The 98,137-nt window shown below is 65.3% G+C and carries 78 protein-coding genes, 1 tRNA gene, 9 pseudogenes, 1 riboswitch and 1 other annotated feature; of the genes and pseudogenes, 61 read left to right on the top strand and 27 right to left on the bottom strand.

Translation table 11 applies throughout. The features are described 5' to 3' along the window. Positions 1 to 294 precede the first annotated feature (294 nt). From ASE59_RS13775 to ASE59_RS19290, 10 genes and pseudogenes are all read left to right on the top strand, one after another. Positions 295 to 1,402: pseudogene (locus tag ASE59_RS13775) on the top strand (IS3 family transposase). Continuing rightward, positions 522 to 638, top strand: a sequence feature (AL1L pseudoknot). It overlaps the preceding pseudogene by 117 nt. A 636-nt stretch (positions 1,403 to 2,038) precedes the next feature. After that, positions 2,039 to 4,825, top strand: coding sequence for a TonB-dependent receptor domain-containing protein (locus ASE59_RS13770; protein WP_321163228.1), 2,787 nt, complete (start codon positions 2,039 to 2,041; stop codon positions 4,823 to 4,825). Positions 4,826 to 4,961: 136 nt separating this feature from the next. Then, positions 4,962 to 5,117: pseudogene (locus ASE59_RS21055) on the top strand (transposase); the annotation flags it as partial. 44 nt (positions 5,118 to 5,161) lie between these two features. Then, positions 5,162 to 5,347, top strand: a pseudogene (locus tag ASE59_RS21050) (hypothetical protein); the annotation flags it as partial. A gap of 286 nt (positions 5,348 to 5,633) precedes the next feature. Continuing rightward, positions 5,634 to 5,834 (top strand): annotated as a pseudogene (locus ASE59_RS19300) (transposase); the annotation flags it as partial. Between the two features lie 104 nt (positions 5,835 to 5,938). Further along, on the top strand, positions 5,939 to 6,205 hold the full coding sequence (locus tag ASE59_RS13765; protein WP_056457293.1) for a hypothetical protein: 267 nt from the start codon (positions 5,939 to 5,941) through the stop codon (positions 6,203 to 6,205). A gap of 291 nt (positions 6,206 to 6,496) precedes the next feature. Further along, the gene (gene rmuC, locus ASE59_RS13760) at positions 6,497 to 6,898 is read left to right on the top strand and encodes a DNA recombination protein RmuC (RefSeq protein ID WP_268795286.1); all 402 of its coding nucleotides are present in this window, start codon (positions 6,497 to 6,499) and stop codon (positions 6,896 to 6,898) included. A 412-nt stretch (positions 6,899 to 7,310) separates the two neighbouring features. Continuing rightward, positions 7,311 to 7,931 (top strand): annotated as a pseudogene (locus ASE59_RS13755) (IS3 family transposase); the annotation flags it as partial. Between the two features lie 89 nt (positions 7,932 to 8,020). Continuing rightward, positions 8,021 to 8,227, top strand: a pseudogene (locus ASE59_RS19900) (MucR family transcriptional regulator); the annotation flags it as partial. A gap of 115 nt (positions 8,228 to 8,342) precedes the next feature. After that, on the top strand, positions 8,343 to 8,531 hold the full coding sequence (locus ASE59_RS19290; RefSeq protein ID WP_082458457.1) for a DUF6771 family protein: 189 nt from the start codon (positions 8,343 to 8,345) through the stop codon (positions 8,529 to 8,531). 691 nt (positions 8,532 to 9,222) lie between these two features. On the opposite strand, the gene ASE59_RS13750 is transcribed toward ASE59_RS19290, so the two are convergent. Then, positions 9,223 to 10,833, bottom strand: coding sequence for an alpha-L-fucosidase (locus tag ASE59_RS13750; RefSeq protein WP_056457288.1), 1,611 nt, complete (start codon positions 10,831 to 10,833; stop codon positions 9,223 to 9,225). Further along, positions 10,830 to 12,326, bottom strand: coding sequence for a tryptophan halogenase family protein (locus ASE59_RS13745; protein WP_056457285.1), 1,497 nt, complete (start codon positions 12,324 to 12,326; stop codon positions 10,830 to 10,832). Before ASE59_RS13745 ends, ASE59_RS13750 begins: the two co-directional genes overlap by 4 nt. 214 nt (positions 12,327 to 12,540) lie before the next feature. Here ASE59_RS13745 and ASE59_RS13740 point away from each other — a divergent pair, with 214 nt between their 5' ends. The 7 genes from ASE59_RS13740 to ASE59_RS13710 all read left to right on the top strand — a co-directional run bounded on the left by ASE59_RS13740 (position 12,541) and on the right by ASE59_RS13710 (position 26,035). Further along, a complete protein-coding gene (locus ASE59_RS13740; protein WP_162235324.1) occupies positions 12,541 to 15,459 on the top strand; it encodes a TonB-dependent receptor in 2,919 nt (972 codons plus the stop codon). A gap of 185 nt (positions 15,460 to 15,644) precedes the next feature. Then, a complete protein-coding gene (locus tag ASE59_RS13735) occupies positions 15,645 to 17,216 on the top strand; it encodes a DUF5597 domain-containing protein (RefSeq protein WP_235515776.1) in 1,572 nt (523 codons plus the stop codon). Continuing rightward, positions 17,216 to 20,086 carry a TIM-barrel domain-containing protein gene (locus tag ASE59_RS13730; RefSeq protein ID WP_056457275.1) on the top strand — a complete coding sequence of 957 codons (2,871 nt, stop codon included), beginning with the start codon at positions 17,216 to 17,218 and terminating at the stop codon, positions 20,084 to 20,086. The genes ASE59_RS13735 and ASE59_RS13730 overlap by 1 nt, the downstream gene beginning before the upstream one ends. 166 nt (positions 20,087 to 20,252) lie before the next feature. Next, on the top strand, positions 20,253 to 22,505 hold the full coding sequence (locus ASE59_RS13725; RefSeq protein WP_235515775.1) for a WD40/YVTN/BNR-like repeat-containing protein: 2,253 nt from the start codon (positions 20,253 to 20,255) through the stop codon (positions 22,503 to 22,505). A gap of 132 nt (positions 22,506 to 22,637) precedes the next feature. Continuing rightward, positions 22,638 to 23,573, top strand: a complete 936-nt coding sequence (gene kdgD, locus ASE59_RS13720; protein WP_056457271.1) for a 5-dehydro-4-deoxyglucarate dehydratase — start codon at positions 22,638 to 22,640, stop codon at positions 23,571 to 23,573. Positions 23,574 to 23,606: 33 nt separating this feature from the next. Further along, positions 23,607 to 24,494 carry a LysR substrate-binding domain-containing protein gene (locus ASE59_RS13715; RefSeq protein WP_056457269.1) on the top strand — a complete coding sequence of 296 codons (888 nt, stop codon included), beginning with the start codon at positions 23,607 to 23,609 and terminating at the stop codon, positions 24,492 to 24,494. Then, entirely contained in the window at positions 24,491 to 26,035 is a 1,545-nt protein-coding gene (locus ASE59_RS13710; RefSeq protein WP_235515774.1) for a carboxylesterase/lipase family protein, read from the top strand. The genes ASE59_RS13715 and ASE59_RS13710 overlap by 4 nt, the downstream gene beginning before the upstream one ends. Before the next feature lie 42 nt (positions 26,036 to 26,077). Here ASE59_RS13710 and ASE59_RS13705 read toward each other — a convergent pair whose 3' ends face one another. Further along, positions 26,078 to 27,916, bottom strand: coding sequence for a hypothetical protein (locus ASE59_RS13705; RefSeq protein ID WP_056457263.1), 1,839 nt, complete (start codon positions 27,914 to 27,916; stop codon positions 26,078 to 26,080). Continuing rightward, a complete protein-coding gene (locus ASE59_RS13700) occupies positions 27,913 to 29,223 on the bottom strand; it encodes an MFS transporter (RefSeq protein WP_235515773.1) in 1,311 nt (436 codons plus the stop codon). Before ASE59_RS13700 ends, ASE59_RS13705 begins: the two co-directional genes overlap by 4 nt. A gap of 321 nt (positions 29,224 to 29,544) precedes the next feature. On the opposite strand from ASE59_RS13700, the gene ASE59_RS13690 reads away from it, so the two are divergent. Further along, complete coding sequence (locus tag ASE59_RS13690; RefSeq protein WP_235515772.1) at positions 29,545 to 32,394, top strand: TonB-dependent receptor; 2,850 nt, start codon at positions 29,545 to 29,547, stop codon at positions 32,392 to 32,394. 437 nt (positions 32,395 to 32,831) lie between these two features. Here ASE59_RS13690 and ASE59_RS19895 read toward each other — a convergent pair whose 3' ends face one another. Further along, positions 32,832 to 33,146, bottom strand: a complete 315-nt coding sequence (locus ASE59_RS19895) for a hypothetical protein (protein ID WP_156360085.1) — start codon at positions 33,144 to 33,146, stop codon at positions 32,832 to 32,834. 100 nt (positions 33,147 to 33,246) lie between these two features. On the opposite strand from ASE59_RS19895, the pseudogene ASE59_RS13680 reads away from it, so the two are divergent. Together ASE59_RS13680 and ASE59_RS13675 are read left to right on the top strand one after the other, a co-directional pair. Beyond that, a pseudogene (locus ASE59_RS13680) lies at positions 33,247 to 34,208 on the top strand (IS481 family transposase). A gap of 578 nt (positions 34,209 to 34,786) precedes the next feature. After that, positions 34,787 to 36,787, top strand: coding sequence for a GH32 C-terminal domain-containing protein (locus ASE59_RS13675; RefSeq protein ID WP_162235323.1), 2,001 nt, complete (start codon positions 34,787 to 34,789; stop codon positions 36,785 to 36,787). A 16-nt stretch (positions 36,788 to 36,803) separates the two neighbouring features. On the opposite strand, the gene ASE59_RS13670 is transcribed toward ASE59_RS13675, so the two are convergent. Next, positions 36,804 to 37,820 (bottom strand): LacI family DNA-binding transcriptional regulator, encoded by a 1,017-nt coding sequence (locus ASE59_RS13670; protein ID WP_056457249.1) that lies wholly within the window; start codon positions 37,818 to 37,820, stop codon positions 36,804 to 36,806. A gap of 174 nt (positions 37,821 to 37,994) precedes the next feature. On the opposite strand from ASE59_RS13670, the gene ASE59_RS13665 reads away from it, so the two are divergent. The 7 genes from ASE59_RS13665 to ASE59_RS13635 are packed head-to-tail and all read left to right on the top strand — an operon-like array spanning position 37,995 to position 47,635. Beyond that, entirely contained in the window at positions 37,995 to 40,868 is a 2,874-nt protein-coding gene (locus ASE59_RS13665) for a TonB-dependent receptor (RefSeq protein WP_082458454.1), read from the top strand. After that, positions 40,868 to 41,779, top strand: coding sequence for an ROK family protein (locus ASE59_RS13660; RefSeq protein WP_056457244.1), 912 nt, complete (start codon positions 40,868 to 40,870; stop codon positions 41,777 to 41,779). Before ASE59_RS13665 ends, ASE59_RS13660 begins: the two co-directional genes overlap by 1 nt. 2 nt (positions 41,780 to 41,781) lie before the next feature. Then, positions 41,782 to 43,056 carry an ABC transporter substrate-binding protein gene (locus ASE59_RS13655; RefSeq protein ID WP_056457241.1) on the top strand — a complete coding sequence of 425 codons (1,275 nt, stop codon included), beginning with the start codon at positions 41,782 to 41,784 and terminating at the stop codon, positions 43,054 to 43,056. Next, a complete protein-coding gene (locus ASE59_RS13650) occupies positions 43,053 to 44,117 on the top strand; it encodes a carbohydrate ABC transporter permease (protein ID WP_056457238.1) in 1,065 nt (354 codons plus the stop codon). Before ASE59_RS13655 ends, ASE59_RS13650 begins: the two co-directional genes overlap by 4 nt. After that, the gene (locus ASE59_RS13645) at positions 44,114 to 45,004 is read left to right on the top strand and encodes a carbohydrate ABC transporter permease (protein WP_056457235.1); all 891 of its coding nucleotides are present in this window, start codon (positions 44,114 to 44,116) and stop codon (positions 45,002 to 45,004) included. Before ASE59_RS13650 ends, ASE59_RS13645 begins: the two co-directional genes overlap by 4 nt. 13 nt (positions 45,005 to 45,017) lie before the next feature. Next, entirely contained in the window at positions 45,018 to 46,127 is a 1,110-nt protein-coding gene (locus tag ASE59_RS13640) for an ABC transporter ATP-binding protein (RefSeq protein ID WP_056457234.1), read from the top strand. A 23-nt stretch (positions 46,128 to 46,150) separates the two neighbouring features. Next, on the top strand, positions 46,151 to 47,635 hold the full coding sequence (locus ASE59_RS13635; RefSeq protein WP_156360083.1) for a glycoside hydrolase family 32 protein: 1,485 nt from the start codon (positions 46,151 to 46,153) through the stop codon (positions 47,633 to 47,635). A 190-nt stretch (positions 47,636 to 47,825) separates the two neighbouring features. Here ASE59_RS13635 and ASE59_RS19885 read toward each other — a convergent pair. The 3 genes and pseudogenes from ASE59_RS19885 to ASE59_RS19285 all read right to left on the bottom strand — a co-directional run. Then, positions 47,826 to 47,972: pseudogene (locus ASE59_RS19885) on the bottom strand (IS3 family transposase); the annotation flags it as partial. A 139-nt stretch (positions 47,973 to 48,111) separates the two neighbouring features. After that, complete coding sequence (locus ASE59_RS13630; protein WP_056457227.1) at positions 48,112 to 48,858, bottom strand: NADPH-dependent F420 reductase; 747 nt, start codon at positions 48,856 to 48,858, stop codon at positions 48,112 to 48,114. Between the two features lie 42 nt (positions 48,859 to 48,900). Beyond that, positions 48,901 to 49,791 (bottom strand): tannase/feruloyl esterase family alpha/beta hydrolase, encoded by an 891-nt coding sequence (locus ASE59_RS19285; protein WP_082458453.1) that lies wholly within the window; start codon positions 49,789 to 49,791, stop codon positions 48,901 to 48,903. Here ASE59_RS19285 and ASE59_RS13620 point away from each other — a divergent pair. After that, the gene (locus ASE59_RS13620) at positions 49,790 to 50,053 is read left to right on the top strand and encodes a hypothetical protein (protein WP_082458452.1); all 264 of its coding nucleotides are present in this window, start codon (positions 49,790 to 49,792) and stop codon (positions 50,051 to 50,053) included. The two genes, ASE59_RS19285 and ASE59_RS13620, sit on opposite strands and share 2 nt — an antisense overlap. A gap of 137 nt (positions 50,054 to 50,190) precedes the next feature. Then, positions 50,191 to 50,394 carry a hypothetical protein gene (locus tag ASE59_RS13615; RefSeq protein WP_156360082.1) on the top strand — a complete coding sequence of 68 codons (204 nt, stop codon included), beginning with the start codon at positions 50,191 to 50,193 and terminating at the stop codon, positions 50,392 to 50,394. A gap of 469 nt (positions 50,395 to 50,863) precedes the next feature. On the opposite strand, the gene ASE59_RS13610 is transcribed toward ASE59_RS13615, so the two are convergent. Continuing rightward, a tRNA-Thr gene (locus tag ASE59_RS13610) sits at positions 50,864 to 50,938 on the bottom strand. A 111-nt stretch (positions 50,939 to 51,049) separates the two neighbouring features. Between ASE59_RS13610 and ASE59_RS20935 the strand changes: the two genes are divergently transcribed. The 7 genes from ASE59_RS20935 (at position 51,050) to ASE59_RS13580 (ending at position 55,341) form a co-directional block, all read left to right on the top strand. Further along, positions 51,050 to 51,181, top strand: a complete 132-nt coding sequence (locus tag ASE59_RS20935) for a hypothetical protein (protein WP_268795285.1) — start codon at positions 51,050 to 51,052, stop codon at positions 51,179 to 51,181. 73 nt (positions 51,182 to 51,254) lie between these two features. Further along, the gene (locus tag ASE59_RS13605; RefSeq protein ID WP_056457216.1) at positions 51,255 to 52,220 is read left to right on the top strand and encodes a glycoside hydrolase family 5 protein; all 966 of its coding nucleotides are present in this window, start codon (positions 51,255 to 51,257) and stop codon (positions 52,218 to 52,220) included. A 43-nt stretch (positions 52,221 to 52,263) separates the two neighbouring features. Then, positions 52,264 to 52,974, top strand: a complete 711-nt coding sequence (locus ASE59_RS13600) for an alpha/beta hydrolase (protein WP_056457325.1) — start codon at positions 52,264 to 52,266, stop codon at positions 52,972 to 52,974. Beyond that, complete coding sequence (locus tag ASE59_RS13595) at positions 52,974 to 53,726, top strand: tetratricopeptide repeat protein (RefSeq protein ID WP_056457214.1); 753 nt, start codon at positions 52,974 to 52,976, stop codon at positions 53,724 to 53,726. The genes ASE59_RS13600 and ASE59_RS13595 overlap by 1 nt, the downstream gene beginning before the upstream one ends. A 61-nt stretch (positions 53,727 to 53,787) precedes the next feature. Next, on the top strand, positions 53,788 to 54,207 hold the full coding sequence (locus ASE59_RS13590) for a VOC family protein (protein WP_056457211.1): 420 nt from the start codon (positions 53,788 to 53,790) through the stop codon (positions 54,205 to 54,207). After that, complete coding sequence (gloB, locus tag ASE59_RS13585) at positions 54,204 to 54,926, top strand: hydroxyacylglutathione hydrolase (protein WP_056457322.1); 723 nt, start codon at positions 54,204 to 54,206, stop codon at positions 54,924 to 54,926. Before ASE59_RS13590 ends, gloB begins: the two co-directional genes overlap by 4 nt. Before the next feature lie 19 nt (positions 54,927 to 54,945). After that, positions 54,946 to 55,341 (top strand): hypothetical protein, encoded by a 396-nt coding sequence (locus ASE59_RS13580; RefSeq protein WP_056457208.1) that lies wholly within the window; start codon positions 54,946 to 54,948, stop codon positions 55,339 to 55,341. Positions 55,342 to 55,509: 168 nt separating this feature from the next. On the opposite strand, the gene hslU is transcribed toward ASE59_RS13580, so the two are convergent. The 6 genes from hslU to ASE59_RS13550 all read right to left on the bottom strand — a co-directional run bounded on the left by hslU (position 55,510) and on the right by ASE59_RS13550 (position 61,492). Then, positions 55,510 to 56,805 (bottom strand): ATP-dependent protease ATPase subunit HslU, encoded by a 1,296-nt coding sequence (gene hslU, locus ASE59_RS13575; RefSeq protein WP_056457204.1) that lies wholly within the window; start codon positions 56,803 to 56,805, stop codon positions 55,510 to 55,512. Between the two features lie 10 nt (positions 56,806 to 56,815). Further along, a complete protein-coding gene (gene hslV, locus ASE59_RS13570; protein WP_055757729.1) occupies positions 56,816 to 57,367 on the bottom strand; it encodes an ATP-dependent protease subunit HslV in 552 nt (183 codons plus the stop codon). Between the two features lie 170 nt (positions 57,368 to 57,537). Next, positions 57,538 to 57,945 carry a holin family protein gene (locus tag ASE59_RS13565; RefSeq protein WP_056457201.1) on the bottom strand — a complete coding sequence of 136 codons (408 nt, stop codon included), beginning with the start codon at positions 57,943 to 57,945 and terminating at the stop codon, positions 57,538 to 57,540. 40 nt (positions 57,946 to 57,985) lie between these two features. Beyond that, positions 57,986 to 58,525, bottom strand: coding sequence for a glycoside hydrolase family 108 protein (locus ASE59_RS13560; RefSeq protein ID WP_056457200.1), 540 nt, complete (start codon positions 58,523 to 58,525; stop codon positions 57,986 to 57,988). A gap of 64 nt (positions 58,526 to 58,589) precedes the next feature. Continuing rightward, the gene (locus ASE59_RS13555; protein WP_235515771.1) at positions 58,590 to 59,402 is read right to left on the bottom strand and encodes a glycosyltransferase family 2 protein; all 813 of its coding nucleotides are present in this window, start codon (positions 59,400 to 59,402) and stop codon (positions 58,590 to 58,592) included. A 17-nt stretch (positions 59,403 to 59,419) separates the two neighbouring features. Beyond that, positions 59,420 to 61,492 (bottom strand): HAD-IIB family hydrolase, encoded by a 2,073-nt coding sequence (locus ASE59_RS13550; protein ID WP_056457197.1) that lies wholly within the window; start codon positions 61,490 to 61,492, stop codon positions 59,420 to 59,422. An 82-nt stretch (positions 61,493 to 61,574) separates the two neighbouring features. Between ASE59_RS13550 and ASE59_RS13545 the strand changes: the two genes are divergently transcribed. Next, complete coding sequence (locus tag ASE59_RS13545; RefSeq protein WP_056457194.1) at positions 61,575 to 62,639, top strand: glycosyltransferase family 4 protein; 1,065 nt, start codon at positions 61,575 to 61,577, stop codon at positions 62,637 to 62,639. Then, positions 62,636 to 63,856 carry a glycosyltransferase family 4 protein gene (locus tag ASE59_RS13540; protein WP_056457190.1) on the top strand — a complete coding sequence of 407 codons (1,221 nt, stop codon included), beginning with the start codon at positions 62,636 to 62,638 and terminating at the stop codon, positions 63,854 to 63,856. Before ASE59_RS13545 ends, ASE59_RS13540 begins: the two co-directional genes overlap by 4 nt. On the opposite strand, the gene ASE59_RS13535 is transcribed toward ASE59_RS13540, so the two are convergent. Further along, a complete protein-coding gene (locus tag ASE59_RS13535) occupies positions 63,778 to 64,644 on the bottom strand; it encodes a hypothetical protein (protein ID WP_056457186.1) in 867 nt (288 codons plus the stop codon). The genes ASE59_RS13540 and ASE59_RS13535 overlap by 79 nt on opposite strands. Positions 64,645 to 64,727: 83 nt before the next feature. Between ASE59_RS13535 and ASE59_RS13530 the strand changes: the two genes are divergently transcribed. Then, positions 64,728 to 65,609, top strand: a complete 882-nt coding sequence (locus ASE59_RS13530; protein WP_056457183.1) for an NmrA family NAD(P)-binding protein — start codon at positions 64,728 to 64,730, stop codon at positions 65,607 to 65,609. A gap of 194 nt (positions 65,610 to 65,803) precedes the next feature. On the opposite strand, the gene cobU is transcribed toward ASE59_RS13530, so the two are convergent. Further along, positions 65,804 to 66,319 (bottom strand): bifunctional adenosylcobinamide kinase/adenosylcobinamide-phosphate guanylyltransferase, encoded by a 516-nt coding sequence (gene cobU / locus ASE59_RS13525; RefSeq protein ID WP_056457180.1) that lies wholly within the window; start codon positions 66,317 to 66,319, stop codon positions 65,804 to 65,806. A 25-nt stretch (positions 66,320 to 66,344) separates the two neighbouring features. Then, a riboswitch (cobalamin riboswitch) is annotated at positions 66,345 to 66,546 on the top strand. Positions 66,547 to 66,683: 137 nt separating this feature from the next. On the opposite strand from cobU, the gene ASE59_RS13520 reads away from it, so the two are divergent. The 11 genes from ASE59_RS13520 (at position 66,684) to ASE59_RS13470 (ending at position 77,442) form a co-directional block, all read left to right on the top strand. Beyond that, positions 66,684 to 68,612, top strand: a complete 1,929-nt coding sequence (locus tag ASE59_RS13520; protein ID WP_056457177.1) for a TonB-dependent receptor plug domain-containing protein — start codon at positions 66,684 to 66,686, stop codon at positions 68,610 to 68,612. Positions 68,613 to 68,857: 245 nt separating this feature from the next. After that, positions 68,858 to 69,685: an aminotransferase class I/II-fold pyridoxal phosphate-dependent enzyme gene (locus ASE59_RS13515; RefSeq protein WP_235515770.1), complete on the top strand. Its 828-nt coding sequence runs from the start codon at positions 68,858 to 68,860 to the stop codon at positions 69,683 to 69,685. Further along, the gene (gene cobO / locus ASE59_RS13510; RefSeq protein ID WP_056457171.1) at positions 69,682 to 70,293 is read left to right on the top strand and encodes a cob(I)yrinic acid a,c-diamide adenosyltransferase; all 612 of its coding nucleotides are present in this window, start codon (positions 69,682 to 69,684) and stop codon (positions 70,291 to 70,293) included. The genes ASE59_RS13515 and cobO overlap by 4 nt, the downstream gene beginning before the upstream one ends. After that, complete coding sequence (locus tag ASE59_RS13505) at positions 70,290 to 71,096, top strand: ABC transporter substrate-binding protein (RefSeq protein ID WP_235515769.1); 807 nt, start codon at positions 70,290 to 70,292, stop codon at positions 71,094 to 71,096. Before cobO ends, ASE59_RS13505 begins: the two co-directional genes overlap by 4 nt. Further along, complete coding sequence (locus tag ASE59_RS13500) at positions 71,093 to 72,055, top strand: FecCD family ABC transporter permease (RefSeq protein ID WP_056457168.1); 963 nt, start codon at positions 71,093 to 71,095, stop codon at positions 72,053 to 72,055. The genes ASE59_RS13505 and ASE59_RS13500 overlap by 4 nt, the downstream gene beginning before the upstream one ends. Then, on the top strand, positions 72,052 to 72,822 hold the full coding sequence (locus ASE59_RS13495; RefSeq protein ID WP_056457165.1) for an ABC transporter ATP-binding protein: 771 nt from the start codon (positions 72,052 to 72,054) through the stop codon (positions 72,820 to 72,822). Before ASE59_RS13500 ends, ASE59_RS13495 begins: the two co-directional genes overlap by 4 nt. Continuing rightward, entirely contained in the window at positions 72,819 to 73,691 is an 873-nt protein-coding gene (cbiB, locus tag ASE59_RS13490) for an adenosylcobinamide-phosphate synthase CbiB (RefSeq protein WP_414899189.1), read from the top strand. Before ASE59_RS13495 ends, cbiB begins: the two co-directional genes overlap by 4 nt. Beyond that, a complete protein-coding gene (locus tag ASE59_RS13485) occupies positions 73,679 to 75,136 on the top strand; it encodes a cobyric acid synthase (RefSeq protein WP_056457163.1) in 1,458 nt (485 codons plus the stop codon). Before cbiB ends, ASE59_RS13485 begins: the two co-directional genes overlap by 13 nt. Next, positions 75,133 to 76,137, top strand: coding sequence for a nicotinate-nucleotide--dimethylbenzimidazole phosphoribosyltransferase (cobT, locus tag ASE59_RS13480; RefSeq protein WP_056457160.1), 1,005 nt, complete (start codon positions 75,133 to 75,135; stop codon positions 76,135 to 76,137). The genes ASE59_RS13485 and cobT overlap by 4 nt, the downstream gene beginning before the upstream one ends. Continuing rightward, entirely contained in the window at positions 76,127 to 76,900 is a 774-nt protein-coding gene (locus tag ASE59_RS13475) for an adenosylcobinamide-GDP ribazoletransferase (RefSeq protein WP_235515768.1), read from the top strand. The genes cobT and ASE59_RS13475 overlap by 11 nt, the downstream gene beginning before the upstream one ends. Further along, entirely contained in the window at positions 76,897 to 77,442 is a 546-nt protein-coding gene (locus tag ASE59_RS13470; RefSeq protein ID WP_056457154.1) for a histidine phosphatase family protein, read from the top strand. The genes ASE59_RS13475 and ASE59_RS13470 overlap by 4 nt, the downstream gene beginning before the upstream one ends. On the opposite strand, the gene ASE59_RS13465 is transcribed toward ASE59_RS13470, so the two are convergent. Further along, positions 77,427 to 78,269: a family 16 glycosylhydrolase gene (locus ASE59_RS13465; RefSeq protein WP_235515767.1), complete on the bottom strand. Its 843-nt coding sequence runs from the start codon at positions 78,267 to 78,269 to the stop codon at positions 77,427 to 77,429. The genes ASE59_RS13470 and ASE59_RS13465 overlap by 16 nt on opposite strands. A 129-nt stretch (positions 78,270 to 78,398) precedes the next feature. Between ASE59_RS13465 and ASE59_RS13460 the strand changes: the two genes are divergently transcribed. From ASE59_RS13460 to ASE59_RS13435, 5 genes are all read left to right on the top strand, one after another. After that, positions 78,399 to 79,109: a dienelactone hydrolase family protein gene (locus tag ASE59_RS13460; protein ID WP_056457151.1), complete on the top strand. Its 711-nt coding sequence runs from the start codon at positions 78,399 to 78,401 to the stop codon at positions 79,107 to 79,109. A 57-nt stretch (positions 79,110 to 79,166) separates the two neighbouring features. Continuing rightward, complete coding sequence (msrB, locus tag ASE59_RS13455) at positions 79,167 to 79,610, top strand: peptide-methionine (R)-S-oxide reductase MsrB (RefSeq protein WP_056457148.1); 444 nt, start codon at positions 79,167 to 79,169, stop codon at positions 79,608 to 79,610. Between the two features lie 170 nt (positions 79,611 to 79,780). Further along, positions 79,781 to 82,585 carry a TonB-dependent receptor gene (locus ASE59_RS13450; RefSeq protein WP_056457145.1) on the top strand — a complete coding sequence of 935 codons (2,805 nt, stop codon included), beginning with the start codon at positions 79,781 to 79,783 and terminating at the stop codon, positions 82,583 to 82,585. Further along, positions 82,585 to 83,613 (top strand): phytase, encoded by a 1,029-nt coding sequence (locus tag ASE59_RS13445; RefSeq protein ID WP_056457142.1) that lies wholly within the window; start codon positions 82,585 to 82,587, stop codon positions 83,611 to 83,613. The genes ASE59_RS13450 and ASE59_RS13445 overlap by 1 nt, the downstream gene beginning before the upstream one ends. Before the next feature lie 175 nt (positions 83,614 to 83,788). Next, positions 83,789 to 84,954, top strand: a protein-coding gene (locus ASE59_RS13435; RefSeq protein WP_156360081.1) for an IS3 family transposase whose coding sequence is annotated in 2 segments (ribosomal slippage) — positions 83,789 to 84,041 and positions 84,041 to 84,954 — 1,167 coding nt in all. Because the reading frame shifts where the segments join, the coding sequence is not laid out codon by codon here. Positions 84,955 to 86,044: 1,090 nt separating this feature from the next. On the opposite strand, the gene ASE59_RS13430 is transcribed toward ASE59_RS13435, so the two are convergent. Continuing rightward, positions 86,045 to 86,938: a LysR family transcriptional regulator gene (locus ASE59_RS13430; RefSeq protein ID WP_056457131.1), complete on the bottom strand. Its 894-nt coding sequence runs from the start codon at positions 86,936 to 86,938 to the stop codon at positions 86,045 to 86,047. Between the two features lie 89 nt (positions 86,939 to 87,027). On the opposite strand from ASE59_RS13430, the gene ASE59_RS13425 reads away from it, so the two are divergent. Continuing rightward, positions 87,028 to 87,990: an NAD-dependent epimerase/dehydratase family protein gene (locus tag ASE59_RS13425; RefSeq protein ID WP_056457307.1), complete on the top strand. Its 963-nt coding sequence runs from the start codon at positions 87,028 to 87,030 to the stop codon at positions 87,988 to 87,990. Between the two features lie 65 nt (positions 87,991 to 88,055). Here ASE59_RS13425 and ASE59_RS13420 read toward each other — a convergent pair whose 3' ends face one another. After that, the gene (locus ASE59_RS13420) at positions 88,056 to 88,964 is read right to left on the bottom strand and encodes a LysR family transcriptional regulator (RefSeq protein ID WP_056457129.1); all 909 of its coding nucleotides are present in this window, start codon (positions 88,962 to 88,964) and stop codon (positions 88,056 to 88,058) included. 36 nt (positions 88,965 to 89,000) lie between these two features. Here ASE59_RS13420 and ASE59_RS13415 point away from each other — a divergent pair, with 36 nt between their 5' ends. The 5 genes and pseudogenes from ASE59_RS13415 to ASE59_RS13390 all read left to right on the top strand — a co-directional run bounded on the left by ASE59_RS13415 (position 89,001) and on the right by ASE59_RS13390 (position 92,503). Next, on the top strand, positions 89,001 to 89,516 hold the full coding sequence (locus tag ASE59_RS13415) for an ester cyclase (RefSeq protein ID WP_200913285.1): 516 nt from the start codon (positions 89,001 to 89,003) through the stop codon (positions 89,514 to 89,516). Then, positions 89,486 to 90,376 carry an alcohol dehydrogenase catalytic domain-containing protein gene (locus ASE59_RS13410; protein WP_056457124.1) on the top strand — a complete coding sequence of 297 codons (891 nt, stop codon included), beginning with the start codon at positions 89,486 to 89,488 and terminating at the stop codon, positions 90,374 to 90,376. Before ASE59_RS13415 ends, ASE59_RS13410 begins: the two co-directional genes overlap by 31 nt. A gap of 26 nt (positions 90,377 to 90,402) precedes the next feature. Beyond that, positions 90,403 to 91,116 (top strand): SDR family oxidoreductase, encoded by a 714-nt coding sequence (locus ASE59_RS13405; protein ID WP_235515765.1) that lies wholly within the window; start codon positions 90,403 to 90,405, stop codon positions 91,114 to 91,116. Next, a pseudogene (locus tag ASE59_RS21045) lies at positions 91,113 to 92,011 on the top strand (SDR family NAD(P)-dependent oxidoreductase). The gene ASE59_RS13405 and the pseudogene ASE59_RS21045 overlap by 4 nt, the downstream one beginning before the upstream one ends. Before the next feature lie 42 nt (positions 92,012 to 92,053). After that, positions 92,054 to 92,503, top strand: a complete 450-nt coding sequence (locus ASE59_RS13390) for a hypothetical protein (RefSeq protein ID WP_162235320.1) — start codon at positions 92,054 to 92,056, stop codon at positions 92,501 to 92,503. On the opposite strand, the gene ASE59_RS19270 is transcribed toward ASE59_RS13390, so the two are convergent. From ASE59_RS19270 to ASE59_RS21040, 6 genes are all read right to left on the bottom strand, one after another. Next, entirely contained in the window at positions 92,500 to 92,685 is a 186-nt protein-coding gene (locus ASE59_RS19270) for a helix-hairpin-helix domain-containing protein (RefSeq protein WP_082458450.1), read from the bottom strand. The genes ASE59_RS13390 and ASE59_RS19270 overlap by 4 nt on opposite strands. A 35-nt stretch (positions 92,686 to 92,720) precedes the next feature. Next, on the bottom strand, positions 92,721 to 94,259 hold the full coding sequence (locus tag ASE59_RS13385) for a GMC oxidoreductase (protein ID WP_056457107.1): 1,539 nt from the start codon (positions 94,257 to 94,259) through the stop codon (positions 92,721 to 92,723). Continuing rightward, complete coding sequence (locus tag ASE59_RS13380; protein WP_200913283.1) at positions 94,256 to 95,608, bottom strand: alpha/beta fold hydrolase; 1,353 nt, start codon at positions 95,606 to 95,608, stop codon at positions 94,256 to 94,258. Before ASE59_RS13380 ends, ASE59_RS13385 begins: the two co-directional genes overlap by 4 nt. Positions 95,609 to 95,695: 87 nt before the next feature. Continuing rightward, positions 95,696 to 96,700 (bottom strand): SMP-30/gluconolactonase/LRE family protein, encoded by a 1,005-nt coding sequence (locus ASE59_RS13375; RefSeq protein ID WP_056457105.1) that lies wholly within the window; start codon positions 96,698 to 96,700, stop codon positions 95,696 to 95,698. Next, positions 96,697 to 97,182, bottom strand: coding sequence for a hypothetical protein (locus ASE59_RS13370; RefSeq protein ID WP_056457100.1), 486 nt, complete (start codon positions 97,180 to 97,182; stop codon positions 96,697 to 96,699). Before ASE59_RS13370 ends, ASE59_RS13375 begins: the two co-directional genes overlap by 4 nt. A 488-nt stretch (positions 97,183 to 97,670) precedes the next feature. Beyond that, positions 97,671 to 98,123, bottom strand: a complete 453-nt coding sequence (locus ASE59_RS21040; RefSeq protein WP_082458449.1) for a CHASE3 domain-containing protein — start codon at positions 98,121 to 98,123, stop codon at positions 97,671 to 97,673. Positions 98,124 to 98,137: the final 14 nt, after the last annotated feature.

The following is a 98,137-nucleotide window of genomic DNA, read 5'->3' as shown; positions in this document are numbered from 1 at the left end:
CTTATGCGCGAAAACCACGGTCGGTCTCTGGTTGCCGCTGGATGAAAGACCGGGGTCACGTCAGGAGTACCTGCCGGACGGCGCACGATTGTTAAGACGTAAAACGGGCAATGGGTACGGGTCCGCCAATAATGGTTCGATCGAAGCCTGACCACGCCGATCGCTCGACAACGTCTCAGGGTGCATTTTAAGCGTCCCGGGTTTTCCGGAGGCTCCGACTTGTGAGTAGGAGCACCGGAAATGAGCAAGACGACGAACAAGTTTTAGCCTGAGGTCCGCGAGCGTGCAGTCCGGATGGTGAGCGAACACGGAGCGGATCACCGTTCGGAATGGGATGCGCTGGTGTCGATCGCGAGCAAGATCGGCTGCACGGCAGAGACGCTGCGGCGCTGGTGCCGTGACGAGGCTGGCCAGCGTGCAGGACCAGCAGCGATGGCCGACGATAACCGCGCCCGGCTCAAGATGCTCGAACGGGAAGTGAAGGAGCTTCGCCGGGCCAACGAGATCCTCAGGAAGGCGTCGGCATATTTCACGATGGCGGAGCTCGAGCGCCACAGGCGATGACGATGGCGTTCATCGACTTCCATCGAGAAAAGCTTGGGATCGAGCCGATCTGCCGGGAACTGGCGGTCGCCCCCTCCTCAGATCATCAACATGGCGCACGCCTCGCGGACCCGGGCAAACGGTTCGCCCGCGCCCGGCGTGACGACGAGTTGAGGGGCCATATCCGGCGCGTCCATGAGGCCAGCTTCGGCCTGTACGGCTCGCGCTAGGTTTGGCGCCAGCTGCTGCGTGACGGCGGCACCATCGCGAAATGCACGGTCGAGCGGCTGGTGAAGGCGATGGGGCTGGCCGGTGTCCGGCGCGGGAAGTCGTGCATCACCACCGTTCCCGACCGCAAGGCCCAGTGCCGGCTCGACAAGGTCAATCGGGCCTTCGAGGTTCAGCGCCCGAATGCCTTGTGGGTAGTGAATTTCACCTACGTCCATAGCTGGGCGGGTTTCGTCTACATTGCGTTCGTCATCGATGCGTTCGCCCGCCGGATCGTCGGCTGGAAGGTCAGCAGCAGCGCGACTGCGGGCTTCGTGCTGGATGCCCTGGAGCAGGCCATCCATGCCCGTCGCCCCACCGCCAGCGATGGTCTCGTCCACCACTCGGACAGGCGCTCGCAATACCTTGCCATGAGCTACACCCAGCGCCTGGCCGAGGCGAAGCTGGTGCCCTGCGTCGGCAGCGTCGGGACTCCTATGACAATGCCCTCGCCGAGACGATCAACGGGTTGTTCAAGGCTGAGGTCATCTGGCGTCAGCGATCTTGGCCAAGCCTCGCGGCTGTCGAAATGGCGACGCTGCGCTGGGTCAATTGGTTCAACAACCATCGCATATTCGGTCCCGTCGGCTAGGTCACCCCCGCTGAAGCCGAGGCCAACTACTATGCCGCATAGAAGAAACTCGCTATGGCGCCATGACCCAAACCAAACTGCCTGTGGGAAACCCGGGACGCTTCATCTCAACGTGAGAATGTTTGCTCGCCGGCTGCTGGTGAAGCGCAACATCGCAAAGATGCATCCTGTCCGCCAAAACGCTTCAATGGCCGCTTGTCGGCGCCGTATCATTAGCGTCAGGCCCAATTGCCGAACCGGAGTAGCGACCCCCGTTTGGGTAGCGCCCGATAGGGATGCAGTGCTGCTCGCAGGAAGCGAAGACGCTGTTCCCGCTGCTTAAATGATCCAGCTAAGATGCGTGGTGGAGCATCCATCGCTTTTAAGAATATTGATGTAATTATTGCCGTATGCGTTCTCGGGCGATGTGGCTTATCCACAACACAGTGCGACAATTGCACCACCGTACAAGTTCGCCATGGAAAACCGACTTGCAGATCGGCATCCATCCCGCGAGCCTTGTCTCATAATAAAACAGCAACATGGGGGTTTGCTAACATGCTGAGTTTCCGATCGGCCGTATTATGCGGCGGGGCCGTTCTCGCTATCGTGTCTACGACCCTGGCTACCGCTGCGGACGCCCAGACAGCGCCTTCCGTGTCCAGCCCCAACGTCGCCGACGATCCCGACGCCACCGGTGAGATCGTGGTGACCGGTTCCCGCATTCGTCGCGATCCGACCGATCAGCCGTCGCCGGTCGTCAGCGTCGATGAACAGGCGATTGCGCGCACCGGGCTGTCGTCGATCGCCGACGTGTTGCAACGCATTCCCAGCTCGGCCGGCGGGCTGAACACCAAGTTCAACAATTCCGGCAATTTCGGCAATCCGCCGGACGGCGGTGGCGTCGGCGCCGGATCGGCAGCGATCGACCTGCGCTATTTGGGTGCAAAGCGGACGCTCGTGCTGGTCGACGGTCTGCGTTACGTCAACGGTGCCTCGGCCAGCGGCATTCCGGCGTCGGTCGACCTCAACTCGATCCCCGACGTGATGATCGGCCGGGTCGAGGTGCTGCAATCGGGGGCGTCGCCGCTGTACGGATCGGACGCGATCGCCGGCGTCGTCAACATCATCACGAAATCGAGTCAAAAAGGCTTCCGCGCACAGGCGCAATATGGCCAGTTTCTCGAACAGGGCGATGGCGAGACCGAAAACTACCAGCTGAGCTGGGGTAACGGGTCGAACCAGCCGGTCGATTTCGTCGCCGGTGCCTTCTACATCCGCCAACGATCGGTCAGCGCCGCCGACCGCGATATCTCGCTGTTCCCCAATCCCGGCCAGACCAGCTGTGCCGACCCGATTGGGGGCTGTTCCAGCTACACGCCGCTGGGCCGCTTCATCGTCAATGGCCAGAACCTGACGCTGCGCGCGCCGGTGATCAGCCGCACGCCGGTGTACGACCCGACGCTGGCCGGTGGCGATTTCAAGGCGTTCACCGCCGGCGACCGGTTCAATTTCGCGCCGTTCAACTATTTCCTGACGCCCAGCGAACGCTATGGCGGCTTCGTCAACGCCCGCGCCGAATTTTCCGAAGCACTGAACCTGCGCGTGAAGGCCGTCTACAACCACCGCCAGTCGCAGAACCAGGCCGCGTTCCTGCCGCTGCCGATCGGCCCGGATGCGGGCGGCGGGCCGCTGACGCGTACCGTTTCGATCGACGTAACCAACCCGTTCAACCCGTTCGGCCGCACGCTCAACGGCGGCGACAATGGTCAGCCCGCGACCTATTCGGCGATCTTCCGCCGTCTGGTCGAGGCGGGGCAGCGCACCTACAGCCAGACCGTCGATACCATGTCGGTCACCGGCACGCTCGACGGCCAGTTCGAGATGATGGGCCGCAACTGGTATTGGGATGCCAGCGCGGTCGTCGGCTATAACGATGCCAAGCAGCTGTTCACCGGCAACGTCAACGTCGCCCGCCTGCGCCAGGCGCTGGGTCCGATCGGCCAGTGCACCGGCGAATGCGTACCGCTCAACGTCTTTGGCGGGGTCGGGTCGATCACCCCGGCGATGCTGGGCTTCATCGGCTTCGACGAACGCGCCCGCAGCAATCAGGTGCTGAACGACTATACCGCCAACCTGTCGGGCCAGTTGTTCGACCTGCCGGGTGGTCCGGTCGGCATCGCGATCGGTTATGAACATCGCTTCCAGTCGGGCAGCTTCACCCCCGATCCGTTGATTCAGGCGGGGCTGGGCGCGGACATTCCGGCGCAGGCCGCGCGTGGCAGCTTCAACGTCGATGAAGTCTATGGCGAAATCCGCCTGCCGCTGCTGAAGGACGTGCCGTTCTTCAGCAGCCTCGAACTGAACGGTGCGGTTCGCCATTCGGACTATTCGACGTTTGGCGGCAATACGACGCTGACCGGTGGCGCGTTGTGGAAGCCGGTGTCGGACCTGTTGCTGCGCGGATCCTATGCGGAAAGCGTTCGTGCGCCGTCGATCGGCGAATTGTTCGGCGCGCAGTCGCGCTTCGACCAGTCGCTGCCCGATCCCTGTTCGAACGTTGCGGGCAGCCTGTTCCGCACCAACGCCACCGCGCGCACGAACTGCATCGCCGACGGCGTGCCGGCCAGTGGCAGCTATGCCGAACCGGCGGGCCAGTTGCCGGTCCTGACCGGCGGCAATTCGGCGTTGCAGCCCGAAAAAGCGCGTACGCTGCTGTTCGGCGGCGCCTACAGCCCGGCATGGGCGCGTGGCGGCTTTGCCAGCGCGCTTAGCCTGGAGGTCAATTATTACGACGTCCGGGTGCGCGACGCGATCGCCGCCATTCCTGCCGACGTGTTGCTCGGCCGCTGCGCGCTGACCGGCGATCCGCTGTCGTGCGCGGCGACGACGCGGACCGCCAACGGCTTCATCTCGTCGATCAGCGGGCTGTTGCTCAACACCGGCGGCATCCGCACGCGCGGCATCGACGCGACCTTCACGCTGCGCACCCGCGAAACGGGCGCTGGCGTGTTCGGGCTGTCGGTGATCGGCAACTATCTGCTGGGCTATCAGGAAACCGTGCCTGCCACCAACGGGACCACGACGACCCGCTATCAGGGGACCGAGCGCGGCAGCCCGGATCAGGCCTATCCCCGGTTCAAGGGGCTGGCGACGATCGACTGGGCGGTCGGGCCGGTGACTGCGTCCTTTACCGGTCGGTTCATCGACGACGTCCGCGAAATCCAGAACACGACGGTGCTAAAGGAACGGCTGTACGGCGACGTCCAACTCGCCTTCCGCCCGGCATGGATGGACAGCCGCTTCGCGCTGACGCTGGGAGTCAACAACGTCTTCGATCAGGACCCGCCGGCCTGCTTCTCGTGCAGCCTCAACAACTACGACCCGACGACCTATGACGTGCCGGGCCGCTTCGGCTATCTGCGCCTGTCCTACGGTTTGTGATTGGAGCCGGAGCGGGTGGCGAACGCCCGCTCCGGCACATCCTGTGAATAATGGCACTCTCAGCCTGCGCCGGGCGAAATTCGACGATAGTTGTATTGGAGACAGTTTCAGAGTGCGTTGACGGACGACTTTGCGCGTTGGCAGCCGGTCGATCACGGCGCCAGCGGCACAAAAGCGTGGGGTCGATGCCGGGAAGGCGGTCGTCGGCCGCAAGCGCCACATCGCCGTCGATGCCGACGAAAGGCTGCTGATGGTCGATTTCGCCACCGCCGACGTTTCCGATAGCACCGGTGCCTGTAACCGCACCCGGCATCGTAAATGCCGCGTATTGCGACCGGCTCCCAGATCCTGCCTCGGCCCTGGAGTGTCGAGCGTACCTCCAGATCAATGATCAAATGGAAGCGACCCGTTCGGGATTACGAGCAACGCCTCGACGTCTGCGAAGCCCCGATCCATGTGGCGCTCCGCAGCCTCAAGCTGCGCCAGATCGTCCGTCACCGAACGTCCTCAAACGGACTCTGAGCAATAGCGTCGAAGCCGGGCATGTCCCGTCCGCTTCGACAGCCTCCGCTATCGGAGGGAATGCCGTTGCCCTTTACGACGTTCGTAAGGGTAATGAATTTTCTCAAATAGTTAGCGATTAAAATGCTACTTTAGCGAAGGGTAGCCTTTCCAACCCCTGCTACTTATCAACTTCGCAGCGCAATGAATATTTTTGACGGCAACGCACAAGTTGAATGCCGGTTAGGGTCCGGACCCATTGATGTGAGCGTCGCGATCTGATTCAGGCTCCCGCGAGGAGACCGGAATGAGTGACTTGTTTTGGCTGACGGATGAGCAGATTGAGCGGCTGCGGCCGTTCTTTCCCAAGAGCCACGGCCGGCCGCGGGTGGACGACCGACGGGTTCTGAGCGGCATCGTCTTCGTCAACCGCAATGGGCTGCGCTGGCGAGATGCGCCCAGCCCCTATGGGCCACACAAGACGCTCTACAACCGGTGGAAGCGCTGGGGTGGCGGCCGGGTCCGCGCGACAGCTATTGGCCGCCGCACGCCAACGGCATCGATCCCGGACAGGTGGTGCGGATCAAGTCGCGCGACTTCCAGTGATCGTCCATGTCGTGCCATCAGCGGATCATCGTCGAACTGTCGCTGCACATCCTGCGCGCGGCGGCCGGCCGGTCGGACAAGGGCAAGGTCGACACCATTGAGGTGCGTCTCGCGCTTCGGTGCCTGATTGCGGATTGTCCCGAACGATGGCCGCTCGACATGTTCTGGAACTCTGCCGGTACCGATCACGATATCGGGCGTGCACGGGGATGTACGGCGGCTTTCAACGGCATCGTTCGGCAGCTTGCACATCCCAATCAGCGACCAGATTGAGCTCGCAAGCAACGCAGAATTGAACCGTCCTGTCTGGATGGACTTGCGGAGCTCGCTGTCGCTTTTGTTTCAGGCTCTGTACGGTCCCAGCAAGAACGGAGCGGGTGCACGGCATGCTCTGATGCGAAGGAGAAAAGAAGATGGAGCTTGCGGTTTACGCGGCGTTGGGATTGGCAATCATCGTCGTCGTCCTGTGCGTGGTGATCCTGCTGAAAGTCGGACGGCCGGCCTCGCTGCCGGAGGAACTCATCACCCGGATCGCCGTCCTCGAACAAATCGCCACCACACTTCCTGCGACGTTTCGCGAAGAAGCGAGGACCCGGGTTGGCCAGCGACATGCAGACGAAGCACCGCGTCATGATCCAAGGCCCCACGACCCTTGCCGCCCTCTTGAGCAGTTTGCAGATGGGGTTTCGCACGCTTGCGATCGAGAAGCGGTCAAGCGAGGTTTGGCAGGTTCTCGGCGCGGCAAAGGCCGAGTTCACCAAATACGGGCAGGTCTGGGAGAAGCTTGGCAAGCAGTTGGATACCGCTCGCAGGACCGTCGACGAAGCGGGCAAGCGCACCCGCGCAGTCACGAGGAAGCTACGGGACGTTGAGATGCTTGAGGGTCCGGAAGCATCAGACCTGATCGATCTCGTTCTTGGCGAGGATGAGGATCAAGAACTAGGATCCTCGGTGGCCGCCGAATAGGACGGGTTCGATCCAGTCGACGGGGGAACCGAATCGATAAGTGATCGGCTTTATCGCGTCCGACGGTCGATCTGATCTGCCCGGAATCGAAGTATATTGCGCCTCTTTTCCTCCCCGGAAACCTCGGCTCGACGACTGCGTCGACCATGTCACTTCGGACATGGTCGACGAGGTATGATCCGCTCCTACCGCGGATCTGGTTCAGAACGACGACTTCGCGGGAATATCTCGACCTACGGCCCGCTGAAGTTCCTCCTGCCAAGCCCGCTCGGCGTCGACACCCTCGAGAAGCAGGAGCTGCAACTTTTGGTAGGAGTCCTCGTCGGCATGCATGGCCGGCCTCGCAGCGCCGTATGCCGACCGGCACTTCTCCCCCCCGGTGCACCAGTCCATCAGCAGGTTCGACTGCGGGGGGGCGCTGCGGGTACACATCCTGCTGCGGCGTGACGGCGTCACCATCAACCGCAAGAAGACGCAGCGTCTCTACCGCGAGGAGGGCCTGACGGTCAGACGCAGGAAGGGACGAACGCGCGCCGTTGGCGCGCGGGCGCCTGCGCCGGTGCTGGCGCTGCCCAACCAGCGCTGGAGTCTGGACTTCGTGCATGACCAGCTCGCCACCGGTCGGCGCTTCCGGGTGCTGAACATCGTCGACGACGTCACGCGCGAATGCCTGCGCGCCGTGGTGGACACCTCGATCTCCGGTCGGCGGGTCGTGCGCGAGCTGGCCGACCTGATTGCCGAGCGTGGCAGGCCGAAGATGATCGTCAGCGACAACGGGACCGAGCTGACGTCGAACGCGGTGCTCGCCTGGTCGGGCGATGCAGGCGTCGAGTGGCATCACATCGCGCCGGGCAAGCCCACGCAGAACGGGTTTGTCGAGAGCTTCAACGGTCGCATGCGCGACGAGCCGCTCAACGAGGCGCTGTTCTTCACCATTGGTCAGGCCCGCTCGATCCTCGCCCGCTGGGTCGACGACTACAACACCGAGCGACCGCTCTCGTCGCTCGGCTACGCCACTCCGGCAGCCTTCGCTGCCGGGCTCGAACAGCAACGGGCGGGGTTAACCTCGCCCGTTGCTTCACCTGCGCTCATGCGCGACAACACCGGTCGGTCTCTGGTTGCTATGGTCTCAAGGCCGACTATCAAATGGTCGCTAAAGCATACAGCGAGAGCCGCCGTGACATGGCCAAACGGATCGGCCTTGGACGCAAGGCCAAGCGAACTCGGACGAGTCTGCGCCTGCAGACACTTCTGGCCCGGTGTCGTCAAAGGGTCGTCGGGGAGCGAAGAGGGCCGAAGCCGCCTACGCGTAAAAGCCGAGCAGTTTAGTGCGCGCGTTTGGTGGCCAGTTACCCTACCAAGCGTCTGCTGCTGCCACGGCTTCCACCTATGAAATAATTCAAACCGACTTGTCGAATCGTTCCCTTTATGTTCCTATACAGGAATGGAACGCATTGACCCCGCTCAGATCACCGACGCGCTGCTCACCTCGGCAGGTTGGGCGCGCGTTGGCCTAACTGCTCCATCCGAACATCTCCGTCAGCAAGCCGCCAAGGAGCTTGCCCTGACGATATGCGACCGCATCAATCCGGCGCCTGCTGCCGATCTGAACCAGCTTCGGCTTCCGTTGTGACGTGTCCGCGAACACCCGCCTCCAAAGCCTCCATGACCTCGTCAAACACAAGGCCAACCTTCGCGTCACCTGTGCCTGCGGAAAGGTGCACGTCTATGATGCTTTCCGGTTCTGCAGGTACGCGCTTTGTCGGGGCTGGAATACGCAACTGGAGGGTCTCGCGCACCGCATCCGTTGCGATCGATGTGGCCGACGGGGACCGCACATGAGAGCGGTTACGGAAGTACCAACGCCTGCAGATCCGTTTCCGCGAACGGAGGATGAATGGGAGCAGCTGACCCGGCGCTTGCGCGGCTAACCGCTACGGTTCACCTGCACGACTTGGCGGGAGGCGAATACCTGATCGTAAGGCACCTGTCCGCTTCCGGGCGACCGAGCCCGGTAGAATGCAGTTCGTTCAAGTTGAGGGCTAACGGCGGCGAACGCCGGCGTTTGGTGCCAACTAGAATGACCGGTCTGCTACCATCACCACTTACTGATGCGCGGATGTAGAAGCTCAACGTCGTGACAGGGGCGGACCATCTGAACGTAGAACTGGACGAGAGCGAAGGCCGACGCAGGTTGGCCAACAGAGCAGCGACCATTCTGTGACCGGTTGTTCGTGTCGGGGCCGATGGTGCCAACCTTCTGTGTCGAGCTTCGCCGTATTTCGCGTAGTGTGGATCTTTCTCCGCTAACCATTCTAATTATTCTAGGCATCCAGGGCCAAACGATTACCGTCTAACCGAATGACCGGCAGCATTGCACCGGGGGAGGCGGGTGGCAACGATAGCGTTAGCCCTTCGGCATTGTGCTGCACAGCAATTGGCCCGTTCCCTAGCAGCATGGCCTTCTCGATACGCCCTATAGCACTGGTGCTGAGCGACTTGATGCTTACAGGTGAATTCGGCCAAGCAAGTAGGATTACGTTTAGGGCACCGGACTTCGTCGTGAAGCGAACGTCCTGCGCGCCCAGCTTTGCCGCCTGTCCTTCATTGTGCATCCCCCCTGACAAGTCAGTCGGTCCCTCACCATAAATCCGCCAAGGCCGCGTACCATAAATCGCATCGCCGTTGACGCGCATCCACCCGCCGATCGCATCGACGATGCGTTCTTCCTCGGCATCTATCGTACCGTCTCCGCGTATCGGCACCGACAGCAGCAGGTTGCCGTTCTTGGATACTACGTCAGCGAGCCGTTGCAGTACCTGCACTGCAGGTACGTAGGATTTCTCGACGAACCGGTCACGGTTGTAGTGCCAGTCGCCGATGCAGGTGCAGGTCTGCCAAGGCTCGTCGCGCAGCCGATCAGAGAAGCCACGCTCGATATCCTCAACCATTGCCTTCCGTTGGAACGCCGACAATACCTTACCGGTGAGGACAACGTCGGCACGGCCGGACCGTTCGACTGCATGGTTGTAGTAATGAGCCAGCGCTTCCAACCCGGTCGGTCCGAACGGCAGACCGTAATCGTCCAGATAGACAAGATCCGGATCGTACCGCTCAACCAGAGCCTTCTGCCGCCGCAGCCATCCATCAACGAAGGCAAGATTGGCAGCCGGAGCAAATTCCATCCAACGTCCGCTGGTCGCTGCTAGCCATGCTTCCATCTGCTCGACGGTCGTGAAGCCGTCAGGCGGCGCCATTACTGGTTTGGTGTACAGGTCCTGCGGATCGAGCCCGTCCCACCATTTTCCGCGCCCGTCAGCCTTGGTCAGACGTGCTGCGTCGTAGCGCTGTCCTGCACGTGGGCCGATAGGGTCGTACCCGTACGCGGTCTGCCACCAATGCCAGGCATGGCTGGCATGGTTGCTGACGCCGAACCGTAGACCTTCGGCACGCGCAGCCTGCTTCCATTCGCCCACAATGTCTCGACGTGGCCCGACGCGGGTACTGTTCCAGGGATGCGGACTGTCGAACAGGTCAAGGTTGTCGTGATGACAAGCCATGCTCACGAAATAACGTGCGCCCGCCGCCTTGTAGCGACGTACCAACGCAGCAGGGTCCCAGCGCTCCGCCTTCCACGTTCCTATTATGTCGAGAAACCCGGTATCGGCGGGGTGGCCGTACTGGCCTATGTGACGGTCGTAGAAGGAGTTGCCCTGCTGATACATTTGGCGTCCATACCAATCACCTGCCTCCGGCTGGCACTGCGGACCCCAATGACCCCAGATGCCGAACTTCGCATCGCGAAACCATTCGGGTGCGACATAGGAGTCGGCGAGGGACGACCAGGTCGGTCGGATCGTGCCGTTATGCTGAGCGCCAGCAGCGGCGCTCCCGGTCAATGCCAAGGAACCGGCAAGGAAATCGCGTCGCTTCATCGAGACGTGTCCTTTCTGGATGGATGGTTTAGAAATGTGGCATGACTCGGCATCGCGGAGACGCCCCTCCCGATCAGATCTTTCATACGCCAGAGCGTTTCGGCGCGTCGGACGTCGTCCTGCGCCGCGGCTATAGGGTCAGGCCGACGCGGCCATAATCCCTGACCCAACAGCACCGCGGTCCAGCTCGGTTCGCGGAAGAGCTCGTGCGGATCGAGCATCAGGCGGCCGTGCGCAGCAAACAGCTCCATACGAGCTTTGAGGGTGTCGGGTACGTCCATCGTGCGGACGTGGTTCCATAGTAGGGAATCGTCGCGCCGGGTGAGATGATAATGGAGTATGATGAAGTCGCGGACGGCTTCGAACTCTCGTGTCATCAACCGATTGTATTCGGTGGTCGTCGCAGCATCGAACCCGCCGTCAGGGAACAGCGACATGAGCGTCACGATCCCCCGTTGCACTAAATGAATGCTGGTCGATTCGAGCGGTTCTACGAAGCCTGCCGCCAGACCAAGTGCTACAACGTTGCCGTTCCAGAACGCCGCCCGTCGGCCCGTGGTGAACCGCAACTGACGCGGCTCGGCAAGCGCTTCGCCATCCAACCCGGCCAGCAGTTCGGCAGTGGCTTCATCATCGGAAATGTACCTGCTGCAGTAAACATGTCCGTTGCCAACGCGGTGCTGCAGCGGGATGCGCCAGCGCCAACCGGCGCGTCCGGCAGTGGATCGGGTGAATGGATCAGGCGCTGACACCGGTACGCTCGGTACAGCCACGGCTCGGTCCATTGGCAGCCAGTGCGACCAGTCGACATAACCGGTTTGCAGCGCCTCCTCGATCAGAAGTCCGCGGAACCCGGAACAGTCAATGAAGAGGTCGCCTGCAACCGACCGACCATCAGCCAACCGGACCGCGCTTACATGTCCACGTTCGTCGCGGACTGCATCAACGATCCGCCCCTCGATCCTCGTCGCACCGTTCGCAATCGCATGATCGCTCAGGAATTTCGCATAGCGTACTGCATCGAAGTGTAAGGCATAGGCCATGCGTGAGTGGACATGCTTCGGATCATCCGACGTGCGAACGAAGCGACGGGCATAGGCCGCCTGCGCTACCAGCGAATAGTCGCCAAGCGAACCCGGACGGTTGCAGAGCCAGTGCAAGTGAAAGGGGATGCCGTTCAAATCGGCACCATAATGACCAAATGGATGGAAATAGGCATCGCCAATGGCGCCCCAATCGCGGAACTCAATACCGAGCTTGTAGGTGCCCCCCGTCGCTTGAATTAAATCATCCTCGTCGATACCCAGCAAACGATTGAACTGCATTATGGGTGGGATTGTAGCCTCGCCAACGCCCACTGTGCCGATCTCCGCAGATTCGACTAGCGTTACCGTACACTGATTGGGTGCGAGCTGCTGTGCGAGAACAGCGGCTGCCATCCATCCAGCGGTGCCGCCTCCAATGACTACGACCTGTCTGATCGAGTTTACCATCGATCCTCCCCAGCCAATCTTATTTAGTATCCGAAAATAATAATTATCACATAATATTAGTCAGATACTTGTGTGTTGCATATCTGAAAGTTAAACTCACCAGCGATAAAAGCCGATTATGTTCGAGCAGGGATCGGGCAGCGGCAACAGGAGGGGTTCAATGCGCAGGTCACTTTTTGCCGCTACCAGGATGCTCCGAGGTAGCGCGTCGTGTTTGTCGATCGCGTTGCTTAGCGTCGGTGTACCTGCGGCGTTTGCTCAATCGCAAACAGAGGCGCCGCCTGTTACTGGAACAGGTGGTGAACCGGACGCAACGGTCGATCCATCAGTGCAAACGCAGGCTGAGACTGACAGCGGTGACATCGTCGTCACGGGACTTCGTCAGTCGCTGCAGAGTGCCCAGTCAATCAAACGCAATGCCGATCAGTTCGTCGATTCGATCACGGCGCAGGACATTGGCCGCTTGCCCGACGTGACGGTTGCCGAGGCGTTGCAGCGTGTTTCGGGCGTGCAGATCACCCGTAACCGCGGCGAAGGTAGCGGCGTCGCGGTGCGTGGCTTGACACAGGTCCGAACCGAATTGAACGGCCGCGACATTTTCTCCGCGAGTGGCGGCCGTGGGCTGTCCTGGGAGGAGGTAGGTTCCGACTTGCTTGCCGGTGTCGATGTGTACAAGAATCCTTCGGCCGAATTGGTCGAGGGCGGCCTGTCGGGCACCGTCAACCTCCGCACCCGTCTGCCGTTCGATCAGGCCGGGCAGCTGCTGTCCGCCAGCGTTGCATCAACCTACTATGATCTTGCAGGGAAGAGCGGTCAGCAGGTTTCCGGTATCTATAGCAACCGCTGGGAGACTGGGATCGGTGAGATCGGCTTCCTTGCCAACGTCGGTTACCAGACGACGTCGTTCCGGGAGGACGTCGTGGTCGTTGAGCCGTTCTACCAGCATGGCCCGGCTGCTCCGGGTGTGCAGGGACCAGTACCTGGTTTCGCAAATCAGACCGTGCTTCTGCCACATGGGGGCGGTTTCCGGACCGCCTATGGCGATCGCGAGCGACTTAGCGGCACTGCCGCACTCCAATGGCGACCTGCCGACGGTCTGGAACTGTACGCTCAGTATTTTCGTGCTGACTACAAGTTCAATGAAGCCGGCAACTCATTCTTCTCGTACGGCTCGGACGTACCGCCGTCGTCAGACCGTCAGTTCACCGTGGATGACAACGGGATCGTACGTACCGGGTATCTGGACAACGCTGGAACGGACTCGGTTAACTTCGGCACACTCCGCGATACCAGCACGACCGATATCTCTGGTGGCGTACGCTGGGATGTGACGGGTGCGGTCCGTCTGTCGGTGGACTATCAGCATATCGATTCTACGGTCGAACAAACCACTCTGAACCTCACGGCCAGCGCACTTAATCCAAGGACCAGCGTTGCCGGGCTGGGGCAGGACTACGACCTCTTCTTCGATTTGACCGGCAAGGTGCCGGTGTTCCAGTCAACGACGCCGAACTACTACAGCAATCCCGCTAATTACGGGATGACAGCGATCCTGCCCTATGGCGAGCAGAACGATGCGACTGCCGATGCCATCCGGGCCGACCTGACGTGGGATTTCGGTGAAGGTCTAATCCGCGAAGTGCGCGCCGGCGTGCGCTATACCGACAAGAGCGCCATCAACCGCAATACGACCTACGATACATGGACTGCGATCGGATCCACCTGCGCCAACTGGTCGTCGGTCGAGGGTTGCACGTTGTTGTCGGAATTCCCGCAATATGCGCAGCCCAACCTGTACCAGCAGGACCTGCTACGCGGACGGGCGCGCAACTCGGTGTTCGGGCCGGTCTGGCAATTCAATGACAGCCTTGTCACCACTCCGCAGGCGGCGTTCGACGCGGTACGTGCCGTCAGCGGTCAGGACATCAGCTTCCGTCCATATGATGCACCGAACGCGTTCCTCGGCACCATCAGCGAAAAAAGCTACGCAGCCTATCTACGCGTCGGCTTCGGCGGGGAGATCGGCACGATCCGTTTCGACGGCAATGTGGGTGTTCGTGCCGTGCGGACCGAGACGGGGGCTTTGGGGCGGCGGGTACTAATCTACCGCACGCCGGGTGTTGGTCCGATTACAAACCCGGACGGTACAGTCACCGCGGCGCCAAACATCACGCTGGATGAAGAATTCAGTGGCGGACGCGATTACGACCGCTACCTGCCGAGCGTGAACCTGAAGGTAAACCTGACCGACGAATTGATTTTGCGAGGAGCATTTTCGCAGAATTTCTCACGGCCAAGCTTCGCGCAACTCAATCCGCAGTTCAATTTGAACGTAAGCTATACCGACGCGAACAGCTTGGCACCGACGCTCGCCAACCCGGCGCTGCCCTATAATGCCGAAACCAATCCCTATGTCGGGACAGGTACCGCGTTGGGTGATCCCAATCTGCGTCCCGAAGAAGCGACCAGCTACGACCTTGCTCTCGAATGGTATTTCGATAGCGTGGGGTTCGTCTACGCGACCGGCTTTTACAAGAACCTGAAGAACCTATTGGTGGACCGGGCGGCGGCACCAGTCGTTCAGGATCTGACCGGTCTGGGTACGGTCCGGTTCAATGTCCGGCGTTGGGTCAACGAGTCCGAGGGCTACGTCCGTGGTTTCGAGGTTGGCGGACAGAAGTTCTTTGACTTCCTGCCGGCGCCGTTCGACGGTTTGGGTGTCCAGGCGAACTATACCTTCGCCGACAGCGACGCGGGCCAAGCGGCGGCAGGCGACATCAACAGCACGACGCAGATCAGCGTCGGATTGGTGAACTTGTCGAAGCACAGCTACAATCTGGTCGCCCTGTACGACAAGTTCGGTCTGAACATGCGGGTCGCGTACAACTGGCGGAGCAGCTTCCTGCAAGGTACGGCAAACACCGGCACGCAGAACCTACCGATCTTCGGCAACGCCTATGGCACGCTCGACGCATCGGTGACGTACGACGTGACGCCGCGGTTCGCGATCACGCTGGATGGGCAGAACATCCTCGATACCGCGTTCAAGTCTTATCAGATCTTCGACGACCGACCCCGCGACTACGGCATCAATGATCGCCGTTTTTCGGTTCGGGCACGCGTCAAGTTCTGATCCAAACCATCATACCTCTCCCCCTTGCGCCGGGTGACATAGTTACCCGGCGCTTTTTTTGCTCGGCTCGGATCGCTTCCTCGAAGTCAAGTGAAAGCAACTGACAACTAGCAAGAACAGACAGGTGTTCGATGAATAGGGTACGGATGCCTTTGACGGCGGTTGCTTTGACGATCGTCGCGACGATGTCCGCGAGCGGACAGGTGCGCCAATCGACGCTGCCTCGCATATCGACACAGAACGGTCGCCACGCTTTGGTGGTCGATGGCGCGCCGTTCCTGATGCTGGGCGTGCAAGCCAATAATTCGAGCAACTATCCTGCCATGCTGCCGCAGGTATGGCCGATGGTCGAACGGCTTCACGCCAATACGCTGGAGATCCCGGTCGCGTGGGAGCAGATCGAACCAGTCGAGGGGCAATTTGACTTCAGTTATCTCGACGCCCTTTTGCCGCAGGCGCGCGAGCGTGGCGTCAAGCTGGTGCTGCTGTGGTTCGGGACGTGGAAGAATACCTCTCCCGGATACGTCCCGACTTGGGTGAAGCGCGACAATGTCCGCTTCCCCCGGATGCGGACGAAGGAGGGCAAGACGCATTACGCCCTGTCGCCGCATGGCGAAGCTACGCATGCAGCGGACAAGAAAGCGTTCGTCGCGCTCATGCGCTATCTGAAGGACAACGACGCCGACAACACCGTCATAATGGTCCAGCCCGAGAACGAAGTCGGCGTGTATCAGCAGGGACGCGATCATTCGGCGAAGGCCAACCGGCTGTTCGCAAGTGCGGTCCCAACGAAGCTCGGCAAGCGCGGCACATGGACCCAAGCCTTTGGCGACGGAGCAGAAGCCGCGTTCAACGCGTGGCACACCGCGCGCTACATCGACGACATCGCGGCTGCCGGCAAAGCGATCAAACCTCTGCCGATGTACGTCAACGCTGCGGTCGGCGATCCCTTCGCGGCGCCCGGCAAATCGGGCGGCGCAAGCGGGGGTCCTGACTGGCAGGTGATCGACGTGTGGAAGGCGGCCGCGCCGCATATCGATCTTGTCGCTCCCGACCTGTATACTCGCGACGCGAAGAACTATGTGAAGTTCCTCGACCATTACAACCGTCCGGACAACGCGTTGATGGTTCCGGAGACTGGGAACGCTGCGGATTTCGCGCGCTTCCTTTGGCCGACGCTTGGGCGGGGCGGCATTGGTTGGGCGCCCTTCGGAATGGACGAGACCGGATATTCGAACCACCCGCTGGGTGCGGTGACGTTGGACAACGCCACGCTCGACTCCTTTGCTAGGCCCTATGCCTTTCTGAAGCCAATGATGCGGGGTTGGGCACGACTGGCTGCGCTGCATCCCGGATGGGGCACAGCCAAAGGTGCCCCGGACAGCGAACAATCGCGGGTTATGGGTAAGTGGAAGATCACCGCGAAATACGGCGAATGGCAGTTCGGCAGCATGGACTCGCCATGGCTGAAGGCTGCGCCACCACCCAATGCCGATCAGCCGGTCGGTGGGATGGCCGTGCTGCAGGTCGCAGCCGATCAGTTCATCATCGTAGGCACCGACGTCCGGGTGAACGTCGGCCAGGCACAGCAGTCTGATGGAGACGCCGGCACGACGATGAAGGTGGAGGAAGGCATTTTGGCCGACGACGGCAGCTTCCGCGCGCGCCGGGTGATGAACGGCGACCAGACCGATTACGGATTGAACTTCACCGCCCAGCCGATGCTGCTGCGCGTGACCATGGGAACGTACCGCTGATGAAGACGCTTCGCTGGACCCTGTTGTCGCTGGCCCTGTCGGCCTCGCTCCCCGCGCTCGCCGCCGATGTGGCGAAGGTGCCGGGCGGGGTGGTGGTCACCCCCGATGCCGGCCCCGCCAAGCGGGTGCGCGTGCTGGTCTATGGTCCCGATCGGTTCCGCGTGACGGCGGTGCCCGATGCCAGCCTCGAGACGCCCGACAGCCTGATGGTGACCGCGAAGCCGGCGGGCGACTTCACCGTGACCCAGACGCGTGGGCTGGTGGTCGTGAAGGCGGCGGGCGGATCGGCCGAGATCGACCTCGACGATGGGCAGGTGCGCTTCCGCGATGCCACGGGCAAGCTGACGCTGGAGGAAGCGCCGCGTGCCGGTTTCGTGCCGGTGACGGCCGGCGGCGAGAAGTTCGTGGCGGTCCGGCAGCAGTTCAATCGCGGCACCGACGAAGGTTTCTACGGCCTCGGCCAGCATCAGAACCGGCAGATGAACTACAATGGCGAGGACGTCGAACTCGCCCAGCACAACATGGACATCGGCATCCCCTTCGTCGTGTCGACGAAGAAGTACGGCGTGCTGTGGGACAATAACGGCATCACCCGCTTCGGCAATCCGCAGGCGTACCGGCTGGTCGGCGACGGCATGAAGGTCATGTCGGGGGGCAAGCCCGGCTGGCAGGCGCAATATTATCTGGGCGACCGGCTGGCGGTGACCCGGACCGAGCAGACGATCAACTACCAGTTCATCAAGGACCAGGCGAACTGGCCGGCGGCGGCCAAGGCGCAGACGGTCGCCGCGACGACCGGACAGAATACCGCCGGCAATGCGGTGCAGACACAGAAGGTCGTGTGGACCGGCACCGTCACGCCCGCCGTCACCGGCGTTCAGAAATTTCGCCTCTATTCGTCGAGCTATGTGAAGGTCTTCGTCGACGGCAAGGAGGTCCTGAACCGCTGGCGGCAGAACTGGAACCCGTGGTTCCACAATTTCGACCTGCCGATGACCGCGGGCAAGGCGGCGGACGTGCGGATCGAGTGGGAGCCGAATGCCGGCTATATCGCGCTGTTCCAGAACGATCCGCTGCCCGCACCCGACCGCCATTCGCTGTGGTGGTCGTCGGACGTCGCCCATGCGCTCGATTATTATTATGTCGGCGGCAAGGACATGGACGGCGTCATCGCCGGCTATCGCGCGCTGACCGGCAAGGCGGCGCTGATGCCGCGCTGGGCTTACGGCTTCTGGCAGAGCCGCCAGCGCTACAACACGCAGGACGAACTGCTGAACGTCGTGCGCGAATATCGCAAGCGCCGCCTGCCGATCGACAACATCGTGCAGGACTGGTTCTACTGGCCCGAGGACCAGTGGGGCTGCCACTGCTTCGACGAAAAAAGATTTCCCAAGCCGCGGCAGATGGTCGAAGAAATCCACGCCAACGACGCGCGGATCATGATTTCGGTGTGGCCCAAATTCTACCCGAACACAAAAAACGCGCAGGAGCTGAACGCCAAGGGCTATCTGTATCAGGGTAACCTGATCGCGAAGGAACGCGACTGGGTCGGCAAGGGCTATCTCAACACCGATTACGATCCCTATGCCCCCGAAGCGCGTGCCATCTACTTCCGGCAGATGAAGGAGGCGCTGGTCGACAAGGGCTTCGACGCGTGGTGGATGGATGCGACCGAGCCGGACATCCATTCGAACCTGTCGATCGAGGAGCGCAAGGACCGGATGGGCCCGACCGCGCAGGGGCCGGCGGAAGAGTTCTTCAACAGCTATCCGCTGGTCCATGCCGAGGGCGTGGCCGATGGCCTGCGCGTCGCGAAGCCCGATGTGCGGCCGTTCATCCTGACGCGGTCGGGCTATGGCGGCATCCAGCGCGCCAGCGCGGCCCTGTGGTCGGGCGACGTCGCGTCGCGCTGGGACGATCTGCGCGATCAGATTTCGGCCGGCGTCAACCTGTCGATGTCGGGCGTGCCCAACTGGACGCACGATATCGGCGGCTTCGCGGTCGAGGATCGCTATTCCAAGAAGGACCCCGCGCATCTGGCCGAATGGAAGGAGCTGAACCTGCGCTGGTTCCAGTTCGGCGCGTTCAGCCCGCTGTTCCGCAGCCATGGCGAGACGCCGTTCCGCGAGATCTATGAACTGGGGGCCAGCGACTCGGCGCTGTACCAGGCGCTCGGCAACTATGACCGGCTGCGGTATCGGCTGCTGCCGTACATCCTGTCGCTGGCGGCCGAGAATTGGCACCGCGACGGCACGATGATGCGCGGGATGGTCATGGACTTCGCGGCCGACCGCAAGACATGGGGGCTGGACGACCAGTATATGTTCGGATCGGCGTTCCTAGTGGCGCCGGTGACGCAGTTCGGCGCGCGCAGCCGGCAGGTCTATCTGCCCGCCGGAGCCGACTGGTACGACTTCGCGACCGGCGCGTATTGGAAAGGCGGCCGGACGATCACCGCCGGCGCGCCGCTCGCCACCATGCCGCTCTATGTCCGGGCAGGATCGATCGTACCGACCGGGGCCGAGGTGCAGTCCACCGCCGAACAGCCCGATGGCCCCTATGTGCTGCACGTCTTCACCGGCAAGGACGGCAGCTACACGTTGTTCGAGGATGACGGCCTTTCCGAGGGCTATCGCAAGGGCCAGTCGTCGCAGATCCCGGTGGCGTGGAACGAGGCGACGAAGACGCTGAGGATCGGTGCCCGCAAGGGCAGTTTCCCGGGCATGACCGCGAAGCGGGCGATGTCGGTGCGATTCCATGTGCCGGGCAAAACGGTCGCGCCGAACTTCGCCGACAATGCATCGACCGCGTTCGTGTATGACGGACGCGAGGTGAAGGTGCCGTTGGCAGGGCGGCCGACAGTGCGTTGATTACTGATCGGGACCGGTCGGTATACTCGTATGACGTTCCGGCGCGATCGTCGGAAGGCTTGGATAGACAACGGGGTAAATCGATTCCCAGCAAACAGTCGTCCGTTTGCCGGTTCCGCCTTTCAACGGGATGCCTGACGCCTCCAGCTTCGAAAGGATGATGCGAATGCGATATCTAGCGACCGGCAAAGCAGCGTTGTTCTGTGCGGTTATCGGCTTGGTCGGCCAACCGGTCGCTGTCGCGCATCTCGCTTTCGATGACGGTTCTGCTGCGCCCTCGGTGCGAACCGAAGCGGTTCCCTACAAATGGGGCAACGTGAAGGTAGGGGCAGGGGGCTATGCCCCAAACATCGTCTTCAGCCTGATCGAACGCGATCTGGCTTACCTGCGCACCGACATGGGGGGCGCCTATCGCTGGGACGCAGCTCTGCGTAAATGGGTACCGTTGCAGGACGACAACGCTACGTCGAGCTACATGGGGATCGAAAGCATCGCCCCGGACCCGGTAGATCCCGACGTCGTCTACATGGCGGCCGGCATTAGTGCCGGACAGCCCGCCGCCATCATGCGATCCGGCGACCGTGGCGCCACATGGCGGATTGTGCCGGTCCCCTTTGCCATGGGCGGAAACGAGCCGGGACGGGGCCTCGGCGAACGCCTCGCTGTCGATCCCAATGATCCGCGCCGGCTGTTCTTCGGTTCGCGGCACGATGGCCTCTGGCAGAGCGACGATGCCGGCATGACGTGGACGAAGGTGGCGACGTTTCCGCATCCGGGGCTTGGCAAACCCGCTCGCGGGACCAGCCATGGCGGTGTCTCCTTCGTCGCGATCGATGCGAACAGCGGACGGGCCGGCAAAGGTTCGCAGCGAATATGGGTGGGGATCGCCGATCCGAACCTGCCAGCGCTGTACCGGTCAGAGGACGGAGGAACGACGTGGGTACCAGTGGCAACCCCGAAGCTCTTGGCAGCGAAGGCGGCGATCGATGCACGTGGAATATTGTGGGTCGGTTATTCAAGCGGGATAGGGCCGAGCGACGCGCGGACCGGTGCGGTGTGGCGTTACGAACCCGGTGGCGCGGGGCGGGATGTAACGCCGCCTGCATGGCTTGCATCGGGTTCCGAGGGCGGATTCCTCGGCGTTGCGGTCGCACGTTCCGTGGACGGGATTGCCGCAGTGACTACCATCGACAGATATCGGGCCGGGGATTCGCTTTGGATCACCCGCGACGACGGTCGCACATGGGATGATGTGAGCGGTCGCAGTCGTCGAGACGTGTCGGCCACTCCGTTTCTCGGGCACGAGGGCCGGGGAGCGGATTTCGGCCATTGGATATCGGGACTGGCCATCGATCCGTTCGACCCCGCCCGCGTCGCTTACACCACGGGGGCAACCGTGTATTCGACCGACGGCCTGAGGTCGAAAGGTGTCGTGAACTGGGCGCCATGGACGGATGGCATCGAGCAGACGGCGATCATCACCCTGATCTCTCCGACGCGAGGACCTCGTCTCGTGTCCGGGTTCGGCGACTTGGCAGGGTTTGTCCATGACGATCTTCGAACGTCACCACGCCCGAGCTTCGTCAATCCGTATCTGTCAAACACGAATACGCTGGATTACGCGGGACTGGCACCGAACGTCATCGTCCGTAGCGGGAGCCTCTACGCCGACCGCCCCCGTGAGGCATCCTTGGCGCTTTCGAAAGACGGCGGTCGCAGCTGGAGACCGTTGCAGGTGCCTGCCGTCGGTCAACCTCCGACACGAGACGATCTGATTGGTGAGGCTGCCGTGACCGTTTCCGCCGACGGCCGGACGATCGTCGCCGCCACCGTCCTCCCCCAGGTCACGCGAAATGAAGGTCGCACCTGGCAACCGGTACGGGGTCTGCCTGGGCGAACCCGCGCCGTGGCGGATAAGGTCGATCCACGGACCTTCTACGCCGTCGACGTCGCGAACGGTCGGTTGCTCGTGTCGCGTGACGCCGCCGCCAGCTTCGAGCCGGTTGCAGGAGCGGGACTGCCAGCTGAACTGAGGCCGGCAGGGCGTCAAGGACGCGAAGCGCAGAGCGCCTTGCTGGTAACGCCCGTCCGTTCGCGCGAATTATGGCTGCAGGCAGGCTCGGCGCTCTATCACAGCGTGAACGGGGGCGGATCGTTCGTCCGGGCGAACGGCGCTTTGGCAGTCGAACTGTTCGGTCTTGGCAAGGACGCAGTGTTTGCGGTCGGTACGTTTGGAACGACGCGTGGCATCTGGCGGTCGACGGATGACGGACGTTCCTGGGTAAGGATTGATGACGATGCTCACCGATGGGGCGGTCGATACCGGGTGATTTCCGGTGATCCGCAACGGACCGGCAGGGTCTATCTGGGGACCGATGGACGCGGCCTGTTCTACGGCGATCCGATGCCGTTGCACTAAGCGTTGGCCGATCCAGTCCCATAGAGCATCGATCCAACCGCTGTTTGGTTTGGACCCGTCCGACCCTGCTTGATACCCCGACGGACGACAGGAAGGCCGATGGCCTTCTGCGAACCAGTACGGGAAACAACGATGGCCACCACCGATCCAGTCACGATGATGCGCCACATGGGTGGGGGGCTGCTGTCGTTTCCCGTTACCCATTTCGACGATGAAGGCCGCTTCGTCGAGGATGCGTACCGCGCGCATTGCGCATCGATGCTGTCGCACCCGCTGACCGGATTGTTCGCGGCCGGCGGCACCGGCGAATTCTTCTCGCTGACGCCGGCGGAGGTCGCCCGGGTGGTCGCAGCGGCGGTCGATACCGCGCAGGGCAAGGTGCCGGTCATCTCCGGATGCGGCTATGGCACGGAGATCGCAGTCGGCATCGCCCGCGACGCGGAGGCGGCCGGAGCGGATGGACTGCTGCTGCTGCCGCCCTATCTGGTCGGTTCGAAGCAGGCCGGACTGGCCGCGCACATCGAACGGGTATGTCGCGCGACGGGCCTTGCCGTCATCGTCTACAACCGAGACAATGCGGTGGTCGACGACGAGACGCTGGCGCGCCTGTGCGAACGCAATCCGAACCTGGTTGGGTATAAGGACGGTGTCGGCGATATCGAGTTGATGACGCGCATCCATGCCCGGATGGGCGATCGCCTGACCTATATCGGCGGCCTGCCCACGGCCGAGACCTTCGCCACGCCCTATCTCACGATGGGGGTGACCACCTATTCCTCGGCGATCTTCAATTTCCTGCCCGAATGGGCGCTGGCATTCTACGCTGCGGTCCGGGCACAGGACCATGCAACGGTGCTGGCGGAACTGAAGCGGTTCGTTCTGCCCTACATCGCGTTGCGCAACCGCGGTGCGGGCTATGCGGTTTCGATCGTGAAGGCGGGGATGCGGATCGTCGGGCAGGATGCCGGGCCCGTGCGAAGCCCGCTTGCCGACCTGTCCGCCGAGGAGGACGCCGAACTGCGTACGCTGATAGAGCGGGTTCGCTTGCCCGTCCGCGTCGCCGCCTAGCCAGTGCGGCACGGGCGGCCTAGCATGGTTCCCATGTTCGAACTGAGCCAGCTCCGCTGTTTCGTCGCCGCTGGCGAAGAACTTCATTTCGGTCGTGCGGCAGCGCGATTGAACATGACCCAGTCGCCGCTCAGCCGCCAGATCCAGTTGCTGGAGCGCATCCTCGACGTGACGTTGCTGGAAAGGACCAGTCGCACCGTCGCGCTGACCCCTGCGGGTCGGCTGTTCATGGTCGAGGCCAAGCGTATCGTACGCCTTTCCGAAAGCGCGGCGCTTGCCGCGCGGCGAGTGGCGAAGGGCGACGAGGGCCGGGTAGCGATCGGCTTCACGGCCGTATCGGGCTATACGCTGGTGCCGCAGGTGGTGGCTCAGGCCCGCATGGCGTTGCCCAACATCCAGCTCGAACTGCATGAGATGGTGACAACCGACCAGGTCGAGGCACTCTTGACCGGGCTGATCGACATCGCCTTCGTTCGCCCTCCGGTCGACCGACACGAATTCGAAACGATGGCGGTGCGACATGAGCCGCTCGTCGTTGCGCTCCCGCCCGGCGATGCCCGTGCGGGGCAGGCCGACTTCACGTTGGCCGATTTCGATGCGGCGCCGATCATCATGTACGCCAGACGGGGGGCGGGGTATTTCCACGGTCTGCTTGCCGGCCTGTTCGACGGGGCCGGCGTTACGCCCGACTACGTCCAGCACGTAACCCAGATCCATTCGATGCTGGGATTGGTTCATGCCGGCCTTGCCGCCGCGATCGTGCCGGAATCGGCGACGGGTCTCCATCTCCTCGACGTGCAGTTCCGGCCGCTGGTCACCGACCCGCCGCAGCCCGTCGAACTGCATCTGGCGTGGCGGCGCGACAACGCCAATCCGGCGCTTGATCCCATGCGGCGGCTCTGTGCGGACGTGGTGGCGTGATCGACAGGCGTGGTGTGCTGGCCGGCCTGGCGGCAATAGTGCCGGTCGCAGCGCGCGGCGCCCCTGCCGATCCGGTCGTCACCACCACCTATGGCCGGGTGCGCGGCGTACGCGACCGCGGCATCGCCGTGTTTCGCGGTATCCGCTATGGGGCCGACACCGCGCCGCGCCGCTTCGCCGAAGCAGTACCGCCGACCGCGTGGCAGGGCGTTGCCGATGCCACGCGCTATGGCGCGGCCGCGCCGCAGACCCGGGCCACCGAACCCACGTCCGAGGACTGTCTGTTCCTGAACGTCTGGACGCCCGCGTCCGATGCGGCGCGTCGACCGGTGCTGGTCTATCTCCACGGCGGCGCCCATGCTCATGGTTCGGGCAGCGATCCGCTTACCGACGGGGGCAACCTTGCACGGCGGGGCGATGTCGTAGTCGTCACGCTCAACCACCGGCTCGCCGGCCTCGGCTATGCTTATCTCGCTGCGCTGGGCGGACCGGCGGAATCCGGGAATGTCGGCAATCTCGACATCGTGCTCGCGCTTGCTTGGGTGAGCGACAATATCGCGCGCTTTGGCGGCGATCCGGCACGGGTGACGATCTTCGGACAGTCGGGCGGTGGTGCGAAGGTCGTGACGTTGATGGCGATGGCTCGGGCGCGCCCGTTATTCCATCATGCCGCGACGATGAGCGGACAACATGTGACCGCCGCGGGCCCACGCAACGCGACGCGGCGCGCACGGGTCTGGATGGAACGGGCCGGCGCGCGCAGCGTCGCCGAACTCGCGGTACTTCCGATCGAGCGACTGGTCGAAGCGATGGCCACGCTCGATCCGATCGAGGGGAAGGGCGAGATCAGCTTCACCTCGACACTCGACCACCGCGTCCTGACGCGACATCCCTTCGTGCCCGACGCGCCGCGTGAGGCAGCGCATATCCCGCTGATCTGCGGCAACACCCGTGACGAAACCGGGGGTTGGTTGCGTGACATCCTGTTGAAGGGCGATACCGACTGGGCCAACCTGCCGGATCGACTGTCGGCGCAGATGGTCAAGGACATGGACCCCGCCTTCGTGATCGAACGCTACCGTACGATGTATCCCGATCGCACGCCCGGACAGATACTGCTCGCCGCCTCGACCGCCGGCCGGTCATGGCCCGGCCACCTGATCCAGGCGGAGGCACGCGCCGCATTGAATGGGCCGACCTGGATGTACCAGCTGGATCTGCCGGCACCAGAGGCGGGTGGGGTGCTGGGCGCCTATCACACGCTCGACATCCCGCTGGTCTTCGCAAACACGGCGTTGCCCGGTGCCGGTACCGGCGATGGTCCGGCCGCGCGGGCGGTCTCGGCAGCGATGGCCGATGCCTTTGTCCGCTTCGCCGCGACCGGCGATCCGAACGGCGGTACGATGCCGGCATGGCCGCGTTTCACGGTGCCCGAACGTGCCACGATGGTGTTCGATCGCCGAACCCGCGTCGTCGACGATCCCCGCCGGGAGGAACGCCTGCTGTTCGCTGTCGCACCATACATCAAGCCCGGGGGATAGCGGCGTCCGGCAGACCCCTGAACCTCCCCGAACGTCGCTGACTCAGGTCCGATCCCAGGGAAAGGCAAGCGTCGGCATCTGCGCATAGCGGCGCATGGTGACGGTGATCCGTGCGCCGCAACCCGGCTCCACCCGAATGGTCAGACCCCGTGCAGGCACGTCGATCCTGCGTCCGTCGATCGCGATCTGTTCGAGGCGGTGTTCGGCCCATGCCCCGCCCTGCATCGCCAGGTCGCGTGGGCCATCGGACAGGTTCACCACCACCACCTGCGTCGAGGTATCGTCCATCGCCACGACCAGCGCGGCCACCCCGTCGGGCAGCCCCGCCCGGCGCTTGCCCATGTCGAACCAGCGCAGACGGCAGTGCAGCGGCACGCCACCTTGCGGCGGCGACGTCGGAGACCATGGGGGGCGGGCGATGTGCAATCCGCCGGTCGTCTGGTGGATGAGCGCGGTGACGCTCGCCGGATTCTTATCGAGCGTCCAGTCGGCCAGCCGGTTTTGCTGCACCGTCGTGTCGCCCTCGACCAGCGCCAGCCGCTCCCGAACCCGCTTCAGGTCGCCTTCCAGCGCGGTCTCGGCCCAACCGGCGTTCCTTCCCTCCAGGAAATCGACCCAGGGATGCTCCCCCGCCTCCGCGCGGTCGGCGGCGGATTGGGTGACGTACCAGATCTCGAACCCGTTGGTGCGGTGTGGGCCCTGTTTCCAGCCGTACCAGCCGTTCGCCCCGTACATGGTGGGCGTATGCCAGACGCCGTCGATCATCCGGCCCGCGGCCTCGATCCGGTCGCGCTGCCGTCGCCATAGATCGATATACGCCCCGTCGCCGGTCAGCAGCGTCCCGTTCAGAAACGCTGGAAGAGCGCGCAGCACCCGGTTGCGGTTCTCCCGCACGCCCGTCTGCGGCACCAGCGGCGAGAAGCCCCAACCATAGACTCCGCCCCACCAGCGCCCCCCCGCCGAGCCGCCGATCGTCCCGTCCAGACCGACATTGCTCGGCAAGATGTCGTCGTTAGCGCGCGCCCGCTCGATCCAGCCGCCCAAATAATCGAGCACCCAGCGCCGATACCGCTCGCCACCGCCCAGCGCATAGGCGTTGAGGCCCAGCATCGTGCAGTGCGTGTTGAGCGGAGTATCGCCCACTACCTCCATATATTCGGCATAATGGCCAAGCGTCTGGGCATAGTTGTCTTCGCCATGCTCCATGCGGAAGCCACTGGTGTCGAACGGATCGCCCGCCCAGTCCAGCGCACTGGCAGGATGCAGCATTGGCCCCCGGCTGCCGTTCATCGCGCTTTTCACGATGCGACGCCGGGGATCGTAATTCGCCGCGGTGGGATCGGCCCCGGTGTAGAAATCGGCGAAGCGACAGGTCCGCTCGATCAGCTTTGCGTCATGGGGGGTGTTCAGTCCCATGCGGTTGAACCCGGTCAGCCCTTCGGAATTATGCTGCCAGTCCATCTGCACGGGAAACTCGCGGTGGTACATGCCCGCCCGCGCGATCGCGACGTCGACCGTGCGTGCAGCCGCATATTGCCGCAAATGCCCTTCCCAGAAGCGCCGCGCCATCGTCAGCACCTCATCCGCACCGCCAAGGGCGTGGAGCAGTTCCCAGTCGTTGGTCGCCTCGGCCGCATCGTCCGGCCCGTCGTTCGCGCCCCAGCGCGGAAAGATCTTCAGATACCCGCGCGCATCGACATATTTGCGGTAATAGGCCCGGCACGCAGCGGCGTTGGCGGCAAGCAATTCGCGTTGCAGCACCGCCCAGCGCGGGGCCGCCATCGGCGTCGCGATCCGTACCACGCCGCTCGCGGCGCGCACGGTGGCCGGGAGCAGCAGCCCGGCCGCCGCCCCGCCTAAAAACCCGCGCCGCGCGATCACTTGGCCAGTTCCAGCCGCTTGATCGGGCCGACGATGCCGTAGAAGGCGACGATCGTCAGCAGGCAATGGGCGCCGACGAATACCAGCGCCAGATCGAACGACCCGGTCGCCGCGACGATATAACCGACGACGATCGGCGTCACGATTCCGGCCATGTTCCCGAACATGTTGAACACGCCCCCGGCCGTACCCGCCAGCTCGCGCGGCGCTACGTCCGACATCACCGCCCAGCCGAGCGAGGCGACGCCCTTGCCGAAGAAGGCGACCGACATCAGCGCGACGACCATCCATTGCTGTTCGACGAACACGCAGCCGATGATCGCGCTCGCCAGGATCATGCCGATCAGCAGCGGCAGCTTGCGTGCCGTGTCGAGCGATCCGGTCCGCGCCAGCAGCCTGTCCGAGAGATAGCCGCCCAGCAGTCCGCCGGCAAAGCCGCATAACGCTGGCGCGGCGGCGGCGAACCCCGCTTCCATGATGTTCAGCCCGCGTTCCTTGACCAGATAGATCGGGAACCACGTCACGAAGAAGTAGGTGAGCACGTTGATGCAATATTGGCCGAGATAGATGCCGATCATCATCCGGCTTGCCAATAGCTGACGGACGTTGACCCAGGTGAAGGTCGAAACGCGGTTGGCGACCGCATCCTCCATCCGTACCAACCCGCCGCCTTCCTCGATCAACGCGACTTCGGCGGCGTTAATCGACGGGTGGCGCACCGGGCTGTGGATGTAGCGGGTGAACACGATCGCTGCGACGACACCGATCGCCCCCATCGCGAAGAACACCGACCGCCAGCCGAAATCATGGACCAGCCAACCCATGAACGGTGCGAAAGCGACCAGCGAGAAATATTGTGCGGAATTGAAGATCGCCGAGGCGGTGCCCCGCTCGCGCCCCGGAAACCATGCCGCGACCAGACGCGCGTTGCCGGGAAAGCTGGGCGCTTCGGCCAGTCCGACCAGAAAGCGCAACGCGAACAGCATCGTTATCGCAGAAACGCCGGGGACGAGACCCACGAACCCTTGGGTGGCGGTGAACGCCGACCATAGCGCGATCGCCGCCGCATAGACCCGCCGCGTACCGAAGCGGTCCAGCAGCGCCCCGCCTGGCACCTGCGCGACGACATAGGCCCAGGCAAAGGCGGAGAGTATATATCCCGTTGCGACCGGCGACAGACCCAGTTCGGCCGATGCGGCACTGCCCGCGATCGAGAAGGTTGCGCGGTCGGCATAGTTGATCGACGTGATCAGAAAGATCAGCGCGATGATGCGATAGCGGACATGGGTGGGGCTCGCACTGTCCACGGCGCTGCCCGTAACTGACGGAACAGTCATACATCCTCCCATGTCCGCCGGATGCGTGTCCGGCCATTCTGACGTCCGGCGACGCTAGTGGCAGGCGCAGGCCGGGTCCAAGCCAAAAAGGCGCATGATCCAGCCATGTTTCGGCTTGATCGTCGACCTTTGGCCCGGTCGACACCGCCGGATGGTGCGATCGGCGCAATGATCGATGCGGAATCGGAATTGGCGTCGGACGGTTCGCAGCGGATAGGCAAGCATCAGGATGAACCGGCCGCAGACGCCGGGGCCGGCCTGCAACGGGCCGGAGAACATAGGGGATGATCCATGGCCGGCATCACGAATCTTCGCCATCTGCTTATCGTTACCAGCGCGATCGTCGTGCCGGGGATCGCATCGGCGCAAGGCATGCCCGAAACCAATGTCGAGAAGGCTGCACGCGCACCGGGGCAGCAGGGCGATACCGTCACGCCACCGCAATCCCCTGCGGTTCCGGCCGAAGCCGACGTGACCGACGCCGCCGAGGCGGAGATCGTCGTCACCGGATTTCGCGAAAGCCTGACCAGCGCTATCAACATCAAGCGCAACAGCACCTCGGCGATCGACGCGATCAAGGCGGAGGACATCGCCGAATTTCCCGATCTGAACCTCGCCGAATCGCTGCAACGCATTCCGGGCGTCGCGATCAGCCGTGTGAACGGGGAGGGGCGCAACATCTCCGTGCGCGGACTTGGCCCAGAATATACCCGCGTGCGGATCAACGGCATGGAGGCGATCGGCACCACCGGCGGCACCGACAATTCGGGCGGCGTGAACCGGGGGCGCGGGTTCGATTTCAACATTTTTTCCTCCGACCTGTTCAACAGCCTCGCGGTCCGCAAGACCGCGACCGCCGATGTCGAGGAAGGGTCGCTCGGCGCCACGGTCGACCTTCAGACCGCCCGTCCGTTCGACTTCAAGGAAGCGACCGCCGTCGTATCGGCGCAGGCCAGCTACAACGACCTGTCGGAAAAGGTGACGCCGCGCGTCTCGACGCTGCTCACCACCACCTCGTCCGACGGACGGTTCGGCGTCCTGCTGTCGATCGCCTACGAACAGCGCAAGCTGCGCGAGGAGGGGGCGAACATCACGCGCTGGACCTATGGCGGGTTCAACGGCGGCTTCGATCCCCGCTCCACGATCGCCGGCAAGACGATCGCGCAGATCAACGACGCCAACCCCGACACCGCGTTGTTCCACCCGCGCATCCCGGGCCTCGTAAGCTACGACATCGAACAGGAACGGCTGGGCGCGGCGCTGTCGCTGCAATTCCAGCCGACCGACGCGACGCTGCTGACGATCGACGGCCTCTATTCGCGGCTCGACGGCACGCGCACCGAGGCTCAGTTCCAGGCGATCGGCTTCAGCCGCTCGGGCACCGGCAAGCCGCAGACGATCATCCGTTCGGGCGTGGTGGACGAGAACAACAACATCGTGTCGGGCACGTTCGACAACGTCGACCTGCGCACCCAGGCACGCTTCGACAAGCTGACCACCGATTTCTATCAGGTGACGGGCACGCTGGCGCAGGATCTGGGTGATCGGGTGAAGGTCGGCGGCGTGGTCGGCTATGCGCTGTCCGACTTCCGCAACCCGATCCAGACGACGGTGACGCTGGATGCCGCGAATACGCAGGGGTTCTTCTACGACTTCTCGACCCGCTTCCCGACGATCCGGCCCGGCGTCGACATCGCCAATCCCGCAACCTTCGCCTTCACCAACGGCACGTCGGAAGTCCGCATCCGTCCGCAGACCGTCACCAACAGCTTCCTGAACGCCAAGGGCTTCCTCGAATGGAAGGCGACCGACGCCGTCAAGCTGAAGGTCGGCGCGGACTGGCGACGGTTCGACTATGACTCGACCGAACGCCGCCGGACGTCGGGCGAGAGCGTCGTCCAGACGCTGACCCCGGCGCAGATCGCCGCCGGCACCCGCCTGTACGACGGGTTCGGCAAGGGGATCGACGTACCCGCCGGTACGCCCGGCGGCTGGATCGTGCCCGACCTTGCGGCATTCGAGCAGCTCTACGGGCTATATTCGAATCCGCTCTACGCAACCGGCGGCGTGGAAGCGACGTCGGCACGCGGATCATACACCACCGTCCGCGAAGAGGACACCGGACTCTGGGCGATGGGCGAGTTCAATCTTGCCGACGCCGGCCTGCCGGTCCGCGGTGACGTGGGCGTGCGCTATGTCCGCACCGATCAGCGCTCGACCGGCTACGCCAGCCGCGGGACCGCCTTCGATCTCGTCACCGCCGAACGCGACTACGAGAACTGGCTGCCCTCCGGCAACATCGTGTGGGACATCACCGACACGCTGCTGTTCCGCCTCGGCGCCGCCAAGACCATCGCCCGTGCCGGCATCGGATCGCTGTCGCCCGGCGGCAACGTCTCGATCTCGGGCGGCAATCGCGGCTTCTCCAGCGGCAACCCGGACCTGAAGCCGACCGAATCGACCAACGTCGACGTCGCGATCGAATGGTATCCGACGCGCGGCGCGCTTTACGCCGCCTCGTTCTTTCACAAGGACATCAGCACCTTCGTCCAGACGCTGAGCGTCGACGTTCCGTTCAGCGAACTGGGACTGCCGACCTCGATCCTCGCCGGCACCTCGGCGCTGCCTACCGACGTGTTCATCGTCAGCCGCCCGGTCAATTCGGATGGCGGCAAGCTGAAGGGGTTCGAGGTCAACGTGCAGCAGCCGCTGACCTTCCTGCCGGGGTTCCTCCAGAATTTCGGCGTGTTGGCGAACTACACCTATGTAGATTCGAACATCAGCTACCTGACCGGCATGGGCAGCGTCACCCAGCCGCTGATCGGCCTATCCAAACACGCTGCCAACGGGACCGTCTATTTCGAAACCCCTCGCTTCTCGGTCCGCGGCTCGGTCGCCTATCGTTCGCGCTATCTGACGGCGGTGCCTGGGACTGAAGGTAACAGCTACAACGGTACCAGCGCCACGACCAATTTCGATGCCCAGATGTCGTTCAACGTCACTGACGCGTTCAAGCTCAGCCTGGAGGCGATCAACATCACCGATACGTTCAACGACCAGTTCGTGGACGAAAGCAACCGGCTTAACGTCCGCACGCACAGCGGACGGCAGCTCCTGCTCGGTGCCCGCTACGCGTTCTGAATAACGTGTGGATGCTCTCCCTTCCACACAAACTCGGCCGCCCTAGCGGGCGGTCATTTTCTTCGTCACCAACCTTACGGGTGAGTTCCGTGATCGATCATGAATCGCCCGTACGTGCCTTTGAGATGATCCAGCCCAACAGGTATCGGACGCTTCGCCCCTGTCCGTCCGGTTTTGCTCAAGCGGCGGACACTCTGGGGCCGATGTCGTCAGTCTAGCTGCCCGAGCTCGACGGCGTTCTAACGGTCGACGTACCCGCTTCATCCGGTCCAACGCGAGGCTAACGGCCGATTGCGCCGCGACAGCAACCCCACATCCTGAGCACGTTTCGGGATTGCGAGCGCACGTACGACGGCCCGTTCGGCGTCGCGCGGCGATAAGTAAGTGAATAGACCTCGTTTGCGAGCATCACGTCCCTGATCGCCACTTCCGCGGGGTTACTTCCGCGGGGTTGCCCCACCCGGTGCCCACAAGCCCCACGAAAGAGGGGCGCGGCATTGGCGCAGAGAACATATGCCGCACCAGTCGGCCGACAGCATCTTCGTCGGTTCCGCCGGCACGCCTGTCAGATGGAGCAGAATGTGGGGCTCCACAAAGCCGAGCTTCGAACCCTGACAGCGACGCTGGACCTCGGCAGCGGCTGTTTTGCCCAACACGGCGTCGACCGCACGCTTTTCGATCGAATTAGCGGTGAGGACGAGCCCGTACGCCTGATCCAGCACCTCACGATAGCTAACAACGTGGACGTTCAAATCTCACCCCTCTAATGCCCAAAGATACAGGCCCGTGTCCTAGGTGTTTGATCCCACGGTTTGATGGTGTGATCCTTTCGTTGGAATGGAAGGAGACCGTATGGGACAGGTTCGTCATGGGTGCGCCACGACCACGCACGCCGTCCGAGCAGCAATACAGCATGTCGCAAGCTTCGCTCGCGACGCTGAGCCGGGAACTCGGGATCAACCCGAAGACGGTGGCGAAGTGGCGAAAGCGAGCAACTGTTGAGGATATGAAGACCGGGCCGAAGGCCGCTCATTCAACGACCTTGTCCGAGGCGGAGGAGGCGATGATTGTGGCAGCCGGCGGCACACGCTGCTGCCGCTCGACGACTACCTCTACGCGCTGCAGCCGTCAGTCCCGCACCTGACCCGGTCAGCACTGCACCGATGTCTGCAGCGGAATGGGATCTCCCGCCTAACAGATGTTGAGGGCGACAAGCCGAAGCGGCAGCGCTGCGAGCGCTACCCCATTGGCTTCTTCCACATCGATATTGCCTTGGGTAGCAGACTGCCGAAGGCAAGCTCTATCTGTTCGTCGGCATTGACCGCACCAGCAAGTTCGCAGTCACCCAGCTGGTCGACAAGGCCGATAGGCGCACAGCATGGGAGTTCCTCGAACACCTGCTGAAGGCCGTGCCGTACCGGATACACACGATCCTGACCGATAACGGCATCCAGTTCGCCGAGCAGCCCCGCAACCGCAACACCGCCTGGTCGCGCCAGATGCGCTTCGACATGATCTGCGAGGCAAACGACATCGAACACCGGCTCACCAAGCCGAACCATCCGTGGACCAATGGGCAGGTCGAACGGATGAACCACACCCTCAAGGAGGCGACCGTCAAGCGCTTCCACTACGAAACCCACGAACAGCTTCGGACGCACCTCGCCGACTTCATGGCCGCCTATAACTTCGCTCGTCGGCTGAAGACGCTCAACGGGCTCACACCCTACGAATACATCGCCAAGATCTGGACGTCAGAGCCAGACCGGTTCATCGTCAACCCGATCCACCAGATGCCGGGACTGAACACCTAGCACGGCTTTGCGGTTACGCCGGCATCTACACCGTCATTCAGACCTGCAAGACCAATAGTGTCGATCCACCGACCTATATCGCCGGCGCCATCGCCAAGGTCGCGGGCGACTAGCCTGCCAAGCGCTGGGACGAACTCATGCCTTGGAACTGGAAACCCTTGACAGATCAGCCGAACCCGCGAGCCGCATAATCTGCGGCCGTCAAGCCACGCGTACTGTACGCCGACAGTTTTCAAATCAGACGCAATCACGAAGATGGCGATGGAAACGGTTGTCGACGTCGACATTTTTCGTTGACCGGTAACTCCAGCAGTCCGATTAGAAGCGGGAAACGACAAAAAACAACATTCGGAGAGGCAAAGGCGATGTTTCCAACTGACGGCTGTCGCTGGTTCGCGACCGGTGTGACGTTGGCGCTTGGGGGCGCAACGGCGCTTGCACAACAACCCCGGCCGTCGATTCACTGGACGTTCGAAAAGGGGGAGGCCGGTCCGATTTTTGAAACGCAGTTTCCCGCACCGGATTTCGTACCCGGCGTCACCGGTAGGGCGTGGCGTAGCGACGGTTTCTCAAGCCGGGTGTCGGCACCGCTCCCGTTGTCCGCCGAGCGCGGATTCACGTTCGATGCATGGATGGTGCTGGAAAGCTATCCCTCGGGTGATGAGAAACCGGTAGACGAACAGATCCCTGCCTCGATCGCGCAACAGGCGTCGAAGGGCCGTGGCTTCGATCTGTTCATCGATCCATTCGGACGCTGGGGGATGAAGGTCGCTACCGACAACGGCATGGTCGAGGTTGTCGCGCCCTCGCGGTTTCCGCTCTATGGCTGGACGCGTGTTTCAGCATCCTACGACCCCGCTAGCGGGCAGGCTTCGCTGTATCTCGACGGCAGGGAGATTGCGCGCAGTCCGGGTAGACGGCCGGCCCGCTTCCGGCCGGCAAACACCGTTTTCCAGATCGCGCACAGTTTTCGTGCGGCACCGCTACTCGTCTTCAACATCAACGGCTTGAACGCCGCCTATGACGAGGTCCGCGTATTCGACGATGCCGTCGCGATCGATGCCGGCCCGGCGCGCCGGGGGCCGTTGCCGTCGGCAGCGGAGTCGCTGAGGGTTCCCACGTCGCGTTTCGCCAGCGACCTGCAACGGCCGTCCTATCATGCGATGCCACAAGCGAACTGGACCAACGAACCTCACGGTCTCGTCCGGCGCGGCGATACGTGGCACATGTTTTATCAGCGGACGCCCAACGGTCCGTTCAAGACGATGATGGCGTGGGGGCATCTCAAAAGCGACGATCTGGTTCACTGGACCGATCTGCCGATCGCGCTCTATCCCGAACTTCAGACGCCGACGTTCGGGTTCGACATGAAGGGTATCTGGTCCGGCGACGTCGTCAACGGTCCCGGCGGGCTCGGCCTCGCCTTCTACACCAGCGTCAATTACAGTCCCAACCTCTTCAATCCCGGCATATCGATGGCGATCAGCGAAGATCCCGATCTGATCCGCTGGAAGAAGGTCGGCCCGCTGCTCGACCGGACCGGGGTGGCCGACTTCCGCGATCCCTATGTTTGGTTTGAAGGGACGACGGCGCACATGATCGTCGGCGCGGCGCTCGGCGGTTCGGGCGGGCTTGCCTATTATCGTTGCGACAATCTTGCCGACCGTGCCTGCTGGAAGCGGCAGCCCGCATTCGCCCCGTTCGCGAAAATGGACGTCGGATCGGACATCTGGGAGATGCCGGTGTTCGAAAAGATCGCGGCCGACCGGTACATCCTCGTTGCCAATCCGATCGGCGGCGCGGTCGGCAAATATACAACGCCCGCAACGCGCGGAGTCTATTGGGTGGGAACCTGGAACGGCAAGACGTTCCGACCGCTCGATCCGAAGCCTCGAGTGCTCGACGTGCTGCCGGGGCACCTCAGCCCAACGATCGAACGCGACAAGGATGGCCGGATCACCGCGGTCGGCATCGTCGACGAACGCCGCGCGCCCCAGGCGCAGCTTCGCGCCGGATGGGCGCATACGTTCAGCCTGCCGCGCCTGTGGCGGTTGCTGCCCGACGGTCGGACGCTCGGCCAGTCGCCGGTTCCGGCGCTCGCGGCGCTGCGCGACCCCGCGACGGCGATCGCGACGCGCGTGAGTGGGGCGGGCGACGTGGCCGTCGGCGACCTCGGCCGCGCGGTCGAGATCGACGCAACGTTCGAGGGACCGTCGCCGGCGGGGCGCTTCGGCCTGACCATCGCGCGATCGGCCGATGGGCGCGAGGCGACCCGCATCCTGTACGATCCCGCCACTAGGGAGATCGTGCTCGACAAACGGCAATCGACGCTGGGCGGCGATCAGGAAGGGCCGCAACTGCTGCGCGGTGCCTACGACGTTGCGGCCTTCGGCGAGCCGCGCCGGTTCCATGTGTTCGTCGACCACTCGGTCGTCGACGTGTTCGTCAACGACGCGGCGGCGTTTTCCTTTCGGACCTATCCGTCGCTGGCGGATGCGAGCCGGTTCGGCGTGACCGCAACCGCGCCGGTGACGGCGCAGGTGAAGGCATGGCGGATGAACGCCGCGCCGATCCGGTGAGCGTGCGGTGGTACGGTCAGGCGGATCCGCGCCGGACCAACGGGCACGGCAGCCGTTCGATCAGCGGCTGTTCGTCCTCTCCGGCCAGCATCGCGAACAGCTTGTCGGCGGCGCGGGTGCCGATGTCGTAATAGGGCAGGGCGACCGTCGTCAGTGGCGGGACCACCCGTTCGGAGATCAGGCGGAAATCGTCGAAGCCGATGACCGCCACTTCGTCCGGCACCGTCAGGCCGAGCTTGGCGGCGGCGAACAGGCACTGCATGGCGATCTCGTCGTTGCCGGCGAGCAGGATGGTCGGCCGGTCCGCCGCCGGCGCCGACAGCAGTTCGTGGGCAACGGCGAAGGCTCGCATCTCCTCGGCGTCCAGAGGTCCGGCGATTCCCGGCCGGATCCAGTCGGGGCGCGGGGTGATGCCCGCTTCCGCCAGTGCCCGGTCGAACCCCTGCCGCCGCAGTTCGGCAGCGAGGATGATCGGGTTCAGCGTCACGAAGGCGATCCGCTGGTGCCCCTGATCGATCGCATGGCGCGCGGCGCGATACCCCCCGTCGAGATCATCGGGGACGACGGCGGCGATGTCGTCGCGCCCGGCGGCGAAGCAATTGACCAGCACGGTCGGGATGCGGTGCGCTTCCGGGTCGAACGGCGTCGCATGATGATACATGGTGGCATAGAGGACGCCGTCGATCCGGTGTTCCTGGAACGTCCGCCAGACCTTCGCTTCGTCCTCCGGAGACCCAGACGTGTTCGCGATCAGCAGGCTCTGACTCGCGCGTGATATCCGGTCCTGCACCCCGCGAATGATCTCGACCGAATTGGGCGTGGTGGACACGACGTCGGTGATGAGGCCGATGACCCCCGACCGGTTGGTCCGCACCATGCGCGCGGCAAGGTTGGGGATGTAGTTCAGCGCGTCGATCGCCTCCATCACCCGCGCGCGCGTCTTGCCGCTGATGTTGGGTTCGCCGTTCACCACCCGCGATACCGTGCGGTCGGACACGCCGGCACGCGCTGCAACGTCCTTGATGGTCTGCAAACCCTATCCCTCCGTCATCGATCTGCCCACCGTAGCGGATGCGGACCGTACTGCTACCCTTTGTCGACGTCGACATTTTGTAATTGACGACGTCGACAATCTTGTGCTGTAGGATGTCCATCGTCGGGACTCGGCGTGAAAAGCCGTAAGAATAGCGGCATTCGGAGAGGAAATATGGCTAACCGGCTCGCACGTTCCCTGGCCCTGTTGTGTGCGACCATGTCGTCGCTGGCGTTCGCCGTCGCCGCATCGGCCCAGTCCGCCGACGCCGCACAGCAGCCGGCTCCCGATACGGCGGAAGCCGATCGTGCCGCCGCAGATCGCGAAGCGTCGCTGGGGGACGTCGTCGTCACCGGCGTCAGCCGCAAGACGCGCGAGCTGGACGCGACCTTCACCATCAACACGCTGAACCAGGCCGATATCCAGCGCCTCGCGCCGATTAGCACCGCCGATCTGCTGAACAACATTCCCGGCTTCTTCGCCGAGGGCAGCACGGCGGGCGAGCGCAGCAACAACATTACCGTGCGCGGCCTGCCTAGCAGTGGCTATCGCTATGCGCCCCAGCTGGTCGACGGGATGCCGGTGTTCCAGGATTCGGACGTGCCGTTCGCCAACAGCGACGTGTTCTTCTCGACCGACCTGATGACCGACCGGGTCGAGGCGATCAAGGGCGGGCCGGGCGGCACGCTGTATTCCAACGGTCTTGGTGGCGTGGTGAACTATATCACCCGGACCGGCGGCGACCGGTTTGCCGGTGGCTACAAGCTGGAGCTCGCCGATTACGGCTTCATCCGCAACGACCTGTATCTGTCGGGGCCGATCACCGAGAACCTGCATTTCGCGATTGGTGGCTTCTATCGCACGTCGCAGGGCCTGCGCGATACCGGCTACACCGCCGATCAGGGCGGCCAGATTCGCGGCAACCTGACCTACGACAGCCCCGACGGCACCACTCGCGCCGCGCTGTACGCCACGGTGCTGAACGACCGGTCGGCGGTCTATAACAACATCCCCGTACAGGTGCCGGGATTCAGCGCGCCTGGCACGGTCGACGATCCGATCCGTATCAAGTCGGGATCGGTTCGCCCGATCGGCATCAATTTTCAGAACGGGACGCTGCTGTCGCGCAGCAACCGCTACATCACGCGGATCAACAACGACGGCGACATTACCACCGCCGATCTGGCGGACGGTATCCATCCCGACTTCACCACGTTGGCGGCGACCTTGTCGAAGGATTTCGGCGATGGCTGGCGGGTCAACGTCAAGGCGAACTATGTCGACGGCACGAGCGGGTTCAACGCGCTGTTCGCCGGCAACGATGCCGCCACCGCCGCCTCGTTCCTGAACAATCGCTACATCGGCGACTTCCTGCAACCCGCGTTCGACGCCAATTTCCAGGTGGCGGAGGGGACGCCGAACAATGCGTCGCCGTACAACCGCAACGTCCTCGCCACCTATTTCAATCCGCTCAGCGCCGCCGCGTTCGACGCGCAATACCGGCAACCGCTGATCGCATCGGGGTTCAGCAATTTCGAGGCGCTGCGCGCCCAATACGGAGACCGTCAGACGATCGCCGGACCGGGCGCGCGGCTCGGCGCGTTCAATGTGCGCGACGGACAGGCGATCGCCGCCGACAGCAACCTGAGCTTCCAGATCCCGTGGATCGTGCGCTCGAAACTGCGCAGCGCGACACAGGATTTCCAGGTTCAAAAGGATTTCGAGCTGTTCGGGAGCCACAGCCTGACGGTCGGCGGCTATCACAGCACCAATTCGGACAACTATGATTTCCAGGCGTCGCTGATCGTCACGACGCTGGCCGATCCGTCGGAACTGGTTGATATCTATCTGGTCAACGCCGCCGGTGCGAAGGTCGCGCCGCTGACGCTGAACGGCAGTTTCATTCCGGGTTTCTACGGCAATGCGGTCGACGGCGATGCCGAGAATTTCGCCGCCTATGTCCTCGACCATTGGGAAGCGTTCGACCGCAAACTGAAGATCGACGCAGGCTTCCGGTGGGAAACCGAGCGGATGAACGTGCGATTCCGCAACCGCAACTGCTGCACCAGCTTCTTCCCCGGCGGCGCGACGAGCGGGAACCGAGCCTATACCAACAATCAGACGCTGGGGCCGCCGCAATTCTTCAACGACCGCTTCAGTGCCAGCGGGTGGACGATCGGCGCGAACTACGAACTGCGCCGCAACCTCGCGGTCTATGCGCTGGGATCGCGATCGTTCCGGCTACCCAGTCTGAACGACGGCATCGCCTTCGCGCAGACCGCGCCGCTCGCCGATCCCGTCGAGCGCATCACCCAGATCGAGGGCGGGGCGCGGTTCCAGTCGCGGCTGTTCGACATGTCGGTAGCCGGCTTCTACAACAAGTTCACGCCGCGCACGCTCATCAATGTCTATCAGGACATCGCCGCGCCGAGCTGCACCGCCGGGGGCGCGACCGCGACGCCGGCGACGATCACCCAGTGCCCGACGATCAACGAACCCTATTCCTATGGATCGACCAACTACGGCACGGAGATTCAGGCGACGCTGCGACCCGGCCTCGCGGGGTTCGACGTCGACCTGAACGTCACGCTGCAAAATCCCAAGGTCGACGGGTCGGGCTTCACCGTCGTCAACCAGGTCGGCAACGGCTATCAACTCACGCAGATCAGCCAGGACAACCGGCGCGTCGCGCGACAGGCGGTGACGCGCGTCTTCGTCCGGCCGCGCTGGGACCTGAAGCCGCTACTGAACGTACCGGTGAAGCTGTACGGCAGCTACGAATATGAATCCTCGCGCTTTTCCACGTCGCAGGACGTGAACGTCACCATCTATCCGTCGTACTACATCGCCAATGCGGGGGCACTGGTCGATATCAACGACCGGCTGTCGGTGCAGGTGCATGTCGCCAATCTGACGAACCAGTTGTCATTCACCGAGGGTGATCCGCTGTTCTTCGACCTGAAGGCCCCCGATGGCGTCAGCAACCGCGGCGTCGCCCGGCCACTGTTCGGCCGGACCGCACGCCTTATGCTGAACTATCGTTTCTGATGCGCGGCGCGACGATCGCCGGCGTGGAGGCCGGGGGCACCAAGATGCTCTGCGCGCTGGCGACGGCAGGCGGCGAGGTGCTGGAGCAGGCCCGCATCGCCACCGGCGAGCCGAACGGCACCTTCGCGGAGATCGCACGGTTCTATGCAGCGGCGGTGGCGCGGCATGGTCCGGTTGCCGCGGCCGGGGTCGCCAGTTTCGGTCCGCTCGATCTGGTTGAATCGTCCGCCACCTATGGCTGTCTGACGGGCACGCCCAAGCCGGGCTGGTCGGGCGTCGATATCCGCTCGGCGATCGCCGGGATCGTCGGGGCGCCGACCGCGATCGACACCGACGTGAACTGCGCCGCGCTGGCGGAGGCGCGGCAGGGCGCGGCGCAGGGGCTCGATCGGGTCTGCTACGTCACGATCGGCACCGGGATCGGTGTCGGCATCGTCGAGGGCGGACGGACCAATACCGGTACGGGCCATCCCGAAGCCGGGCATATTCGTGTTCCACGCGCGCCCGGCGACGACTTCGCCGGAACCTGTCCGGCGCATGGGGATTGCCTGGAGGGGTTGGCGTGCGGCCCGGCGATGCAGGCGCGCTGGGGATGTCTCGCTGAAAATCTGCCCGACGATCATGTCGGATGGCGGTTCGCCGCACATTATATCGCGGCGTTGTGCACCAATCTGACCTACATCATGCGGCCGCAGCGTATCGTCATCGGCGGTGGCGTGATGCAACGCGCGTCGCTGCTGGCCGCCGTCCACGGAATCTATCGGGACATGATGGCAGGATATGCGCTCGATCCCTACAGCGCTTCCGTCGAGACGTTCATCGTGCCACCGCATCCCGGCGAAGTTCCGGCAGGGCTGACCGGCGCACTGACGATGGCCAGCGGCCTTACGGATCGGGCGGGGCGGCGTTGACGATGTGGCATCGCCTGCTCGGATCGGCGGTGATCGCTGCGATGCTGTCGTCCTGTTCGGCGACCGCACCGCAGGACGCTCGAACCGAACTGATCCTGTGGCGCAATCAGGTCGGTCTTCAAGAAGAGGCTGCGACCGCCGCGCTGGTCGCGCGCTTCAATGCCGCGCAGTCGAAATGGCGGGTCGTGGCCCAGTCGCTGCCGCAGGGTGGCTACAGCCAGTCGATCGTCGCCGCCTCGCTTGCAGGACGGATGCCGTGTATCATGACGGTCGATAGCCCGACCGTCGCCAGCTATGCATGGGCGGGGCATCTTCGCCCGCTCGACGCCTATGTTCCGGCCACCGCGATCGCCGAGGTCGGTCCGGCGGCGGTCGGGCGGTACGGGGGCAGGGTCTATGCGCTGGGGCAGATCGATGCCGCGTTGGCGATCTTCACCACCCGTTCGATCCTGCAAAGCGTCGGCGCGCGCGTGCCGACCCTCGACCGGCCATGGACCGGTGCCGAATTCCAGACGCTGCTCGAACGGCTGAAGGCGGGCGGGCGCTATCGCTATCCGCTCGATCTCGCCACGCGCGACGACAAGCCGAGCTGGTGGACCTACGCCTTCAGTCCGATGCTCCAGAGCTTCGGCGGCGACCTGATCGACCGGCGAACGATGGCGAGCGCGGAAGGAACGCTGAATGGTGACGCCGCGCTCCGGTTCGGGCGCTGGTTTCAGGCGCTGTTCGCCAAGGGCCTGGTCAACCGCAAGGAACCCGACGAGAATGGCTTCGTGAAGGGGCGCTCGGCGCTGGTCTATACCGGCAACTGGTGGGCGGCCGACTACCGCACCTATGCCGGCGACGACCTGTTGATCCTGCCGCCGCCCGATTTCGGGCACGGCGTGAAGATCGGCGGGGGCAGCTGGCAGTGGGCGATCAGCCGAACCTGCGCCCATCCCGAAGGGGCCGGCGCGTTCATCCGGTTCCTGCTCCGCCCCGTCAATGTCGCGGCGATGTCCGATGCGAGCGGCGGGGTGCCCGTGACCGAGGCCGGTGCCGCAGCGACCACGGCGTTCGGACCGGGGGGCAAAAGCCGGGTCTTCTACGACCTGACCCGCCGGTTCGCGGTCGAACGGCCGTCGACCCCGGCATTCCCGACCATCGCCAACGCCTTTACCGCGGCGATGCGCGACACCATGGACGGCGGCGACGTACGCGACGCCCTCGATGACGCGGTGGACGATATCGACGATACGATCGTCGACAATCCCGGTTTCGCGAAGGTCCGGTCGTGAGCGCGGGTACGCGACCGTCGCGCGGGCGGGTCAATGCGCTGATCTTCGGTGGGCCGGCGATGGCCGGCTTGGGCATGTTCCTCGCGCTGCCGTTCCTGATGGCGCTGATCCTGACCTTCACCGATCAACGGCTTGTCTCGCCCGATCCAAGCCAATTTATGGGACTGCGCAATTACGAACGGCTGCTGTCGGTGACGACGCTGGTCCAGGAACCGAGCGCCACCGGAGATGGCGGTCGCGTTGGTGGCTACACCCGCATCCGCGATATCACCCGCACCGATCCGGCCTACCGCGGCTATCGTCCGCTGACGTCCTTCGCGCTCGGCGAACGGCGTGTGACCCTCCTTGCACGTGACCCAGCGTTTCTTCGCGCACTCGGTAATACCTTCGTCTTCGCGATGCTGGTCGTGCCGCTGCAATGCGTGATGGCGCTGGGGTTGGCGCTGCTGGTGAATGCCGGGCTGAAGGGGCAAACGCTGTTCCGCGCGGTCTATTTCTCGCCCGTCGTCATGTCGATGGTCATCGTTTCAGTCATCTGGTCGTTCCTGTTCGACAAGGATTTGGGCCTGTTCAACCAGGCGCTGTCGCTGGTCAGCTTCGGCCTGATCCGGCCGATCGACTGGCTGGGCGACCCGCGCACGGCGATGCCGGCTGTCGTCATCATGTCAGCATGGCAGGGGGCGGGCTTCCAGATGCTGATCCTGCTGGCCGGGCTTCAGGGCATTTCACAGGAGCTGTATGATGCCGCGCGGATCGACGGCGCGAATGCGTGGCAGCGGTTCTGGCACATCACGGTGCCCGGGCTGCGCAACACCATCATATTCGTCCTGATCGTCACCACGATCGCCGCGCTGGGCCTGTTCACCCAGGTCGACGTGATGACCGGTGGCGGCCCGCGCGGTTCGACCGCGACCGTAATGTTCGAAGCGGTCCGGCGCGGCGTGCGCGAGCAGAACGTGTCGTACGGCGCGACGATCTCGCTGATCTACTTCGTGCTCATCACGATGTTCATCCTCATCCAGCAATTGCTGGTGCGCCGCCGGGGAAGGGCCACACGATGACGCCGTCGCAACGACAATCGATCCCGCTGCGGCTCGCGCTCTATGCACTGATGGCCTGCACCGCGCTGGTGTTCCTGTTCCCGTTCCTGTTCATGATCGCGTCCTCGTTCAAGACGAACGACCAGATCTTCGCCGACCTCGAATCCTTTCGCGCGCTGCTGCCGGTCGGGCCGCTTACGGGACGGAACTACGCGCGTGCGTTCGAGCTGGGCAATATCGGCCATTACCTTTCCAATTCGCTGCTGGTGACCGGGATCACGGTGTCGCTCGGCCTGCTGGTCAACAGCCTTGCCGCCTTTGCGCTGGCGCGGATCGAATGGCGCGGGAAACAGGCGGTGCTGACCTTGCTCGTCATTCTGCTGGTCGTACCGTTCGAGGTCATTAGCGTGCCGTTGATGCTGTTGGTCGCCTCGCTGCCGGGCCTCTCGATCGGTGCCAACGGGATCGAAATCACCAGCTCGTGGCTCGACACGCTATATGTCCAGATCGTGCCGTTCATCGCCAACGCCTTTTCGATCTACCTGTTCTACCAGTTCTTTCGCGATATTCCGAAGGATCTGGACGAAGCCGCCTATGTCGACGGCGCGACGCCGTTACAGGTGTACCGCCATGTCATCGTGCCTTCGTCGTTGCCCGTCTTTGCGACGGTGACGATCCTGCAAGGGCTGGCGATGTGGAACCAGTATCTCTGGCCGCTCATCACCGTGCCGGGGGAGGCCGCCCGCCCGCTGATGGTCGGCATGGAACAGTTCTTCGGCGCGCGGAAGACCGCGTGGGGCGAGGTGATGGCCTATGCCACGGTCATCACCATGCCAGTGCTCGCTGCCTTCATCATCTTTCAGCGATGGTTCGTCCGCAGCGTCGTCGGCAGCGGCGTCAAAGGCTGAGTGAGGATTACAGATGCCCGCCTCCGTACAATTGCACGACATCCACAAAAGCTATGGCGACAATGAAGTCATCAAGGGCGTCAGCCTGACGATTGATCCGGGAGAGTTCGTCGTGTTCGTCGGCCCCTCGGGGTGCGGCAAATCGACGATGCTGCGGATGATCGCTGGCCTCGAGGAAATCAGTTCGGGCGAACTGCGGTTTGACGACGTGGTCGTCAACGACTGGGATCCTGCACGCCGCAACATTGGCATGGTGTTTCAGTCCTACGCGCTCTACCCGCACATGACGGTCGAAGAAAATATCGGTTTCGGCCTGAAGCTGGCGCGACGCCCCAGACGCGAACGCACCGAACAGGTCGAGGAGGCGCTGCGCGTCCTGCAATTGACCGCACTGCGCCATCACAAGCCGAGTGAACTGTCGGGTGGTCAGCGCCAGCGGGTGGCGATCGGTCGCGCCATCGTCCGCAAGCCCAAGGTGTTCTTGTTCGATGAGCCGCTGTCGAACCTTGATGCGTCGCTGCGCGGGCAGATGCGAATGGAGATCGGCAAGCTGCACCAGCGGCTGAAGAATACCGTCGTCTATGTCACCCACGATCAGGTCGAGGCGATGACGCTGGCGGATCGCATCGTCGTGTTTGAAGGGGGGCATATCCGGCAGATCGGCACCCCGCTCGACCTGTACGAACGGCCCGCCAACCGCTTCGTTGCGGCGTTCATCGGGACCCCGACCATGGGGTTCCTGCGCGGTACGATCGTCGGGCAGGGCGAGTATGGGCTGACGGTCGCGCTCGGCCCTGATGGCGCCCGGACCGTGGCGTTTCCAGCCCACCGGGACACGCGGATCGGCGGTGTCGACGTGACGATCGGCATCCGCCCGGAACATTGTCTGTGCTGCGCGGACGATCAGGCGATCCAGATCGGGACGGTCGTGATGATGGAGCGACTGGGGGCCGATACCTTCGCCTTCGTCGAGGTGCCTGGTGCTGAGGCACCGATCGCGGTCCGGCTCACCTTTGCCGATCGCGGTATCGTGAACGGGCAGGCGGTCGGCCTCTCGTTCGACCCCGCCAACGTCCATCTCTTCGCTAGCGACGGGACGACGATCCCCGCCGCCGGCCAGTGATATTATTCTTGGAAACGGACCTTATGACCCAGAATTCGATGGTCGATACTGCCGCGCCGGTCGGCACCGAACCCTTTCGGCCGAAGCTGCATTTCACGCCCCGTCGCAACTGGATCAACGATCCGAACGGCCTCATCTATTTCGAGGGCGAATATCATCTGTTCTATCAATACAATCCCGAAGGGCGGGAATGGGGGCATATGAGCTGGGGCCATGCAGTCAGCCCCGACCTCGCCCATTGGCAGGAATTACCGGTCGCCATTCCCGAGACCGACCAGATGATCTTTTCGGGCAGCATCGTCGTCGATCATGCGAACATCTCGGGGCTCGGTGACGGCAAAGCTCCGGCGCTGCTCGCCTTCTACACCGCCTATGATGCAGCGCGCAGCATCCAGTCTCAGCATCTGGCGTACAGCCACGATCGCGGTCGGACGTTCGCCCATTATGCCGGCAATCCGATCATTGATCTCAATCACGCCGATTTCCGCGATCCCAAAGTATTTTATCATGCGGACAGCGCCGCATGGATCATGGTGGTCGCACTAGCCAAAGACCATGTCGTCCAGTTCTACCGCTCGACGAACTTGCTCGACTGGGCGCTGGCCGGTACGTTTGGCCCTGCCGGCTCAACCGCGGGCCAATGGGAATGTCCCGACCTGATCCCTGTTCCGATCCGGGGGGAGGACGGGGCGAGTGCCTGGGTGCTGAAGATCGACGTCGATACCGGCTTTCTGGATGGGGGGTCGGGAACGCAATATTTCGTCGGCAACTTCGATGGCCGGACGTTCATCATCGATCCATCACTGGGCAACCCCGACGGCGACCGAGTCGACCATGGCCCAGACTTCTATGCCGCGATCACTTGGGCGGACCTGCCCGACGATCGGCAGGGGCCGATCTGGATCGGTTGGCAGTCGAACCACCAGTCCGGTCGTTTCTATCCGACCGATCCGTGGTGCGGCGCAATGTCGCTACCTCGGCGGCTGTTTCTGTATCCGGAGGACGGTCGCCTGAGACTCGGTCAGGTGCCGATCCTGGCGGAACCCGCCGTACCGGTACCGGTTGCCATGCCGGAGACGACGTCGCTCACTGGCCGGCCAACCCGGCTCGTGTCTGGAATGCGCGGTTTCCGATGCACGTTCGACCTGACCGGTCAGCGGGGACGCGGGACCATCGATATCCGGGATACCGGCGGCAGTCTGGTTCGGATGATCTTCGATCGGGACGCCCGGCACGTCGAATTTTATCGGGCCCGGTCGTCGATGGTGAAGACGCCCGAATTCGGCCGTCACACGATTGCCGATGTCGCTGGCGACACGCTTGCGGTGCAGATCCTGCTCGACGGGCCGCTGCTGGAGATATTCCTGAACCACGGCGAACTTGTCTATACCGCGACCATCTTCCCGAATGGTGATCCAGAACTGACCGCTGAGGCGGTCGAGGAAGGTTGGCGGGTAGCACGACAGCAGATCGAACCGCTTCAGCCGACGATGTTCCTTTCGCGCTAACGGGAGCGCGAAAGCCGCATCGACGTGGCGGACAGATCACAACAACGCGCGTCCGCATAGCAGCCTTGGCGGGATGGCACCCGCCGAGCTCACCACTCCCCCACGAAGGGCACGAACACACCGAAGCTACTTTCTTAGCGGCCTGAAAGTGGGAGTGACGTGAACCCCGGATTTCCTCCAGTCGGGATTGAAGCCGGGCAGCTTTGTTGCGCATGAGCGCGGGTTGAGCAATGGCCTGCGCAGCGGAGCCCTTAGGGCGTAGCGAAGCAGGCCATTGCTTATTCAGTTCAGCGGCGAAGGAAGCTGGAGTCTCGTATCCAAGGGATGAGTGCAGCCTCCATGGCGCTGCGCCCGGCCTGGAGCAGAACATCAATGATCGTCTGCATGGGCGTGACCAGACATGGATTGAGACAAGGCTGACCGAGGCAACCGGCAAACGGCTGACCGGGACTGACATCCGGCCAGCCGAGACGGACCTACATATTGATGGCCCGGACCAATCTGACGCCCCAATCTGCATCGGGGTTTGTCGTTCCGTCGCCGAGGCGTTCCTGCATGGCCGCAACGGCAAGGTCGCGACGCCTCGGCAAACGCGCCCTCTCGGCCGTGGCGAGCGCCGGGCCCATTTCTTCCCGGGTGAGATCGGTGCAGTACGCCGGCGCACCAGCTTGCTGGCGCCAGGACTCGTCGAGAGAGCCGGCGTCGAACGCATCGAGACCGGTATCTTCAACGAGCGCCATGGCCAACGCCCGATCGGCCGGTCGGTCAGCCGCGACGGGAATGGCAATCCGCCCCGGGGTGCCGGCTGGCTTCCCGTGATTTGCCAGCAATGCTGAGCCAATCGCGTTCCACGCCTTCGCGATAGGTCGACCGAGCTGTTCGACAACCCACAGGCTTTCGACCTGTCCGGCCTTGATCGCTTCGATCCGGCCGTCGCGGAACGGGTAATAGTTGGAGGTGTCGATCACCACCGTCTTCTCCGGAAGAGCCGCAATGAGGGGTGCGACATCGGGAATACGGATCAGCGGTATGGAGAGGATCACGACATCGACATCGATCAGCGCGTCCTGGGTCGTGACTGCGCGTGCGCCCGATGCAAGCAGCTCGGCCTCGATCGTCTCAGGGCCGCGCGAATTCGCGACCCTCACGTCATGCCCTGTCGCGCTCAGCTTAGTGACTAGCGTCTTGCCGATGTGGCCTGTGCCAAGAATACCAATCTTCATGGAAATGTCCTTCGTGGGTGCGCGCGTTCGAATCTGCTGCGATCAGCGGCATGCGTAGCTTGCGGCCGATTTCACCGGCCCGGTGCCGCGATAGGTGATCCTGGCGGGGTAGACGCAAAGCGGCAGCGACGTGCTGGTGTCGCTCGATGTCAACGTGATCGTGGCGGGTGCCTTTGCGCCTTCGACCCAGTTCTGCAGCGCGGCGAACATCTCGTCACGCCCGGACGCGGGTTGCGGCACCGGCACGTTCGGCGCGCCTTCCGAGCGGCCGCTGTGGGTGAAGCCCGGGACCAGGTGGAAACGGTAGAAGCTCGACATCGCCGGTGTGCCGCCCATGCGGGCAGACACACGCTTGTAGTAGTTGATCGACCCCTGGGGCGGAATGTATTCGTCCGCCAAGCCGTGATACATCAACAGCTTGCCGCCCGCCGCCTTGAAGCGGGCGAGGTCAGGATCGTCTGTGTTGATCGCGCTGAACTGCGGTTGCAGTTGCACGCCGCGATTCTGCGCCTCGGCAAGACCAGCATAGGTCAGCGTATCCCTCCAGCGGTTCGCTCCCTTGCCGGTCGCGTTGACGAACATGTAGCTCCCAAGCTCCGGCTTCTGCATCTCCAGTGCCGTCTGGTCGGCGGCAAGGATGATGCCGGGTGCGCCGCCTACGGGTGTGTTCTTGAGCTCGGTCCCACGCGTCCAGCCGAACCAGATGCGCTTACCCGACAGAAGATTTGCGCTGCCATTGTCGCTCGCCGGATCGGGTGCCGTGCCGTCACGCGTCTGGCCATACCAAGCCTTGTTGATGACCTTCGCCTCCGCGACGGTGACGCATGTCGACGGTGGATCCGAACTGATGCGCTTCTTAGGACAGGTGCGCGGCAGCGCCTTCGCGATCGAGGGCGCGCACGGTCTGCTCGGAGGCGTCGCGACGCTGCGCATGTCGTCGCCGCTGCGCGTCGAGCGGGCAGGGGCTACGCTGCAGCTGCCCGTCGCCTACGATCTGATGACCGGAGCGCTGAGGACGTCGGATACCGCGCTGGATCTCGCGCCCGATGCGCGTGAACTCGATTTCGAACTCGGCTGGTCGAAGCGGCTGTCCGCGAACTCGTCGATGCGGTTCGGCATCGCCCGCGCCTTCGACGCCGGACATGTGAAGGGTGCGACCGACACGGCGGGCTTCGTAGCGCTGGTGCTGCGTTGATCGGGTCGGTCGGGGCCCGTTCGCCCCCGGAACCGGCCGCCGCCTACCAGTAGACGAGAAGACAACCAACGGACGTGGGCCGCCGGGATGCCTCCAGGCGAACGACGGCGCACGTCCTTCGAACAAGAGGAAGTATCATGATGACCAGAATGACGGCATTCGGCGCGCTCGCGCTGCTCGCGGCCTGCGGATCGGCGTCCGTCGTCGAGAACGGCGCCGCCGCACATGCGGGACATCATGGAGCGCACGCGCGCAGCCGGTCCGGCATCAAAGGGTGGTTAGTCGACGGAAGCCAGCGTGACACGATCAAGATCATCCACCTTGACAATCAAGGTCCGTAATTGAGCCGGCCCACGAAACTAGCCGTGCGACCGCGTTCGGTGACATCGACTTGTGCTATGGTCTCGGTGAACTTGTGACCACGCCGCACGACCTTGCCGGTATCGTGGACGAGGGTGCTGATGCCGCCGGTCCAGCGATCGTACGTGAAGAAGAGGGCCTTCGACTTAGCAGACGGTCGCTACGCGACAACAACGGCGTCCCGCCTGACGGCCGCCCAATCGTCCGGTAAGCCGTGCACAACAATCTCCGCCGGCTTACGCCCACGAGCCTATCACCGCCACCACTTCGCGATTAGAAGCCTCGTTCGGGGAAGGTTACGCCAACCCGAGGGCGTGGCTGAAGCATAAATCGGGTTGCTGGCAACGAGAACGTCCGACTGCGTGCCTCTGGGAGAACGACGGCGCACGTTGATAACTGAGTTCGCTAAAGTCGCAATTGCGAACCCGTTAAGGGTCATTGTCAGGGAAATGGTGCTGCCGGTGAGGATTGAACTCACGACCTCAGCCTTACCAAGGATGCGCTCTACCACTGAGCTACGGCAGCACTCCGAGCCGGGGGAAGCCCCTCGGCGGCGGGAGGGGCCTATGTGCAGGCATTGGCCGGGATGTCAAGCGACTGTTGTCGGATCGGTCGTGAAATGCGTAGAAAGCGCGAATGAACGACGAAGAACGCGAGGCGCGGCTGGCACAGGCGCTCCGCCAGAACCTGCGGCGGCGCAAAGGGCAGGCGCGCGAACTGGCCGATTCGCCTCCGTCACCCGAATCGGACGTGCCGCCGGCACCGTGATTTGCAGCATGCGGCTGCGTTGACACCGTTGATACGGATCGGCACCCTCGTCGCAGGAACAGGGAGAGGTGCCATGCGCTGGTCGGTATTGCTGGTTGCGCTGCTGATCGGTCAGGCGGCGTGGGCGGCACCCGGCGCACCTGCCGGATCGGCGGTCGCGGCGCATGGGCGGCTGGCGGTCAAGGGCAACCGGGTTGTCGATGCGCAGGGCAAACCCTATGCAGTGCACGGCATGTCGCTGTTCTGGAGCCAGTGGCAGCCGCGCTATTATGATGCGACGACGATCGACTGGCTGGTGCGCGACTGGCGGGTCAGCGCGGTGCGGGCGGCGATCGGGGCGCAGTCGGGCGGCTATGACGCGCAGCCCGCGGCCGAAACCAAGCGGGCCGAGACCGTCATCGACGCGGCGATCGCGCGCGGCATCTATGTCGTGGTCGACTGGCATGCGCATCAGCCGCGCGCCGACGATGCGATCCGGTTCTTCACCCATATCGCGCGCAAATATCGCGGCGTGCCCAACCTGATCTACGAAACGTATAACGAGCCGTTGCCCGAACATGGCTGGGCGACAGTACTCAAACCCTATCACACCCGCGTCATCGGCGCGATCCGGGCGATCGATCCGGACGCGTTCGTCGTTGCCGGTACGCGCAGCTGGTCGCAGGATGTCGACGAAGCCGCCGCCGATCCGCTGCCTTTCGCCAACGTCGCCTATGCGCTGCATTTCTACGCGGCGACGCACAAGGCGGCGTTGCGCGCCAAGGCCGATCTGGCGATGCGGCAGGGCATCGCGCTGTTCGTCACCGAATATGGCACGACCGCCGCCAATGGCGATGCGCCGATCGATGCCGCCGAGACGCGGGCGTGGTGGGATTGGTGCGCGAAGAACGGCATCAGCTATCTCAACTGGTCGGTCGCCAACAAGGACGAAGCATCGGCGATCCTGAAGCCGACGACGGGGAAGCTGGCGGGCTGGCCGGACAGCGACCTGACCGAATCGGGGCGGCTGGTGCGGACGCATCTGCGCGGGCTTCGCTGAGCGCGGCTTTCGCCCCGGTCCCGCGCATGGCATGGACGCGGGCATGACCGAACCCCGCCCGCTCGCCTATCGTCACACCCCCGGCACCGGCCCGACGATCCTGTTCCTGCCCGGCTATGCGTCCGACATGACCGGGACCAAGGCGCTGGCGATCGAAGCCTGGGCAAAGGCACGGGGGCAGGCGTTCCTGCGCTTCGATTATGCGGGGTGCGGCGAAAGCCCCGGCGTGTTCGAGGAACAGACGCTGGCCGGATGGGTCGACGACGCGCTGGCGATGATCGACCAAGCCATTGAAGGACCGGTCGTGCTGGTCGGATCGTCGATGGGCGGCTGGATCGCGCTGCTCGCGGCGCGTGCCCGACCGGAGCGGATCGTCGGGCTGGTCGGCATCGCGCCCGCGCCCGACTTTACCGACTGGGGTTTCTCGCAGGCCGAGAAGATGGCGATGCTGAACCAGGGGCGGATCGAGCGGCCATCGCCCTACGCCGATACGCCGACCGTGTTCACCCGCGCCTTCTGGGCATCGGGCGAGGCGAACCGGCTGATGCATGGCGAGGTGCCGATCGATGTGCCGGTGCGGCTGGTACAGGGACAGCGCGATGCCGATGTACCGTGGGAGCGCACCGTCCATCTCGCCGCGCGCCTTCGTTCAGCCAATGTGCAGACGATCCTGGTTAAGGATGGCGACCATCGCCTGTCGCGGGACGGCGATATCGCGCTGATCCTGCGTGCCATCGAGGATGTGTTGCCCTGATGCTGTCGCCGTTGCTGTTCCTTGCCCTTCAGGCCGCCGCCGGGCCGCAGCTTCCCGCTGGCGCCACGCCCGAGGCGCGCTACGACCAGTGTGTCGATGCTGCGACGACGACGCCCGACGTGGCCGAACGGATTGCCGGACAATGGCGGCTGGCCGGGGGCGGCTTCCTCGCGCGGCAGTGCCTCGGCATGAGCTATGCGACGCGCCAGAAGTGGAGCGCGGCGGCCGAGGCGTTCGAACAGGCAGCGCGCGAGGCCGAGGTCGCGAAGGACGCCCGTGCCGCCAACTACTGGGCGCAGGCGGGCAATGCCCGGCTGGCCGATGGCGATACGGTTGCGGCGGGGACGGCGCTGGATGCGGCGCTGGCGAGTGGCGCGCTGACCGGACTGGCGCGCGGTGAGGCGCAGCTCGATCGCGCCCGGATACGGGTGGCGGCGGGCGATCTGGCGGGCGCGCGCGGCGATATCGATCGTGCGCTCGAGGATGCGCCTGCCGATCCGCTGGCATGGCTGTTGTCGGCGACGCTGGCGCGACGGACCGGCGATCTGCCCCGCGCCCGGACCGATATCGCCGAAGCGGTGCGGCGGTCGGACGACGATCCGTCGGTGCAGCTGGAGGCGGGCAACATCGCCGGCCTGTCGGGCGACACCAAGGGGGCGCGCGTGGCGTTCGAGGCGGTGCAGCGGCTCGCTCCCGACAGTCCGCAGGCGAAGGCGGCATCGGCGGCGCTCGATACGCTGCCGCCGGTCTGAGCGCGGTTGCGGCGATGCGGCGGCGACCCGATATGCCGGGCAGATCGAAAGGAAGCCGCCGATGACCCGCTATCTCCACACCATGATCCGGGTGAGCGACCCGGACGCCACCATCGCATTCTTCGAGATGCTGGGCCTGAAAGAGGTTCGGCGCATGGACAATGATCGCGGTCGCTTCACGCTGATCTTCCTCGCCGCTCCCGGGCAGGAGGGAGTGGCCGAGGTCGAGTTGACCCATAATTGGGATCCCGAACCCTACTCGAGCGGCCGCAACTTCGGCCATCTGGCATTCCGCGTCGACGATATCTACGCGACGTGCCAGTGGCTGATGGACGCCGGGGTCACGATCAACCGCCCGCCGCGCGATGGGCATATGGCGTTCGTGAAGACGCCCGACGGCATCTCGATCGAGCTGTTGCAGGAAGGGTCGCTGCCCGCCGCCGAGCCTTGGGCTTCGATGCCGAATGTGGGGACGTGGTGATGGAGGTCGTTCGCGTTCCCGTCCTTTCCGACAATTATGCGTGGCTGCTGCACGAAGATGCCAGCGGCGAGACGGTGGCGATCGATCCGGGCGAGGGGCAGCCGGTGCTCGACGCGGCGGCGGCGCGGGGCTGGACGATCGGTGCGATCTGGAACACCCACTGGCACCCCGATCATGTCGGCGGCAACGCAGCGATCAAGGCGGCGACCGGCGCGGAGGTGACCGGTCCGGAGGCGGAGCGGGCGAAGATCGCCGATCTCGACCGAGGTGTCGGCGAAGGCGCGATGCTGTCGATCGGCGATGCCCGAGCGACCGTCTGGTCGGTGCCCGGCCATACCGCGGGGCATATCGCGTTCCACTTTGCCGACGATGCGCTGCTCTTCACCGGCGACACGCTGTTCGCGATGGGTTGTGGGCGGCTGTTCGAAGGGACGGCGGCCGAGATGTTCGCCAATATGCGGCGTTATGCGGCGCTGCCGCCCGACACCCGCGTCTATTGCGGGCATGAATATACGCTGTCGAACGGCCGCTATGCGCTGGTTGCCGAGCCGGACAATGCGGCGATCGTCGAGCGGATGGCGGCGGTCGAGGCGATGCGCGCCAAGGGCGAGGCGACGGTGCCGACGACGATCGGCGCGGAACTGGCGACCAATCCGTTCCTGCGTAGCGGTTCGGCCGAGGAACTGGCGCGGCACCGCGCGGCGAAGGATGCGTTCTGATCGGTAGAGGAGAGTCGGCATGAAACGATGGGCATGGACGGCGGCGCTGCTGTTGGGAGCATGCGCGACGCCGCAGCAACAGGCGGAGACGCAGGCAAAGCGGGATCAGTTGCTCGCCAAGACGCTGGAAGGGCGGGTCGCGGGCAAGCCCGAAAACTGCCTGCCGACCGGGTTCATCGATGGTCCGCAGGTGGTCGGCGACTCGTTGATCTATCGCCAGAGCGGCAAACGGCTGTGGCGGACTCAAGTCCGCGATCGCTGCCCGTTCCTGCGCGACGACCAGATCGTGGTGTCGATCCTGTACGGGACCAATGTCTGTCGCAACGACCGCTTCCGGCTGGTCGACCGCGGCGTGCCGATCGCGTCGGGCGACTGCACGTTCGGCGACTTCGTGCCGTATGACAAGGTGGGGTGAACTACCCTTCCGTTCGGTTCGAGCTTGTCGAGAACTTGGGTGGTTCGGGCGGCCTGGTTCTCGACGGACGCTTCTCGACAAGCTCGAAGCTGCTCGAACTGAACGGATTTGAGAGGGGGGCGGGTTGCGCCTACCACCCCCGTTCAGTTCGAGCTTGTCGAGAACCCCTTACAGCACGTAGCGGCTGAGGTCGGTGTTCCGCGCGATGCTGGCCAGTTGCTTCTCGACATAGGTGGCGTCGATCGTCACCGCCTGTCCCGAACGGTCCTCGGCATCGAAGCTGACCTCTTCGAGCAGCTTTTCCATCACCGTCTGCAGGCGGCGGGCGCCGATATTCTCGACCTCGGCATTCACCTCCGCCGCGATGCGGGCGATGGCGGCAATGCCGTCGTCGGTGAAGTCGATGCCGACCTGTTCGGTCGCGAGCAAGGCGCAATACTGGGCGGGCAGCGAGGCCTTGGTATCCGACAGGATCGCGACGAAATCGCCTTCGGTCAGGCCCTTCAGCTCGACGCGGATCGGCAGGCGGCCCTGTAGTTCGGGCAGCAGGTCGCTGGGCTTCGCGACATGGAACGCGCCCGATGCGATGAAGAGGACGTGGTCGGTCTTCATCGGCCCGTATTTAGTGGCGACGGTCGTGCCCTCGATCAGCGGGAGGAGGTCGCGCTGCACGCCTTCGCGGCTGACCGAGCCGCCGCGCACGTCGCTGACCGCGATCTTGTCGATTTCGTCGAGAAAGACGATGCCGTTCGCTTCGGCATCGGCCAGCGCGGCACGGCTGACCTCGTCCTGGTCGAGACGCTTGTCAGCCTCTTCCTCGACCAGCTTGTCCCATGCGGCGCGGACGGTCAGCTTGCGGCGCTTCTGCTGGCCGCCGCCGAACGCCTTGCCCATCATTTCGGACAGGTTGATCATCTGCGGTGCGGCGCCCGGAATCTCGAACGGCATCTGCGGCGCGGCGTCCAGTTCGAGCTCGACTTCCTTGTCATCGAGATGGCCGTCGTTGAAGCGCTGGCGGAACGCCTCGCGGGTCGCTTCGCTGGCACCCTTGCCGGTCAGCGCGTCGAGCAGACGGGCCATGGCCGCTTCCTCGGCCTTGTCCTTGACCGCGACACGGCGGCGTTCGCGCTCCAGCCGGATCGCTTCCTCGACCAGGTCGCGGGCGATCTGTTCGACGTCGCGGCCGACATAGCCGACCTCGGTGAACTTGGTCGCCTCGACCTTCACGAACGGCGCATCGGCCAGCTTCGCCAGACGACGGCTGATCTCGGTCTTGCCGCAGCCGGTGGGGCCGATCATCAGGATGTTCTTCGGGCTGACCTCGTCGCGCAGATCGGGTGAGAGCTGCTGGCGGCGCCAGCGGTTGCGCAAAGCGACGGCGACGGCGCGCTTGGCGTCCTGCTGGCCGATGATGTGCGCATCGAGCGCGGCGACGATCGCCTTGGGCGTCAGATTGTCTTGCATGGAATGTCCGTCAGTTCGCGCTGTCGAGCGCTTCGAGGGTGACGCGATCGTTGGTGTAGACGCACAGTTCGGCGGCGATGGCCAGCGCCTTGCGCGCGACCTTTTCGGCGTCGCCTTCATAGTCGGACAGCGCGCGGGCGGCGGCGAGGGCGAAATTGCCGCCCGAGCCGATCGCGGCGATGCCGGCTTCGGGTTCCAATACATCGCCATTGCCGGTGACGACCAAAGTCACGTCCTTGTCGGCGACGATCAGCATCGCTTCGAGATTGCGGAGGAATTTGTCGGTGCGCCAGTCCTTGGCCAGTTCGACCGCGGCGCGCAGCAACTGGCCCTGATGGCGTTCCAGCTTGGCTTCCAAGCGTTCGAACAGGGTGAAGGCATCGGCGGTGGCGCCGGCGAACCCGGCGATCACCTTGCCATCGCCCAGCGGGCGGACTTTCCGTGCATTGGGTTTCATGACCGTCTGTCCGGCCGAAACCTGCCCATCCCCCGCGATCACCACGCGACCGCCGCGACGCACGGATACAATCGTGGTGCCGTGCCACACCGTCTCTTTGCTCATGGCCGCGGATATGGGGAGGGGGGCGGGTTGGACAAGGTCCTCCCCGGTACGGGGAGGGGGACCAGCGAAGCTGGTGGAGGGGGGTGTCCACATACGAAACCGTTGCGTTGCGCGGCCCGCCCCCTCCACCATGCTTCGCATAGTCCCCCTCCCCGCGGAGCGGGGAGGAATTACTTTTCTACGCCTTTGGCCTTCCCCCAAGCTCTCGCCGCCGTGTAGCCGAGATAGCCGGTGCCGAAGAGCGCGTACAATTCCTCCGGGATGCCGCGCAGATAGGCGGTCATGCCGCGGGCGATGCCGGCGGCCATGTCGGGCTGGACCGCCGAGATCAGCCCCATCGGGATCGCCCAGAGCAGCAGCGCGTACATCACGTAGAGAAAGCCCGGCCGCGCGCGCGAGGTCCAAGGGTCGGTCGACTGCGCCTCCGCCACGATCGCCGAGAGTTGCGCCTTGACCCGGTCGAGATCGGCGGTGCTTTCGAGTTTCAGCAGTTCGAGCTTGGCGGCGTCGCGTGCCTTGGGATCGGGGATGAGCTTGTCGAGCAGCGCCGCGATCGGCGCGATCAGGGTGTTGAGCATCGTCGTTCCTGTCGTCGGAAGTTGCCAAAGGTTACACGGATCAGCCTGCGCGGTGGGCCAGCCAGCCGTAGAGAAAGGCTTCGTTAGCGGGGCGCAGTTCGGCGAGGCGGAGATAGCGTTCGCCCTGCAAGGCATTGATCGCGCGGACCAAAGCCGCCTCCGCCGCCGGGCCGCGTGTGGCGAGCAGGGCGTCGAGCGCGTGCAACGTTCTCGCGCCGATGTTGCCATCGACCATGATATCGGCCCAGTCGCGTTGCTCGCGGTTCAGGGCGTTGAGGACGCGTTGCAGGAAGGTCGCGGCGACCGCCGGTCCCATGTTGACGCCGGTGTCGAACAGTTCGGCCGCAAGCGCGGGCGCGCGCAGCGCGACGCGGTCGAAGGCCGGCGCCTGCCAGTAGCGGCGGCGGTAGAGGGTCGCGGCGAAGCTGCGCGGCAATTCGCGGATCGGGCCGTCATAGCCTTCGGCGCGGGCGACGGCCTGGGTAATGCCGAAACGGGTCGGGCCGCCGCGATCGGCGGGGTGGTCGACATAGCCGCCCTCGCGGTCGATGACGTCTTCGATAAGGTTGGTTGCGTCCATATCATCCTCCTGTTGGAGATGGAACGTAACCAGAACGGTTCGTTGTAGGAAAGCCGGGCGATCCCTAGCTGAACAGTGCGTCGGCGCGGTGGCTGGTGGCAACTTCGGCTGAAGTAGGATGGCGCAGCAGCGTGATCGCATCGGCATCGGGCGACCAGCCTATCAGTCCCATGTCGGCGAATTGCCCGAGCCAATAGTCCATGCACCACCGCCCCCAGCGCGCGCGAAAGCGGGTGGCGTTGCGCAGGATCGCGTCGAACTGGTGCAGCGGCGGGACGTGGACGGCGTGATGCTGATGCCACGCGACCGCACCGCCGACCCATGCCATCGGCACGCCAGCCGCCGCCAACGCCCAGGCGAAGTCGGTCTCCTCGCCGCCATAGCCGACATAGCCGGTGTCCATACCGCCCGCCGCATCCCACGCGCTGCGCGGGAGGGCGAAGGACAGGCCCCATAGCTCGCCATGGCTCGGCACCGGGCGGACTTCGTTATCGGCCAGGGCCGGCTTGGCGGGGTGGCGGACGGACCTGTCCGGATCGACCGGGCCGGGCGGCAGATAGCGAACCTCGCCCAGATAGCAGGCGGGGCGTTCGTCGAGCACCGCGGCATAGCGTGCGACCAGCGGGGGCGAGGGGATGCAGTCGACGTCGAGGAAGATCAGCCGGTCGCCCCGCGCCGCCGCCGCCGCTTCGTTGCGCGCCCGCGCCAGCGGCATCGGGTCGCCGGGCACGAACACCTCGCGCACCGGCACCCCGGGATCGGGCAGGCCGGCGGGGGCGGCGTCCTGCATATAGGCGATGACCAGTTCGTCGGGCGCGCGCGTCTGTCCCGCCAGCCCCGACAACAAATTGGCGAGGTGCGTGGTCCGTCCGCGCACCAGCGTGCAGACCGAGATCACGCCGACCGGCGCTGCTGCACCGGCTGCCCGCGGAAATGGGCGACCCCCTCCATGATACCGAACGCGAACCCGCGCCGCGCGACATAGCTGTGGGCGAGGTCGGGACGCTGGGCGAGGCCGTCGGAATAATTGCCGACGATGATCGCATGGGCGCAGGCGCGCAGCATTTCGACATCGTTGCCGCTGTCGCCGGCGACGATCACCTGATCGCGGCGCATGCCGGCGCGACGGCGGACATAGTCCACCGCCGTCCCCTTCGAAGCGGCGAGCGGCAGGATGTCGAGATAGCGACCGTGACTGTGGATCACCGACGCCGCGAAGCCGGCATCGGCCAGCAGGTCGCGGATGCGTTCGGCGATATCGGTCTCGCCGGCGGTAAAGTAGCTCAATTTGTGGCTGCGCTGTTCGAGCGGGCTTTGCGGGCGCAAGTCGCTCTGCGTCGCGAGCAGCGCGGCGATCGCCTCGCGGTCCCAGCCGGCATCGATCGTCGCGGTCCAGGCGTCGTCGCGAACATATACCCCCCCATGGACGCGGTGATAGATTTCGGAGCCCACCGAGGTAATCATCACCGCGGGCGGCGCGACCTGGTTCTGGGCAAGGATCGCCAGCGCGCTGTGCAGGCTGCGCCCGGTGGCGATGCCGAACATCATGTCGTGCTGGTCGCCGTGCCACAGGTTGAACGCCTGCGCGGCTTCGCTTTCCCCGAGCAGCGTGTTGTCGATGTCGGAAATCAGCAGCAGGCGCGGTGCCTCGGCGACCGGGGCGGGCGGGGCGATCACCGCCTGCGCCAGTTCGGCATAGCGCGCGACATGGCCGTCCCAGTCATAGAGTTCGGCGGCGGTCGCGCCGGCCTTCGAATAGCGGTCCCACAGCGCGTCGTCGGACAGGATGGTCAGCATCGCCCGGCCGATCGCCTGCGGATCGCGCGGGTCGACGAGGATGCCGTTGCCGCAGCCCTCGATAATGTCGTTCGGCCCGCCGCTGTCGGTCGCGACCAGCGGCAGGCCCGATGCCGCCGCCTCCAGCAACGTCAGGCCGAAGGGCTCGTTGAGTGCCGGATTGACGAAGATGCCGCGCCGCGCCCGGGCATGGGCATAGAGGGCGGGGACCTCGTGCGGGGCATGGGTCTTGGGAATCGCGACCGATCCGTACAGGTCGTAACGGTCGATCAGCGCGAACAGTTCGGCCATGTTGCCGGCCAGTTCGGGTTCGAGGCTGCGCGGATCGTCGCGCGTGCCGGCGACGATCACCAGATTGGCGGCGGTCTGCAGCGCCGGGCAGCGGCCATAGGCATGGACCAGGGCGGCAAGGTTCTTCTTGCTGACCGGGCGGGCGAGCGCGAGGATCACCGGCTTCGACGGATCGGCAAGGAAGCGGTCGATCCGCGCATCGACCATAGCGTCGGTACAAGTGCCGGCGAACAGCCCCAGATCGCTGCCCGGTGGGATGATGCGAATGCGGCCGGGATCATAGCTGGGATAGCCGGCATATTGCACCTCCGCCTCGTCACGCGAGGAGGCGATGATCGCATCGGCATCGGCGATGGCCCGGTCCTCGATGTCGATGCGGCGTTCCAGCCCCTGCGTCTCGGCGCAATCGGTGCCGAACGCGATCTGTTTGACCCGTCCCAGCGAATGGGCGGTGAAGAGATAGGGGATGCCCAGCCGCGCCTTCACCGCCGCCGCGACGGCACCGGCATCGGCATAATGGGCGTGGATCAGGTCGGGGCGGCGGTCCAGCCCCTCGATATGCGCGACCAGCGCGTCGATCAGGCTGTCCTGTTCCTGCCACAACGCTTCCTTGGGCAGATAGGTGTCGCTGGCCGAGCGCAGGCGGACGATGCGGGTCGTCGCGTCGATCATCTCGACATCGCGCCAATAGCCGTCGCCCAGCGGGCCACCACGGAAGGCGCGGGTGACGATCTCGGTGCGTTCGACCGCAGGATGCCGGCCGGAAGCGGCAACCAGATCAAGGAGATAACGGATGTGGCCGCCGGTGTCGGCAGTAACGCCATATTCGACCTCGCGCGCACGAAGACAGCCCTGTAGCGCGAGATGCAATATGAACATTACGGAACTTTCCCGTTAAAAATAGCGGACTTGTGTCCGCCCTCACAGGAACCGTTCGGCTCTCGCTTGGTTCCGGTCGGCGATGGTATCCCCGCTCCGGATCGCGCAGATCGCCCCCGTCATCTACCCCACGCCCCCCGGCAGGACCGGCGGGACCGAGCGGGTGGTATCCGACCTGACCGAGGCGTTGATGGCGATGGGGCATGACGTGACGCTGATCGCGCCGAGCGACAGCGTGACCACCGCCCGCCATCTGTCGGCGCATCCCAGTCTGCGCGCGCTGCAGGCGTATCACGGGCCGGTGGCGCCGGGCGTCCCTGCCGCGCTGGAGGCGGCGCAGCTGGGGTTGCTGGCCAAGCATCTGCACGAATTCGACATCGTCCACTGCCACGGCGAATTCGCCCATGCCGCGGTGCTGGGCGACCGGATCAGCCGGAGCGTGACGACGGTGCACTGGCGGCTGGACGAGCTGGATCGCAAGCTGTTCTTCCACAGCTTTCCCGAACTCCCCGTCGCGGCGATCTCGGCGGCGCAGGCGCGCGACCTGCCGCGCGCCAACCGCGCCGGGGTGGTGCATCACGGCATTCCGGCCGATCGGTTTTCGCCGGGGCCGGGCGGCGAAGCGCTCGCCTTTATCGGGCGGATGACCGACCAGAAGCGGCCCGACGTCGCGATCCGCGTCGCGCGGGGCGCCGGGCGGTCGATCCGGCTGGCGGGCGGCATCGATGTCGGCAATCCGCGCTATTTCGACGAACGGGTAGCCCCCCTGCTGGGCGAGGATGCGATCCATGTCGGCGAGGTCGACGATCGCGGCAAACAGTCGCTGCTGGGTGAGGCGGCGGCGCTGCTATTCCCGATCGACTGGCCCGAGCCCTTCGGCCTGGTGATGATCGAGGCGATGGCTTGCGGTACGCCGGTGGTCGCATGGGATCGCGGCAGCGTGCGCGAGGTGGTCGATAACGGCGTCACCGGCTTCGTGGTGAAGAACGAGGACGAAGCGGTCGCGGCGCTGGCGCGGATCGATACGCTCGACCGGGCGAAGGTGCGCGAACGCTTCGAGGCGCGCTTCACGGCGGCGCGGATGGCGGAGGAGTATGTGACGCTGTACCGGGAACGGATCGCGCTTGCGCAAGGGGTGATGGCATGAGGGTCGGGCTGATCACCTGGGCCTATCCGCCTGAAAAAAGCGGGCTGTCGCGTGCGGCGCGGGAGATCGCGCAGGCGCTGGCCGAGGCGGGACATGACGTCCGCGTCGTGACGATGGACCGCGCGGATCGCAGCATGGACGGCGCGGTCGAGGTGATCGGTGCGCAGGCGGGCGGCTGGCTGGCAAGGGTGCGGCGCTGGCCTGCGATCGGGCATCTGTGCGGCCCGGCGATGGTCGCGCGGGTCGTGCGGCGGCTGCATGCCGAACGGCCGTTCGACGTGGTCGAGGCGACCAACTGGTATGCGCCGGGGTTGTGGGTGGCGCTGACCGGGCCGGTGCCGCTGGTCACCCGCAATTCTACGCCGGTCGCGACGAGTGCGGCCAGGCCACGGTCGTTGCGCGACAGGATCGATCGCTGGGCGGCGGTGTCGCTGGAGGCGCTGTCGGCGCGGGCGTCGGCGGGGCTGATTTCGAATACCGAAGCGCATGGTGCGAAGGTCGCCGCACTGTATGGCACGCAGCCGCCGGGGCCGGGCCATGCCGTGATCGGCCTCAGCCTGCCGCCCGCGATCGTCGATGCGGGGCGGGCGGCACCCTATCCGCCGGGCAACGATGTGCTGCGGATGTTGTTCGTCGGGCGCAACGAACCGCGTAAGGGCACCGACGCGCTGATCGGCGCGCTGCCGGCGATGGCGGCAGAGGCCGATGCGGGCACGCTGCCCGATTTCCGGCTGACGATGATCGGGATGCACCGGCAGGAACTCGACCGGTTGCCGCCGGCCGCGCTCAAGCGGATCGACAGCTATCACCGGGTCGAAGACGATATGCTGCATGCCGCGCTGGCGGCGGCGGATATCGTCGTCGCGCCGTCGCGCTACGAGAGTTTCGGGCTGGTCTATCAGGAGGCGATGACCTTCGCCCGGCCGATCGCGGCGTGTGGCGAGGATCCGAGCGCGCAACTGTTCGTCGGCGGCAGCGGCGCGGGGCTGCTGGCGGACGATTGTACCCATCAGGCGCTTGGTGCGATCCTGCGGCGGATGCTGCGCGATGGCGAACTGCGCCTCGCACTGTCGGCGGCGGCGCGGGTCGCGGCGGGGCGCTTTACCCGCGCCGGCCTCGCGGCCGAGACTGCGGCTGCCTATGTCGCGGCGGCGAACGGGCGGAGCAGCGCGGCTTCGTCGCTCGGGCGGCCGGCGCCTGTCGACATGGCTTCGTAGACGGCGGAACGTTCGACGACGCGCGACCGGCTGAGCTGATGGTCGATCGCGCCGGCGAGCGCCAGCGAGGTGCGTTCGAACGGCACGACCGGGCGTTCGTGGACGGTGCCGGCGAAGCGGATGCCGGCATGGTTCAGCCGGTACTGGATATCGGGCCACAGCGCCGACTGCACGCCATCGACCCAGTTGCGGCGCGGCAGGCCGAGCGATTGCAGGCCTTCGCGGTCGGCCGCGTGGGGCAGCCAGCCGAGCGAGGCCAGCAACGCCGCATCGGGCCATTCGTCGGTATCGAGTTGCAGCACCCAGCCGCCGGCCAATGCCTGCACCCGGTTGCGCTGCGCCGCGAAGTCTCCGTTCAGCGGATGGGCGACGATCTGCGCCCAAGGCGTCCGCTCGGCCAGGGCCGCCGCGTCGGCGGCGGTGCCGTCGAGCAGGACGATGGCGTGGGGAAAGGCGGGGCGGAGGTCGGCGAGCATCGTGGCGATGGTGTCCGCCTCGCCGGCGCGGGCGATCATGCCGAGGGTGACGCTGTGCGGTCGGGGGGCGGCGGGCCGGCCATCGACCAGTCCCAGTGCCCATGCCGCATTGCGCCGGGCATGGGGGGCCAGCGTGAAGCCACGTTCGGACGATCGGCCGCGCAGATGGTCGGCGATCGCGGTGCGTAGCTGATCGGGGTCGAAGGCGAGATCGACGACCGCCAGCCCGCAATGGGTGCATTCGGGCAGCGCGCGGTCGTGCCAGTTGGCGTTGCCGCAGATCGGGCAGCGCGGTGCCGTGCCTTGACTCATGTTAATCGCCCCCTTGCGTTGCCGCGACGGGGAACGCACGACGCGGCCTGACGGTTCGTCGGGACGACAGACGGGAAACGGACATGGACACGATCATCGTCGCGGGGGCGACCGGCGATTTGGGCGGGCGGATCGCGAAGGCGGCGGTGGCGCGCGGGGCGAAGGTGCGGGCGCTGGTCCGCCCCGGCACCACGCCCGACCGGATCGCAGCGCTGGAGGCGATCGGGGCCGATCCGCATCCGGTCGATTTCGGCGACGCGCAGGCGCTGGCTCATGCCTGCCGCGGGGTGGTGTGCGTGGTTTCGGCGCTGAACGGGCTGGGCGAAACGATCCTCGACGCACAGACGCGGCTGCTCGATGCGGCGCTGGGCGGCGGGGCCGCGCGGTTCATTCCGTCCGATTTCTCGATCGACTATCGCGCGCTGCCGACCGGCACCAACCGCAATTTCGACCTGCGCCGCGCGTTCCGCACCCGGATCGACACCGCGCCGATCATGGCGACGTCGATCTTCAACGGCGCGTTCGCCGATATGCTGAACGGTCAGATGCCGCTGATCCAGCGGCGGGTGCGGCGCGTGCTGTATTGGGGTGATGCGGATGTGAAGTTCGCACTGACGACCAAGGACGATGTCGCCGCCTACACCGCCGCCGCCGCGCTCGACCCGGCCGCGCCCCGCGACCTGCATATTGCCGGCGCACAGGTCAGCGCGCGCGATCTGGCGGCGTTGATGGGGGAGGTGACGGGCAAGCCGTACGGGCTGCTGCGTGCCGGGTCTTTGGGCTCGCTGGCGCGGATGATCGCCGTGACGCGCCGGCTGTTTCCCGCGCGCGATCAGGTGTTTCCGGCGTGGCAGGGAATGCAGTATCTGCACAACATGTTCGATGGGCGGGCGCCGAGTGCACCGGTGGACAATGGGCGCTATGATGTGGACTGGACCCCGTTGCGGGAGGTGGTGGCGCAGTGAGTCGGCCGTATCCTCGCGGAGGCAAGGCCTGCGAAAGTCGCCCGATCACCTAAGAAATACCGTACCCCGGCGAAGGCCGGGGTCCAGTTGGGAAGGCTTTTCCCGACCTTACCGACGTCCCCCAACTGGGCCCCGGCCTTCGCCGGGGTACGAGAAGAGCGTTTCGCTAAAGTCTCGCCGATGCGGGGATATTGTCAGGGTGCGGGCTCGAACCGCTCCAGCGGCAGTACCATGCCCGCCACGACGAACCAGCAGCGATCGACCTTCGCCGCCACCGCCTGATTGAGCCGCCCCGCCGCGTCGCGGAAGCGGCGGCCGAGCGGGTTGTCGGGCACGATACCCATGCCGACCTCGTTGCTGACCAGCAGCACCGGATGCTGCGCCCCGCCGATCGCGGCGAGCAGGTTGGCGCTGTGGCGGTCAATGTCGTGGTCGCCGAGCATCAGGTTCGACAGCCATAGCGTCAGGCAATCGACCAGCACCGGTCCCGTCGCGGCATCGATCGCCGCCGCCAGATCGACCGGACATTCGACCGTGTGCCAGCCGGGGCCTCGATCGGCGCGGTGGCGGGCGATGCGGTCGGTCATCTCCTCGTCCCACGCCTCTGCCGTGGCAAGATAGGTCCATGGCCCCGCCAGCGCCTCGCACGCCTGCTGCGCCAGGCGGCTCTTGCCCGAGCGTGCGCCGCCCACGAACAAACTCGTCGCCATCTTGTCCTGTGCCCCGATGCGCTCTAAGGGCGCGGATGCGACAGGTTCCCAGAAATGGGATGAAAAGGGAACCCGGAAGCGCGTTTCGCACGCGTCATCCGGGGCTGCCCCCGCAACTGTGACCGGCGAGCCTTGCTCCCCTGCGTGCCACTGGACATCCGTCCGGGAAGGCCGGGCAAGGCGACGACCCGGGAGCCAGGAGACCTGCCCGTCGCGGTTGTCCTTCGCGCGGACGGGGTGTGCCGGGCGATCGAGGGTTTCCTCGCGTGACGACGTCGTTTGGGGGTCGTGCGCGTGCGAGAACAGCCTGTTCCGGCGCCCGCGCCGCGCGTCCCCTTGTTTGATGCCAAGGGGGATTACCCGAATGAAGACCCGTTTCCTGTTGCTGCCCTGCCTGTTGGCGGCAACCCCGAGCTTTGCGCAGAGCGCGCAGTCGTCCGCCGGCCTCGAACGCGTGGCGCAGGGCGATGACGACATCATCGTCACCGCCAACCGCGAGGCACGTCCGGTCGATACCGTCGGGCAGGCGGTGACCGTGCTCGACCTCGCCACCATCGAACAGCGGCAGGCGGTGGTCGTGTCCGACCTGTTGCGCCAGACGCCGGGCGTCACCGTTACCCGCAATGGCGGCATCGGCACGTCGACCAGCGTCAACATCCGCGGCGCCGACAGCGACCAGACCGTGGCGCTGATCGACGGCGTCAAGCTGAACGACCCGTCGTCGCCCGGCGGCGGGTTCAATTTCGGCAACCTGCTGATCGGCAATATTTCGCGCATTGAAGTGCTGCGTGGCGCACAGTCGGTGCTGTGGGGCAGCCAGGCGATCGGCGGCGTCGTCAACCTCATCACCCGCCAGCCGACCGAGGAACTGTCGGTCAATGTGCGCGGCGAGGGCGGCTCGTTCGGTACCGGACAGGGTTTCGCCAACGTCTCGGGCAAGGTCGGACCGGTGTCGGCCAGCATCGGCGGCGGGTTCCTGACCACCGACGGCATTTCGGCCTATGCGCCGGGGCGTGAGGCGGACGGCTATCGCAATTATGGCGCGAACGGCAGCGTGTCGGTGGCGCTGGCCGATGCCGTGTCGGTCGATGTGCGCGGTTTCTATTCGAACGGCCGGACCGAGATTGACGGCTTCCCGGCCCCGACGTTCAGCTTCGGCGATACCCGCGAATATGGCGATGCCGAGCAATGGACCGGCTATACCGGGCTGAACGCCGCGCTGTTCGACGGGCGGTTCCGCAATCGCATCGGCTATGCCCATACGTCGAGCAACCGGACCAATACCGACCCCGACGGCATCCCGACCGAGACGTTCCGGGGCAAGGGGCGCAACGACCGGATCGATTACCAGGGGTCGTTCGACGTCACCGACGCCGTGTTCGCGACGTTCGGCGTCGAACGCGAAGTGTCGCGCTTCACCACGGCGAGCTTCGGTGGCCCGGCGACGACCGGTCGCGCGCGGCTGCTGGGCGTCTATGGCCAGATCGCGGTGACGCCGATCGAGAATCTGACGCTGACCGGCGGCGTGCGCCATGACGACCACAATGTGTTCGGCGGGGCGACGGTGTTTTCGGGCAGCGGGGTGTGGTCGCCCAATCGCGGCAACACGCTGCTGCGCGCCAGCTATTCCGAAGGGTTCAAGGCCCCGACGCTGTACCAGTTGCAGAGCGAATATGGGAACGCGCTGCTGACCCCCGAACGCTCGCAGGGTTGGGATGCGGGCATTACCCAATATGGCCTCGATGGTGCGGTAGAGGCGAGCGCGACGTGGTTCGACCGTACGTCGAAAGATTTGATCGCGTTCGTGTCCTGCTTCGGCGTGACCACTGGTATCTGCGCCGGCAAGCCGAACGGCACCTATGACAATATCGCCCGTGCCGAGGCGAAGGGGCTGGAGTTCGCGCTGAAGCTGCGTCCGGTGGAGGCATTCACCGTTGCCGCCGCTTATACGTGGCTGGATGCCGAGAACCGTTCGGCCGGTACCGCCAATTTCGGGCGCAAGCTGGCGCGGCGTCCGGCCGACAGCCTGACCGTCAACGCCGATTATCGCTGGGCGTTCGGTCTTGGCGTCGGCGCGACCGTCACGATGATCGGCGACAGTTTCGACAATGCGTCGAACGCACGGCGGCTGGACGGTTATGTCCTGACCGATCTGCGCGCATCGTTCCCGGTGACCGAGCGGATCCAGGTCTATGGCCGCGTCGAGAACCTGTTCGACGAACGCTATCAGACGATCTTTCAATACGGCACGCCGGGGCGCGCCGCCTATGGTGGCGTAAGGCTCAGCTACTGATGGTCGACCTTGCCGAATTTTGTGCGCATGGCGGACGGGTCGCCGCCGCCGCGCGCGCGTTCGGCGGGGACGACTGGATCGACCTGTCGACCGGGATCGCGCCCTGGGCCTATCCGGTCGGCACGACGTCACTCCCCTCCCTGACAAGGGAGGGGGCGGGGGTGGGTTGGCCTGCGAGGGCAAGGGAGTGTTCCACAACCGGCCTACCCACCCCCAACCCTTCCCTTGTCAGGGAGGGGAGTGCGTTGGGTTATAACCGGCTGCCCGAACCGGGCGAGATGGCGGCGCTCGAAGCGGCGGCGGCGATGGCGTTCGGGGTGTCGAACCCGGCGCGGGTGGTCGCGGTGCCCGGCACCGACCTTGCGCTACGGCTGTTGGCGGTGATTCTGAATGCGGAGCGGCCGGCGGTGGTGTGGCCTGGCTATGCCGGTCACGTCGCCGCATGGCCCGATGCACGCGCGGTCGCGGCCCTTGCCGATCCGGGCGATGCCGATCTGCTGGTGCTGGCCAGTCCCGCCAATCCCGACGGCTTCGTCACGCCGCCCGACCGTCTGCTCGCGCTGGCGGGGCAGAGGATGCTGGTCGTCGACGAAGCCTATGCCGACCCCGCGCCGGGACTGGCGGCGCAGGCGTCGGACCGGCTGATCGTGCTGCGGTCGTTCGGCAAATTCTATGGCCTGCCCGGATTGCGGCTGGGCTTCGTGATCGCTGGCGGCGGGGTGGCGGCGGCGCTGCGCCAGCTGCTCGGCGACTGGCCGGTGTCGAGCGCGGCGGTGCGGATCGGCACGGCGGCCTATGCCGATCGCGCCTTTGCTGCGGCGCAGGCCGGACGGATCGAAGCGGTCGGTGCATTGCTCGACGATGCGCTGGCGGGTTGGCAGATGGTCGGCCACGCGCCGCTGTTCCGCCTGATCGAGACCGATGACGCGCACGCGCTGTTCCGTCATCTGTGCAACCATGCCATCCTCACCCGCCCGTTCGCCGACCGGTGCGACCGGTTGCGGATCGGCCTGCCGCCCGACGGTCCGGCGATGGCCCGTCTGACCACCGCCCTTGCGGAGTATCACCCATGACCGAGACGCCCGAAGATCATGCCCGCCACAATGCGCGGATGCAGCGCATGGCCGTCGCCCGCGAAAAGATGCAGGCGCGCCGCACGCTCGAACGCGGGCTGCTGATCGTCCATACCGGCAATGGCAAGGGCAAGTCGTCGAGCGCGTTCGGCATGGCGATCCGCAGCATCGGCTGGGGGATGAAGGTCGCGATCCTGCAATATGTGAAGGGCAAGTGGGAAACGGGCGAGCGCAACTTCTTCGATGCGCATCCGGACCTCGCCAGCTTCGAGGTGATGGGCGAAGGCTTCACCTGGGACACGCAGGACCGGGCCAAGGACATCGCCGCCGCCCGCGCCGCATGGGAGCGATCGAAGGAGATGATCCTCGACCCCGCGATCGACTTCGTGATTTTGGACGAACTCAACATCGTCCTGCGCGACGACACCCTGCCGATCGCCGAGATCGTCGATTTCCTGGAGGACCGGCCGCTGACCAAGCATATCTGCATCACCGGCCGCAATGCGAAGCCCGAACTGCTGGAGATCGCCGACCTGATCACCGAATTCGGCGAGGTGAAGCACCCCTATCATGCCGGGTTCAAGGCGCAGAAGGGCGTCGAATATTGATCCGTCCGATCGCCCTGCTGCTGGCCGCGCCGGCGTTGCTGTCGGCTGCGCCGCGCTTGCCGCGGGTGGTGTCGATCAATCCGTGCGTCGATGCGGTGCTGGCCCGCGTCGCCGATCCGGCGCAGATCGTCGGCATCAGCCATTATTCGCAGGATGTGCGCGCGACCTCCGTCCCGCTCGGTTGGGCGCGCCGGTTCAAGGCGACGTCGGGCACGGCGGAGGAAGTGATGGCGCTGCGCCCCGATATCGTACTGGCCGGCCCGCATGTCGAACCGGCGACGATCGCCGCGCTGAAACGGTTGAAGATCGCGCTGGTGCAATATCCGGTGGCGGAATCGGTGACCGAAAGCATGGATCAGGTCCGTGCGATCGCCACCGCGACCGGCCATGCCGCGCGGGGCGAAGTGCTGGCGGCACGGATCGCGGCGTCGGCGACCCCGGCGCGGGTGCCGCCGGTGGGAGCGCTGGTGTGGCAGGGGAACGGGCTGGTACCGGGCAGCGGCACGCTGGCCGACGACCTGCTCCAGCGCGCGGGCTTTCGGAACATGAGTGCGAAATATGGCCTCAAGCAATGGGACGTCCTGCCGCTCGAATATCTGGTCGCCGATCCGCCGCGCGTGTTGTTGTCGACCGCGCCGGAGGGCGTGCAGGACGACCGCATGACCGGCCATCCGGCAGTGCGGCGGCTGGCGATGCATATCACCGTCGCCCCCTATCCGACGCGGCTGATGAATTGCGGCGGGCCGACGATCATCGCGGCGATGGCGCGGTTGCGGCAGGTTCACGCGCAGGTGACGTCATGAAGCGGCTGACCATCGGCCTGCTCGTAGCGCTGTTGCTTGCCGCCGCGCTGTCGGTCGCGGCGGGGAAGGTGTGGGTGCCGTTCGACGCATGGACCGCCGACGATCCGCGATCCATCATCATCGTCGAACTACGCCTGCCGCGCACCGTGCTGGCGCTGCTGGTGGGCGCGGCGCTGGGGCTGTCGGGCGCGGTGATGCAGGGGTATCTGCGCAATCCGCTGGCCGATCCGGGGCTGTTCGGCGTGTCGTCGGGCGCGGCGTTCGGTGCCGTCGTAGCGCTGTATTGCGGCTATGCCGCGCAGATGTGGCTGCTGCCTGGCTTCGCCCTGGTCGGGGCGGGGGTGACCATGGCGCTGCTGGCGCTGATCGCGGGCCGGTCGGGCAGCCTGATCCTGTTCACGCTGGGCGGCATGATCCTGACCAGCATCACCGGGTCGCTGACCGCGCTCGCCATCAGCCTTGCACCGACGCCGTTCGTGTCGTCGTCGATCGTGACATGGCTGATGGGCGCGCTGACCGATCGCAGCTGGGATGATGTGAAGGTCGCCGCACCGCTGATCGCCGCCGGCATGGGCGTGCTGGCGATGACCGCACGGGCGCTCGACGCGCTGACGCTGGGCGAGGCGGCGGCGCGGTCGATGGGGGTCGATCCGGCGCGGCTGCAACGGCTGGTCATCGTCGGCGTCGCGCTGACCGTCGGCGCGTCGGTGGCGTCGGCGGGGATCATCGGGTTCGTCGGGCTGATCGTGCCGCACCTGGTGCGGCCACTGGCGGGCAACCGGCCGTCGGCGATCCTGCTGCCCTCGGCCCTTGCCGGGGCGGTTCTGCTGACCTTTGCCGACAGCCTCGTGCGGCTCGCCCCGACGGTCAGCGAGCTGCGGCTGGGCATCGCCATGTCGATGCTGGGCGGGCCGTTCTTCCTCTACCTGCTGATCGCGATGCGGCGGAGGCTGGCATGACCGATCTGGTGGCCGATGCGATCGCGCTGACGCTGGGCGGTAAGCGCGTGCTGGACGATGTGTCGTTCGCGTTCCGGCAGGGGCGGGTGACCGCGCTGCTCGGAGCGAATGGCGCGGGCAAGTCCAGCCTGCTCGCCTGCCTCGCCGCGCTGCGCCAGCCCGACAGCGGCGCGGCCCGGCTGGGCGGCGAGGATGTGCAGGCGATCGACCGTCGTGCGCGAGCGCGGGCGATCGGACTGCTGCCGCAATCCGCCGACGTACATTGGGACATCGATGTCGCGACGCTGGTCGGGCTGGGGCGGTTCGCGCATCGCGGGCGGTGGGGCGAGACGCAGGCTGATCGCGATGCGGTGCAGGCGGCGTTGGCGGCGACCGACATGACCGATCTGGCGACCCGCGGCGTCGAGCGGCTGTCGGGCGGCGAGCGGGGGCGCGCGCTGCTGGCGCGGGTACTGGCCGGCGAGCCCTACTGGCTGCTGGCCGACGAACCGCTCGCCAGCCTCGACCCCGCGCATCAGCTGGACGTGCTGGCGCGGTTGCGCGGCGTGGCGGCGGGCGGGCGGGGCGTGGTGCTAGTGCTGCACGACCTGCATCTGGCGGCGCGGGTCGCGGACGATGCGGTGCTGTTGAAGGACGGGCGGATCGTCGCGAGCGGCGAAGCGGATGCGGTGCTGACCGCGTCGGCCATCGCCGAAGCCTATGGCATCGACGTCGAGATCGGCCGTACCCCGCAAGGGCATCGCTACATCCTGCCGGTCGCGCGGTGATCGCGCTGGCGGCGCTGATCGTCGAGGCGGCGGTCGGCTATCCGCACCGCTGGTGGCATCCGGTGATGGGCGTCGGCACGCTGATCGACCGGTTCGAGCGCCGCTGGAACCGGCGGCGTCGGCGGGAGGGGGCGGCGCTGGTCATGCTGCTGGTCGGCCTGTCGGTAGTGTTGGGGCTGGCGATCGAGCGGCTGGGGACGATCGTCACCGTGGCGGTGGCGACGACGGGGTTGGCGCAGCGCAGCTTGCACGATCATGTCGCGGCGGTCGCACGGCTGTTAGCGTCGGCCGATCTGGACGCGGCGCGCAGCGCGGTGGCGATGATCGTCGGACGCGATACCGATACGCTCGACGAAGCGGGCGTCGCGACGGCGGCGATCGAAAGTCTGGCGGAGAGTTTCTGCGACGGGGTGGTCGCGCCGGCGCTGGGCCTGTTGCTGTTCGGGTTGCCGGGACTGTTGGTGGTGAAGGCGATCAACACGGCGGATTCGATGGTCGGGCATCGGACACCCGAGCTGCGCGCGTTCGGCTGGGCATCGGCGCGTGCGGACGACGTCGTCAATTTCGTACCGGCACGCATCGCGGGTGCGCTGATCGCATTGGCCGGCCAGGGCGGCTGGCACGAAATGCAGCGCGACGCCCGCCGACATGCATCGCCCAATGGCGGCTGGCCCGAAGCGGCGATGGCGGGGGCGCTGGGGCGGCGGCTGGGCGGCGCGGTCAGCTATGACGGTGAGCCGGCGCACCGCGCGGTGCTGGGCGATGGACCTCGGCCTGACGCTGCCGATCTGACGCGCGCGCTTCGCCTCTATCGGACCGCCTGCCTGTTGCTGTGGATATTGGTCGGGATCGTCCCATGGGTGGGGTGATGATCCAGGGAACCGGATCGGACGTCGGCAAGTCGGTGCTGGTCGCCGGGCTGTGTCGCCTGCTGACCAATCGGGGTCTGCGGGTGCGTCCGTTCAAGGCGCAGAACATGTCGAACAACGCCGCCGTCTGTGCGGATGGCGGCGAGATCGGTCGGGCGCAGGCGTTGCAGGCGATGGCGTGCCGGGTGCCGCCGACGACGGACATGAACCCGGTGCTGCTGAAACCGCAAAGCGACCGCACCTCGCAACTGATCGTCGGCGGCCGGGTCGCGGGCACGATGGCGGCGGGCGATTATCGGTGGCGGCGCAGCGCGTTGCTGGCGGAGGTCGTTGCGGCCTATCGCCGGTTGTCCACGCAAGTCGATATCGTCGTGGTCGAAGGCGCCGGATCGCCCGCCGAAATCAACCTGCGCGCCGGCGATATCGCCAATATGGGTTTTGCGCGCGCGGCGGGGGTGCCGGTGGTGCTGGCCGGCGACATCGATCGCGGCGGGGTGATCGCGGCGCTGGTCGGCACGCAGGCGGTGATCGACCCGGCCGATGCGGCGATGATCCGCGGCTTTCTGGTCAACAAGTTTCGCGGCGATCCGGCGCTGTTCGACGATGGCCGCGCGGAGATCGTGGCGCGCACCGGCTGGCGCGACATCGGCTTGGTGCCGTGGCTGCCCGACGCCGCGAGGCTGCCGGCCGAGGATGCGGTGGCGCTGGGGCGTGATGGCGAGCGCGGCGAGGGGCCGTTGATCGCGGTGCCGATGCTGTCGCGCATCGCCAATTTCGACGATTTCGATGCGCTGGCGCATGATCCGGCGGTCCGGCTGCGGATGATCCCGCCGGGCCAGCCGCTGCCGGGCGATGCCGCGCTGGTCATCCTGCCCGGCACCAAGGCGACGATCGCCGACTTGGCGTTCCTGCGCGAACAGGGCTGGGACGTCGATCTCGCCGCCCACGTCCGGCGCCGCGGGCAGGTGATCGGCATTTGCGGCGGGTATCAGATGCTCGGGACCAGCATCGCCGACCCGGACGGGATCGAGGGAGCGGCGGGGAAGGTCGCCGGCCTCGGGTTCCTGCCGGTCGAGACGGTAATTGCCGGGGTCAAGACGACGCGCCCGGCGACGGGCATGCTGGCGGACGGGGCGGCGTTTGCGGGTTATGAGATCCATGTCGGCGTTACCACCGTCGCGCCGGGTACCCCGCCACTTCTACAATTTGCCGATGGTACGCCCGACGGGGCGGTCGCGCGCGATGGGCAGATTGCCGGCTGCTACGTCCATGGCCTGTTCGACGCTGCTACCGCGCGCGCCAGTCTGTTGCGACGGATCGGTGCGCAGGGCGATCCGTTCGACCGCCGCGAGGCGATCGACGCCGCGCTCGACGGCGTGGCTGCTGCCCTCGAAGCCGCACTCGATATCGACGCCCTTCTGGACATTGCCGGGGAAGCCCTATGATCGACGATATTCGCGCGCATCTGGACGCGCTGGCCAAGCCGCGCGGCGCGATGGGGCGGCTGGAGATGCTGGCGACCGAGTTGGCGCTGACGCAGCGGCGGATCGATGCGCGGACGTCCCCCCGCCGCGCCGTGTTGTTCGCTGCCGACCATGGCTGTGTCGGCGAAGGCGTGTCGGCATGGCCGTCCGAGGTGACGGCGATGATGGTCGCCACCATCCTGTCGGGCCGCGCGACCAGCAATGCGCTGGCGGCGGCGGCCGATTGTCCGTTGCGGCTGGTCGATGTCGGGATGATCGGTGGGCGGGTCGCGGGGGCGGGCTTCTTTCGTGACGCGCGGGTAGCCGATGGCACCGCGCCGCTGGGAGCCGGGCCGGCGATGACCGTGGCGCAGTTCGACGCGGCGTGGGACGTCGGTGCCGAGGAAGCCATGCGGGCGACCGACGAAGGCGCGGTGCTGTTGATCGCGGGCGAAATGGGGATCGGCAACACCACGCCCGCCGCCTGCCTGACCGCGCTGCTGACCGGGGTCGACCCGCAAGCGGCGGTCGGGCGCGGGGCGGGGGCGGACGATGCGCTGCTTGCCGCCAAGCGCCGGGTGGTCGCCAACGCCACCGCCCGTGCGCAGGGGATCGCCGATCCGCGCGAAGCGATCGCTTCGGTCGCCGGCTATGAGATTGCGGCGATGGCGGGCTTTTATGCGACCGGCGCGGGGCGGGGGGCGACGCTGTTGCTGGACGGCTATGTCAGCACCGCCGCCGCGCTGATCGCCGAGCGGCTTGCCCCCAGCAGCGTAAGGGCGATGATCGCCGGGCATCGTTCGGCCGAACCGGGGCATGGCGCCGCGCTCGCGACGCTTGGCCTGACGCCGGTGCTGGAATGGGAGATGCGGTTGGGCGAGGGCAGCGGGGCGCTGACCGCGCTGCCGCTGCTCGACGCGGCGGCGGCATTGCTCAACGATGTGGTGCGGCTCGATCAGATCGGGGCGGATCGTGCCGACTGAGGTGCCGCGCTGGGCCGCGCCGTTGCTGGCGGTCCAGTTCCTGACGCGGCTGCCGGTGCCGATGCTGAACCGGCTGACGGGTGAACAGGCGGCGGCGGGGCTGGCGCGGGCGATGGCGTGGCTGCCACCGGTCGGCACGCTGATCGGCGCGATGACGGCGGGCGTGTTCGTCGCCGCCGGCCGGTTCTGGCCGCCGCTGGTCGCCGCGATCCTCGCGCTGATCATCGAGGCGGTGTTGACCGGCGCGTTTCATGAGGATGCCGTTGCCGATTTCTGCGATGCGTTCGGTGGCACCGCCAGCGGCGAACGCGCGCTGACGATCATGAAGGACAGCCGTATCGGCAGCTATGGCGCGCTTGGCCTCGGGCTTACGGTCGTTCTGCGCATCGCGGCGATCGTCGCCCTCCCAGCGCCGGTCGCGGTGGCGGCGATCGTCGGGGCGGCGACGGCGGGGCGACTGTGTGCGGTGACGCTGGCGGCGATCGTCGCGCCGGTGGGGAGCGGGTCGGGGATGGCGGTGCGTGCCGGGCGGATGCCGCCGGGACGGCTGGCGCTGGCGGGGGTGCTGGCGCTGCCCGGTCTCGCGCCGATCCTGTGGTTGCGGCCGGGTGCGACCGGCGCGGCGGTTTCGGCGATGCTTCTGTTGCTGCTGTGGCTGCGGCGGTTCCTTGTCCAGCGGATCGGCGGGAGTACCGGCGACTGCCTCGGCTTCGCGGCGGCGATGGGACAGTTGGCGCTGCTGCTGGCGGTCGCTGCGCGGTGAAGGTGCTGCTGCTGCGCCATCCGCCGGTTGCGAAGGCGTGGAAGGGGCGCTGCTATGGGCGATCGGACATGGGGTTGAGCCGCGAGGGTCAGGCGTTGGCGGGCCGGATCGCCACCGATCTTGCCGCGACCCCGATCGACGCGATCGTCCATTCGGGCGCGATCCGGACCAGGAAGCTGGCCGAGCAGGTCGCGCGCGGTCGCGACATATCGGTCACCACCGATCCCCGCTGGCTCGAACGCGATTTCGGCGCATGGGAGGGCTGGTCGTGGAACGCGATCTGGCGCGAGACCGGTGCGGAGATGGACCGGATGATGACCGAGCCGGACTATCGCCCCGGCGGCGGGGAGAGCGGGCGCGACCTTGCCGAGCAGGTGCTGGCGGCGTGGCACGCGCTGCCCCGCGAACCGGCCGTGCTGGTCGTCGCGCATGGCGGGCCGATCGCGACGCTGCGCGCGCTGCTGGCGGGGCAGCCGGTGACCCGTGCGGTCGACTTCATCCCCGCCTGTGGCGAACTGGTCGTGCTTCAGCGCCGCCAGTAACGGACATGGTCGACCTGCATCGATTGCGGGAACTTGCTGTCGTCGATGCCCATCTTGCCGCCCCAGTCGCCGCCGACCGCGACGTTCAGGATGAGGTTGAACGGCCGGTCGAACGGCCATGCCGCGCGCCCGCCCGGCCGGTCGTTGGCGACGCGCATATAGCCGCGTCCGTCGATGCCGATGGTGATCCCCTCTGGGGTCCAGTCGAGCTGATAGTTGTGCCATTGGCCACAGACGTCGGCCATCCGGCGCGAGCCCCCGCGTTGCGTGCCCTTCGCATGGTTGAAGGCGCCGGTGTGCAGCGTCGCATGGACCAGATCGGGTTCGTAGCCGACCAGTTCGAGGATATCGATCTCGCCCTCGTCGGGCCATTTGCCGTCGGGCGGCAGCATCCACAGCGCCGGCCAGATGCCGCGCCCGCATGGCAGCTTCGCGCGGATGTCGTAAAAGCCATAGCCCATCGGCTGCACCGACACGATCCGGGCGGAGGTATAGTCCTGTCCGCCGGAATCGCTGCCCTTCGGCTTCTCCCGCCGCGCCTCGATCACCAGCGCGCCGTCCGCGATCCGGGCATTGGCCGGGGTGTTGGCCGGCGCATAATATTGCCGTTCGTTATTGTACCAGCCGTCGCGATTGTGGCTGGTGTCGAAGCGCCAATGCTTCGGGTCGATCGTCTTGCCCGAAAACTCGTCGGCGAAGGTCGGCGTGCCGGCGGGCGGGGCGATGGCGATGTCGACCGCATGGTTGCTGGCGCCGAGCGTCGGTGTGTCCTGTGCCACGGCTGCGGTGGCGATGCCCGCCAGCAAGGTCGCCAACATCGTGCGCATCGAGCAAACTCCTGTGATCGCGCCCGTATTCCGGCGCTTCCCCGGTACCGTACGAAGTGGACCTGTCCTCGCGCAACCCCCCGATGCTATCGACCGTTCAGGCGGCGATGTTGAAAGGGAATGCGACGAATGACGGTTGAGCAGTTCGACTATAGCGATGGCGACACGGTGTTGCAGGCTGGCGTGGCCTTTCCCGCAAGCGACGGCCCGGCCCCGGCCGTGCTGATCGCGCATCAATGGGCCGGGCGCGGCGAGGGCGAGCACCAGACTGCCGAGCGCTTCGCCGAACTCGGCTATGTCGGCATCGCCATCGATATGTTCGGCAAGGACGTGCAGGGCAATCCGGCGGGCGACAACAGCCACCTGATCGGCCCGTTCCTGTCCGATCGCGCCGCGCTGTTGCAGCGGATGCGTGCGGGCGTTGCGTTCGCGGCGTCGCTCGACCGGGTGGATGAAGCGAAGATCGCGGCGATTGGCTATTGCTTCGGCGGGCTGTGCGTCCTCGACCTCGCACGCGGCGGGGCGGATGGCGTGCTGGGCGTGGTCAGCCTGCACGGGATGCTCGACGGCAATGATCTGGCGACCGATGGCCCGATCGCGGCGAAGATACTGGTCGAACATGGTTGGCAGGACCCGATGGCCGCGCCGGACAAGGTGCTGGCCTTTGCCGAGGAAATGGGCGGGCGCGGTGCCGACTGGCAGCTGCACGCGCACGGCCGGGCGATGCACGCCTTCACCAACCGCCACGCGGCGGCACCCGAAAAGGGCATGGCCTATGACGCCGATGCCGATCGCCGGTCCTGGGCGTCGGTCGTCGCGTTCCTGGACGAGCTGTTCTGATCCGGTTGCACGACCGCGCGATCGCACCATCTAGGCGGTAGCCAAGGAACCTATGTGATGACCGACTATCGCAAGACCGAGGAGGCGATCGCCCGCCTCACTCCCGAACAATTTTACGTGACGCAGCAAAGCGGCACCGAACGCCCCGGCACCGGCGAATATCTCAACGAAAAGCGTGCCGGCATCTATGTCGACATCGTGTCGGGCGAACCGCTGTTCGCATCCGCCGACAAGTTCGATTCGCATTGCGGCTGGCCGAGCTTCACCAAGCCGATCGAGCCGGCCCATGTCGCCGAACTGCGCGACACGACGCACGGCATGGTCCGCACCGAAGTCCGCTCGGCCGGCGGCGACAGCCATTTGGGGCACGTCTTCCCCGATGGTCCCCGCGACCGTGGGGGCTTGCGCTATTGCATCAATTCGGCCGCTTTGCGCTTCGTGCCCAAAGAGGCGATGGCGGCGGAAGGCTATGGCGATTACCTCGATCAGATCGAGGGGTAACGCCTTGCTGCGGCATTCCCCGGCCTCGGGCCGGGGGGTGTTGCGGATCGGCAACAATTTGCCCTGTAATGATTACGTAACGTCCCCGTAATCGTCGTTTCATGCCCCATCGTCAGGGGCAGCCCCAAGACGGGAGCGGTTAACGCTTCCCTAACAAGGGGCTTTCTCACATGGTTGGTATCTTCGCCCGGTCCTCGCGGGCTGTCGTCGTGCGTGCATTGCTGGCAGGCGCCGCATTCCTGCCCGCCGCGGCGCTGGCCGATCCGGTCGAGGACGCGCCGGTCGTCGCCGATCCCGCCGCGCCCGAAGATGGCGAGCAGGAAATCGTGGTCCGTGGCAGCCGCCCGATCGCCGAATCCGAAGCCGCCGCCCTCGAAATTCAGCGGGAGAGCACCGCGCTTGTCTCGGTCATCGCCTCGGACGCGGTAGGCCGCCTGCCCGACCAGAATATCGCGCAGGCGATCAGCCGCCTGCCGGGTGTCGGCGTCGAGCGCGACCAGGGGCAGGCGCGCTACGTCAACCTGCGCGGCGCGCCGAAGCGCTGGACCACGCTGTCGTTCGATGGCGTCAACGTCGTCAGCCCCGAAGGCCGCGCCGCGCGCTTCGATTCGATCCCCTCGGCGATCGCCAAGCAGATCATCGTGCGCAAGGCGGTGACCCCCGACATGGTCGGCGAGACCATCTCGGGCAATGTCGACATCATCACCCGCTCGGGCTTCGACCAGAGCGGGTTCCATGTCGCGGGCAAGGCCGGCTATGGTCTGGTCGAACTGGGCGACCGGCGTGAGTTCGAAGGGTCGCTGGTCGTGTCCGATCGGTTCGACACCGGCATCGGCGAATTCGCCGTGTCGTCCTCGGCCAGCCTGTATCGGCGCGGCATGGTCACCGACAATTTCGAAACCGATTGGGAAACCGTGGCGCAGGACGCGCGGCCGGGCTTTGCCGACCGCATCTGGGCACGCGAAACCGAGAACAAGCTCTATCGCCTCGTCCGGAAGAATTACGCGCTGTCGACCCGGCTCGACTGGAAACCGTCGTCCGACCACCGCATTTTCGCCGAAACCATCTATTCGGCGTTCCAGGACGACGAACAGCGCAACAACTATATCTTCGACCTCGACGACCAGCAGTCGCGCCTGTCGACCGCCACCGCCGCCTGTGCGGTCAATGCGACCCCGGCCACCGGCACGACCGGCTATGCCGATGTCTGCACCGGCAACACCCCCCTGCAGGGCACGGTGTACGGCATCGATCTGAACTCGAACTTCACCGTGCGCGCGTACAAGCAGTCGGTGTTCACCAACGCGCTGGGCGGCGACCATGATCTCGACGCATGGCGGGTGTCGTGGCGCGCCAACTATACCCGCTCGATCGACGACCGGACGCAGCCGGCACAGCTGAACTATGACAGCCCGTCGTTCGGCACCAACGGGGCGAATGCCGCCAACCGCCTTACCGTCGGATATGATTTCACCGACCCGCAACTGGCGCGGGTGCAGCTGTTCCGCACCATCCGCAATGCCAACGGCACCTTGGCCCGCGGTGACCGGGTGACCGCGATCGAGGATTTCCCGCGTTCACTCAGCCGCCTGCGCTCGCTGCTCGCCGCCGATACGACCGAGGCCTATACCGCGCGTGCCGATGTGCAACATGACGTGTTCGGCCTGCTGGGGGAAAAGACGACCTTTGCCGTCGGTCTGCGCTTCGACGATCGCACCAAGTCGGTCGACGAACGCCTGCTCGAACTGAACAGCGCGGCGCAGTTCACTGCCGCCAACATTCCGACCGGCTATGCGCAGATCGCGATCCCCGGCGGGTTTCAGGGGGAAATCCCGCTCGGCTACACCTTTCAATATTTCGGCAAGGACCAGATCCTCGATCTGGTCGACCGCGCAAAGACGGTCGGCCGCTATGTCGACCAGACCGCCAATCTGTACGACGTGAACGAGCGCATCTATTCGGCCTATGCGATGGCGACGGTCGTGACCGATTGGGGCAATGTCGTCGGCGGCGCACGGATCGAGCATATCCGCAACACCTCGTCCGCCTTTGCCACCCCGAACGGCACGACCTTCACCCCGCTGACCGCCAAGAGCGACCTGACGCTGGTCTACCCCAGCCTGCACGTGAATTACGACGTGACCGACCAGATGAAGGCACGGCTGTCGTTCAGCACCGGCGCGGCACGCCCGGACTATGATCAGCTCCGCCCAAACCTGACCTTCAACGACGCAAACCTGACCATTTCGGGCGGCAATCCCGATGCGAAGCCGGAAAAGGCGATGGGCGTCGATGCCTATGTCGAATATTATGGGTCGACCGGTGGCTTCCTGTCGTTCGGCGCCTATTACAAGAAGCTGCGCGACGTGCTGTTCGATACCAGCCGCACCTTCGGCCGCGACATCCTGAACTTCGGCGGGGTTGACCGGTCGCAATATGATTTCGCGACGATCGACAATGGCGGCGACGGTTCGATCCTCGGCATCGAAGGCGCGATCCAGCAGCAACTCGATCCGTTCGTCGCCGACCTCGGCCTGCCCGACTGGGTCGGCGGCTTTGGCGTGCAGTTGAACGCGACGCTGAACCGCAGCCGCGCCGAAACCCCCGATGGCCGCCGCGTGCCGCTGCCCGGCGCATCGAACGCCGTGTACAATATCGGCGCCTATTACGAGAAATACGGCTTCTCGGCGCGGGTCCAGTATCAGAACCGCTCGCGCTGGCTCGACGAACTCGGCGATTTCCAGAACATCAACGGTGTCGTGCGCGGCGTCGATGGCGGCGACTTCTATTGGGCGAAGGACAACGAACTGGACGCGTCGCTGCGCTATGCGGTTACCAGCCAGGTCGAACTGTTCGGCAACTTCAGCAACCTGCTGAACGGTCCCGGCCGTCGCTATGTCCGCAACACCCAGTACACGATCGAGCGCGAGACGTTCGGTCGCCGCTATCAGGCCGGCGTGCGGGTGAACTTCTGATGCGGCGGTTGGCGTTCGCGGCGGCGTTGCTCGGCGGGTGTGCGGTGACGCCCCCGCCGGCGGCGACGCCGGGTGTGGTGCCGTTGGTCGCGGCGGTGGCGGAGACCGATCCGGTCGACACCGCTGCGGATGCAGCCGACGACCCAGCCATCTGGCGCAACCGGCGCAACCCCGCCGACAGTCTGGTGATCGGCACCGACAAGCAGGCCGGCATCCATGTCTATGCGCTGTCGGGCAAGCGGCTGAGCTTCACGCCTGCCGCGCGACTGAACAATGTCGACCTGCGCGAGATCGGCGGTCGGGTCATCGCCGCCGCCAGCGACCGTGCGGATGAGGCACAGGCGCATGTCGCGCTGTTCACGCTCGACACGGTCGCAAAGAAACTGGTGCCGATGGGGCGCTATCCGGTCGGCGCCGGCGAGGCCTATGGCATGTGCCTGTGGACCCGCGCCCGGGACAAGGCGCTGTTCGGTTTCGTCGTGATGAAGGACGGCCGCATCGATCAGGTGTCGATCGACACGACCGGCGCCACCCCGGTCGTCCGCACCGTCCGATCGATGAAGGTCGGCACCCAGGCCGAGGGCTGCGTCGTTGATGACCGGACCGGCCTGCTTTACGCCGCGGAGGAGGATTTCGGGCTGTGGCGGTTCGCCGCCGATCCCGCCGCGCCGGTCACTGGCACGGCGATCGGCAAGGTCGACGGCACGACGCTGGTCGCCGATGCCGAAGGGTTGGCGCTGGCACCCAGCGGGCGAACCGGCGGCTATCTGATCGTCAGCAGTCAGGGCGACAACGCCTACACCCTCTATCGCCTGCCCGGTGTCACCTATGTCGGCCGCTTCCGCATCGGCGGCGGCGCGATCGACGGGACCAGCGAGACCGACGGCATCGACCTGATGCTCGGCGATTTCGGTCCCGGCCTGCGCCACGGCCTGATGGTCGCGCAGGACGGCGACAACGCGCCGCAGACGCAGAACTTCAAGTTCGTGGCGTGGGATAAGGTGCGAAAGTCGCTGCGGCTGCGCTGAACAGCCTGACGATCGATGGAAAGCGGAACGCCGCCTTCGGACCTGCTCCGGGGCGGCGTTTTCCGTTGACGCGGGTCGACGCGTCGGAACGACGCGAAGCGGTGCGGTATTGACGTGACCCCCGTTCCTTCATCCACCTGGAACTAGAGACCGGCCCCTCGAAGGGACGGACGGAATGAAGCGGAAGCAGTTTTCGGAAGAGCAGATCATCGGCATCCTGAAGGAAGCCGAGGCGGGCGCGGTGGTGACGGAGCTGTGCCGCAAGGACGGGGTGTCGAGCGCCACCTACTACGCCTGGAAGGCGAAGTTCGGCGGCCTGGAGGTATCCGAGGCGAAGCGGCTGCGGGCGCTCGAGGATGAGAACGCCCGGCTCAAGCGGCTGCTGGCGGACACGATGCTCGACAACGCGGGTCTGAAGGATCTGCTGTCAAAAAAATGGTAGCGCCCGCCGCGAAGCGGCAAGCAGTCGCGCATCTCCAGGCGACGCTGGGGATGAGCGAGCGGCGGGCGTGTGCCGTCGTCGGAGCGGACCGCACGAGCATGCGGTATCGGTCGTGCCGAGCAGATGATGGCGACCTGCGGTCGCGGCTGTGCGAGCTGGCGCAGCAGCGCCGACGGTTCGGCTATCGGCGGCTGCACATCCTGCTGCGCCGGGACGGCATCACGATCAACCGCAAGAAGACCCAGCGGCTCTACCGCGAAGAGGGTCTGACGGTCAGGCGCAGGAAGGGGCGAAGGCGCGCTGTGGGCGCGCGGGCGCCTGCACCGGTGCTGGTGCTTCCCAACCAGCGCTGGAGTCTGGACTTCGTGCACGACCAGCTTGTCACCGGGCGGCGGTTCCGCGTGCTCAACATCGTCGACGACGTCACGCGCGAATGCATCCGGGCGGTAATCGATACGTCGATCTCGGGCCGGCGGGTCGTGCGCGAGCTGGCCGATCTGGTCGCTGAGCGCGGCAGACCGAAGATGATCGTCAGCGACAACGGCACCGAGCTCACCTCGAACGCAGTGCTCGCCTGGTCCGGCGACGCCGGCGTCGAGTGGCATTACATCGCGCCCGGCAAGCCGACGCAGAACGGGTTCGTCGAGAGCTTCAATGGTCGCATGCGCGACGAGCTGCTCAACGAGACGCTGTTCTTCACGATCGGTCAGGCCCGCTCGATCCTTGCCCGATGGGTTGATGACTACAACACCGAGCGCCCGCACTCCTCGCTTGGCTACGCCACCCCGGCGGCATTCGCCGCCGAACTTGAACAGCAACGGGCGGCGTTGACCCCGCCCGTTGCTTCACCTGCGCTCATGCGCAACAACACCGGTCGGTCTCTGGTTGACGCTGGATGAAAGGCGGGGGTCACGTCACATCATCCCGGTGGGAATGCCGAGGGCGTCTCGCTTGCCGTTCCCAAACGGGAACGATGAACGCGCAGATGACGGTGGTTTTTGCGGCTCTCACCGACCGGGTGTAGCTCCATTGCAGGAGTTCCAGCATGATCGTGACCGAGCAAAATCCGCCCATTGAAGCCGCCTTTCCAATTGGTACGGACAGGCGGATTTGGTCGGCTCATTTGCCGTACAGATTCCCCCAAGGCGCAGGTACGAATATTCGGTCGATCGCGTAGGCGATCCTTGCTCAGCCGGAACCGTGGGTCAAAGTGCTGCTGTCGACCCGAGACCGAGTTGTTCGTCTGTTCGGGTTGCAGACCTCTGCCCAGCTTCGCGACGCAAATGCCTAAGGGGTTCGGGTCGACTTCTTCCCAATCCTCTCAGCCGATGTTGACGAATTGGTTTTGGGCGAAGACGACCAGCGCCTGACTTTTCGAATTTTGCTGCTACTCCAGAGGGGCGCAAGCGGCTCTGGTCTGGTTTCTGCAACCACGGTGGTCCGATAAAATAAATGCCTCGGGTTCATCTACCTCGCTGCGATCAAGCCGCTTCATCGGGCGGTGGTCCGGTCCAACCTCCGGCGCGCCGCTAGAACCAGGTTCGTAGTTGAATGAGGCACTGACATTCCCGTTTTCGATCCATTTCGAGACAGTTCACGACCGCCCGGCCTGTGCTGCTGCTGGGTGCACGACTCCCGCTCCGAACACGAACGAACGTCTGAAGTTGAGAAGCCATGAGGACGGCGCGAATGGCCGCATGTGGGTCTCCGCAGCCGCGAAGCGGCTGACCGCCGCATGGCCCATCTTGGCCGTTCTCAATGCGCGTCGCTTTCCCGAAACTCGCTGCCTTGGCAAGCTCGCGACTTTCCATTTGTCCACCTCCACCTAGCCGTTTCGGGAAAGTGCGTTCGGGAACAGATTGCTGGAAAGCGGATGCCCCGGACTCCTGTGGGTACGATCAGCGCGGTCTCTTTCCCACATCACATTCCCAATCGGGAACGTTCAGCAGCGCGGGATGTATTCGATCGCTCTCTCTTGGCAATTTCAGCTCAGGTCAGCACGGTCAGATCCGTGAGGCCGGTTGCCAGAGCATCGAACACCGCGCGACATCTCCTGCTGGTGCGAAGATCCTCATGCATGACGATCCAGAGCGGCAGGTCGAGGCCGAACGCATCAGGTAGAAGCCGAACGAGGGCGGCATCTCGTGCAGCGATAACCGTCTGGCAGATGCCGATCCCAAATCCGGCTCGCAGGAGGGCAAGCTGGGCAAGGGTACTATCCACGCGCATAGCGAAGTCTGTGTGGTTCAAGCCTGGAAGCATCGGCAGAACCGCTCGGCCTGTTGCCGATGGGGTATCCGTGCCGATCAAGTCGTGCCCGGCGAGGTCGGCCACGCAGGCCGGCGTCCCGCGCCGCTCTAGATAGTCCCGGCGGGCAAACAGCCCGAGCGTGACCTTGCCAAGCCGGCGCGCGATCAGCGCCTGCTGCGTCGGATCGGTCATGCGAAGCGCGATGTCGGCCTCGCGCCGGAGCAGATCACTGACTGCATCGGTCGGCGCCAGTTCGATCGACAGGCCCGGATGATGGCGGCGCAAGGCCGCCAGCAGTGGCGGGAGATGCTCGGCCGCGAACACTTCGGCGGCCGTGATGCGGATAGTTCCGGCAATCTCGTCATCCGCCGACGACGCAGCGCGCACTAGCGCGGCCGTCGTCGCGACCAAGTCTTCGGCGAACGGCCGCAAGGCCAGCGCGCGGTCGGTAGGCGACAGACCGCGCTGCGACCGCAGGAAGAGCGTGCCGCCGATCGTTTGCTCCAGCGCCTCGATGTGGCGTGCGACGCTGGGCTGGGTGAGTCCTAGCCGCCGCGCGGCGCCGGACAGCGACCCTGCTTCCAGCACGGCAGCGAAAGTCCGGTAGAGATCCCAGCTTGGTTTCTCATTCATGCATTTGCGTATATCCGATCATCGTTCTTCGTCAATTTCGTGGCGCGGGCCTCAGGCGCATCTTCGCGACAGTGAAGACGGAGGCGGCGATGACACGGACAGCATTGGTACTGGGGGCGACCGGCGGGATCGGCGGGGCGGTGGCGAACCGCCTGCTGCAATCGGGCTGGACGGTGCGGGCCCTGGTCCGCGACGGCAGTGCAGTGCGGCTTCCCGCCCGCCTGTTACCCGTCATCGGCGACGCACTCGATGCCCGGGCCGTGTCGGGGGCTGCGGCGGGAACGGACCTGCTGGTCCATGCGGTCAACCCGCCGGGCTACCGCAATTGGGGCCGGCTGGTGTTGCCGATGCTCGACAACAGCATCGCCGCGGCCGAAGCCAGCGGGGCGCGGCTGCTGCTTCCCGGCACCGTGTACAATTACGGCCCCGACGTCTTCCCGACGATCGACGAAACCGCGCCGCAGCACCCCCGCACGCGCAAGGGCGCGATACGTGCCGAGATGGAGCGCCGGCTTCGCGCCGCGACCGACACCGGCGACCTTCGCGTGTTGATTGTCCGCGCCGGCGACTTTTTCGGGCCGGGTGCCGCGAACAACTGGTTTAGCCAAGGACTGGTCAAGCCCGGCGCGCGACCCACCATCATCTACAACCCCGGCGCACGTGGCGTTGGCCATCAATGGGCCTATCTGCCGGACGTGGCCGAGACGATGGTCCGCCTGGTCGAGCGCGATCCGGTGTCAGCATTCGAGACCTTCCACATGGACGGGCACTGGGATGCGACCGGCGACATGATGACGGACGCGATCGTGCGTGCTCTTGGCGATCCAACAGTGCCGGTCAGGAGGCTGCCGTGGTGGCTGCTGAGGATCGCGGGTCTGTTCGCCACCACGTCGCGCGAACTCGTGGAGATGCGCTATCTCTGGCAGGCACCCGTCCGCCTCGACAATGCGCGACTGCTGGCGACGCTGGGCAAGGAACCGCACACGTACCTTGATGAGGCGGTGCGAACGACGCTGACCGCCATGGGGTGCCTGCCCCCTGTCTACTGCTGAGAATGCAAGTGTCAGGTCCGCAACGTTCCGGCAGTCGGGCGAACTGCGCGCAGGCTAGCCAAGGCTCATATCAGGGAGGCGGCAGCGACGATCGCGTTGCGAAACCAGCGTTGTGCCGGATGATCGTGGCTTCTGCGATGCCAGAGGAGGTGGAACGTCACCGGATCTACCAAGACAGGCAGCTTGAAGACGGTCAGGCGTTCCCGAAACGGCGACCCCGCGACCATGTTCGCAGGCAGCGCCGCTACTAGGTCGGTGCTCGCGACGATCTCCGGCGCCAGATGCATTGCGGCAACCGACGCCACGATGCGCCGCGACCGGCCCAGCGTTTCGAGCGCTGCATCGACGGCCCCGAAATCGTCGCCTTCGGGGGAGACGAGCAGGTGTCCGGCCGAACAGAAACCATCGAGATCGGTAAATCGGTCGACGCTGTCTGCGTCGGCCGCCGCGATCCCGACGAACGCCTGTTCGAAGAGTGGCTGATGAAGAATGCGCGCTTCCTGTCCGGGCGAAACTCCGATGGCTGCATCGACCCGGCCGTCGTCGAGGAGCACGATGGCGTCACGACGATCATGGAACGATCGCAATCGCAGATCGACGCCCGGCGCGTCGCGCAGCATGTCTGCGATCAGCGGCCGGGCGAGCATCTGTGCGGGAAGGTCCGCCATGGCCAATCGAACGGTCTGACGTGATGTCGCCGGATCGAACTCCCGAAGCACGCCCAATGCATTGGCGATCTGACCGAGTGCGGCGCGCACCGGCGTCTCCAGATCGATCGCATAGGGCGTCGGTGCCAGTCCCCGCGTGCTGCGCACCAGCAGTTCATCTCCGGTCAGCCGCCGCAGACGCGCGAGCGCCGCGCTCATCGCCGGCTGGCTGATCCCGATGCGATGCGCCGCACGGGTAACATGGCGTTCGGACATTAACGCGTCGAACGCCGTCAGCAGATTAAGATCGATCGTATGCAAATCCATCGGCGTTATGATCGCATATCGGTGCTATCTATTTCAATGATGACGATCGACCTCCCATCTCCGCCTCACATCAGGAGGATGAAGATGAGCCTACCGACGATACCCGCCACCAGCGCCCATGGATTGAGCCCGGCGCGGCGTGATGCCATCGAGCGTTTCTACGGCGCGCTCGCCTCGCGCGATTTCGACATGGTCGACGATGCGCTGACCCACGACTGGGAGGATATTCCCCTCACGCCGGGGCAGGCGCATGGGCCGGCGGGGATCAAGCCGATCTTCGCGATGCTCGTGTCAGCATTTCCCGACCTGACAGTAGAGATCGTCGATGCCCTTGCCGACGACGATCGGGCAGCGGTTCGGATGCAATGCGCGGGCACGCATGATGGCGATCTGTTTGGCGTCGCGGCGACCGGCAGGTCGGTCCACTTCGCCCTGCACGAGTTCCATGCCTTTGAGGGTGATCGCATCCGTCGTACCTGGCACATGGAAGATCTGTTCGGCCTCTTCGCCCAGATCGGCGCATGGCCGGCGCACGCGCCGGAGGCGGCGTGATGCGCGCGCTAATGTTGGACGGCCACGCGGACCACCCCCGGACCCGCCTCGCCGATCGGGCGGATAGTTCGCTTCGGGACGGCGAGGTTCGCGTGAGGATCGAGGCCGCTACGCTCAACCCCCTAGACGCGAAGCTCGCTATCGGCGCGATGGCGGACTGGTTTCCGATCGACTTTCCCTATGTACCCGGCACCGACTTTGCCGGCGTGGTGGAAGCGGCAGGAGCCGCGGTCCGTGATCTTGTCATCGGCGACAGCGTGTTCGGGCGGTCCGATCCCGTGCGCGGTGGCGCGGTCGCGAACCGCATCGTGATCGATGCAGATCTGGTGGCCCGCCGTCCCGAAACCTTGTCGGCAGGGCAGGCCGCATCCCTGCCGACGCCTGCCGGTGTCGCGCTCCAGGTGCTCGACATGCTGTCGCGAACCGATGACGAACCGCTGATGATCTTGGGCGACGGTATGGTCGCGCGGATGGCAGCCGCGCTGGCCGGCGATGCCGCACGGTTGGTAACCGACGCGGGAGACATCGGCCGAGCGTCTGATGTCCGGCACGCGATCGACACGTCCGGAGGTCCGTTGCAGGCGGCCGTGCTGTCGTTGTTGCCTTCCGGAAGCCACCTAGTAACGCTGACCGCCCCGGCGGACGCCACGATCGCGGAAGCGAGAGGGGTGCGCGTCGACTTCGCCGTGCTGGAAACAAGCCGCGCTCAACTCGATCGCCTTGCCCTCGCGGCCGAGCGAGGCGTGTTGCGTCCCCACATCGACCACGTCGTCGCGTTCGAGGAGGCAGCGTCGGTGTTCGACCGCTACGTCGCGCGCGACATCGCCGGAAAGATCGTGATCGAGGGAGCGTCCCGATGAGCCGCGCCCCCATCCGCACCGCGATCGTGACCGGCGCGTCGCGCGGCATCGGCGCCGCCATCGCCCGCCATCTCGCCGACGCCGGCATCGCGGTGATCGTCAACTATGCCGGGAACGAGGAGGCGGCTGAGCGAACGGTCGCTGCCATAGTTGCGGCCGGCGGCACGGCCCATGCGATCCGCGCCGATGTCGCGGACGGCGCCGCCTTCGGCCACCTCTTCGACGAGGCGGAGGCGCGTGTCGGACCGATCGGGATGCTCGTCAACAACGCTGGGCTGATGGCGCCAAGGTGGATCGCCGACGTCGAGGACAACTGGTTCGCGAGGCTTTTCGCGGTGAATGTCGGCGGCACGTTGAACGGCTGCCGGCTCGCCGCGACCCGGCTGGTCGACGGCGGTGCCATCGTCAATCTGTCGACCAGCGTTATCGGCATGTCGCCGCCAGGCTACGGTCCCTATTGCGCGAGCAAGGCGGCGGTCGAGGCGCTGACACGGTCACTGTCGATGGAACTCGGCACTCGCGCCGTTCGCGTCAACGCCGTCGCACCAGGCCCGACCGACACCGAGCTTCTGACTGAAGCGAACACCGCCGAGCGCATGGCCCAATATCGCCAGATGACGCCGCTTGGCAGACTCGGCGAGGCCGACGAGATCGCTGGTGTGATCGCGTTCCTTGCAACCCCCGCAGCGGGCTGGATCAACGGTCAGGTCATTCGCGTCAATGGAGGAATCGTCGCATGAGCGAGCAGAACATCATCCTGATCACCGGCGCCGGATCGGGCTTCGGTCGCCTCACGGCACTCGAGCTCGCGCGCGCAGGCCATGTCGTCTATGCGTCGATGCGCGATCTTGCCGGCCACTCGGCAGATCAGGCAGACGCATTGCGAACGGTCGCGCGCAATGATGGTATCGCCCTCCACCCGATCGAACTCGACGTCCGTTCGGAGGCGAGCGCACGCGCTGCGGTGGACCTGATCCTTGCCCGGCATGGTCGCGTCGACGTCGCGATGAACAACGCGGCGATGATGATGCACGGCCTGACCGAAGCGTTCCGGCCCGAGCAGATCGCCGAGGTGATCGACCTGAACGCCATCAGCTGGGTGCGGGTAACCGCGCGGTTCTTCCGGCGATGCGGCGAGCGGGACAAGGCCTGCTGATCTATACCGGCAGCGGGATCAATCGTCTGCCGGATCCCTTCACCGGCCCCTATGCGGCATCGAAGGCGGCCGGCGACGTTCTGGCGGAAGTAATGGCGTTCGAGACCGCGCGCTATGGCATCGAAACCGTGATCGTTCAGCCCGGCGCGTACACGTCCGGCACCGATCATTTCAAACATGCGGTTGGCCCGGCCGACATCGAGATCGTGGCACAATACGACCGACTTGCAGGTCTGTCCGATCAACTCGCCGAGCGGCTCGACAAGACCAACCTTCCCAATCGTCGGCACGATGCACAGGAGGTCGCGGAGGCGATCCGTGACATCGTCGCGATGACGCCTGGCACACGCCCACGCCGTGTCGACATCGATCCGCAGGGCCGCGACGTCACGCGCATCAACGACGTCACCGCCGAGCTTCAACGCACATTCTTCGCCCGTATGGACGTCGAAGACCTGCTGCATCCTGCAGCGTCCTGAAGGGGTTGGTCGATCCGACCCGAAATCGTCGTGGAGGCACTTATGTTACTTTCCGCCGTCCTTATCCTGTCTGTCGGCATGACCATGCCGGCCGCAGCAAAACCCGTCCGGGAATGCCAGATCCGCATTCTGCGGCCGGTAACGGACGACATGGGCCATCGCTGGTCGGCAGGCAGGCTGCTGCCTGTGACCATCATGCGGCGCGATGCGAACGGCACATCTTTCTGTGCGCATGGCGGATCCTGCGTGCCGCGAATGACGCGCGACGGTCAGGCGGCGCAGCTTGTGAATTGCAAACCCGGCGAGGCGCTGGGCAACGGCGATTTCCGCCTCGATCCGAATCCTGTCGTCATGAGCAGGGCAGACGCCGGCAAAATGCGAACGTGGTCCGCGGTCGAGAACAAGCTGTCGACGCTTGGATTTTCGAACGCAGCGAGTGGCACTTGGGCGAATGACTATGATGCAAATCCCGCCTCCGCGCATGGTCATTAATCTAGTAATACGATTGCCTCTGCGCCTCGCCACTTACCTGCGAGGCCCGGTACCTCCTCAAGTTGTCGCACATCATCGAAACGACCTCGCTCTTCGCGATATCGGACGATTTCAAAACCATGCCCTTTCAGTTGTGGCACCTCGTCCAGTTCTGCAGCCGTGGCGCTGTTCAGAGCGATCATGGAAGCCTCCTCGTAATTGTATGAATGGTGTCTCGTTAGCGCTTCGCCGCGAGGTAACGATCCGCCGTGCGCAGCGACAATGCCATGATGGACAGCGCCGGGTTTGCGGCAAGGGCGCTCGGAAAAACCGAATTGTCGCAGATCAGCAGATTAGGAATGTCGAAGCTGCGCCCGTCGGCGTCGACCACGGCATCGTCGCCGTCGGTGCCCATGCGACAGGTGCCGATGGTATGCGCCGACCGGTCGACCGCGAAGATGTCCTGCGCGCCCGCCGCCTCCCATATCGCGGTCAACGTCCGGCGCGCGTGCTGGTCGATCGCCCGTTCGTTCGGCTGATAGCTGAAGTCGATCCGCGCCTTGCGCTGACCGAACGCGTCGGTCTCGTCCGATAAGCTCAGGCGGTTGTCAGGATGCGGCAGACATTCGCCGTTGATTCCGATCCCCGCCATCCGGTTATAGTTACGCAGCAAAGATTGTAGGCGCTCACCCCACAGCCCCGCACCCCGCGCGAGGCCGCTCGCGAGATTGACCGGCAGCACACCCAGGCTTTGGATCAGATAGCCGCCGACGAAATCGGCGTTGTCGGGCCGTATCAGGTCTTCGGTAATGAGGGATGAGGGGTAGCCGCGGTTCATCCGCATTTCGGCATCGAAACTGCCCCAGACCTGCGTCGCGACATGCGCCATGAAGTTACGTCCGACCTGCCCGCTCGAATTGGCGATGCCTAGGTTCAGCAGCAGGCGCGGTGTTTCGACACCGCCGGCGCACAGGAAGACCGCTCGGCAACGCTGACGACGGTCTGCCCCGTGCTGGCGATAGACGACACCACTGATCCGCCCATCGCCGTCGAACTCGAACGACAGCACTCGCACCTCGGCGCGTATTTCGGCGCCGTGCGCGACCGCGTGGGGGAGGTAGCTGGTGTCCATGCTGGTTTTGGCAGCGTTGCGGCACCCCTGGTGGCAGGTGCCGCAGCTGACGCACGCCTGCCGCTGACCCCATTCGGGCTGATCGCGGTCGCGCGACACCAGCGCCGCGGGCGCGTCGGTGGCGGTGATGCCGACCGCGGCACAGCCGCGCGCCATCGCGTCCGCAGGAGCGTTGCGCGGTACCGGTGCATAGGCGTAGCGGCGGGCATCGTCCCAAGGATAATGCGCTGGTCCGGACACCCCGGTAAAATCCTCGACCTGTTCGATATAGCCGGTCAGTTCGGCATGGTCGATCGGCCAGTCGGCACCTTTGCCGGTCAGCGAGCGGAGGCACAGGTCGCGGGGGTCGGGGCGCGGACAGAATGCGCCCCAGTGCAGCGTCGATCCACCGACGCCCATTCCCGAATTGTTCGATCCGAACGCGGTCGGGTCCGCGCCGCCGCTCAACCGCTCCTCCATCCAGTAGATGTCGGCGGCCAGTTCATCGGCGACATGTTCATGCGGTCGAAAGGTGCGGCCCGCCTCTAGCGCCACGACCGATAAACCCGCCTTCGCAAGCCGTGACAGAAGTGGCGCGCCGCCGGCACCGGTGCCAATGACCACGGCATCGACGATCTCGCTGGTGGCAAAGGGAGGGCGGCTCATGCGGTCGTCTCCGGTGCGTGTTGCCATTGGTCGATGTCGTCGGCGGCAGTGCGGGTATAGCCCTGCTTGCGCGGACCATCGCCGCCTACCGCAAAACCGTCATAGCCGATCGCGGCCATGGCGGCCGGGGTCGCCATCCACTGGCGCACGATCTCGGCCCGGACGTCGGCGAACCACAGCACCATCTGCGCGGGTGACAGGTAATCGGGATCGTCAGCGATGGCCGTCTCTCGGGCGTCGATCCGCTGCAACCAGTTGCGCTGCGCGTCACCGGACAAACCTGCGAAACCGCCGGTAATCCGGTCGAGCGTCGCCAAGCCCCGCGTCCATGCCACCGGATCGGGCGGCAGGTCAGCGAAACGCCAGCCATCGCCCGGCCCCTGTATCGCCGCGCCGACCCGCCGGGCTAGTTCGTGATCGATGCCGCAGTCGGGCAGCACTTGCGCGATCAACACGGCGACCAGCTCCAGTTCGGCGTCCGACCAGCCCGACGCCTCCTGCGACACCGGCCGGGTCCGCGCGAGCATCGCCGAGCGCGTCCGGCGGCTGACCCGATCCGACCCGAGCAGCCGCACGAACCCCGCCGGAAGCGATGCCGCCGCAACGGCGTTGCTATGACCTGCGATCGCCTTTGCCAGCGCTTCGGGCTGTTCATAGGGGATCAGATGCGCCGCACCATCGATCGTCACGACCGTGCCGTTCGGGTAGTGTGGCAGGTTCAGCTTGCGCTGGGCGGCCTCACCCAAATCGCCGTCCTCGGCTCCGGCGAGAATCAGCGCGGGAATCCCTACCTTGCCGACGTGCGCGGTCCAATCCTGCCGGCTGCCGCGCTCGAGCCAGCCCAGCCACGCTTCGCGGCTAGCCCGCTCGACATCAGCGATCGCCTGCTCACGCAACCGATCGGGAAGGGGGGCAGCGCAATTGGTATCGACAAAGGTTTCCGCATCGTCGCGCGCGACCTGACCGTCCGCAACCCAGTCGATCATCTGCGCCCGGCGGTCATCCTCGATCGGTTCGGGGGCGGGCGGCGAGGCTGTGACCAGCACCACGCCGAGGATACCGGCAAGTCCTTCCTCGCCCGCCGTCGCACGGGCCGCGACGAGCGTGACGATCTTGCCACCCATGCTGTGCCCTACCAGGACGCACGCGGTCATCCGCTCCGCGCGGATCGTGTCGGCAAGGTTGTCCGCCATCGCCGCAACATCGGCATAGCCATCACAGGCCCGTTCGCCGAACCCGGAAAGGTCGAGCGCAAGGCAGGGGTGGTCCGGCAGATGCCGACGAACCAGATCCCATTCCCGGCTGCTAGCGCCCAGTGCGTGCAGAAATACCAAGGTCGGTCGTGTCATGCGGCCTCATCCAGCGGAATTCCCTACTGGACGACGCAGACGTGTTCGCGTTCCCGATCGCAAGCAACGGGCGGGAATTAATTCCGATCAATATTCTATATGAGTTTGGTTCCCGTGGTCCGCTTCGATCGATTTGCGAACCTGCTGCGCCAGCGGCAGCATCCATAAACAGGCGCCACCGGTCACGAACAGTCGGGTTTCGTCGCTGTCGAACGTACAGTTGCTGCATGTCCCGGGCGTTGGCACGGTGGCGAGATGGGTACCGGCGGCGTCGAAAAGTTCGATCCCCTTGCCTGAACTGCTCCACAGCCAACCCCGCCGGTCGACAGTGAAACCATCGGGTATCCCATCGTCCACCATCGCGAACCGCCGCTGGTTTGACAGCGCGGTCCCGTTCCAGTCAAACGCATGGATCGCTACTTCGCCTTCGCCATGCTCGGGGGTCTGCGAGGCGTAGAAGGTACGTCCATCGGGCGAAAAGGCGAGGCCGTTTGGTTGCGTCATGTCGGTCATGCGTCGCACCACACCATCTTCACCAATCCGGCAGATGGCCGTGCGTCCGCTTTCCGACCGGGTGGGCACGCCTTGCCTCGGATTTTCAAGGCCGAAGGTCGGATCGCTGAACCAGATCGCGCCATCGGGACCGACGATGACGTCATTGGGGGCGTTCAGTCGGCTACCCTCCGCCATCCATGCGATGGGGGTCGCGACGCCCGTACCCTCGGACCGGCTGATCGCACGGCGGCCGTGTTCACAGTGGACCAGTCCGCCATCCGGTAGCACCGCATTGCCGTTGATGAACGGCGTCGCGTCGAGGAGGACATCGACTGCGCCGTCCTCGCGCCAGCCCAGCACGCGGCGACCGACGATGTCGCTCCATACCAGCGTCCGCTCGCGGGGCCACCATGCAGGTCCCTCACTCCAGCTTGCCTGATCGTACAGCGTCACGAACCGTGCCCCGTCGAACACCGCCCGCGCATCGGCGTGGTGGATCATTGGCGGCGGCACGTCGGTCGGCACGGGCGGACCGGGCGGACGGAGCCGTGCTGGCAGCAACAACAGCGCAAGCGGCGTCGCCAACGGGATGCTCATTTCCCGAACGGGTCACGCGTCTGGGCAGCGGGCGACGTGGCGAACTGGATCATGATCTGGAAGCAGGGTTCGTCGCCGATCTGGCCGGATCGATGGCCCTTGCCGTCGCTCGTGTCCTGATCCTGCCCGAAATGAATGTCGCCCGGCCCCATCTCCACCCGGTTGCCGTCCATCGTCTCGATGAACCAGCGCCCGCGCAGCGGGATCACCCATTGCGGTTTGGGGCTTTCGTGCCAGTCCCCGACCCAGCCCACCGGCAGCGCCGCGAAATTGATCGCGCTCACCTCGCCCGGAAACGGCCGCATCCACTGCGGGTCCGCCCCGCCACCGACGCTCTTCTGTCCAAAGCCGGTCATGTGCGACAGGTCGATCCGACTGCTGCCACCGGCCTGGGTCCACATATGGAGGAAAGGCAGTATCGGCGGCCGATCGGCATCGGTTCCGTCGTTATCGAGCGCCACTCCGGTCGGCAGGTCCATCATCCTCGTCTCCTCCAACAGCACGACGCGGTGCGATCGCGCGCAGGATTTCAACGGCGGGTACGCGCGGAGGTTGCGTGATGCCGAGAAGCACACCGTGCGCCAAACCTGCGGCTTGGTGCCTTGCTGCCCCAGCACCTGTACTCTGGATCCCAGCAGCGTCCATCTTTAAGGTGGGCTACGCTGCGGAGGTGCGGACTGCCACTCGCTCACGCCGCGCACCTGCGCGTCGGAATCGAGCATTTGGCGAAAGCTGTTCGCAATCGATTGGGTGGAGTCAGCGGTTCTCAGGTCGGACTGGCATGACGATTGTGAGTTAGTTCAATAGAGAACAAAAGAGAAATCTTATCTGACGGGTACATGCTGAAGGCGGGTACGAAACGAGATGAACGAACGACTGCTTCAGGATAGCGACGAAAATGGTGAGAACGACTGGATTTGGGTCAAGTCTGCCGGGCAGCATTTCCTCGTTCAGCTCGCTCCCAGCTGCCTTAAGGCGGACATTTCAGCGAGCGACCGGTTGGGCGCGAGCAGCGACTAAGAAGGCGAGGTCCCAAACGATCACACCACCCGCAGCGCGATGCTCTTCCTCTATCCGCTCCGCGAGCGCGTCCGGGTCGATCTGCTCTATGGTCGCGATACCTCGCTCGACTATCCGCGGCAGCATCACGTCCGCGACCACTGGCGACGATTGCTACCGCACCAGCAAAATCGCCATGACGCGCGAGGATCAGGGGCTGCCGAAGGAAGGTTGCCCGCTGCGTCATCAGAACCGCGATCTCACGAGTTCTTGCATGCTGCATAGGGTTGTCGCTCGTCTGCCGGACCGCAACGGCCATATTACGCGCCGAACTCTCCACCCGCTCGGCAAACGACCGAGCGCAAGCTGGATTGCGCGTGATGATGAAGCCCCGCTGACCCGACTCCGCCTCGCGCAAAATCACCTAACGCTGCTTCA

This window comes from Sphingomonas sp. Leaf10 (assembly GCF_001421245.1).
GTDB lineage: Bacteria > Pseudomonadota > Alphaproteobacteria > Sphingomonadales > Sphingomonadaceae > Sphingomonas.
The sequence above is the reverse complement of the archived record's forward strand: the minus strand, read 5'-3'. Positions and strand labels throughout refer to the sequence as shown.

Coding starts and splice junctions, on each gene's coding strand:
- ASE59_RS13390 (WP_162235320.1), top strand. CDS start 92,054: ATGTTACTTTCCGCCGTCCTTATCCTGTCTGTCGGCATGACCATGCCG.
- ASE59_RS13730 (WP_056457275.1), top strand. CDS start 17,216: ATGAAGACGCTTCGCTGGACCCTGTTGTCGCTGGCCCTGTCGGCCTCG.
- cobT (WP_056457160.1), top strand. CDS start 75,133: ATGATCGACGATATTCGCGCGCATCTGGACGCGCTGGCCAAGCCGCGC.
- ASE59_RS13530 (WP_056457183.1), top strand. CDS start 64,728: ATGGACACGATCATCGTCGCGGGGGCGACCGGCGATTTGGGCGGGCGG.
- ASE59_RS13565 (WP_056457201.1), bottom strand. CDS start 57,945: ATGCTCAACACCCTGATCGCGCCGATCGCGGCGCTGCTCGACAAGCTC.
- ASE59_RS13450 (WP_056457145.1), top strand. CDS start 79,781: ATGGTTGGTATCTTCGCCCGGTCCTCGCGGGCTGTCGTCGTGCGTGCA.
- ASE59_RS19285 (WP_082458453.1), bottom strand. CDS start 49,791: ATGCGCAGCGTCGCGACGCCTCCGAGCAGACCGTGCGCGCCCTCGATC.
- ASE59_RS13600 (WP_056457325.1), top strand. CDS start 52,264: ATGACCGAACCCCGCCCGCTCGCCTATCGTCACACCCCCGGCACCGGC.
- hslV (WP_055757729.1), bottom strand. CDS start 57,367: ATGAGCAAAGAGACGGTGTGGCACGGCACCACGATTGTATCCGTGCGT.
- ASE59_RS13385 (WP_056457107.1), bottom strand. CDS start 94,259: ATGAGCCGCCCTCCCTTTGCCACCAGCGAGATCGTCGATGCCGTGGTC.
- ASE59_RS13620 (WP_082458452.1), top strand. CDS start 49,790: ATGTCGTCGCCGCTGCGCGTCGAGCGGGCAGGGGCTACGCTGCAGCTG.
- ASE59_RS13415 (WP_200913285.1), top strand. CDS start 89,001: ATGATGACGATCGACCTCCCATCTCCGCCTCACATCAGGAGGATGAAG.
- ASE59_RS13430 (WP_056457131.1), bottom strand. CDS start 86,938: ATGAATGAGAAACCAAGCTGGGATCTCTACCGGACTTTCGCTGCCGTG.
- ASE59_RS13725 (WP_235515775.1), top strand. CDS start 20,253: ATGCGATATCTAGCGACCGGCAAAGCAGCGTTGTTCTGTGCGGTTATC.
- ASE59_RS13750 (WP_056457288.1), bottom strand. CDS start 10,833: ATGAAGCGACGCGATTTCCTTGCCGGTTCCTTGGCATTGACCGGGAGC.
- ASE59_RS20935 (WP_268795285.1), top strand. CDS start 51,050: ATGAACGACGAAGAACGCGAGGCGCGGCTGGCACAGGCGCTCCGCCAG.
- ASE59_RS13445 (WP_056457142.1), top strand. CDS start 82,585: ATGCGGCGGTTGGCGTTCGCGGCGGCGTTGCTCGGCGGGTGTGCGGTG.
- ASE59_RS13520 (WP_056457177.1), top strand. CDS start 66,684: ATGAAGACCCGTTTCCTGTTGCTGCCCTGCCTGTTGGCGGCAACCCCG.
- ASE59_RS13535 (WP_056457186.1), bottom strand. CDS start 64,644: ATGAGTCAAGGCACGGCACCGCGCTGCCCGATCTGCGGCAACGCCAAC.
- ASE59_RS13425 (WP_056457307.1), top strand. CDS start 87,028: ATGACACGGACAGCATTGGTACTGGGGGCGACCGGCGGGATCGGCGGG.
- ASE59_RS13380 (WP_200913283.1), bottom strand. CDS start 95,608: ATGACACGACCGACCTTGGTATTTCTGCACGCACTGGGCGCTAGCAGC.
- ASE59_RS13715 (WP_056457269.1), top strand. CDS start 23,607: ATGTTCGAACTGAGCCAGCTCCGCTGTTTCGTCGCCGCTGGCGAAGAA.
- ASE59_RS13540 (WP_056457190.1), top strand. CDS start 62,636: ATGAGGGTCGGGCTGATCACCTGGGCCTATCCGCCTGAAAAAAGCGGG.
- ASE59_RS13545 (WP_056457194.1), top strand. CDS start 61,575: ATGGTATCCCCGCTCCGGATCGCGCAGATCGCCCCCGTCATCTACCCC.
- msrB (WP_056457148.1), top strand. CDS start 79,167: ATGACCGACTATCGCAAGACCGAGGAGGCGATCGCCCGCCTCACTCCC.
- ASE59_RS13550 (WP_056457197.1), bottom strand. CDS start 61,492: ATGTTCATATTGCATCTCGCGCTACAGGGCTGTCTTCGTGCGCGCGAG.
- ASE59_RS19290 (WP_082458457.1), top strand. CDS start 8,343: ATGGAACGCATTGACCCCGCTCAGATCACCGACGCGCTGCTCACCTCG.
- cobU (WP_056457180.1), bottom strand. CDS start 66,319: ATGGCGACGAGTTTGTTCGTGGGCGGCGCACGCTCGGGCAAGAGCCGC.
- ASE59_RS13735 (WP_235515776.1), top strand. CDS start 15,645: ATGTCCGCGAGCGGACAGGTGCGCCAATCGACGCTGCCTCGCATATCG.
- ASE59_RS13630 (WP_056457227.1), bottom strand. CDS start 48,858: ATGAAGATTGGTATTCTTGGCACAGGCCACATCGGCAAGACGCTAGTC.
- hslU (WP_056457204.1), bottom strand. CDS start 56,805: ATGCAAGACAATCTGACGCCCAAGGCGATCGTCGCCGCGCTCGATGCG.
- ASE59_RS13500 (WP_056457168.1), top strand. CDS start 71,093: ATGAAGCGGCTGACCATCGGCCTGCTCGTAGCGCTGTTGCTTGCCGCC.
- ASE59_RS13560 (WP_056457200.1), bottom strand. CDS start 58,525: ATGGACGCAACCAACCTTATCGAAGACGTCATCGACCGCGAGGGCGGC.
- ASE59_RS13465 (WP_235515767.1), bottom strand. CDS start 78,269: ATGCGCACGATGTTGGCGACCTTGCTGGCGGGCATCGCCACCGCAGCC.
- ASE59_RS13745 (WP_056457285.1), bottom strand. CDS start 12,326: ATGGTAAACTCGATCAGACAGGTCGTAGTCATTGGAGGCGGCACCGCT.
- ASE59_RS13660 (WP_056457244.1), top strand. CDS start 40,868: ATGCGCGGCGCGACGATCGCCGGCGTGGAGGCCGGGGGCACCAAGATG.
- ASE59_RS13645 (WP_056457235.1), top strand. CDS start 44,114: ATGACGCCGTCGCAACGACAATCGATCCCGCTGCGGCTCGCGCTCTAT.
- ASE59_RS13420 (WP_056457129.1), bottom strand. CDS start 88,964: ATGGATTTGCATACGATCGATCTTAATCTGCTGACGGCGTTCGACGCG.
- ASE59_RS13615 (WP_156360082.1), top strand. CDS start 50,191: ATGATGACCAGAATGACGGCATTCGGCGCGCTCGCGCTGCTCGCGGCC.
- ASE59_RS13580 (WP_056457208.1), top strand. CDS start 54,946: ATGAAACGATGGGCATGGACGGCGGCGCTGCTGTTGGGAGCATGCGCG.
- ASE59_RS13410 (WP_056457124.1), top strand. CDS start 89,486: ATGGCCGGCGCACGCGCCGGAGGCGGCGTGATGCGCGCGCTAATGTTG.
- ASE59_RS13655 (WP_056457241.1), top strand. CDS start 41,782: ATGTGGCATCGCCTGCTCGGATCGGCGGTGATCGCTGCGATGCTGTCG.
- ASE59_RS13605 (WP_056457216.1), top strand. CDS start 51,255: ATGCGCTGGTCGGTATTGCTGGTTGCGCTGCTGATCGGTCAGGCGGCG.
- ASE59_RS13765 (WP_056457293.1), top strand. CDS start 5,939: ATGTCGTGCCATCAGCGGATCATCGTCGAACTGTCGCTGCACATCCTG.
- ASE59_RS13690 (WP_235515772.1), top strand. CDS start 29,545: ATGGCCGGCATCACGAATCTTCGCCATCTGCTTATCGTTACCAGCGCG.
- ASE59_RS19270 (WP_082458450.1), bottom strand. CDS start 92,685: ATGATCGCTCTGAACAGCGCCACGGCTGCAGAACTGGACGAGGTGCCA.
- ASE59_RS13485 (WP_056457163.1), top strand. CDS start 73,679: ATGGGTGGGGTGATGATCCAGGGAACCGGATCGGACGTCGGCAAGTCG.
- ASE59_RS13635 (WP_156360083.1), top strand. CDS start 46,151: ATGACCCAGAATTCGATGGTCGATACTGCCGCGCCGGTCGGCACCGAA.
- kdgD (WP_056457271.1), top strand. CDS start 22,638: ATGGCCACCACCGATCCAGTCACGATGATGCGCCACATGGGTGGGGGG.
- ASE59_RS13495 (WP_056457165.1), top strand. CDS start 72,052: ATGACCGATCTGGTGGCCGATGCGATCGCGCTGACGCTGGGCGGTAAG.
- ASE59_RS13460 (WP_056457151.1), top strand. CDS start 78,399: ATGACGGTTGAGCAGTTCGACTATAGCGATGGCGACACGGTGTTGCAG.
- ASE59_RS13370 (WP_056457100.1), bottom strand. CDS start 97,182: ATGATGGACCTGCCGACCGGAGTGGCGCTCGATAACGACGGAACCGAT.
- ASE59_RS13375 (WP_056457105.1), bottom strand. CDS start 96,700: ATGAGCATCCCGTTGGCGACGCCGCTTGCGCTGTTGTTGCTGCCAGCA.
- cobO (WP_056457171.1), top strand. CDS start 69,682: ATGACCGAGACGCCCGAAGATCATGCCCGCCACAATGCGCGGATGCAG.
- ASE59_RS13590 (WP_056457211.1), top strand. CDS start 53,788: ATGACCCGCTATCTCCACACCATGATCCGGGTGAGCGACCCGGACGCC.
- ASE59_RS13595 (WP_056457214.1), top strand. CDS start 52,974: ATGCTGTCGCCGTTGCTGTTCCTTGCCCTTCAGGCCGCCGCCGGGCCG.
- ASE59_RS13665 (WP_082458454.1), top strand. CDS start 37,995: ATGGCTAACCGGCTCGCACGTTCCCTGGCCCTGTTGTGTGCGACCATG.
- ASE59_RS13640 (WP_056457234.1), top strand. CDS start 45,018: ATGCCCGCCTCCGTACAATTGCACGACATCCACAAAAGCTATGGCGAC.